The organism is Martinezella lusitana, assembly GCF_900094565.1.
In the GTDB taxonomy this organism is placed as follows: Bacteria; Pseudomonadota; Alphaproteobacteria; order Rhizobiales; family Rhizobiaceae; genus Rhizobium; species Rhizobium lusitanum.
Genome location: NZ_FMAF01000014.1, coordinates 1 through 113,982, shown reverse-complemented (window position 1 = coordinate 113,982; position 113,982 = coordinate 1). Strand labels below are relative to the sequence as shown.

The window sequence follows — 113,982 nt, the reverse complement described above, 5'->3', positions numbered from 1 at the left end:
CCGTTCCGGATCGATGGCGACCTGCAATGCGCGTGTCGACAGCGGAAAGCCGCCTGGCGCCTTGCCGACACCGAGATCGATGCGGCCGGGCGCGAGCGAGGCCAGGAGATTGAATGCCTCGGCGACCTTGTAGGAACTATAGTGTTGCAGCATGACGCCGCCGGAGCCGATGCGGATCTTCGAGGTTCTGGCGAGAAGATAGGCGATCAGCACTTCCGGTGCCGAACTTGCAAGGCTCGCCATGTTGTGATGCTCGGCGACCCAGAAGCGGTGATAGCCGAGTTCTTCGGCTCTGACGGCCAATCGCGTCGTGGCGCCGAGCGCATCGGTGGCGCTGAGCCCCTGCTCGATCGGGCTCTTGTCGAGAAGGCTGAGGAGATAGGACATGCCGTTTCGTTTCATCCATGTTTGCGCCGAATGACGATCATTGGCGCCATAATCTATAAAAAACATAGATTTTGCTGAATTTAAGAAACAGCTTTCTTTTTCTTCATGCGGATGCGGAAAAAATAAGCAGCCGATTAAAGGGGCGGCAAGCGGATTTGCAGAGGTCGACTGGGGCAACATCCATGGGAAGCGAGGCTCCCATCAACCCGCGCTTTTGCTTTCGGAAAGATGCCAACGCTGCAGCGCCGGTCATTTCAGACAAACAATTCCCCTTATAGTCTATAAAAATAGTTTGTTATTTCTATCGATATTCCACCCTTCTTCGCTAGGCTCGGATCATTGAACTCAGGGAGCGCCGGAAAGTATGGTCCGGCCAAAGGGATAAACATGAACCTCAAGAATCTGTTCGCCGCGGCCGTCGTCGGCCTCGCCAGCATTTCAACGGCAACGGCTGCAGCCGCAGCCGACAAGAAAGTCGTCGTCGGCTATCAGACTGATGCTCTGCCTTCTTCCGTCGCCATCGCCAACGGCGATTTCGCCAAGGCAGCCGGATATCAGATCGATTTCCGCAGGTTCAATTCCGGCGCGGAAATCTTTGCGGCTATCGCCTCGGGTGATGTTCAGATCGGCTACGTGGGCTCCAGCCCGTTTGCGGCGGCCGCATCGCGAGGCCTCGAGGTCAAGGCCTTCTACCTGTCGTCGATCTCGGGCGTCGACGAAGCGCTTGTGGTGCGTAACGGCTCGGCCATCAATACGCTCGCCGATCTCAAGGGCAAGAAGCTAGCGGCGGCACCAGTTTCCACCGACCATTACCAGCTGCTCGCCCTTATCAAGTCTCTCGGCCTGACGGAAAAGGACGTGCAGGTCTTCGCCATTCCGCAGCCGGAAATCGTCGCAAGCTACAATCGCGGCGATATCGATGGCGGCTTTGTCTGGGACCCGGCGCTGACCGAGCTGAAGAAGAACGGCAAGGTGCTGGTGACCTCCAAGGATGTGGCAGACAAGGGCGCACCCACCTTTTCCGCCTGGGTGGCAACGTCGAAATTTGCCGCAAGCGATCCGCAATTTCTGAAAGCCTTCGCTTCCGTGATCAACAAGTACTACGCTTCCTTCGCAGCCGACAAAGCGGCATGGGGGCCGGACAGCGACAACACCAAGGCCCTTGCCAGGCTTCTTGGCGGAACGGCGGAACAACAGGCTGCGGCGCTGAAGAACCTCACCTTGCTGACACCAGACGTTCAGGCATCGGCAGCCTGGCTCGGTGGCGGCGACCAGTCGGGAGCCGCAAAGATCCTGAAGGACACCGCCACCTTCCTGAAGGGCCAGGGCAAGGTCTCCGAAGTTCTGCCGAACTACAGCGCCTTCGTCACGCCCGACGCGCTTGTCAGCGCCAGCAACTGATCCTCCCCAACGCCGGTGCGGCGGGCGTGCCGGCGTCGAACGTCCGAGAGAAGACATGCTTCAAGTCGATCATGCCAGCGTATTTTTTGCAGCGCGCGACGGCCGAACCGTTCACGCGCTCGATCGCGTATCCTTCAATATTCCGGAGCGCGGTATCGTCGTTGCGCTGGGTGCATCGGGATGCGGCAAGTCCACCTTGCTGAATGCGATCGCGGGTTTCCTGCCGCTTTCAGAAGGAACAATCACGCTCGACGGCAGATCCGTTTCCCGCCCCGGAGCCGATCGCGGCGTCGTCTTCCAGAAGGATTCGCTGCTCCCCTGGAAATCCGTGGTCGATAACGTGGCTCTTGGTTTGCAGTTTGCGGGGTTGGGACGACGAGAACGCCGAGATCGCGCCTTCGAGTTGCTGCGGCTCGTTAGATTGACCGACTTCGCCAATGCCTTTCCCTACGAACTTTCGGGCGGCATGCGGCAGCGTGTCGGCATTGCCCGTGCGCTCGCCCCCGATCCCGACATATTGCTGATGGACGAGCCCTTCGGCGCGCTCGACAGCTTGACGCGCGAGCAGATGCAGGAGCTGCTGGTCTCGGTTTGGGCTAGAACTGACAAACGTATTTTCTTCATAACCCATTCGATCGAGGAGGCCTTGTTCCTCGGTACCGAGCTGCTGGTCATGTCTCCGCGACCGGGCCGCGTCGTTGCCCGCTTCGAGCTTGATTTCGTGCATCGCTTTGCCGCCAGCGGCGACACGAAGTCGATCCTCGCATCGCCCGAATTTACCAATCTGCGCGAAGAAATTCGCGCTATCCTTCACAATGCGGATGATTTCAGGAGCGCGGCATGAGCGATATCATCGAGGCGCGCCCAATCACGGCTTCTCAGCGGGAGGCGGAACCGAAGCTCGTGCGAATGCCGAGCTTCGGTTCCGCCGACAAGCCGACCATTGCCATCAGCATCGGTGCCGCCATCGCCTGTCTTGGTCTGTGGTGGCTTGTCTCCAGGCTCGGTCTGGTTTCCCATCTCTTCCTGCCGCGGCCCGACGAGGTATGGACGCAGATCGGCGTCGTCTATCGTGACGGCTACGCCGGCGCGTCACTATCCGAGCATATTTTCGCAAGCCTGTTTCGCATCGTCGTCGCCGCGGCAATCGCAATTGTGGTCGGCATCCCCGTCGGTCTGCTGATGGGTCTCAATCGTTGGGCAAAAGGCATCCTTGACACGCCGATCGAGTTCTATTGGCCGTTGCCGCCTTTGTCCTACCTGCCGCTCATGATCATTTGGCTCGGCATAGGCGAGACCTCGAAAATCACGCTTCTGGTTCTCGCCATGTTCGCGCCGATCTGCCTCTCGGCCCAGGCCGGCGTCCGGTCGCTTCCGCTCGAGCGCGTCAACGCGGCCCGTTCGCTCGGCGCCAGCCGGTTGCAGCTCTTCATCTCCATCGTCCTGCCCTCAGCCCTGCCGGAAATCCTGACGGGTGTCAGGATCGCCTTCGGCATCGGCTGGGGCACGCTTGTCGCTGCCGAGCTCATCGCCTCGACCCGCGGCATCGGTTTCATGATCATGTCGGCATCGCAGTTCCTCGCCACCGACGTCGTCTTCGTCGGCATCGGCATCATCGCGATCTGCGCCTTCGCCTTTACGGCTGGCATCCGCATTCTGGAGGCCGTTCTCGTTCCGTGGAAAGGCAAGCTCTAACCGAATGATCTCGGCACGATCAAAGGACTGATCCATGGCAGCCCTCACCGGGGATCTCCCATCCAATCCATACAGACCTGCAGGCCCAGACATGAGCAGCAATAGCGAGTTTCTTTGGTATATTCCCAATGACGTCAAACCCGGCCACCGTGGCGATTCAGCAGTCGAAAACCACAACAGCCTGCAAACGCTGACAGCCCACGCAAAGGCACTGGAAGACCACGGCTGGAAAGGCGCGCTGATCGGCACCGGCTGGAGCCGGCCCGATACGTTTACCGTCGCGACCGCACTTGCCGCAGCCACAACCACCTTTGAACCTCTTATCGCAATCCGTCCTGGTTATTGGCGGCCAGCGCACTTTGCCTCCGCCGCTGCCACGCTCGACCACCTGAGCGGTGGCCGCGTCCGCGTCAACATCGTGTCGGGCAAGGACAATCTTTCCGCCTATGGTGACAGCGAGGGCGACCAGGTGCATCGCTACGCCCGCACCAAGGAATTCATGCGGCTGGTTCGCAGACTCTGGACCGAAGAGAACGTCACCTATGAGGGCGAACATTTTGGTGTCACCGAATCCACAGTAGCACCGCGTATCCAAAGTCGCGGTGATCGTCGACATCCCAAGCTCTATTTCGGTGGCGCCTCGGAGGCAGCCGAGCGGGTTTCCGCCACCGAGGCCGACGTCCAGCTCTTCTGGGGCGAGCCGCTGGACGATGTTCGCGAGCGGATCGAGCGGCTGAAAATATTAAGCAGGCAGTTGGACCGCGACCTCGCTCCGCTGGAATTCGGATTGCGGATCACCACGCTGGTGCGCGACACCACCGAACAGGCTTGGGCCGACGCCGAGACGAAAGTCGCCGAAATGGCAAAGATCAAGGGGGCCGGCTGGAACGATCATCGGCAGTCGATCGCCGTCGGCCAGCGGCGGCTGCTCGATCTGCATGCGCGCGGCGATGTCCTCGATGACAATCTCTATACGGCGCCTGGCAAATTCGGCGGCGGTGGTGCCGGCACCACCTGGCTGGTCGGTTCGGCCGCCGACGTCGCCCGTTCGCTGCTCAAATATCGGGACCTCGGCATCACCCATTTCGTCCTCTCCGACACACCGTATTTGTCGGAGATTGCTCGGCAAGGCGATCAACTCCTACCGCTGCTGCGTGACTGACGCGACGAGACGACATCAATTTTTGGATAGTGCGTTCTGACGGCTGAACTGTCGTCCGACGGACATGGATTTGACCATTTCGGAGAGTGAATTGCTCAGGGAGGTTGTTCAGCGCGGAACATCTCCCCCGAGCAATGTTCCGATTCCTGTACCGGATAGTCGTTGATCGCATGCCGGTCGGGGTTTCATAACGAATGTGATTTATTTATAGTCGAGGCTAAACATTATCACGTTGCTCTTAATCTTCTGGAGGTGAGCCGCCTTGACGAAACTGCCCGCAACCCCGGAAAGCCGACTTGCATCGACAGAAATCGAGTCGCATGCCGAGGCCTTCCAGAAAAGCCGTGAAGACCGACGTACGGAATTGATGGAGGACTACGTCGAACTGATCGCCGATCTGATAGAGCATGCGGGCGAAGCGCGCCAGACCGATATCGCACAGCGTCTTGGGGTCACGCAGCCGACGGTCGCCAAGATGCTCAAGCGTCTGGCAGAGGAAAATCTGATCACCCAACGCCCTTATCGCGGCGTCTTTCTGACAGAAGAGGGACAACGTCTCGCGGCGGCCACCCGTCGCCGCCATGAGGTCGTCGAGGCCGTGCTATGCCGTCTCGGCGTCGATCCCGATACCGCAAGAAACGATGCTGAAGGCATTGAACATCATGTCAGCGAGAAGACGCTCGAGGCATTCGAACGCTTTCTCAAGACTCAACAGGCCGTAGTGCGGCCGCCGATCGCCTGAGTTTGGCAAGCCATGGGGTTGAATTCCCTTCCCTGCCCGTTCCGGCGGGAATGAGCTGAGATGGGTGTGAAAATAGCTTGCCCGCGATCTGCAGGCTTGACCAATCATCCAGTGTCAACGCAAGCTTTACAAATGGTCGCTAAGCAGAACTTGGTGAATTGCCGGTCTTCGTGCTTGATATACTGATTTTATTGCCGGCGCAGGGAATTACAAATGAACGCCCAGAATTTCAGCGCCACCGTATTCGATCTTGCTCCCGTCGCCATGTGGTTGGAAGACTTCAGCGGCGTCAAGGAACAGTTCGAACTCTGGCGCACGGAGGGCGTGACTGACCTGCGCGCCCATCTGCTCGCCGATATCAGGCGCGTCGAGGCATGCTCGCAAAAGATACGGGTCCTTGCGGTCAACGCCAAGACACTGGAATTGTTCGAGGCGCAGTCTTTCGAGGCACTGGTCGGCGGGCTTTCGAACGTCTTCCGGGACGAAATGCTCGAAAGCCATGTGAACGAACTGCTCGCGCTTTGGGAGGGCAAGAGCGAATTCTCCGGCACGGCCGTCAACTACACGCTGGCAGGCCGCAGACTCGACATCCAGCTTCGCGGCATCATTCTGCCGGGACACGAAACGTCATGGAACAGATTGCTGCTGACGACCGAGGACGTGACCGCACGCGAAGAAGCACGGCGACAGGAAGAACGGCAGCGCCGTTACGCGGAAGGGATGTTCGAACATTCGCCGGTATCCTTGTGGGTCGAGGATTTCAGCCGCATCAAGATCCTGCTCGACGAAATCCGCGGCCGCGGCATCGTCGATTTCCAGGTATTTCTCGACGTTCACCCGGAATTCGTCCGGCAATGCATGAGCGAGATCAGCGTGCTTGATGTCAATCAGGCGACGCTCGATCTTTTCTGCGCACCGGATCGCCAAACCCTGCACCAGCGGATCGGTGAAGTGTTCCGTGACGACATGGAAAAACACTTTCGCGGTCAATTGGTGGAATTGTGGAACGGGCACCTGTTCCATCAGCGTGAAGTCCTGAATTATGCCCTTGATGGCTCGGAACGCCACGTTCTCCTCCAGTTTTCCGTCTTTCCGGGCTATGAACGCGACTGGTCGCTGGTTCAGGTCGCCCTGACCGACATCACCGCCCGCAAGAAGGCGGAAGCCTATCTCGAATATCTCGGCAAGCACGATGTTCTGACCAAGCTCTATAACCGCGCCTTCTACACGGAGGAGCTTAATAGGCTGGAACGCAAATCGCTTCGGCCGGTGTCGGCCGTCATCATCGACCTGAACGGACTGAAGGAGGCCAACGACGAGAGCGGGCACGATGCCGGCGACTCCCTGCTGCGTCGCATGGGAGAAGTGCTGAGCAGCGTCGTCTCCCTGCCGAACCATGCCGCTCGGATCGGCGGCGACGAATTTGCCGTTCTCATGCCTGGCGCGGACGAAGTCGCGGCTGCCTCGATGGTCGAGACGATCAATGAGCTGTTGAAAATCAACAATCAGTTCTATTCCAGCGCGCCGTTGAGCGTTGCCGTTGGCGTCGCAACGAGTCAGAGCGGAGAGACCATGGAAGCGATGATCAAGCGCGCGGATCTCGGCATGTATGAGGATAAGAAGACCCACCACGCCGCCGCAGCCGTTCGCAGTGCTCATCGCGCAAAGCATGGCGTCTAGCGTAACGGCGTCGATTTCCCCTCCGCAGTGCTGGCCGAGGGCGCCCATCCCGGAGCCGTCGATCGCTCAGGAACAAAAGCCGCCACGCGTCATTTGGCTTTTTGGAAAAGATGGAGCTCTCAAATGGAAGATCAAACGGCCAACGTTGTCGTCGCCGCTCGAACTGCCCTTAACCAGGCCTCGGCACTTGCCGTTCAGTATGGCTTTTCGATCCTGGGCGCGATCGTTCTCTTGATTGGGGGCTGGATTCTCGCCGGAGCCATCAGCCGCTCGGCCTATCGCGTTATCTCGCGTGTCCGTGGCATCGATGAAACGCTGGCGAGCTTCTTCCAGAACCTCCTGCACTACAGCCTGCTTATACTGGTGTTCATCACCGTCCTTGGTCAGTTCGGCGTTCAGACCGCTTCCATTATCGCCACTCTCGGTGCCGCCGGTCTGGCGATCGGCCTGGCGCTTCAGGGCACGCTTCAAAACATTGCCGCGGGTATCATGCTGTTGGTGCTGCGTCCGTTTCGGGTCGGCGAATATATCGAGACGGTTAACGTCAAGGGATTCATCAGGGACATCGGGCTCTTCGCAACGGAGATGAAGACGGCCGACGGTCTCTATCTCATGGCGCCGAACTCCACGCTCTGGAACACACCCATCATCAATCATAGCCGTGAGCCTAATCGCCGTCAGGAATTGTCGCTCGCTTTTGGCAATGAGGTCGACACGGATCTCGCTCGCAAAACCATTTTCGATGTTCTGAAGGCGGATCAACGCATCCAGACCAAGCCTGCGCCAGTGGTCTATTTCGACGATTTCGCCGCCGATCAAACGGTGATGAAAATCGAATATTGGACCATCACCGCCGTCTGGACGCAAACGCGCCATGACATCATCGCGCATCTCAAATCACGGCTTGCGGCGGCGGATATCCCGATCAAATAGCGAAAGCCCGGCGCAGGCGGCCTGCCAATCAGATCCGCGGTTTTTCGGGTCGGTTGTTTTACGACTGAGCCTGCCGCCGGCAGGGAGTTGAACCAACGGCAGGCTCTAATAGGGCAAATGCGCCCCGTGCAGGATCAAGCGATCTTGCTGTCCCTAAACTGCAGCACGAGATATTTGTTCCCGTCGCACTCAAAATCCGCAGGTGTCGCCAATTCCACGGCGCACGTCCTTGCCTACCACTTGATGCGGTAGTCGAAACGCACATCGCCAGTTGGCGCCATCGTCAGCGGATTCGTGAAGGAAGCGGAGAAATTGAGGTTCGATGCCAGCGGCTGCTGGAACACAACCGTGCTCGAGAAGACGCTGTCGCCATCCATCAGATTGCCGCTCGCCGAGATGGACGTCCCCGTCCAGGGAACGGCAATCGCCACCGCCTGCGTCGCGGTGATCGACGTCGGCCCATTCCTTGCGCCCACATAGTTCACGTTCAGAGACCTCGATGTGCGCATGTCCAGATTGTCTGACACAATCCAATTTCGCGAGCGGCCGAGATAGAGCATGCCACTGCCATTGAGCGCATCCACCCGCAAGGCGACTTCACGCCGCGAGACGGTGGCGAAGCGGCTGCGATCGTCGACCGCTCTTCCCCAGAGGGTTGCAAGCTCGCTGCTGCGCAAGATCGTTCCGCCTGCCGTGCCGCCCAAGCCAAGATCGACACCTGCACTCATTTCCCACGCCATCGGCAGTCGAAAGCCCAGCGTCGTCTTGTAGGTCTGAGGTGCAACCTTTACCGGCGACCAGATCATAAGATCACTGGCATTGGCGGCCTGCGACAGCGCCATCACGCTTGCAAGAACGCCAAGAAAGGCGCGCTGTGCAAAAAAACTCATTCATAAACCCATTTATCTCTGCCCCGGCGCAACGACGCTGAGGGCGCACTAAGACAACAGCCGAACGCGCAGCAGATGCCGCATTCCAGCCTCGGATTGATTTTCTCGGTTAAGCGCCCGGAATCAAAGCGCAGCGGAGCCCATAGCTTAGGCGTCCGGTCGAAGGAACGTCGCCACTGCAAACCAGCAGCACCTTCGCTTAAACGATCCCATCCACCACCACGCTTGTAAACCCCTTGGGCTCATGTTTTTCGCTGCGGTGCACATTTGCCGCACATCATGACAATGCCTGGGATCGCCGATGCTCTCCAGGGCGACTGCGATCGAAAGCTGGCTCCGCCGCTCTATTCCGCCCGAAGCCCGGCCCTCTTCAGCAACGGAAGCACCCGATCGCAAAAATAGGGGAGCTCCTGGGTGTAGTTGACGAACGACAAGGCGATGCCTGCATAGCCTTGCTCGGCAATCGCGATCATCTCGTCCGCGATCCGCTCCGGCTTGCCGATGAGAGGATAGCTGCCGGCCCCGCCGGCGAAGCGCTGTCGATAGCGCTCATAGGCCTCGCGATCATGAGATTGCGAAAACTCCTTCTTGCCGGCCATGTGCTGGTCGACGGCGGCATGATCGGCCATGGTGACGGCATAGCGGGTGTAATAGTCCTCTGCCTCAGCCTGTGTCTCACGGCAGACGACATGGCATACCGTATAGACGCCGACCTGCCTGCCGTTCCTTTCCGCGCGCTCGCCGATATCGGCCACATGCCTTCCGGCCTCGGCGATCTCGGTAAAGGTGGTGAAGAGATAGTCGCAATGGCTGGCAGCGAAATCCCGGCCGGGACCGCCGAATGCGGCATTCATCGTCACGGGGCGCGGCGTCTGCAGGCTCGCCGGCCGGCTGACGGCCTCCTTCAAACTGTAGTAGGTTCCGGCATAATCGAGCGGCTCGTCGGAGGCATAGAGCTTTTCGACGATCTCAAGCCATTCCGCCGCCTGATCGTAGCCCTTCTCGACCAGCGGCACGCCGAACATGCCGAACTCCTTCGGGTTCCAACCGCAGACGATATTGAGCCCTGCCCGCCCCTGGCTGATGTGATCGACCGTCGCAAGCGACTTTGCCGCATAAAGCGGGTGGACGAGCGGTACATGCACCGTCATGAACAGGCCGATCCGCTCGGTTGCGGCCGAAAGTGCCGCGGCCCAGGTGAAGGTTTCGAACGACCATTCCCGCACCCGGTTCTTGCCGCCGAAGCCACGCCAGCGGGCGATCGGCAGGAAGAATTCGAGGCCGGCCCGGTCGGCGATCTGTGCGGCGGTCAGATTGTCCTGCCAGCCAGCCGTCCAACGCTCCGGTACGTCGGTAATCGCCAGGCCGCCATCGGCGTTCGCCGAAAACACGCCAAGCTTCAGCCGGTTCGGTCCCTTCAGCGGATGCGTCTTCATGCTGGCCTCTCCTCCGACCTCATCTTGCAGCGCCCCGGCAGCCGGCAACGATGCGACAAGCAAAGGTGTGACGCGCGCCGAAAAGAATTTCAAGCCTAAAATTTATTGAGCGATGACGACCTGAGACTACACCCTATTGCCGGCCGCTTGGGACCGTGGTGTTACCTGACTTACCAGCCAATTCTGGAAAAGCATCGCGATCTCGTTGGTCTGCTTCTTCTCCGGCATGACGATATAATAGCTGTTCTCGGTCGGCATCGGCAGATCGAACAAAGGTAAAAGCACGCCCGTCTTCAATTCCTCTTCGATCAGATAGGTGGGCAGGAGCGCGACACCGAGCCCGGAAATGGCTGCGGCGATGATCATCGAAAACTGATCGAACCGGGCGCCGGGATAGGCATGCTCCGTCGGCAATCTCTGCAGATCGAACCACTGCGCCCAGAGCTTGGGGCGCGTCGTCAGATGCAGCAGCGGCGCATGCGACAGATCCTCCAGACCGCCGAGATTCAATCGTTCGGCAAGCTGCCGGCCAGCGACTGGCAGAACGGTCTCGTTGCAAAGAAATGTCGCAACAGCGCCAGCCCAGGCCGGCAGACCGTAATGAATAGCGAGGTCGAAACTATCCTCGTCGAAGCTGAAGGGCTTGGAGCGCGATTCCACCGTGATCGCGACATCGCGATGCTCCTCGAGAAAATGGCCGAGGCGTGGCACCAGCCATCGCGTGCCGAAGGTCGGCAAGGTCGCAACCTTCAGCGACAATTTCATCTGGCCTGCCGCGACGGCGCCGATCATCAGACGCTCCGAGCGAAGGAGCAGGTCCTTGACCTCAGGCAGCAGACGAAGCCCGGCTTCCGAAAGCACGACACGCTGCCTCACGCGTTCGAAGAGCTTTAACCCGGTCTGCTGCTCGAGATCGCTGATCTGCCGGCTGACGGCGCTTTGGGTTAGATTCAGTTCTTCGGCGGCACGCGAAAAATTCTGATGCCGCGCCGCACATTCGAACGCCTGCAGATTGACGATATCGGGGACGAGGCGTCGGCGCACGATCATTCCATTTCAGCATCAAGTTAGAATTTTCTCTCACAAGACTGGCCGCCAGACAAGAGTTATCCTGCGAGATAGGAATGATATAGCCTTTCAGGAAGACATCGCCCATGAAGTCTGATCACGTCTCGACCAGCGATATACGCAGCGCCTTTTCGGCCGCCATGTCCGCCATGTATCGCGACGAAGTTCCCGCCTATGGCACGCTCATGGAGCTGGTGGGCCGCGTCAACGACGAAACGCTGGCTGCCCAGCCCAAATTGAAGGAACGCCTGCAGGCGACCGACTATCTCGACCGCATCTCCGAGGAACGACACGGCGCAATTAGGCTCGGGACGGCAGCGGAACTCGCAATGATGGCGCGCGTATTCGCCGTCATGGGCATGTATCCCGTCGGCTACTATGATCTTTCCACAGCAGGCGTGCCCGTGCATTCAACGGCATTCCGGCCCATTGGCGATGCCGAACTGAAGCGCAACCCTTTCCGCGTCTTCACCTCGCTGCTGCGGCTCGATCTCATCGCCGACGAAGACCTGCGTGAGGCATCGGCACAGATTCTCTCGAAGCGCCGAATCTTCACCGAAGACGCCATCGCTCTCACCGAAAAGGCCGAACGCGCCGGCGGCTTGACCATGGCCGATGCCAGCCGTTTCGTGGACGAAGTGCTGGAGACCTTCCGCTGGCACGACGAAGCCAATGTCGATGCCGCCATGTACCATCGCCTCCATGACGCCCATCGCCTGATCGCCGACGTTGTGTCGTTCAAGGGCCCGCATATCAACCATCTGACGCCGCGCACGCTGGATATAGACCAAGTGCAGGCGCTGATGTCCGATTACGGCATCGCGCCGAAGGCGATCGTCGAAGGCCCGCCGACGCGCGCCTGCCCGATCCTGCTGCGCCAGACCTCGTTCAAGGCGCTCGAAGAGCCGGTATCCTTCCGCAATGCCGACGGCGTATGGGAAAGCGGCTCGCACACCGCCCGCTTCGGCGAGATCGAGCAGCGTGGCATCGCGCTGACACCCAAGGGTCGCGCGCTCTATGATCGCCTGCTTGATCAGTCACGCAAGATCGTGCGGCCCGCAGCCGACGGATCGAACGCACGCGACTACGAGGCCGCGCTCGCGCAGAGCTTTGCCGAATTCCCTGACGATTGGGCAGCGATCCGTGGCGAAGAACTTGGCTACTTCGCCTATTCGCTGACGGCCAAGGGGAAGACCGCAGCCGCAAGGGGCGATCTCTCCCTCGAAACCCTGATCGAAGAAGGGTACATCCAGTTCGACCCGATCGTCTACGAGGACTTCCTGCCCGTCAGTGCCGCCGGCATCTTCCAATCCAACCTCGGCGACAGCGCGCAGCAGGAATTCGTTGCCAGCCCGAACCAGAAGCGGTTCGAAACCGACCTCGGAATGAAGGTCTTGAACGAATTCGACCATTATGCCGGCATCGAGCAGGCATCGATCGACGCCTGCCTGCGGGCACTATCCCAACGAGACGCGGCCGAGTGAGATCGCGCAACCTTTACGGTCGCGCCGCAGGCCCGGATCAGAGACAAGTGGAGTTATGAGATGAACATCGCAGCAAAGAACCTTTCCGTCGCGGCCGAGACCGCCGCCATCCTCGAAAAGCTCGGCGTCGACAAGGCGCTCTATACGCAGGGCAACATGCCCTCCTACTCGCCGGTGACTGGCGAAAAGATTGCCGACGTTAAGACCGTTTCGGCAGACGAGGCCGCCCAGCGGATCGAGAAGGCGCACGCCGCGTTCCGTGAATGGCGACTGGTGCCGGCACCCAAGCGCGGCGAACTCGTCCGCCTGCTCGGCGAAGAACTGCGTGCCGCCAAGGACGACCTCGGCCGTCTGGTCTCGATCGAGGCCGGCAAGATCCGTTCCGAGGGTCTCGGCGAAGTGCAGGAAATGATCGACATCTGCGACTTCGCCGTCGGTCTTTCCCGCCAGCTTTACGGCCTGACGATCGCCACCGAGCGCCCGGGCCATCGCATGATGGAAACCTGGCATCCGCTCGGCGTTGTCGGCATCATCTCGGCTTTCAATTTCCCGGTTGCGGTCTGGTCGTGGAATGCGGCTCTGGCGCTGATCTGCGGCGACGCCGTCATCTGGAAGCCCTCGGAAAAGACACCTCTGACGGCGCTGGCCTCGCAGGCAATCCTCGACCGCGCCCTCGCCCGTTTCGGCGATGCGCCGGAAGGCCTGTCCCAGCTTCTGATCGGCGACCGCGCGATCGGCGAAGTTCTGGTCGATCATCCGAAGGTGCCGCTGGTCTCAGCGACCGGCTCGACCCGCATGGGCCGCGATGTCGGGCCGCGGCTTGCCAAGCGCTTCGCCCGCGCCATCCTCGAACTCGGCGGCAACAATGCCGGCATCGTCTGCCCGTCGGCCGATCTCGACATGGCGCTGCGCGCCATCGCCTTTGGCGCCATGGGCACCGCCGGCCAGCGCTGCACGACGCTGCGCCGACTTTTCGTGCATACGAGCGTCTACGACCAACTCGTACCGCGCCTGAAAAAGGCCTATCAGAGCGTTTCGGTCGGCGATCCCCTGCATTCCTCGGCCTTGGTCGGGCCTCTTGTCGACAAGACAGCATTCGACGCCATGCAGAAGGCGATTGCAGAAGCAAAGTCGCATGGCGGCACTATCACCGGCGGCGAGCGCGTCGATGTCGGCCATGCCGATGGCTATTATGCCAAGCCGGCACTGGTCGAGATGCCGAAGCAGGCCGGCCCGGTCTTCGAGGAAACCTTCGCTCCCATTCTCTACGTCATGCCCTATGACGATTTCGATGCTGTTATAGACGAACACAATGCCGTCTCGGCCGGCCTGTCGTCGTCGATCTTCACCCGCGACATGCAGGAATCCGAGCGCTTCCTTGCGGCTGATGGATCCGATTGCGGCATCGCCAACGTCAATATCGGCACGTCTGGTGCCGAAATCGGCGGCGCGTTCGGCGGCGAGAAGGAGACCGGCGGCGGCCGCGAATCCGGATCGGATGCCTGGAGAGCCTACATGCGCCGGGCGACCAATACCGTCAATTATTCCAAGGCCCTGCCGCTGGCGCAGGGCGTTTCCTTCGACATCGAGTAAGACTCATGACGGTCGCCACCAACACCGAGGAGGCGGGTTTTCGGCCCGCTTCGCGCATCGCCTCCATCGGCGTTTCGACGATCCTGCAGATCGGCGCGCGCGCCAATGCGATGAAGCGGGACGGTCTGCCTGTCATCATCCTCGGAGCGGGGGAACCTGATTTCGATACGCCTGATAATGTCAAAGAGGCTGCGAAAGCCGCCATCGATCGCGGCGAAACGAAATACACCGCCCTTGACGGCACGCCGGAGCTGAAGAAGGCGATCGCCGGCAAATTCCTGCGTGAGAACGGCATCGACTACGCCCTCGATGAAATCACCGTGGCGACAGGTGCAAAGCAGATCCTGTTCAATGCCTTCATGGCATCAATCGATCCGGGCGACGAGGTCATCATCCCGACGCCCTACTGGACTTCCTATTCCGATATCGTCGAGATCTGCGGCGGCGTGCCGGTGCTGATCCCATGCGATGCCGAGGCCGGGTTCCGTCTCCAGGCGGATCAACTCGAGAAGGCAATTACCCCGAAGACGCGCTGGCTCCTGCTCAACTCGCCGTCCAATCCGTCGGGTGCGGCCTATTCGGAAGCCGATTACCATCCGCTCATCGAGGTGCTGCTGCACCATTCGCATGTGTGGCTGATGGTCGACGATATGTATGAGCATATCGTCTATGACGGCTTCCGCTTCACGACGCCGGTCGCGATAGAACCGCGCCTCAAGCGTCGGACCTTGACCGTCAACGGCGTTTCCAAGGCCTATGCCATGACCGGCTGGCGCATCGGCTATGCCGGCGGCCCGAAGGCACTGATCAAGGCCATGGCCGTCATCCAGAGCCAGGCGACGTCCTGTCCCTCCTCCGTCAGCCAGGCAGCGGCCGTTGCGGCGCTGAACGGCCCGCAGGATTTTCTGAAAGGTCGCACGGCAAGCTTCCAACGCCGGCGCGATCTGGTGGTCAACCGGCTCAATGGCATCGAAGGCCTGGATTGCCGGCTGCCGGAAGGCGCCTTCTACACGTTCTCGAGCTGCGGCGGCGTGCTGGGGAAAACAACGCCGTCCGGAAAGACGATCGCAACGGATGCGGAGTTCTGCGCCTATCTGCTCGAAGAGGCCCATGTCGCAGTCGTGCCCGGCTCGGCATTCGGACTGTCGCCCTATTTCCGAATTTCCTATGCGACCTCGGAAGCCGATCTTGTAGAGGCTCTCGATCGCATCGAGCGGGCTTGCGCGGCGTTGCGACCGTAGCTTCGTCGCCAAAACGAATGTGGCGCCCGTTGCGGCGCCACTTGTTTAGCAAGCAATGACTTCGGCTTACACCGCTTCTCTCACCCTGAGCTTCTCCAGGCCGTAGACCTGCCCGAAGCGATTGGCGAGAAAGTCGCCGAGATCGATTTCCTCCTGACGAACAAAGCCCTTGGTGGGAAGCTTGCCATGGGAAAGCAGGTCAAGCACGGTCGTAATGCCGGCAGCCGTGGTGATCTGGATGGCGCTCATCTTTTTGCCGGCAACGACACCAGCATAGACCTTATTGGCGTAGGTTTCCTGCATGTACCGCCCGTCGCGCCAGCCGCAGACGGTGACGAAGACGACGACCACATCCTGCATCGTCGCGGGCAGCGCGTTTTCGAACAGATCCTTCAACACATCGCGGCGATTCCTGAGGTTCAGGTCATTCAAGAGCGCCTTGATGATGGCCTGGTGGCCGGGGTAGCGGATCGTGCGGTAGTTCATCGTGCGCACGCGACCGGCCAGCGTCTTGGCGAGCGTTCCGAGGCCGCCGGAGGTGTTGAAAGCCTCATAGGTGATGCCGTCGAGGGAGAATTCCTCTCTCTCTTCCAAGGCCGGCACCGTCACGAGCTTGCCTTCGACGATTGCTTCGCACGGCTCGATATACTCGTTGATCAGGCCGTCCGTGCTCCAGGTCAAATTGTAGTTCAGGGCGTTGGATGGATATTGCGGCAGCGCGCCGACCCGCATGCGCACGCTGTCGAGGCTATCGAAACGCTTGGCGAGATCATTTGCGACGATCGAGATGAAGCCTGGCGCCAGGCCGCATTGCGGGATGAAGGCGGTGCGTGCGCCCTGGGCCAGCTCCTCTACCTTCCTCGTCGTGGCGACATCCTCGGTAAGATCAAGATAGTGAACGCCGGCTTCCAGCGCAGCTTCGGCGACAAAGCCGGTCAAGTGGAAGGGCGCGGCTGACAGCACGGCGAACTTCCCGGTCAGAACGGCCACCAGCCCTTCACTGTCGGCGATATCGACGGCTGCGGTGGAAATTGCAGGATGGTGGTCGATCTTGGCAAGCTGCTCCTGGCTGCGGTCGGCGACAATAACCTTGTAATCGCCGGTCTCGGCCAGCATCAGAGCGATCGCTCCGCCGATCTTGCCTGCGCCGATCACCACTATCTCTTTCATATATTTCCCCTGTGTTTCACTATAGGATTTTTATAAGTGTAGGCAGGAGCTGGACGATTCATAGCGACAGAAAACGCGTTTCGTTGTATAAATCTAAGCAATATGACTATCCATTTGAACAGAATGCAGGATGAGCCATGCAGGTAACAGGGAAGGATCGCGAGCTGCTGTCGTTGCTCGGCCAGAATGCCCGCGTGCCGGTGGCGACACTGGCCAAGAAGCTGTCGCTGTCGCGAACGACAGTTCAGGCTCGGCTCGAGCGGCTTGAGAGGGAAGGCGTAATCGCGGGTTATGGCGTGCGACTGTCGGAGGCCTATCTTTCAGGTCTCATCCGCGCCCACATTCTGATCACCATTGCGCCGAAGGCGCTCTCGGCAGTGACGGCATCGCTGGACGCGATCCATGAGGTGACGACGCTTCACTCCGTCAGCGGTACCTTCGATCTGATCGCCATCGTCGCGGCTCCGTCGATTTCCGAGCTTGACCATCTGATCGATGAGATCGGCAAGATCGACGGCGTCGAGCGGACGCTATCGTCCATCATCCTTTCGACGCGGATTGCGCGCTGAAAGCAAACCCGTGCCTGTGGGATCACACTAGCGAAGCTGGCTCCATATCCGGGCTGGCGGATAGCACCGCCTCCTTCAAGGCGCGCGAATAGGGATGCTGCGGATTGTCGAGAACGGCACGCGCCCCGCCCTCCTCGACGATCTCCCCCTTCTTCATGATGATGATCCGGTCGCTGATGTAATAGGCCGTCGCAAGGTCATGGGTGATATAGATGATCGACAGACCGAGTTCTTTCTTCAGCTGGCTGAAGAGGTTGACGATTGCCATTCTAAGGGACGCATCGACCATGGAAACGGGCTCGTCGGCCACCAGCAGTCTGGGCTGCGGTATGAGCGCGCGCGCGATCGCGGTTCGCTGCAGCTGACCGCCCGACAATTCATGCGGAAACCGGCCCTTCACTTCGGCAAGCGTCAGGCCGATATGGACAAGCGCCCTGTCGGCCATGCGTTCGATATCGGCCTGGCTTGGCCTGATACCATCAGGTGAAAAATTTCGCGCGGTTTCAAAGAGATATCGATCAACCTTCTTAAGCGGATTGAACGCTTCGAACGGATTCTGAAGGACTGGTTGAACTTCGCGCATGAAGGCGCGCCGTTCAACCTTTCCATGAACGGCAACGGGCCGGCCGCGAAAATTCAGGATGCCCGACGTTGGCGCCGTTTGGCCGAGGATCATCGCCGCGATGGTCGATTTCCCGGAGCCGGATTCACCGACGATGGAGAGAATTTCCGGCTCCTCGCCAAGCCTCAAGCTGACGTCGCGGACAGCCGTGACATGCCGGCGGCTCAGCATTCCGCCCTGACGGTAAAGCTTGGTGACATGCGAGAGGGAAAGCAGGTCGCTCAAATCTATGCTCCTGTCACGGCGAAACAGGCGACGCGACGATCCGGCTCGACGTTCACCATCGGCGGCGCTTCGCGGCTGCAGATATCCATGCGCTTGGGACACCGCGGATGAAAACGGCACCCTTCCGGCGGCATGGCGAGATTGGGCGGTCTGCCCTCGAGCGAGGGACGGGTGGAGAGATCGCCGATGCGCGGCAGGCTCGCCACCAGATGCTGCGTATAGGGATGCAGCGGCAGATGAAAGAGCTTGCGCGTCGGCGCCTCCTCGACCAGCCGGCCGGCATAGACGATGCCGATGCGGTCGGAGACGGCAGCATGCACCCCCATGTCATGGGTAACGAACAGGAAGGAGGACCCCATCTCGCGCTGTATCTCCCGGATCATCTGCAGGACATCGCGCTGCACGATGACGTCGAGCGCGGTCGTCGGCTCGTCGGCGATGATGAATTCCGGCGTCAGGATGGTGGCGAGCGCAATCGTCATGCGCTGGCGCATGCCGCCGGACAATTCATGCGGATAGGCATTCAGGAGATCGGCATCGAGTTTCAGGCGCTGCAGATGAGCGCCGACCCGATCAAAGAAGGCACCGCGATCGACTTTCATGTGGCGAAAGGCAAAATCCGTGAACGAATGGCGGATACGCCGGACGGGATTGAGCACGTTCATCGAGCCCTGCATGATATAGGACAGATGCCGCCACCGAAGCGCCGCCCGCTGCTCCGGCGCCATGGCGTAGATATCCTGCGTGCCGCTATTGAAGTGAAATTTCACCGAACCGGAAACCACCCGAAGCGGTGGACGGATGGCGCCGGCAATCGTCTTGATCAATGTCGTCTTGCCGCTGCTGGATTCGCCGGCGACGCCATAAATCTCGCCGCGACCGATCCTCAGGCTGACATCATCGACAGCGCGCACTTCACGATCGACACCATAGAGGAAGGCCCGGTAATATGCCTTGAGGTTGTTGACCTCGACCACAGGCTCCATTCCTAGCCCCCCATCCGGTTCAAGCGACTGCGCGGATCATTGTATTCGTTCATCGACATCGACAGCAGGAAGAGCGCCATGAAAAGCACGATGATGGCGGCGACGGGTGCTGCGACCCACCACCAGGTTCCGGCGATCAGCGCCGAATGGGCGTTGGCCCAATAGATCATCATGCCCATGGTCGGTGTCTCGATATCGGTGAAGCCGAGCACCGAGAGCGTGATCTCCATGCCGATCGACCAGATCATGTTGTTCATGGTCGTGGCGAAGACGATCGGCAGCACATAGGGCAGATGCTCCTGGACAAGGATCTTGGACATGCTCATGCCGGAATAGACGCTCTGCGTGGTAAAGGGGCGCGTCTTCAGGCTGATCGCCACCGAGCGGATCAGGCGCGCGTCATAGGACCAGCCGAGCGAAGCCATGACGATGATGAGCACCGTCCACGTCATTCCGTCCTTCAGCACGAAATAGAACAGGATCAGCACCGGGAACTGCGGAATGACCATGATGCTGTCATTGATCGCCATCAGCACCCGATCGACGATGCCGCCGGCATAGCCCGCCACCAGTCCCACCACCAGCGAGATGATGCGCGACAGGAACGCAACGCCAATACCGAAATAGAGCGTATTGCGGAGCGCCGTCGTGAGCTGCCAGAAGACGTCCTGGCCGCGCGAGGTCGTGCCCAGCCAATATTGCCCGTCGGGCGGCATGTCGGGCGGCAACACATAGATATCTGAAGGACCGTAGGGCGAGAAGTAGGACAGGATCACCAGCCCGACAATGATGGCAAGCAGCAGGAGGCCGGAAAGGAATTCGGTATTCTGGCGGGCAAGGTCGCGAACGATCGTCAGCATGGCCCTACTCCACCTTAATGCGTGGGTCGATCAGCGGACCCAATATGTCGATGATGAAGACTGCGGCAGCGACGCCGACGATCGACAGCGCACTAAGCCCCAGGACGAGACTGTAGTCCCCGGCATGCACGGCCGAGATCAGCAGATTGCCGATGCCCGGATAGCCGAAGACGATTTCGGTGATGACGGTGCCGTTGAAGACCGCTCCGAGCGACATGGCAAGGCCGGTAAACTGCGGCACCATGGCATTGCGGGCGATGTAGGAGCGCAGGATTTTGCGCTTCGGCACGCCGCCGAGTTCGGCGAAGACGACATAGTCCTCGGTGATGATATTGGAGACGAGCGCCCGCATGCCAATGAGCCAGCTGCCAGTCCCGACGAGGATCAGCGACAGCGCCGGCAGGATCGAGTGGCGCAGAATGTCGAGCACCAGCGAAAAGGACAGCCGCAGATCGGTGTTCATCTCATAGCCGCCATTGATCGGCAGGATCGGCCAGAGATAGCCGAAGAGGATGATAAGCACGAAGGCGAGGATATAATAAGGTATCGGCTGCATGGCGATGAAGACGAGACTGACGGCCTTCAGCACCATGCTCTTGCGGTAGTAGCCCGCAAGCGCACCGATCATGTTGCCGAGGATAAAGGTGATGATCACCGAGACGGTCATCAGGCCGATTGTCCAGGGCAGTGCTCTTGCGATGATGGTGGAAACGGGCGTTGGAAATGCCGATAGCGACGGCCCGAGATCACCCGTGGCAAGGCGGCCCCAGAAGTGAAGATATTGCTGCCAGACGGAGCCTTCGAGCCCATAGAGTTCGCGAAGCGACTGGCGCATCAAGTCAACGGCACGGGGATCGGACTGCCCCATCTGCTGTATAGCGCCGATGCTTTCCTCGACGGGATCGATCGGCGTCATATGGGTGATGAAGAAGGTCGCGGAAATGCCAAGGAAGACAACGAGCAGGAACTGACCAAATCGCTTCAATACGAAAACTGGATAGGACGTCATGCCGGCCGTCTTCCTTGCTGCTTGCGCTTCATCTTTTACTGAAAAGATTCGCCGGACGTGCCTAGTGTCCGGCGAAAGGTGCCTGACGCGGCGGCTGCCGCATCAGGGTTGGGAGATCTACGGCTGAGCCGGCTTCAGCTTGACCATCATCAACCGGGAGTTAGCCCAGTTGGGAACGGGGTCGGTGTAGGGGTCCGATATGGTCGGATAGCCCTTCCAGTAGGTCGTATCCATCGAGGTGAAGACGTTATAGGACATCAACGGGATGGTCGGCATTTCCCGGGCAACGAGCTTCAGATAGTCCTTGCCGAGTTCGACGCCCTTCGGATCATCGGCACTGACGCGGCGAACGTTCTCGATGATCTTGTCGAGTTCCGGATTGGACCAGCGCTGCCAATTGCGCGGCGCCTGGTTTTCACCCTTCTTGGCAACGAATTCCGAATGCCAGCTGTCGAGGAAGAAGGACAGATCGGGATCGCCGCCCCAGGTCTCCACGCTCCAGGCGATAGCCACCTGAAAATCGCCTGGCTGGAGCGCGACCTGCCAGAGATTGACGGTCGGAACTGCCTTGGCGTCGATGCCGAAAGCCGCCCATTGCTGGGCGATCAACGTGCCAGCTCGGGTGAAGACAGAGCGCGTATCACCTTCGACCGTCAAGCGGATCTTGAAGGGTTGTCCATCCGGCGTCATCCACTTGCCGCCGACCTTCTTGAAGCCGGCCTTTTCCAGCAGTTCGGCGGCAGCCTGCGGATCGGGCTTCCACCAGCCATAGCCGAAGGCGGCGCTGATGGCGGCCGGATCGGTCGGGATCTGATCCTTATATTTCGGCTGCTTGCGCAGCATATCGGCGATCTGCTGGCCGATCGTCGGATCATAGGGCTTGATCTTGCGCTTGCCAGTATCGATCTCGAAACTCTTCAACCAATCCTGCAGCGGCGCCTGATAGTCCGTCATGGCAATCGCCGTTGGCGGGACGCCGAGGGCGGAGAGCGTCGCGGTGCCACGATAGCTCGCCATATCCACAGCCTTGATATCGATGAGCAAGGCAAGCGCCCAGCGTACATCGGCATTCTGGAACAACGGATCCTGATTGTTGAAGATCACGGCCGGCAAGGTCGGATCGGGATGCGCGAAGGGAAAACCGGGGAACCAGCTGTCGACCGTCTTCGATTTTTCCTTCAGCGTGAACATGCCCTCCGGCGTGTTGTCGTGAATGATATCGAGATTATGCTCGAGCTGAGCGATGGTGCGCTTATCCGGCGGGCCGGGATCAACATAGGTGACGTATTTCGGAGCGGGTTCGCCGAAGCGGGCAAGCGAGGTGCGCTGCCAGTCGTCGCGCTTTTCCCAGGTATACCATTTGCCCTGCGGATCATAGGTTTTCAGCTTGTAGGCGCCAAGCGAGACCGGATTGGCGAAATCATAGCGAACCGGATCGGCAACCTTTTCGAAGACATGCTTCGGCATGATCCAGGCGCCGTTCCAGCGCACTGTGAAAATGGCGTGGAAGCGCGAGTTCGGCTTCTTCAGCTTGAAGACGACGGTATAGGGATCCGGCGCCTCAACGCTTGCGACCTGCACCGAGAAAGCCGCGCTCCAGTTCATGCCCGGATGGTCCATCTGCGTCTTGACGGTGTAGACGACATCGTCGGCTGTGAACTCGACGCCGTCGCTCCAGTACAGGCCCTTGCGCAGCTTCACCGTCATCTGGGTGAAGTCGTCATTATATTGCGGCTTGTCGGCGGCGAGCGAATTGTCCCACGCCGAGCCGCCCAACCCCTTCTCGGGGTCGATGTACCAGAGCGTGTCCATGGTCAACTGCTGCAGGCCGGTCGAAACGCCGCCGCCGCCATTGACCCAGACGTTGAACCAACCGGGATTCTTGACCGTTCCCTCCGGATTTTCGACGATCAGCGTCTCCTTGCGAGGCAAGGCGGTATAATCCTGAGCCTTGGCTGCCGCGATGAGGCCGAACGTGGCCAGTGCGACGCCGAAAGCAAGCTTCTTCCACTGTTGCATGATCTCCTCCCGTTGTTATCGATTGCGCGTTGCGCCCGGACACTGCCGGGCGGACCGCGACTTTCTTCTCCTTACGCTGCCTAGGCCGACCGGGACCGCCTCCTCGCGATCTTGCGGCCGCCAGCTGTCATACCGACAGCCGGATCACCGTGTAGGACAGCGGCTTCAATGTGGCGCGAAGCCGGCCGTCCTCGACTTTCGCATCGCTGGTGCTGGTCGGAACGACCGCATTCGGCCGCGATGCCGTGTTGACCGCCGCCAAGTCCTCATGAACCATCTCATGTTGCTCGACGACGCGGGCGCCGGCAAAGCCCTCCAGCCGGGTGTCGAGGTCGAGTGCACTGTCCGGATGCCGGTTGACGGCGAACAGCGTGACCATATTGGCCGCCACGTCGTGAACCGCGGAGACATCGAGATAGGGCACGTCGTCGGCCTCGTCGCTGTCGTAGGTCGGACCGTCGGCGACCAGGCGCAGCGCATAACCGCGACCGTATTTCGAGGCGAAATAAAGGGGATAATAAATGGTCTGCCGCCATGCCGGGCCGCCATCCTCCGTCATGATCGGCGCGATGACGTTGACGAGTTGGGCGATACAGGCGATGCGCACGCGGTCGGAGCGGCGAATGAAGGTGTTGAGGATGCCGCCGACCTGCAGCACATCCTCGAAATTATAGACATCCTCAAGCAGGTGCGGCGCATCCGGCCATTCGTCGCGCGCCAGGATATCCTTGTCCTGCTGGTTGGAATGGTACCAGACGTTCCATTCGTCGAAGGAGATGCCAATCGTCTTCTTCGAGCGCTTCTTTGCCTTGATATAGTCGATGACGCCGCCGATGGTGACGATGTAGCGGTCAAGCTTTTCAGCCTTGGCGAGATAGTTGAGCGTGTTCTTCTCGCGGTTGGCGAAATACATGTGAAGCGAGATATGGTCGGCGCTGTCGTAGCACTGTTCCAGGACCTGGGCTTCCCAATCGGGATAGGTCTTCATGTCGGAATTCGACGAGCCGCAGACGACCAGTTCCAGCGATTTGTCGAAACCGCGCATGGCTTTTGCCGTTTCATCGGCCAGACGGCCATATTCATAGGCAGACTTATGGCCGACCTGCCATGGGCCGTCCATCTCGTTACCGAGGCACCACAGTTTGACTCCATGGGGATCAGCCCAACCGTGCTTGCGCCGCAGATCCGACCAATAGGTCCCGCCGGGATGATTGCAGTATTCGAGGAAGTTGCGAGCATCATCCAGCCCGCGTGACCCCAGATTGACGGCGAGCATCGGCTTCGTATTGGCCTTCTTGCACCAATCGACGAATTCGTTGACGCCGATCTGGTTGCTCTCGCGCGTCCGCCAGGCAAGATCGAGGCGCACCGGCCGCTCCGAACGAGGTCCGACACCGTCTTCCCAATTATAGGCGGAGACGAAATTGCCGCCGGGATAGCGGCAGTAGGGTGAATTCAGCTCGCGGACCAGTTCGATGACATCTCGGCGAAAGCCGTGCTCATCGGCGGTCGGATGGCCGGGCTCATAGATGCCTCCGTAGATCGCCCTGCCCAGATGCTCCAGAAACGAGCTGTAAAGTCGATCGTCGATGTCGGCAATTCGGAAATCGCGATGGATGACCACGTCCGCCTTCACGGCTATCCTCCCTTATGTATCATATATCTCGTTCTTATACCTTGATCTTGATACAGTTTTATAGGGTCGTCAACGCCATTGAGGGAGCATTCCGCGTAAATAATCGTGTATTCGCAGTCTACGAATGCAGAAATATGATGATAAAACAATTATCTATAAAAAATATGACAAATTCGAGATTCGGCCCGATTGCGCGCTATATATCAGAAAATATGATTTCTTTTCACGTCAGGTCGATGCGCATCAGAATATCTCGGCCATAATTGCCGAAACCACGACCGAAAATGTTGACGCCACCCGTGTGGCGCGCGTCCTCGGCAATGCCGATCCTCAGACGGATTGAAGAATGCTGGCTGATGGCGAGGTCGTCGACGGTCACGTCGGACGCGACGACGCCGTCGATGAAGGTGCCCTTCTTCGAAATTCGCCAGGTCTTGAGCTTGCCGTATTGCGAGCCTTCGAGCTTCCACCAGCCCGGCGTGAAGGCCCCGCGCTTGTCGCCATAATCCCCCGGCGACGTCCAGGTGCCAACGGCAACGCCGTTGACCCAGATCGTGATGTCGGATGGCCAGTCGGGATTGGTGCCCGGCACTTCGGACGACAGCTCCATCGAGAATTCGATGGCATTGACGGCCTTGTTCAAGATCTTGGCATTGTTGGGGAATTTATATTCCACGTGGCCGCGACCGAACCAGAGAAGGCCGGCCTGCATACGCTGCGGATCGAGGAAATAGTCGGGAACGTCGAGAAGCCCGATCACCCCTTCGGTCGAGCACAGGCCGCAGGGCGCATGCGTCTCGCAGCTCGTATAGAGGCCAATCGGCATGGCAACCTCGATCACATCCTCATCATGCTTGAAGGCCGTATCCTCGAAGCTCACAAGGATTTCGTCGTAAAGCGCCGTGCAGATCTTCTGGTAACCCTTGCGCGCCTTGGCCGCCTTGGTTTCGACAAGACCGGCCTCCTCCAGGATCATGATGCCGGTGGCGACGGTCGACTGCGGCAGATCCAGCTCGCGGGCGATCTCGTTGACGTTCATGGCGCCCTTGGCGCAGAGCAGCTTCAACATGTCGACGCGCGCCGGCGCCGAAAGCGCCCGCAAAACCGCGGCATTCTCACCCGCATAAATTGTCAGAAAGCCGCGCTTCATCGAATCCTGAATGCCCCATCAATAAGCTTCATTTATATCAGGATTTTTGATTTCACAAGAGATATCGACGTAAGATCATCGCAGGCGCCTCCCCGCTCGGCATGAGGACACCATTGACAGCCGATATACCGGGACACGCTGGACGAGATTTGCCTTGCGATTTCGAATTACTGCTTGCGTCTTGCCACGTCGTTGACACCATCCAGATCCGGCGCCTGCCCATAGCTCATATTCTTCATCTGCTGGATCACGCGCGCCATTTCCTCGTCATCAAGAATGGGCGGCTCGCCGAGCGTCAGCGCCTGAACATAGAGGCGCGACAGGGTCTCGACCTCTATCGCCAAGGCGAGTGCAGCCGCGGGCGTCTTGCCAAGCGATATCTGGCCATGCTGGCCGAGCAGGCAGGCAAGCCTGTCCTGCAGGGCCTCGATCGCCGCATCCGAGAGCGCCTGGGTGCCGAAAGTGGCGTAGCGTGCGCAGCGGATCGTCGTGCCGCCGGCAACGCCCGTCATGTAGTGAAAGCTCGGAATGGTCTTGTGATGCACCGCAAGCGTGGTCGCATAGACCGAATGGCAATGCAGCACGCAATCGATGTCCTGGCGGGAAGCTAGAATGTCGCGATGAAAGCGCCATTCGGATGATGGCCGGCGCTCACCCTCGTAGCTGCCGTCGAAATACATCTGGACCAGATCATTGGGCCGCATCATGTCGTAAGGCAGGGAAGTCGGCGTGACCAGAAACCCCTTGGGATTGCGCACCGACACGTTGCCGGCCGTTCCCTGATTGATGCCGGAGGCGTTCATCCGGCGGCAGACCGCCACCATGTCCTCGCGCAGGCTATTGTCGTCATATGTCGTCACGATGCTTGCTCCATTGTCTTGACCAGGGCACGCCAGCGCCTCTGGTATGATGAAAGGTCGGGAAGGCCTGATATATCCGGCGCCTCGGCCGCCAGCGTCACGGGCGATGCCCGTGTTTCGTGCGCGGCGAGCATGGCGGCACCCGTCGCCGTTCCCGTCGTGCTGAGGCTGACCAGCACGCGCCGATCCGGCAACAGCGCCGCGACGACGGCGCCATAAAGGGGATCGACGACGAAATTGCCGTCCAGAACCACCGTTTTCGCCGGCGGCAGATCATCCACGCAGGCCGCAGTCAGAAGCGCCGAATAGAGAACAGCAAGCGTGAAGCGGATATTCTCGTCGCGGGCAAGCGGCCCCTCAAGACGGCCGCAGCCTGCCGTGCCGGGAAAGAGCCCGTCATCCGAACCGAATGTCGGCACTGCAAAAGTCCCGGATGCGACGATCTGCTGAAGGGCCAGCAGCGAGGCCGGGCCGGAGGCAGTCGCGGCGACGGCGGCGAACTCGCGCCCGCCCATAGTCAGCATGCCGGGCATCGGATTGCCGAACACATCGGCATTGCATGAGTGCCCCGGACGCTCGACATTGAAATCGACGCCGGTACGATCGGTCAGCGCCACGATCCAGGTTCCCGTCGAGATGACCGTGACGTCGGAGAGATCCGCCGCCTGGTAGCGATAGAAATTGGCCGAGGAGTCGTGCACACCGCACAGAATGCGGGTCGTCGGCTTAAGATCGGTACGCTTGGCAATGTCCGGCCTTATGGGGCCGAGCGTCTCCCAGGCGCGTCGCATCGGCGGCATGAGCCGCTGCCAGCCGCGATTTGCTACGAGAGCAGACGGCCGCCCGTCGGCCGATGCCCAGAGGTGCGATTGCGCGGCCAGGCTCGTCACCTCGCTTGCGAGAACGCCGGACAGGCGGAAGGCCCAATATTGCGGCGTGGCAAGATAGGCGGAGGCTCCAGCAAAAGTCTCGGGCCGGTGCATCTCCTGCCACAGCATCTGCCGCGCGAGATGTGCCGCACCGAGCATGACGGCGCTCGCCCTTTCGCGATGGGAGCCGACAATCTTCCTGTAGTATGCATCAACGTCGGCAGGCGTGGGCTGCTCATAGTCGATCATCGGCAACGCAGCGCCTTGCCTGTCGACCAGCACGCCGCCGGAGCCGTGGGCGCAGGTGACGATCGCGCCGATATCATGCCGGCGGCCGAGCGCGGCCAGGCTGTCGATCAGCCAGTCGTCCAGCCCGTCGAGATCGTGATGGCGATAGGGCGGACCGTCCTTTACGACATTCGGCGTCGACAGAGTTTCCAAGACGCGGCCGTCGTCGCTCGCCGCCGACAGCTTCACATTCGTCTTGCCGATATCGAAGACCGCGACGATGCTCATTTCGAACCATCAAAACGTGAGGGCAGCAATCCCATGAGATAGGGACGCGCCGTCTGAGCCATGGCGACGAAGATGAGGGTGCCGCCCCATATCGCCACGGTGAGATAGTTGCTGAGGCCGAACTGGTTGAAGCCTGAGGAAATGACCTGCAGGATGGCAAGCGCCAGCATCAGGCCGCCGGCCGTGCCGAAGCCGCCGAAAGGATCGACGCCGCCGAGGACGGCCGCAAGAATCGTCACCAGCAGATAGGATTGGGCATAATCCGCGCTGGCCGAATTGAAAGTTGCCAGCATGACCAGCGCAGCAAAGAAGCAGATCAGGCTCGACATCACATAAACGCCGACCAGCACGCGACGCGTGTCGATCGCCGAATAGCGCGCGGCCTCGATGTTGGAGCCGATCATGGCGCAGGCGACGCCGAAAGCGGTGCGCCGCAATATGATGCTGACGATCACCGCCACCACGATCAATAGCAGGAAGATCAGCGGTACGCCGACGATCGTCATCGTGCCGATGCGGGCAAATCCGTCCGGTATACCCGAAAGGGCCATGCCGCGGGTCAGATAGATGCTGATGCCGTCGATCAGCGATTTCGTGCCGAGCGTGATGAGGATCGGATGGACGCCGGTATAGGCGATGAGCGTGCCGGTGACGAGGCCGATGAGAAGGCAAAGCGCCAGGCCGGCGACAAGTGCCAGAACGATGACGGCTGCGGCCGAGCCGGCGCTGCTATCGGGCGTGATCAGGCTCTGCATGATGAAGGCCGTCAGAAGCGCGCACTGGTTCGTCGTGGCGATGATCGCCAGATTGAGGCCGCCTGTTATCAGGGGCGCCATCATGGCCAGCGACAGCAGCCCCAGCAGCGGCAGTTGATACATGAACGATTGCAGAGTGCCGACCGAGGCAAAGTTCGGAATGAACAGGGAAAAGCCGGCAACCAGCAGGACAAGCAGAACGACAAGCCCTGTATGTGCGCCGGGAATGCCCGCCTTCATGCGAGTCATCAGGTCGGAAAGTCCGTTGTTGAGGTTATAGAGAAGCGGCGGCTCAGCCATTGGATGGTGCTCCCGCGATGATGCGATGGCGGCGGCCCGGCCGTGAACTGATCACCGTGATCGAGGTCGAAACCAGAATAGTGACGCCGATGACGATCTGGAAGAAATAGGAGGAGACGCCGAGCAGGTTGAGCCCGTTCTGCAGCACGGCCAGGAGCACGATACCGAGCAGCACGCCAGGCACGGTGCCGATGCCGCCCGTCAGGCTGGCGCCGCCGAGAACAGCGGCGGAGAGCACGGCAAGCTCGGTATTGTACATGGCATTGGGCACGCTTTCGCCGACCCGGTGGGCCTGCAGGAGCCCGGCGATCGCCGCCATCAGCCCGAGATAGCCGTAGGCGACGAATTGCAGGCGGCCGATATTCATGCCGACCCGCCGCGCGGCCTCGGCATTTCCACCCATGGCATAGAGCTGACGCCCAACCGAAGAGCGGGTCATCCATGCCCATGTAAACAGGGTGACGACCGCCATCGCGACGATCGGAAGCGTCACCCGGACGATATCGCCCGATGCCGTCTCCATCCGCCAGAACACGATGCGATTCGTCCACCAGTCCGGCAGCGTATAGATCGACTTGCCGCCCGAGAAATACATGAGCAGCGAAAAGCTGACGCTCATCATGGCGATCGTGGCGATGATGGACGTGATGCGCACATAGTGGACGAGCAGCGCATTCAGGCAGCCGAGCGCGACACCGATCGCCAGACCGCAGAGGATGACGACAGGCGCGGAAAATCCGAGCTGCGTTGCGAGCAGCGCCGCGCAGTATTGCGCCACGGATGCCGTGGCCGCAAAGGAGATGTCGATGCCGCCGGAAACCAGGACGACGAAAAGCCCCATCGCCATGATCGCCTGCACCGAATAGGTCTCAAGCAGATCGATGATGTTCGCAAGCGTCAGGAAATCACGCGCCGTCAGCGAAAAGACGATCACCACCACGGCAATGACCGCCAGCAGCCACGCTTCCGGGCGGCGCCGCAACTGCACGAGAAAGGACGATCCGGCGGCCATTTGGCTATCCTCATGCATAGATGCGCTCCTTCATGTTGGCCTCGGTGATCTCGCCCGGCACCGCCTCGCCGACGATGCGGCCGGCGCGCATGTGCAGGATACGGTCACAGGTCGCGAAAAGTTCGGACACCTCGTCGGAGATGAGGATGACAGCAACGCCCTGGCGGGCCAGATCGGCGACCACATCGTAGATACCCTGCTTGTTCTTGATATCGACGCCGACGGTGGGGGAATCGAGGATCAGGACCTTCGGCCGCGTGGCGAGCCACTTCGCCAGAACGACCCGCTGCTGATTGCCTCCCGAAAGCGTCTGCACGGCCCGATCGGCTGACGGGACCTTGATGGCGAGGCGCCGCACCCAATCGTCGGCGAGTTGCCTGCGTGCGTTGCCGGGGATGAGCCCAAGCCGGTTTGCCATGCCCCGCATGACCGCGAGCATGATGTTGTCGCCGATCGATTGCTGCAGGATGACGCCAAGGCTCAAACGATCCTCGGAGACGTAGGCGATGCCGGCGCGCACGGCGTCACGGTTGGAGCGAAGCGCAAGCTGCCGGCCTTCCAGGCGAATGCTGCCGTGCTCGGCGCGATGCATGCCGAACAGCGTCAAGGCAAGCTCGGTGCGGCCCGACCCCAGCAATCCGGAGATACCCAGCACCTCGCCGCGACGAAGGGTGAAATCGATATCGGCGAATTCGCCGCGACGTGACAGACCGCTGACCTCAAGGACAGGCTCGGCCTTGCCCATATCGCGGGCGACAATCCAGTGATCGATATCGAGCCCGGTCATCAGATGCGCGATCCTCTTCTCGTTCACCTGATCGGCGGGCCAGGTGCCGACCTTGCGGCCGTCGCGCATCACGGTCACCCGCTCGGCGATCTCGACCACCTCGTCAAGCCGGTGGGAAACGAAGACGACGGCAATGCCATCGGCCTTGAGCCGCCCGACGATCCCGAGCAGACGATCGACCTCCGTCCGCGTCAGCGAGGCCGTCGGCTCGTCCATGAAGATCAGCCGCGCCTCGGCGACGAGGCCGCGCGCAATGGCGACGATCTGGCGCTCGGCAACCGAAAGGTCTGATACCACGAGATCGAGGTCGAGGGTAAAGCCGAGCCTTGCGAGGACTGCACTCGCACTCTCGCGCATCCGCTTCCAGCTGACCGGCTTCAAGAGCCGATCGAGATGGTTTTCGACGGCGATGTTTTCTGCAACGGAAAGATTGGGAAACAGGGACAGATCCTGAAAGATCACCTGGATTCCCAGAGCCTTGGCACGAGCCGGATCAAGCGGAAGAACCGGCTTGCCTTCGATTTCGATGGTGCCGGCCGAGGGCGGATGCACTCCCGCAACGGTCTTGATGAGCGTCGACTTGCCGCAACCGTTCTCGCCGACAAGGCAATGGATCTCGCCTGGGCGAACGTCCCAGTCGATTTCCTCCAATGCACGCACGCCGCCGAACCGTTTGGACAGCCCGGTTAAACGAAGAAACGGAACATCATCGCTCATCGATCCACTCCGATTGTTTGGGTTGGCCGGCGGCGGCACTCAGGCCAACCGCCGGCCCTCGGGAGGAACGCCTAGAGACCGAGCGCGACCAGCCGGTCGATATTCTGCTTATCGAGGGATTCAAGCTTCTGCGCCTGAATGAGCCTCTTGTCCGGATAGACGCGCACCTTGCCGACGCCGGTCAGCTCCATATTGTCGGTCGGTTCCTTGCCGGCCGCCAGGATGGAAGCGAGCTGAACGAAGATCTCGCCAGCCGTCATCGGATTCCAGATGAAGCCGCCGCGGATCGTGCCGGACTTGACGTATTTGACGCCCTGCCCCGGCGAGAAGCCACCGACCAGCGCGATCGACTTGGCTTTTTCACGATCGTCGAGGACGCGGGCAGCGCCGATCGGCCCCTGCGAACCGAATGTCAGGATGCCCTTGAGATCCGGATTGGCGCGAAGCTGATCCTGAGTGGTCTTGATGCTTTCATCCAGGCTTTCGGCAACGCCGAAGCGATCGCCGAGCATCTGCATTTTCGGATATTTCTGCTTCTGATAGGCAATCGCCGCATCGGCCCAGGCGTTGTGGAGCGGAACAGTCAGCGAGCCGACATAGACGATATACTTGCCTTCCCCGCCCATCTCCTTGGCAATCAGGTCCATATGCGCCTGACCATAGCCTTCGATGGTCGTGAGCTCAAAGTCCCAATCCGCTTCCTTCTGGCTCGGGCCTTCGTGGGCCAGCACCTTGATACCAGCTGCCCGCGCGCGGCCGAGAACGGGGTCGAGCGCTGCGGAATCGTTCGGCACGATACCGATGACCGCAACCTTGCGGGCAATCAGGTCTTCGATGGCGCGGACCTGCTGAGCAGCATCCGCCTGTGTCGGCCCGACCATCCAGGCGTTCGTCTTGAATTCTGGCGCGGCCTTCTTGATGCCGACTTCCATGGCATTGAACCACGGGATGCCGCCGATCTTAACCACGACGCCGAGTTGCGGTTCAGCCGCCTGGGCTACGCCGATCGTGCCGCCAAGGGTGCCGACAACGACGGCGCCGCCTATTCCGGTGAGTATGGTTCGCCTTGTAACTTCCATTTTCTTCCTCCCAGTTTCAGTTTGCCCGCCTCCTCAAGCGGGTTCCGCGGTGTCGAACCACGGATCTCGACGGCGCAGCGCAAGCGCCGCGTGACCGGCTTGCCGGCAGAGCCGGTCATGCGCCGCAACAGCAGCGCCCAGGCCTGCTCGGCCATTTCCTCGACAGGCTGACGCACGGTCGTGATCCCGGGCGTCACCAGCCGCATCCATTCCATCTCGTCGAAGCTCGCAAAGGCGATATCGCCTGGCACGGAAAGGCCGATCTCAGCCATGGTGCAGTAGGTCAAAAGCGTCGTGCCCTGATCGAGCGAAAACAGCGCGCCGGGCAGCGGGCGATGGCGCAGACGCTCCTCCAGAAGCTGTGCGCCATGGGCGTCATCGATGCCGATTTCCAGCATCTCGACCCGCATGTGCTTGGCCGACGCACGCACGCCTTCCCAACGCTCGCGTATGTTACTGATCGAAAGACTGGTGCCGACGACGAGGCAATCCTCATAGCCCTGTTGATCGAGATGCGCAGCGATGGCACCGGCCGACGGCCCGTTGTCGACGGCAATCAGATCGAAGCCGGCGGCATCGGGTATGCGGTCGGCAAGGACAACGGGTGCAAAGAAGCCATCCGGCAGGCGCTCGGCAAAGGCGCCATCGCAGGGAATGACGATCAGGCCGGCGGGGCGCCAGGCGCGAATCTTGCGCAGCCGGTCAGCCTCCTCCTCCGCATTGTTGCGCGCTGATACGACGACCAGATCGTAGTCTGCGAGGCGCGCCAGATGCTCCAGCGTGGAAACGAAGGAGGCGAACATCGGATTGGTAAGATCCGGCACAACGACGCCGGCGAGCTGCGCCTTGCGCGAGCGGAGCCGCGACGCGCCGAGATCGACGACGTAACCAAGCTCGCGCACCGCATCATTCACGCGCCGGGCAAAATCGGGAGAAACCGTTGGCTTGCCGTTGAGGACGTTCGAGACCGTCGCGACCGAAACGCCGGCCCTGTCGGCCACCATCTTGATGGAAGGGCTTTGCTGTCTCGACATCTTGCCCTCCCCCACTACGCCCTCGCCAATGATAATATGAAAACTCTGGTGAAACGATTTATTGTAAGCTATACCTGAGCAAGTGCGGTGTCAACATGAACGCTTTCAAGTATAAAACGATTCATGTCTTCCGCACTGCAGCAATTCATTTTGCATCCACGAAACCGGGAGGAAGATCATGAACAAGCTGGGAGTTCACGCGCTGGTATGGGAAGCCGGCTGGAGCAAGGAGGAATGCGCCCGCGCAATCGCCAGTAGTGCCGAGGTGGGCTACGATTTCATCGAGGCACCGGCGCTGGATCCGAGCCTGATCGATCCGGAGTTTACCCGTCGCCAGTTGGAAAAGAACGGCATCGGCATCAACTTCTCGCTCGGCCTCGATTTCGACAGCGACATTTCAAGCGGCGACAAGGGGAAGGGACGGCGCGGCAAGGAAAAGCTCGAGCAGGCCATCGCCGTCTGCCGCGATTGCGGTGGCGAATATATCGGCGGCATCCTGCATTCGGCCTTCGGCAAATATTCCGAGCCGACCACGGCGGCAGGCGTCGCACAATCGGTCGAGATCCTGCGTCAGGTGGCCGAGACAGCGGCGCGAAGCCACATCACGCTCGTCCTCGAAGTGGTCAACCGCTACGAATCCAACGTGCTGAACACCGCCGCGCAGGCCGTCGAGATGTGCAAGCGCATCGGCATGCCAAACGTGAAGGTGCATCTGGACGTGTACCACATGAATATCGAGGAATCGGATATTCAGGCCGCCATTCTCGAGACGGGCGACCATCTCGGATATTTCCACACGGGCGATTCCCATCGTGGCTACATGGGCTCGGGCACGATCGACCTTGCCGGCGTTTTCCGCGCCCTTGTCCGCTCCGGCTACACAGGCCCGATCACCTTCGAATCCTTCTCCTCGCGCGTCGTCGGCCAGCCGCTCGAAGGCATCCTCGGCATCTGGCGCAACCTTTGGGACGATGGCCGCGACCTTGCCGAGCATGCCCTGATGTATACCAAGGCCCAGCTCAAGGCCGCTCAGGAGGCACAGCGCCAAAGCCTGCAGCGCAGCCTCCTGCCTTGATGGCGGGCGTCAACTTACGCTGAACGAGACCCTGCTCGACAGCGGGGTCTCCACTTCGGGTCGCATGCCGCGGCCCACTCCCAATTACAGGTCTCTGTTCGCTTCTGTGCGGACTGAGTAGCTCGCGGCAGTGCCGCGTTTGTCGCCGGGCGACAGGCCGACGCCACGCCTCGATCCGGGTTGCGTTTTAGCCCAAAAATGGGCCGAGCTTGGCGTGCAATATATATAGCTCACGGCCGCTGAAACGCTTAAAAAGACGCGCATCAGCTTTCACCGAAGGATCAATTCGATGACGAAATTTCGCTTCGCCCTTGCGGCGTTGGCAGCGCTTCTTTGCCTTGCCGGTGCTGCAAGCGCCGACGACCTGACGTTCACGCTCAAGAACGGCACCAAATCCGTGCTCACCAATTTCTATACGTCCCCGGTCGGCGTCAATAATTGGGAAGACGATGTCTTCGGCAAGCAGGTACTGAACCCCGGTGAGAGCATGGATATCACCATCGGCGACGGTCGGACTGTCTGCAAGTACGACATGAAGTTCGAGTTCGAGGAAGGTTCCAGCCTCGATACGACGACGGACACCCAGAACCTGTGCGAACTCGGCAGCTATACCATCCACGAATGAGGCAGGCGGGATGCGCCGGCAACCACCGTCTTCGATTGGGGCAAGTCGATCATGCCTCGAAATTACGCAATGAGACGATGGCTTTACCCGTTCTCCGGCGCCTGCCGGAATCATTATCAGCAGACCGATTGGAGACTGCGATGCGGCAAGTGCTTATATTGATTTTTGCGATGACTTTTGCTGCCGTTGCCCATGCCGATCCTCTGGCGGATTTGGCCACTGCACAAAAGGCCGTCATCGAAGCCTGGACCAAGGTGCCGTTCTCACAACAGAACGTCATCTTCGTGGCCGAGCCTTCAACGGGTTACGGGGTTTACAAGAAACGTGACTCAAACGTTTTCAAACCCGGCGAGCCCATCTTCAGCTATGCCGAACCGATCGGCTATGGCTGGAAGCAGCTTCCGGACAGTCTCTATGAACTCCACCTCGTTGCCGACCTCGACATTATCGACGCCAGCGGCGAGGTCGTGTGGAGCAAGAAGGGCTTCTTGGATAGCGACCTTCAAAGCCACAAGCAGAATTTGGAGTTCAAGCTCGACATGACCTTGAACGTCGACGGTGCACCGGCCGGCAAATACAAGCTTCACTATACGCTGTATGACATGACCTCGGGAAAGACGAGTTCCTTCGATCAGGATTTCGAGATCGCTTCGGCCGGCTGATTGCGGTCAATCATCCCCTTTTCCGGCTGTCTCCGCACTGCCGAAAACCATGCCAACCTCACGTATCCGCTGAGATTGATCGGCGACCTAAACTCAAAGACAGAATGGAAGCCCCCTATGAAAAAGATGCTGCTCATCGCCGCTGCGCTCGCAGTCTTTCCAATGCTCGCCAATGCCAAGACGCTCGCCTTTCCGAGCGAAGCGCCCGTTGCCAGCGTCACCATCCCCGACAGCTGGAAGCCGAAGGAAACCGAATCCGGCATCGACGCCAATTCGCCTGATGCCGCCATCTACTTTGCCCTCGATGTTGCCACTGGCGACAATGTCGAGAAGGTCATCGGCGATGCCGTCGATTTCCTCGACAAGAACGGCGTCAAGATCGACGCCGGCACCCGCAAGGATGACGACAGCAACGAAATCAATGGCATGAAGCTGTCGATCCTGAACTGGCAGGGCACCGATGCAGACGGAGCCGTCAACATCAATCTCGGCGTCCTTTCGCCGGCGCCCAACAAGATCCTCGTGCTCACCTATTGGGGCTCCAAGGAAGACCAGGCCAAGCACGAAAAGGAAGTGCTCGGTATCATCGGCTCGATCCAGCCAGCGAAATAACGATCTTCAGCTGGAGACCGCAGGCGCGGCGGCAGCATCGGCCTCCCGTGGGCTCGCCGGAAACGGCGGGCCTATTTATTTGGATACCGAGGGCGCGGCTCGCGCAGCCAGGATACCTTCACTCCGCTTGTATCGGCAGCCGAAATCATGTCATGAAGCAAAGCTGAGCGAACCAAACGTTGCGGAGCGGGACCATGAAGAAGATCGGATTCCTTTCATTCGGCCACTGGACACCCTCGCCCCAATCGAAAACGCGTTCGGCATCCGATACGCTCCTGCAATCCATCGATCTCGCCGTCGCTGCCGAGCAGCTGGGCGCGGACGGCGCCTATTTTCGCGTGCATCATTTTGCCCGCCAGCTCGCTTCGCCGTTTCCGCTGCTGGCGGCCGTCGGGGCCAAGACCAGCCGCATCGAGATCGGCACCGCCGTCATCGACATGCGCTACGAGAACCCGCTCTACATGGCCGAGGATGCAAGCGCAGCTGATCTGATCGCCGGAGGCCGGCTGCAGCTCGGCATCAGCCGCGGCTCGCCTGAACAGGTGATCGATGGATGGCGCCACTTCGGTTACGAGCCGGCCGAGGGCGAGAGCGACGCCGACATGGGCCGGCGGCATGCGGACGTGCTGCTCGACATCCTGCGCGGCGAGGGATTTGCGCAACCCAACCCCCGACCGATGTTTCCCAACCCGCCCGGCCTCCTGCGTCTCGAACCGCATTCGGAGGGCTTGCGCGAACGGATCTGGTGGGGGGCGAGCTCGAACGCGACCGCTGTCTGGGCAGCAAAGCGCGGCATGAACCTGCAAAGCTCAACGCTCAAAAACGATGAGAGCGGGTTGCCATTCCATGTCCAGCAGGCCGATCAGATCCGGGTCTTCCGCGAAGCCTGGAAGGAGGCCGGCCACAAGCGCGAGCCGCGGGTCTCGGTGAGCCGCAGCATCTTCGCACTGGTCAACGATCTCGACCGCGCCTATTTCGGCAGCAGCGGCAAGGACGCGGACCAGATCGGCTTCATCGACGACAAGACACGGGCAATCTTCGGACGCAGCTATGCCGCTGAACCGGATCAACTGATCGAAGAACTCAGGAAGGACGAGGCTATAGCAGAGGCCGACACTCTGCTTCTGACCGTCCCCAACCAGCTCGGTGTCGAATACAACGCGCATGTGATCGAGGCGATCCTCACCCACGTCGCGCCCGCTCTCGGCTGGCGTTGATGGCGCCGGCCATTGATATTGCTTGAGTGGATAGCCCAAGCGTCAGGGCCGCCACCGCATCATATCGTCGGGACGAACACCTTCTCCGGAAAGGCTTTCTCCAGCACGTCCAGAAACGCGCGGACCTTGGCGCCGATCAGACGGCGCGAGCTTTGGAGTGCCCAGATTTCCACCGCCGGACCTCTGAGGGTTCCCCAATAAGCGAGCCGGCCCGCCGCAATATCGTCAGCGACAAGAAGCTTCGGCAACAAAGCCACGCCGGCACCCGCCAAAACGGCATCACGAACCATCAAAAGCGATGAAAGACGAAGGACAGGCTCTGGTTTCAGCACCACGTCTGGCTCTGCTCCGGAGCCAAGTCGCCAGACGGCCGTCTGTGAGGATGCACTGAGCAAGACGGCCTTCACGGCAAGCTCTTCGCCGTCTGCCGTTGGCGAGGGGCGCCGCATGCCCGGTGGCGCCACGATCAGGCGTTCGTCATTGAGGAAGCGGCGACCGACGAGCCGTTCGTCCGGTGCCGGATCGATGCGGATGATCAGGTCGTAGCCGTCTTCGACCGGGTCGGCCTTGCGATCCTCGGCGACGATCTCGAGCTGGACCTCGGGATAGGCCAGGGCAAAACGCGCGCCGATGCGACCGAGCGCGACATGGGCGAAGACCACGGGCGCGCTGACACGCAGGCGTCCTCTCGGGGTCGAGGCCCCGAGGACAACCGCCTCGCCGGCCTCGGCGATTTCAGATAGCAGCCCATCGGTGCGCTCGTGGAGCGCCCGTCCCTCATCAGTTAAGCGCAGGCTCTGCGATCCGCGTTCGATCAGCCTGACACCGAGGCTCTGCTCGAGCTCGGCAACCCGACGCGACAGCGTCGCCTTCGGCCTTCCGGTGACGCGGCTGGCGCGACCGAACCCGCCATGGGCAGCGACCAGATTGAAGTCGGACAAAGCCTGCAGATCCATACTCGTGTTCCATAATTGAGACGACCTGTCTTAATATAGCCATCTCCAAATAGAAATTGGAACGGCTATCTTTCTTCTCGAGACATCGGGTCTCTCGCAACATCTTGAGGAGTTTTTAAAATGGCTATTCTTGTTACCGGCAGCACAGGGACCATCGGGTCCCAGGTCCTGGCCCACTTGCAGGGTCACAATGTCGATGTCCGCGCCCTGACGCGCTCGCCTGAAGCTGCACAGCTTCCCTCGGGCGTAACGCCGGTCCGCGGCGATCTGGCCGACCCGGATTCATTGCGCGCCGCGCTGAAAGACGTCAGCACATTGTTCCTGCTCGCCCCGAACGTTGCCGACGAACTGACCCAGGCGATGCTCGCGCTTACCGTCGCCCGCGAGGCCGGCGTCAAAGGCATCGTTTATCTCTCGGTGTTCAAGGGCGAGGCCTATGCCGACGTTCCGCATTTCGCCGGCAAACACACGGTCGAGCGGATGATCGACGCTCTCGATCTCTCGGCCACGGTTCTCCGCCCAGCCTATTTTATCCAGAACGACCTTCGTCAGAGGGATCTGTTGCTGAATGCCGGTGCCTACGGCGTACCTGTGGGGTCGAAGGGCATCTCGATGGTCGATATTCGCGATATCGGCGAGGCGGCTGCGCTCGAACTAATCCGCCGGGAGCAAGCTTCCGCACCGCTCGGCCGCGAGACCTATACGCTGGTCGGTCCGGACAGTTTGACGGGCGAGGACATTTCCGCCATCTGGAGCGAAGCGCTCGGCCGCGTCATCCGCTATGGCGGCGATGATCTTGTTACGATGGAACAGCGTATGAAGACCATGCTGCCCGCCTGGCATGCGCTCGACCTGCGCCTGATGTTCAGCCGCTACCAGACGGATGGCGCGGTCGCCACGGCGGACGACATTCGTCGTCTCACCGGGCTGCTCGGTCGCGCACCACGCTCCTACAGCACCTTTGCCAGAGATGCCGCCGCCCAATGGGCAAAGAACTGACCGCCGTAGACTTCATCGGCCGAAGCGAAATCTCGTGGCCCAACATGGGGCCGCGAACAGGAGCAACGTCCTTCATCCCGATCCGAAACGGCGGGCAACTCCAATCCTATGACGGCAGATCCTCGATCTCGGCTGTCAGCCATTGGCGAAACGCCTTCATCGATGCGGTTTCCGCGCGCGATTTCAATCGTGTGAGCCAATAGCTTCCGGTGACAGCGGTGATCCGGAACGGCTGCACGATCCTGCCCGCCTCGATCTCATGCGAGAACATGACGACGGGGACGAGTGCCACGCCGACACCACGCGCGGCGGCCTCCACCAGTGTCAACGAAGAATCGAACATCCAACCGCGAAGATTGGGCGGCGTGAGGCCTGCCGCCCTGAACCAGAGAGCCCACTCGTCGATCCGGTAGGAGCGCAGCAGCTCGACATCGGCAAGGTCGGCCGGCGTGCGCAAACGCGCGCCGATCGAGGGCGTGCAAACCGCCGACAGCGGCGCATCCATCAGATGGATCGCCTCGGTTCCATGCCATGCCCCATCGCCGAAACGCAGGAAGAAATCGAGCCCATCGAGCACCATGTCAGCACGATTGTTGTTCGTCTTCAGACGCAGATCGACATGCGGATGCTGAGCCTTGAACGAGCTCAGCCGAGGCAAAAGCCAGCCGATCGCAAAGGTGCCGACCACGCCGACTGTCAAGATCTCGTCGAAGTTGCCTTCCTCCAGCTGGCTCAAGGTGGCGCTCATGCGGCGAAATGCATCGGTCAGCACGGGCAGCAAGGCATGGCCCTCGTCGGTCAATGCAAGTCCGCGCGGAAGCCGTTTGAACAGCGTTACCCCGAGCACATCCTCCAGCGCCTTGACCTGATGGCTGACGGCCGTCTGCGTCACCCGAAGCTCAAGGCCGGCCCGCGTGAAGCTGCAATGCCGCGCCGAGGCTTCGAAAACGCGGAGCGCGTTCAGCGGAAGTTGTGAAATGTCCATTATGTCCTAAGCCCAAGTTTTTCTCATGCCTAAGCCCAGAATTGATCGTTTGTCTAGGGCACAAGGGGGCGCCATAGTCTGCGTCGCGAGGTGATTGCAGGGGCCAAATGACCCCCAGGCGGCATCGACTGCAACCCCGACCGTGCCCATCAACCCCGGATCCATGACCTCAGGCCGCAATCGTCTGCGCGGCCTGTCCACCAATATGAGGACATTATCTTGCACATGCATCCCATCTCGCTACCGAAACTCGGCATGATCGCCAGCTGCCTTTTCTATGCGGTCAACGCCCATGCGGCAGACGGCAACGATCAGGATCGGCTGGAGCGAGCCGTCAATGATGCAATCCGGCCGGTCATGACGGAAAACGATGTCCCGGGAATGGCCGTCGCGATCACGATCAAGGGCAAGCATTACTTCTTCAACTATGGCGTCGCCTCGAAGGAGACTGGTCAGAAGGTCACAAACGACACGATCTTCGAGCTCGGCTCGATCAGCAAGACCTTCACCGCGGTTCTCGGATCTTACGCTCAGGTCAGCGGAAAACTGTCACTTTCCGATAAGGCGTCGAAGTATCTGCCCGCGCTTACCGGCGGCAGCTTCGACAAGATCAGTCTTCTGGATCTCGGCACATACACGGCAGGCGGCCTGCCCCTGCAGTTTCCGGATGATGTGACTGATCAGGATAAGATGATCGCCTACTATCGCAACTGGCACCCATCCTATGCACCGGCCACCCATCGGCTCTATTCCAATCCCAGCATCGGCTTGTTCGGTTATCTCGCCGCCGAAGCCATGGGCAAGCCATTCGATGCGCTGATGCAGGAAAAGATCTTCGCGGGCCTCGGCCTCAATCATACCTATGTCCGCGTCCCGCCGGGCGAGATGGGCAATTATGCCTACGGCTATTCGAAGCAGGACAAGCCGATCCGCGTGACGCCAGGCGTCCTGGACACGCAAGCCTATGGCGTAAAGACCACTTCGGCTGACATGGTCGGCGTTCTCGAGGCCAATATGGACGGCTCTCGGCTTGACGAAACCCTTCAGCGCGCGATCGCCGCGACCCATGTCGGCTATTACACGGTAGGAAACACGACACAGGCGCTGGGCTGGGAAATCTACGCCTATCCGACGACGCTCACCCGGCTACTGTCAGGCAATTCATCGGACATGGCGCTGAAGCCACATAAGATAACCCGGCTCGTGCCACCACAACAGCCGCGCAAGGATATCTTGCTCAACAAGACCGGCTCGACCAACGGTTTTGGCGCCTATGCGGCCTTCATTCCGGCCAGACAAATCGGGATCGTCCTGCTGGCGAACAAGAACTATCCGATCCCGGAACGCGTCAAGGCCGCATACAAGATCCTGACAGCAATCGAAAGCCTGCCCGGCTCGAACGGCGCGCAATAGGAGGCGGCACCTTCGGAACGTGTTTGATCCACAAAGGGGCCGGCTCTCGGAGAAACGTCGAGGGCCGGCCGCTTTCGTTCTATGTGTCGATTGCTATCGATTGCCGAAAGACCGGTGCGGGGCAGCATCTGCTTGGGAGGCTTCCACCCCGTTGAAGAATTCCTGCAGGAGCCGGGTAATCCGCTCGGGGGATGTGCCCTTGGCATATTCTTCCTGCATACGGCGTCTCACTAATATTTCCAAGACTGACATTTGCTTCACCTCATCAATCCGGCGCGAGGCAAATGTCGCTCTCAATGGCATGGGAGGCAAGTTACAGTTTCTTCATGGTTTTGATCGACCGAAACCGAAATAAACCGAGGGCGCCATGATCTGCCCTTGATCCCGTGCGAGAGCCGGGATGTCCGATCAGGATCAGCTCATCACTAGAGTTGCCAATTGCCAACGCATCGTAGAATTGAAAGCGGCTAAACGGTCGGTTGTTTGCGTTTCGTTAACTTCCGTGCTTTAGCGCGCACACCCCGGCCTCTGGACGAGGTCGTATGCAAGGAATGAACAATGCCCGTAAAGAAAAGCTCTGCTTCTGATGTTTTCCAACGCAAGATCTCGGATTTTTGCGACCTGAGGCTCGCACCTTTGCTGCAGCCCCGCAGCTTTGAAAACCTCAAGGGCTTCATGATCGGGCTTGTCGTCTTCCAGTCGCGTCCTCCGCTGCGGGCCGGAAGAGTGGACTGGCAGGAAATCGCAACGCTTTGCGGCATGGATGCGGAAATGAGCCCGGAGTTCAAACGCGCGGCTCAACCCGGTTTTGACGCGATTCTTCGGTGGCTGAGAGCGGGCCAAGGCAATAAGGCGGCCATCCCTCATGCCGCTCAAAAAGGGCAATTGCAGAGCGCCGGCAAAGCGGGCATCGTGGCGCGGACGGAGCGTCGAGCAATAGCGCCGCAAAGACCATAAGGCAGCCCTCATTGCGGCCCACCTGGCGTCCGTATCACTCTTTTCCTCGCTCGACAGATCGCAAAAAGCCGTACAGTATAATACCAGTATCGGACAGGACGAAATTTCGCTCCTAGTCGTGCGATCGAAGGGAAGGTTTGCCTTGGCGACTGATATCATCGACCTGGTCAGGAGGGAGTTCGCAGCCGGCGCGCCGGGGATGCCGCTGTACAAGCAGCTCAAGACGGCGATCGAAACCGCCATTCGCAACCACGCCTTCAAGTCCGGCTCGGCTCTGCCAGGCGAACGGTCACTCGCCGAGGCCCTGTCGCTGTCGCGCGTGACAGTCCGCAAGGCACTCGCCATGCTGGAAGAGGAGGGCATGGTGAGCCGGCGGCAAGGCGCACGCAGCGAAATCGGCTCCCGGGTCGAAAAATCGCTTTCCACGCTGACCAGCTTCTCAGAAGATCTGCGGGCGCGCGGAATGGAGCCTGGATGCATCTGGCTTTCCAAGCAGTTAACCCGGCCTTCCCCGGCTGAAATGATGGCGCTCGGCATCTCCGCAAACGCGCAAGTCCTGCGCATGCGCAGGGTACGGACCGCCGATGGCGCACCGATTGCGGTGGAGCACGCGGCCGTGCCCGTACGCTTTCTTCCCTCACCTTCGTCCGTTGGCGATTCCCTCTACGAAGCTCTTGCCCAGCGCGGCTTTCTGCCCCTGCGCGCCGTCCAGAGAATGCGGGCGCGGGCCGCTTCTCCTGAAGATGCACAGCATCTGCGCTGCGAGCCGGGCGCACCGATCCTGACGACGGAACGCCGCTGCTTTCTCGCCGATGGAGAGATCGTCGAATATTGCGAGACGCGCTACAAGGGTGAGGTCTACGACTTCGTCTTCGAGCTCCAGAGATAATACCAGTTTAAAACCGGTTGCTTTCTGGTGACCTTGCTCTATCGTGACCCTTCGAAAGGGGTGCCGAATGCGCAAGGAAGATCTCAATCTAAGTCTTATCGTCTCCTGCCAGCCCGTGCCCGATGGCGCGATGGACGAGGCTGTTTTCGTGGCCGGCTTTGCGCGCGCGGCACTCGCAGCCGGCGCGCGAGCCCTGCGCATCGAATCATCAGCCTATGTCGCCGCAGTCAGATCAGCCGTCGACGCGCCGATCATCGGCATCGTCAAGCGCGATCTCGATGACAGTCCGGTGCGCATCACACCCTTCATCGCCGATGTCGAGGCGCTCGCCGATGCGGGTGCCGATATTATCGCCTTCGACGCCACGGATCGGCCTCGCCCAGCAACTATCGAGGCGCTTCTGGCGGCCATCAAGGCCAGGGGCCTGCTCTCCATGGCCGATTGCTCCTGCCTGGACGATGCGAAACGGGCGCTGGCCGCCGGCGCCGATTTCGTCGGCTCGACCATGTCGGGCTATGTCGGCGGCCCCGAACCGGCGGAGCCGGATATCGCGCTGATCGCCGCCATGCGGCAACTGACACCCTATGTCATTGCCGAAGGCCGCATCCGCACCCCGCAGCAGGCGGCCGACGCCGTGCGCGCCGGCGCCTGTGCTGTTGTCGTCGGATCGGCGATCACGCGCACCGAGCACGTGACATCATGGTTCCACGACGCCGTTTCGACCGCCTTCTCGCAGCGCGACGCGGCGACGCTTGCGATCGATATCGGCGGCACGAAGACACTTACGGCCCTGGTACGCGGCGTGCAGGTGCTGGCCGAGGCAACCATTGCCACCAGTCGGGAAGCGGGTCCCGACGATTGGCTGGCTGCCATCGCCGAACAGGCCAAGCATTGGAGCGGCCGATACGAGCGTGTCGGTATTGCCGTAACCGGCCTTATCGACGAAGGGCGCTGGTCGGCACTCAATCCCGCAACGCTCGCGATCCCCGATGGCTACCCGCTCGTCGCGCAGGCAAGCAAATTGTTCGGCAAACCCGCCTTTGCCGTCAACGATGCCCAGGCCGCAGCCTGGGGCGAGCACAGGTTCGGCGCCGGCGGCAACGAGGATACGGTGTTCCTGACCATATCCACCGGCATCGGCGGCGGTGTCGTCATCAACGGAAGCCCCCTGCTCGGTCTTGCTGGCCATTTCGGCCTGCTACGCAGCCCGACGCTCGGCGAAGCTCCACTCGAGGATGTCGCTTCCGGCCGCTGGATGGCAACCGAGGCCGCTCGTAGCGGACATCAGGCCGAGGCGCCCGAGATCTTCGAGCACGCTCGCAACGGCGCGGCCTGGGCGCAGACGATCGTCGCGCAATCGGCGCTGCGCGTCGCGCTCCTGTGCCGCGACATTCAGATGATGTTTGCCCCGAAACGCATCGTCATCGGCGGCGGCATTGGTCTGTCATCCGGCTATCTCGACGCCATCAGCGCGCATCTCGTGGCGCTCCCGCCGCACCTCGCGCCGCATCTGGTCGCCGCAAGCCTCGGCCCACGCGCCGGCATCATCGGCGCGGCGGATCTTGCCAGCCGCAACGGGTAGACGGACCCAATTCGATTCAAGAAACAACGATAAAGGAAAGGGAACAATGATGAAATTCAAGCACATATCGTCCGCAGTGCTCGCCCTTGTGCTATCAGCGGCAGCGCTTCCGGGCTTGGCGAACGCCAAGGTGGTCGTACTCGGCTGGCCTGGTGGTTCGGAGGAAACGGCACTGCGCGCCACCACCGACCTTTACAACAAGACGGCGGCGGATGCCGACAAGATCGAACTTCTGTTCTTCAATCGCGACGGCTTCTTCGACAAGCTGCAGGCCGATATGGCCGCCGGCTCGAATGCCTTCGATGTCAATCTCGTGGCGACCTATTCGATCGGCCGTTATGCACCCTACATGGAGCCGATCGAACTCAATGCCGACGCGCCGAAGGTTTTCGGCGACGCCGTGCTGAAGACGATGCAGTTCGACGGCAAGCAATATGGTGTGCCGACTGACCTCTCACTGCACTTCATGTACTACCGCAAGGATCTCATCGACGCGCTTATCGCCGACCCTGATGCCAAGGCCAAATATGCCGAGATTTCAAAGAAGTATCTCGGCAAGGAGCTTGCGCCCAAGCAGCCGGATGACTGGACGTGGGATGACTGGGCGGCGACCGCACTCTATTTCAGCAAGCAGGTGAACCGCCAAAGCCCGGTGCGCTACGGCACCGTGCTGCAGATGAAGAACCTCCTCTTCAACATGATGGTGTTCCAATCCCTGCCGCGCTCCTATGGCGGCGACTGGACGGACGCGAGCGGCAACGTCACTGTCGATTCCGATGCCTACAAGACCGGCCTCACGCTCTACAAGACACTCTATGACGCCGGCGCTTCGCCGAAGGATTCACTGAGCTACGAATATGCCGAGACCAATGCCGCCTATAGTTCCGGGCAGGCAGCGACCGCGCTGCAATGGAATGCGGCCGCGGCCGAACTCACCGATGTGAAGAAGTCGCCTGTGGTGGCCGATGTCACCGGCATGGTCGCGCCGCCGGCCGGGCCGAATGGACGCGCCGACCATATCCACGGTCTCGGCCTCGGCCTGAACAAGAACGCCAGGAATAAGGAAGGCGCCATCAAGTTCCTCAAATGGCTGTCCTCGGAGGACGCGGCCCTTGCCTATGCCCGTGCCGGTGGCTCCCCCGCCCTGACGCCTGATGTCGTCACCAAGGTGGCCAAGGAACGTCCTGATCTGGTCAAGCTCGGCGAATTTGCCAGCAAATACGGCTACGTGATGACAGGCGCCACCTCCGCAAAGGCGCTTTCTGTGTACGAACTGCAGGCCAAGGAATTCACCGGCTACTGGTCCGGCCAGCAGAGCCTTGAGGATGCGCTTGCCCACACCAAGGCAGGCATGCAGGATCTGTTGAAAAAATAGGGACAGGGCCGGATGCCGGCTCTACGGCATCCGGCCGCTGTGGCTGACAATATGGCTCTCGTAAAACGCGCCGAAGGCAGGCTCTACCTGGCACCGCTTGTCGGGTTTCTTCTGCTGTTCCTCGGCTTTCCGGCACTTCTCAATCTTCTCTATTCCGTCTCCACGGTCTCATTCGAAACGCTGCGCAGCCCTCAGATCAGTGGCTTCGGCAACTATGCCGCGGCCCTGACGGACGCGGCATTTTGGCAATCGGTATGGTTCTCGCTGCGCTTTGGCATCATCACGGCGGTTTCGGAGTGCCTGCTCGGCCTTTTCCTAGCGATTTTCCTAAAGCCGCTCCTGTCGGCACGGCCGGTACTGATGGCACCCTTGATGCTGCCGCTGATGGTCGCGCCCGCCATGGTCGGCCTGATGTACCGCCTCGTGCTGCATGAATTCGCCGGACCGGTGCCCTATTACCTGTTCGAATGGTTCGGCGACAGCCCGGCCTTCCTCGATTATGCGAATGCCTTTCGCACGCTCATCGTGATCGAAGTGCTGCAATGGACGCCATTCGCCTTCCTGCTTTTTTACGTCGCCTATATCGCCATTCCCGAAGACGTCCACGAGGCGGCCGCCCTCGACGGCGCCACGGGCCTGCAGCGGCTGTGGCGCATCGACCTGCCGCTGATGCTTCCAACGCTGACGGTCGCCTTCTTCATACGCTTCATCGACGGCTTCCGCGTTTTCGACAACGTCTATGCATTGACCGGCAGCGGCGCCGGCGGATCGACGACGTCGCTTTCGATCTACATCTACCAGGCCTTCTTCAAGGAAGGCGCCATCGGCAAGGCGGTAGCGGCCTCCGTCGTGCTGTTCATCAGCTCGCTGCTGGTCCTCTACGGCTTGAACTGGCTGAGCGCCCGAAGGAAAAGATAGGATGCTTAAGTCGCTGCGCTGGATCGTCTATGGCCTCGTGGTTTTTGCCATGAACTTCCCCGTCCTCGTCACCCTTATCACCTCGTTCAAGACGACGCGCGAGATCGCCGGCAATCCCGGCCTATGGATCGAGCAACCGACCCTCGACAATTATCTGAAGGTGCTGACGGAAACCGAGCGCTTCAACATCTTCCTCTATCTCGCCAACAGCACCGCAGCTGCCCTCATCGGCACGACCCTTGCGATCCTGCTCGCCTTCCCTGCGGCCTATGTGATCGCGCGCAGCGAGACCGGCCAAAAGCTCTTGCTTCCGCTCGTCATCAACCTTCGCGCCGTTCCCCTGATCGTCTTCGCGATCCCGCTTTATATGATGTATCAATGGTTCGGCCTGCTCGACACGCAGATCGGCCTCGGCCTCATCTTCACGATCGTCAACATTCCACTGGCTCTGGTGATGCTGGTCAACGCGATATCAGACGTGCCGGTGGAGCTCGACGAGGCCGCGACCGTCGATGGAGCAAGCGTCTTCGACATCATGATCCGTATCATTCGCCCGGTGATCCGCCCGACGCTTGTAACCACCTTCATCTTCGGCTTCATCACCGCCTGGAACGAGTTTCTCTTCGGGCTGATGCTGACGACCAGCCGCGCCGTGCCTATGACCGTCGGCGCCTCCTTCTTCTTTGCCGCCAGCGGCGGCGGCGTGCAGTGGGGCATGGCATCGGCGGTCATGATCCTCGGAGCATTGCCGCCGGCGCTGCTCGGTATCGTGATGTATCGGCAGCTGTCCGGCTCGATGACGGCAGGTGCGGTCAAGGGCTAGGCGCGGCTAGAGCCCGCTTGCCAGCGAGACGAGGATATCGGCGCCCCGCGCGACCTCCTCCATGTCGACATGCTCATCGGCGGCGTGAGCCTGTTCGATCCGGCCGGGACCGAAGATCACGGTCGGCGTTCCCGCGCGCGTAAGCTTGGAGGCATCCGAGCCGAACGGCACGCCGATAGCCTCATGAGGCAGACCCGCCTTAGCGAGAACCGCCGACAGCTCCCGGACGATGCGCGCATCTCGCGAGACTTCCATCGACACGGAATCGACGAACGGAGCCTGCATAAGAATGTCGGCGCCGGCGGCATGACCCCGCGCAAAGGCGTTCACCACGTCAGCGATTTCCTGCCAGGCTTCATCACCGGTCTGATCAGGCAGGGTGCGGAAGTCGAAGGTCAAGGAAGCATGACCCGGCACGGTGTTTGCTCCTTCGCCCGCCTGCATCAGCGTGCAGGTCAGGCTGCGACGGCCAAGCAGCGGATGCGTTCGATCGGTCGCGCGCATGTAGCCACGGAGATGGTGCAGGAGATCGGCAGCAACGGCCAAGGCGTCGACGCTGTCCTCAGGCTTTGACGCGTGCCCTGCCCGCCCCCGCACATCGATGACCCAGCGAATGACACCTTTGCAGGCGCGGACGATGGCAAGGCTGGTCGGCTCGCCGGCAACGCCGAGATCATAGGGCTGGTGAGCACGCACATGGTGCTGAACGCCCCGAAAGGTCGTCTCTTCATCGATCGCGGCAACGAAGGTGAGATCGCAGCCGCAGCCGCGCCTTTTCAGCGCCCGCATAGCCAGCATGAACATGGCGAGGCATCCCTTGTCGTCGACGGAACCTCGGCCATAGAGCCTCGTGCCCTCGATGCGCGGCTGGAAGGGCGACGCCATGCCCTCCACCTGAACCGTATCGGTATGCCCTTCCCAGATCATCGCCGGCGCTCCTGGCCGGCCACGCAGATGGGCGACGACATTGGGGCGTCCAGGCAGGACCTCCTCCATCGCGACCTCGATCCCCTCGCGGCTCAACCAGTCGGCGATGAACGTGGCCAGCTTTGCCTCGCCGAACCAGCCCGCCGGCAAGCTCGGCTGAAGGAAGTCGGGATTGATGCTGGGGATCGACACCATGGCGCTCAACAGGCTCGCAACCTCTTGCGGTTCGATGCGATCATGTCCTGCAGCGGCACTCATCCGGTCGATCCTCTCTATGGCCTATCGCGTGATATCACCGACGCGACATGCCTCGACATGCATCAACCGCCAGCACCCATCTCCTTGGGCGAGCGCAGACGCGGCGAGAGCCGCGCGGAGATGCGGTCGCAGGCGGCTTGCAGGACGCTGAGCGTGGCGGCGTGGCGGCTTTCCCGCGTATGACGATTGATATAGGCGATGATAATCGACGCGATGGCATTGCCATCGGCATCGATGACGGGACAGCAAATGTCCGTAATGCCGACGAAGTCACGGCTGTTATGCAGCTCGTAGCCTCTTCGGCGTATGGCCGTCAGCTGCTTGTCCAGCGCCTTGCGGTCGATCGGTGCGGCTGAGCGCGCCTGGCATTCATCGATGATCCGTTTCGCCGTGGCGGGTGATTGGAAGGCAAGGATCACCTGGCCGGAGGTTGAATCCGTTGCGAGCCGACCGTAACCCAGCCTCAGCGTGAACGACATGTCCTCGCCGCCGGGCACGGCGGCGGTGACGACGGTCAGCCCGTGGCTGATGACGACGAGATGGGGCGACTGCTGGCTTTCCAGCGCGATCGTGGACAGCTCCGGCATCGCCGCCGTCATCAGGTCCTGGGTGCTCGGCGTATGCAGCCCGAGCTTGAAAAGCCGGTCCGTCAGCGAAAAGGCATCCGTCTCGGCATCGCGCTCTATGTATCCGCGTTCCTGCAGGGCAACGAGCATGCGAAAGATCTCATTCTTCGAACGGCCCAAGCCGTCGGCGATCGCCTTCATCGTCAGGGACGTGTCGGCCTCGGCAAGCAGTTCCAGGACTTCCAACCCCTTCGTCAGGGCTGGAGCCGAGTAGGAAAGCTTGCCGCCCTCATTGGAACCATTGCTCATGAATCGAATCCTCCATGGGTCACCAACCATAGGAACTGCAGTAGCGCTTGTCATTCGTTTCATATTCAAACTTGACACCATATATAAAACCGCCATGATACCTCCAGCAAGATAGATGAGCGGACGCCATGACAAATTTCAGTGTGGTAAAATCGGGCGCTTCGGAGCGAAAGCCGCTGACACCGCGTCGCAACAGCATCTTCACCTCAGTCGATCTCGATCGCTCCGGCAAGCAGATCGGCTATTTCTGCGTGCCGCAATCGCCGCATGACGATGCCTGGGGTGTCGTTCAGGTGCCGATCGCCGTCGTCAAGAACGGTACCGGGCCGACGGTGCTGATCGAAGCGGGCAACCATGGCGATGAATATGAAGGGCCGATCGCGCTCGGCGAATTGCTGCGCGAAATCGATCCCGCCGACGTGGCCGGACGCATCATCGCGATCCCGGCCATCAACGTGCGTGCCGTCGAGGCCGGCCAGCGGACATCGCCCATCGACGGGCTCAATTTCAACCGCAGTTTTCCCGGCGATTTCAACGGCACGCTGACAAGCCAGATTGCCGCCTATGTCAACGATTGTCTGTTTCCCATCGCGGACTATTTCCTTGATCTCCACTCCGGCGGATCGTCGCTGATGATCCTCCCAAGCGCCATCATCGAGCCGTCTCCGACGACGGAGGGGCATCGGCGCAACATAAGGGCCACCCTCGCCTTCGGCGCACCGACCGTCGTCATGATCGACAATCTCGGCGACACCCGTACGTCGACTGCGGCAGCCAACCAGCAGGGCCTGATCGTCATCGGCAGCGAGATGGCCGGCGGCGGCCTCGTCAGCCAGGAAGCGCTCACCATCTGCCGACGTGGCATCCGCAATATCCTCAAGCATGCGGGCGTGCTGAAAGGCGCGCCGGATGTACCGGCCGGCGCCAATGCGCGGGTACTGAAGGTGCCGGGCACGGAGGGCTACGTACTTTCCGAGGACGACGGCGTGTTCGAGCCGATCAGCGAGCTCGGCACCGCCGTCAAGAAGGGCGAGATCGCGGGCCGGATCCATTTCCTGCGCTCGCCGGCCCGGGAACCCGTCATCCTCCATCATCCGATCGATGGTATCGTTTTCGCCAAGCGCCAGCCCGGCCGGGTCCGCCCCGGCAATTGCTGTTTCGTGCTTGCCAACGAATATCCGGAGGCGTTGAGCAATGAGCTATGAGGATATCAAGGCCGCCGCCCTTCGCATCGCCCCCTTCGTACGCCGCACGCCGACGATCAAGCTCGAGCATTGCGCCGGCTTCGATCTGCGCAACGATTTCCACCTGAAGCTCGAATGCCTGCAGGTGAGCGGCTCCTTCAAGATTCGCGGCGCGGCAAATCGCGTAAGGTCGCTGCCGCCTGAGCGAATTCAGCGGGGCCTCGTGGCGGCCTCCGGCGGCAATCATGGTCTCGCCACCGCCTACATGGCGCATCAGTCCGGCGTTCCGGCAACGATCTTTCTGCCGAGCAATGCCAGTCCCATCAAGGAAGAGAAGCTTCGTCGCTGGGGCGCGGAGGTTCGCCGTGCCGGCAACGTATGGGACGAGGCACAGGAGGCCGCACTTGCCTTTGCCGAACGGCAAGGCGCATTCTGCATGCATCCCTTTGCGGACGAGGCCATCGTTTCAGGCCAGGGAACGGTGGCTTTGGAGATGGTGGAACAATTGCCCGAGGCCGATCTCTACATCGTCGCAATCGGCGGTGGCGGCCTGATCGCCGGTATGTCCCAGGTCATCAAGACGGTCAATCCGAAGGCGCGGATCATCGGCGTCGAGCCTGTCGGCTCGCCAACGCTGCGCGCCTGCTTCGATGCCGGCCGGGTCGTGCGTCTTGCCGAGGTCACCACCAGGGTCGCAACGATGGCCTGCGGCCGCACAGACGAGGGCATCTACGAGATCGCACGGCGCAATGTCGATGATATCGTTCTGGTCGACGACGATGCCATGCAACGTGCCGCTGCACTGCTATGGTTCGAGTTCGGTATCGCTGCGGATTTGAGCGGCGCTGCCTCATTGGCCGCCGTCATGTCGGGAGCCCTCGTGCCGCCACCCGGAGCCCGCATCGCCGGCCTCGTCTGCGGCTCGGGAGTCGATGGCTTTAACGCGTAAAGGTTGAATAATTCTAGCACATTTAGAAAGTGCTGTATAAGAATGAGCGCAAAGCGCCATAGTCGCCGACAGGACGCGTCACTGGGGACGAATGCCTGATCGGCGGAATGTGAAGAAGAGGCGAGACAATCGCCCGCCATGATCACGAAAAGCCTTCAAGGCAGAGGAGAACAGAAACATGCGCGCACTTCTGAAAGCATCCGTCGCCCTGCTCGCGCTTGCGCTTGCAACACCATCGATCGCCAAGGACAAGGTTCTTGGCCTGGCAGCGATCGACCTGCAAAACTCGTTCTTCGTCCGCATGAAGGAAGCCGGCGATGTCGCCAGCAAGGACTATGGCGTAAAGGCCACCTGGCAGAGCGCCGAGGGCAGCCTGGAAAAGCAGGTAGGCATTATCGAGAATTTCGTCAACCAGGGCGTCAGCGCCATTCTGATCGACCCGATCGACAAGAATGCTGTCGTTCCTGCCATCAAGAAGGCGCTGGCTGCCGGCATCCCGGTCATCACCATGGGCAACAAGGTCGAGGCCGGCGGCAACTATTCGACGCTCTATCCCGACTATGACAATATGTCGATGGTCGCCCGTGCCGTCGGCACGTCGCTCGGCGGCGAGGGCGAAGTCGCCTTGCTTGTCGGCTCTCGCGGCAACTTCGTTTCAGATACGCGCGAGAAGGGCTTCGTCGAAACGATGAAGAAGGAGTTTCCGAAGATCAAGATCGTCGGCATCGAGCCGACCGGATGGGATGCCGCCAAGGCAACCAACGCCGCGCAGACATGGCTGACGACCTATCCGGATCTTAAAGCCATCGCATGCATTTCCGACAGCCTTTGCCTTGCCGCCGATTCCGTTGCCAGCTCGATGAACATCAACCTGATCTATGGCGGCTATGACGGCGATGCCGAGATGAAGGATCTGATCGACAACGGCAAGATGGTCATGGATGTGCTCACCGGCGCCTATCGCGTCGGCTATTGGAACATTGCGGTCGCCGCACGTCTTGCCAACGGCGAGAAAATGCCGAACGATCTCTTTATGCCGACTTATTTCGTGACCTCGGACGCGACAGCGGAAAAACTGAAGAAGGCCGGCCTCAATTTCGAGCATATCAACACCGACAAGGAAGCGGTGGAAGCCAAGAACTATACGGAGCAGCTTGGACCGAAGGTTCCGACCTCGGCAATGACCGTCGGGAAATAAGTCCGACGCAGGGCTGCCGGTACGCATCCGTACCGGCGGTCCCCACTCCATGAACATCCTGAATCCTCGCCCCTCCGGGCGATGCGCATCGTGTTCGAGAGGCGGCCGACCATGCTTCAAAACCGGATTTCATCCCTGCTCCGCCGCAACGAGCCGGTGCTGGTGATCGTTCTTGCCATTGCCGTCGTCGTCTTCGGCTGGATCGACCCGCGGTTCCTGACGGCGGGCAACTTCGTGAGCATCGCCCAGCAGAGCGCCGTCATCGCACTCATCGCCTTCGCCATGACGGCCGTTATCATTGCCCGCGGCATCGATATCTCCGTCGGCAGCACGCTGGCGTTTTCCGGTGTGGCCGCCGGTCTCGTCTATGCAGCGACCGGCTCGGCTGCGGCGACACTCCTGACCGCGATCCTGGCCGGCTCCGTCATAGGCCTGCTGAACGGCGTGTTGATCGGCTTTGCCGGCATCTCTCCCTTCATTGCAACGCTCGCGACCATGGCCTTCGCACGCGGGCTTTCGCTCAGCCTTTCGGGCGCATCGAGCATCGCGATCGACAATCCCATCGTTCTCTATGCCGGGCGCGAAAGCCTCGGTCCCATTCCAGCTGCCATCATCGTCGCAGCCGTTTGCCTGCTTGCCTGGTGGTTCGTCCTTGCCCGCACCGTCTATGGCCGCTGGATCTATGCCGTCGGCGGCAATGCCGATGCGGCGCGGGCCTCCATGGTGCCGGTCGGCCTTGTGCGCATCTCGGTTTATCTCATCGCCGGAGCCACCGCCGGGCTCGGCGCCATCCTGACGATCGGCCGTCTCGGCTCGGCCCAGCCGCTGGCCGGCACCGGCCTCGAATTCACCGCCATCACGGCAGCGATCGTCGGCGGCACCAAGCTTTCAGGCGGGCAAGGCTCCATCTGGGGCACCGCGATCGGGGCATTGCTTCTCGGCGTGATCAATACCGGGCTTTCCTTTCTCCAGGTGCCGCAGATCGTCATCTACTACATCACCGGCGCCCTTATTCTCGTTGCGGTGCTGGCCAGCCAGCCGGAGAGCATCACTGCATTCGTCAAAAGCGGCCGGCGCAAAAGCCAGGCGACAAAGGCCGCTCCGCCTCAGAATGGCGCGGCGAAAGCGCCGGCGGGTCGGCGCATAGAGCTGCGCGCCCTCGGCAAGTCATTCCCCGGCGTCAAGGCATTGGACGGCGTTTCATTCGCTATATCGTCGGGCGAGGTCGTAGCGCTCGCCGGCGAGAACGGTGCTGGCAAATCGACGCTGGTAAAGTGCATTTCCGGCGTCTACCGGCCCGATGAAGGCGATATCGCCATCGACGGTCGTCTGGTCGATTTTCATGCACCGAGCGATGCCGAGGGCATCAGCGTTATCCATCAGCATTTCAGCCTTTCGCCCGATCTGACGGTCGCCGAGAACCTCTTCGTCGGCCGCGAGCCGCATACGCGCCTCGGCCTGCTGGACCGTGGCCGCATGCGGCGCGAAGCCGCCGCGATCATGCGGGAGCTGTCGCTCGATATCGACATCGATGCCGAACTGCGGACCCTCTCCGTTGGCCGCCAGCAGATGGTGGAGATCGCCCGCGCCGTCCTGTCCGACGCCTGGCTCTTCATCATGGACGAGCCGACGAGCGCGCTTTCCAATCGCGAGCGGGATCATCTCTATGAGCTTATCGCCAAGCTCAGGCAACGCGGAGCGGGAATTCTCTACATCTCGCACAAGATGGAGGAAATCTTCAGCCAGTGCGACCGCGTGGTCGTGTTGCGCGACGGCAAGTTCATCGGCGAACGGCAGACGCGGCTGACCAACGAAGCGGAGATCGTCTCGATGATGGTCGGCCGCGATCTCGGCGACATCTTCCCCTATCTAAAGGCCGATATTCGCGAAAAAGCGGTGGAGGTGCTGGATGCCTCGAACGGCAAGCTGCTGAAATCCGCCTCGCTCTGCGTCCATCGCGGCGAGATCGTTGCGATTGCCGGACTGATGGGCAGCGGCCGTTCGGAAGTGCTGCGGTTGATCGCCGGTCTAGAAACGCTGCACGGCGGGTCCATCGAGATCTTTGGCAAGGGGCAATCCGGCGGCGACATCAAGGCGGCGAACCGCGCCGGCATCGTCTATATCCCGGAGGACCGGCACCTCGAAGGCTTTGTTGGCACCATGTCCATCCGCGACAACCTTTCGCTCGCCTGGATACGCGGCAATAGCCGCTTCGGCCTGCTGTCGCCGCGCCGGATCAGCCGCTTGGCGGGCGAATTGATTGCCTCCCTCGGTGTGCGGCCGGCACAGCCGGACAAGCGGACAATCGAGCTTTCCGGCGGCAACCAGCAGAAGGTCGTCATCGGCAAATGGCTGGCGACGAAGCCGCAGATCATCCTGCTCGACGAGCCGACGCGCGGCGTTGACGTCGGCGCCAAGTCCGAGCTGCACCACCTTATCGCCGAGCTGAAACGGCAGGGCGCCGCCATCCTGATGGTATCGAGTGAATTGCCCGAAGTGCTCGGCGTCGCCGACCGCATCATTGTCATGCGCGAGGGGCGTTCGGTCGGCGAACTCGGGCGCGGCGCCAGCGAAGAGGACGTGATGGCGCTCGCCTTCAGCGAAACTATTCAGCCCCCGAATATCAATCCGAATGACGCCCAGAGCGCACCGCAACACGTTGCGTGAGGAGGTTTTATGAGCAGACTGCGCATAGCGATCGTCGGCGCTGGCTTCATGGGACGTCTGCATGCTCGCGTGGTGGCCGATAGCGACCTTGCCGAGGTTTCCGCCATCATCGATCCGAATGTCGAACTCGGCCGACAGGCAGCGGATGAATTCGGTGTTCCTCATTTCGCAGATGTGGCGTCCGCGCTCAGCGCCGGCGCGGCGGATGCCTATATCGTCGCCGCACCCGACCGGCTGCATGAGGCCGTCACCTGCGAACTCCTCGAGGCAAGCAAACCAGTCCTTCTCGAAAAGCCGATGGCCCATACGCTCGACGCGGCCAAGACCATTGCAAGAACGGCGAAGAGAAGCGGCGCGCGCCTGCTCGTCGCCCATATTCTTCGCTTCGATCCCCGCTATTGCGAGGCAGCAGTTGCCGTGCGTGAAGGCCGCATCGGCCAGCCGATCCATGCCAGCAGCGGCCGTTTCACCAAGCGCGACGTCGGCCAGCGGATGAACGGCAAGTCGAGCGTCTGTTTCTATCTGGGCATTCATGACATCGACATGCTGCAATGGATCAGCGGCGCCGACGTCACCTCGGTTTACTCGCGCGCAGTCTCCAAGCTCATGCCCTCGCTCGGCATCGCTTCGGAGGACGCGATTTTCTCGACGGTCGAAATGTCGAACGGCATGAGCGGCCAGCTCTATTTCGGCTGGACGCTGCCGGATACCGCTCCGACCGGCATATGGGCGCGCACCGAAGTCGTCGGCACCGATGGCCTGATCGATCTCGATGTCCGCGACCATGGTCTGCGGCTGCTATCGCGCGGCTCCTGGTCTTTGCCTGATAGCCAGCACTGGCCGACGACGAACGGACATATCGTCGGCGATCTCTACGAGGAAGTCAGGCATTTCATTTCGGCGGTCCGATTCGAAAAACCCTTCGTCATGCCGGTCGAGGATGCCTTGAGGGCTGTTGCCGTCAATGACGCCATCCTGCGCAGCGTCGACACCGGCAAGCGCGAAGCGGTGGAAGACTGGCACATTTGAGGCGGGACAGATGATGACAACGACAAACAATCTGCGGCTGAGGCGTATCCTCGATCTTTCACCGGTCATCCTGCTCGCAGTGCTGCTGGCGGTCTTCTCGGCCGCTGATCCGCGCGTGATCTCGACGCAGAGCCTGATCAATATCGTGTCGCAGGCAACACCGGTTGCGGTGCTCGCCCTTGGCGCGCTGATTGTGCTCTTGACCGCCGGCATCGATCTGTCGGCCGGCGTAGGCGTTGCCTTCTGCGCCGTGCTGATCGCGACCTTGATCGATTCCGGGCTCGGCCTGCCTGCTGCCCTGGTGATCGCGCTGGTCGTCATGCTCCTCGTCGGATTGGTGAATGGCCTCGTCATCGCGCTGCTGAGAATCCCGCCCTTCGTGACGACGCTTGCCACCATGGTGGCGCTGCAGGGCGCGACGCTCGGCGTCGCCTCCAAGGGCGTGCTGGTATTGCGTGAGCCGGCCTTGAAGTTCATCGGCATCGAACGCACCCTCGGCATACCGAACGTCATCTTCGCAACGCTCGCCATCATCCTCGTCGCCGCCGTGCTGATGCGCCGCAGCGCCTTCGGGCTAAGAACCTACGCCCTCGGCTCCGATGCCGCGGCGGCAGAACTGGCCGGCATCCCGGTCACGCGACACTTTATCCTCGTCTACTGCGCATCCGGCCTTTTCGTGTTTCTGACGGCTTTCATCATGATCAGCCGGGTTCCCGTCGTCACGCCGAATATCGGCGGAACATCACTGCTGCTGGATGCGATCGCAGCGGCCGTTCTTGGCGGCACCAGCATCTTCGGCGGCCGCGGCACGGTCTGGGGCGCCGTGGTCGGCGCGCTGATCGTCAGCCTTTTGACGACGGCCCTGCGCATCTTCGGTACTGACCCATCGAGCCTGGAGCTCTACAAGGGCGCCATCATCATCGCCGCGCTTCTTGCCGACGCCGCCATGACACACGCGAAGGCTCGCCTCGTGGAGGCTTCACGATGACCTCCTCTCGTGACGATGCCACCATCAAGCACACAACCGGCTTTGCCTTCATGACCTCGCCGGACGCGAAGGCGCTGAGCAAAAGCGGACGGAAACGACAGGTCGCAATATTGCCTGTCGGCGCCGTCGAACAGCACGGCCCGCATCTGCCACTCGGCGTCGATATCTGGCTTGCCCATGCCGTCGCGCTCGCTACGGCTGAAGGCGAAGAGGGTATGCGCGTCTGCGAGCCTTTGGCCTATGGCTCCTCCCATCATCATCGCGCTTTCGCGGGAACGATGAGTCTCAGCCCCGACACATTCATCGCCGTTCTGGTCGATCTCTGCACCTGCCTTTCCGAGGACGGCTTTCTCCCCGTCATCCTCAACGGCCATGGCGGCAACCGCGCTGCCATGCAGGTGGCGATCACCAAGCTCGGGCAGCGCGGCATCACGTCAGCCGGCTTCTCTTATTTCGACCTTATCGCCGACATAGCGGCCGAGGTCCTGCCCGATGCGGCCGGCGGCACCGGCCATGCCTGTGCGCTCGAAACCTCCCTGATGATGCATGTCGTGCCGGCAAGCGTCCGCGAACCGTTGATTCCGGAGGGCACGACACCGCCCTCCTGGCCGGATCCGCATCTGTTTGCCGGCTCTGCCGTTACCGTGTGGAGGCCGTTCGAAACCATCCGGGACAATGGCGTCATCGGCACACCATCGGAAGCATCCCGGCAAGCCGGAGAAACGCTGTTTGCCGCCGCCGTCGAGCGTAGCCGCGCCACGATCCTCAGAATCCAAAAGGACTACGGTCAAAGGAGGCCTTCATGACATTCCATTTCAAATCCTCGATCGACGGTCCGCACCTGCGCGGCATGCCGATCGTCAGCGAGACGGAATCGGGCGCGCGCGTCGGCAAGAACCGGATCGGTTCGGAATGGGTTGCCGGCAGCACCGGCACCTTTCTTGCGGTCGACAGTCCGGCAACGGGCGAGAGACTGGGATATCTGGCGCTGTCGACCCGCGCCGATGTCGGGCGCGCGGTGGCAGCCGCAGAGGCCGCGCGCGAAACCATGCGCAAGATGGGCGTCTTTGCGCGCGCGGCCCTTTGCATGAAGATCGCCGACGAAATCGATCGCCGCGCCGAGGAACTCGCCCGGCTTCTGTGCCTTGAACAGGGCAAGCCTTTCCACGCCGAGGCCAAAGGCGAGATTGCCGCAGCAGCCCTCGGCTTCCGCAATGCTGCCGAGCAGATCAAATGGCTGGAAACGGCTGCCTTCCCGGTCGCAGACGCCAACAAGCGCGCCTTCAGCTTCCTGCAGCCGAAGGGCGTCTTCGCCATCATCACGCCATGGAACTTCCCCGCCGCCCTGCCCTGCCTCTATTATCTCGGCCCGGCCGTCGCGACCGGCAATAGCGTCGTCTGGGTTCCGGCGCCGACGACGTCGCTGATCGCTGTAGCGCTGATGGAATGCATGATCGAGGCCGATGTGCCTGATGGTGTCATAAACCTCGTTCTCGGCGATGGCGCGGAAGTTGGCGATGAGGCCGTCATCCACCCGGGCATACATGCCATCGGCTTCACCGGTAGCTCGGCCACAGGCGCGACAATCGCTCGCCGTGGCGCCGGCAAGCCGCTGCTGCTCGAGATGGGCGGCAATGGTCCGACCATCGTGCTTGCCGACGCCGATATCGACATGGCGGCGGCCGAGATCGGCGCGGGGTGCTTTGCCAATGCAGGGCAGATTTGCACCGCGACCGAGCGGGTTCTCGTGCATAGATCCGTGCATGATCGCTTCGTGGATGGGCTGATGAACGCGGCCGGCAAGGTGCGCATGGGCGATCCCTTCGACCCGTCGACAACGATGGGGCCGCTCAACAATGCGGCATCGCTCGACAAGATGCTGAGCCATATGGCCGATGCGCATGCTCATCAGGCACGCGTCGTGACCGGCGGTGGCATAGCCGTGGGATTGCCGACCAACCTCTATTTCGAGCCGACAGTCGTGACCGGACTGACACGCGAGAGCCTTTTGAACACCGAGGAATCCTTCGGCCCGGTCGCCCCGGTGCTGACGTTCGATACGGATGAGGAGGCTTTGGAGCTCGCGGCCTCCAGCCCATACGGCCTGTCGGCGGCAGTATTCACCAACACGATCAAGAGGGCCTTCTTCTTTACCGAAAGCCTTCGCGTCGGCATCGTCAACGTTAATGAGAAAAGCTGCTATTGGGAGCCGCATATTCCCGCCGGCGGCGCAGCCGGAACGCGGAGCGGGCTTGGCCGCACAGGCGGCCGGCACACACTCATGGAAATGTGCGATCTGAAGACGATGACGATCGATATTTCGCGATAAGCAGGAATGCTGCCGGCCCGGCAACACGCCGGGCCGCAATAAAAAAATGGCCTTCGCACACAGAGCAAACGAAGGCCAGTTGGGGAAAACAGTCAAAAATCAGTCGCGCGGCAGCACGCGCAGGATAGCCTCGATCTCCACGGTGATGCCGTTCGGCAGGGATCCCATGCCGACGGCGGAACGAGCGTGACGGCCCGCCTCACCCAGCACTTCGATGAGCAGATCCGATGCTCCATTGATCACCTTCGGATGATCGGCAAACTCGGGAACCGCATTGACCATACCGAGCAGCTTGATCACCTCGACACGGTTGAGATCGCCGACGGCATCGTGGATGACGCCGAGCAATTGCAGGCCGACGAGGCGCGCATGCTGATAGGCTTCCTCCAAGCTCACATCCTTGCCGACCTTGCCGACGCACCAGGACCCGTCAGGGCGTTGCGGCCCCTGCCCGGCGAGATAGAGCATCTCACCGCACAACTTGGCCGGAATATAATTGCCCGCCGCTTTCGGCGTCTTCGGCAGCGTGAGCCCCAGGGCACTCAGCCGTTCGTAAGCATCCATCGCCATGCGTCCGCCCTCCGCTTTCAATGGACAGCCCCTCGCAGGCTGTCAGCCATCTTCTCGCCTATCATGATGGTGGTGAGATTGGTGTTGGCCTGGCAGTCGAGCGGCATGATCGACGCATCGATGACGCGCAGACCTTCGAAGCCGTTGACGCGGCATTCCGGATCGACGACGCCGGCGCCGGCACGCCCCATGCTGCAGCCACCGATACCATGCTGTGCATCGGAAGATTGCGTCAGCAGGAAATCCTCCACCGCTACATCGCTGGCAGTGTCGAGCCAGGAGAGCGGCAGATCGGAATCACCCAGCAATATGCCTTCGGTGATGGCCTGGATCGGCGCCTGCGCTGCCATCCTGCCGAGATGGCGGTAACCGGCGCGCATGCGCGCCAGATCGAGCGGATGGGACAGCATGTTCTCCTCGACGACGGGCTGATCGAGCGGATTGACCGAGCGGAGGCTGACCGAGCCGCGGCTCTTGGCCTCCATGAGGATCAGATTGATCATTGCCTCGCCGAATTGGGCGCTGTCGGATTCGACGCCGATACCACCGTGGTTCATCGACACGAAGAGAATATCGTCGCGTTGCGCGCCTGGAAGACCCGAGCTCATGCGCACGCAGCAATTGGTATGGCGCGCGTTGACATCGGTCGCCTTAAACTCGCTCTTCAGCTTCAGTTCGATGCGGCAGTAGGGATGATCGAAGAAATTCTCGCCGACCGGCAAGTCAGCGACAACCTCGACGCCGCGTTTTCTAAGCAATGTCGCCGGGCCGATGCCGGAGCGCTGCAGAATGACGGGCGAGTGAATGGAACCGGCCGAGAGAATGACGAGCGGCGCAAGGAATGTCTTCGCCTGACCATTGACGATGGCGCTCACCCCCGTCGCCCTGCGGCCATCAAGAATGACCTTGTCGACGGTCGTCGAGCCGACGATCGTCAGGTTGGCACGGCCGCGCGCCGGCTCCAGATAGGCATCATTGACCGAAACGCGTTTGCCATTGCGGCTATTGATCGGATAGCAGCACACGCCTTCGGCTTCAGGGTCATTCAGGTCATCGTTCCAGCTATGGCCGAGAGCCAGCGCACTGTCGCGCATCGCCCTATCGACATTGCCCCATGTATCGACAGGCGCGCGATAAATCGGTGTCGGCCCGCCGCGACCATGGTAGTCCGCATCGATAGGATCGTCCTCGAGCCGGTTGAAGAATGGAAGCACATCGGTACCGGACCATCCGTTACAGCCGATATCGGCCCAACGGTCGAAGGCATGGAGCAGGCCGCGAATGGCAATCTGACCGTTGACGGCGGTCGAGCCGCCCATGCCCTTGCCGCGCCAATAGACGCGATGCGGCTGCCTTTTCGTCCGGCGCGCCATCAAATCCGGATACATGTAGGCTTCCTGGAAGCGGCGCGGCAAAAGGAGGTTGAACGGGTTCGGACTTTCCATTTCGGCTGGCTGTCCGCTGCTGCGATAGTCGGGGCCGGCCTCCAGCAACAACACCTTCTTGCTTAGGTCTTCCGTCAACCGGCCGGCAAGCACTGCGCCCGCGGCTCCGGCACCGACAATGATGACATCATAAGGCATGCGGTCATTCCCCGTTCTATTTGTGTGATATTTCGCCTGCGCGACGTACTCCCCATTGCAGCCGGCCATAAGGACACCGGCGCATCAAGATCATCACATTTCGGTTTATATGTAAATGAAATTTTGTATATGAAACCATGTACTTTCTCGTCGATTCTCGCCGAAAATCACACGTGCGCGGCAGCGACATCAACCGACCATTTTAGGGTCCATCAGCTCACGACGCTGGATTGCCTCTGCAATGCCGATGCTATCAAGGATTGGCAAAGCCTGCATCTGTCATGTCGGCAATATCGTCGAAACCAACAGGCGGCGCGGATTTGCTCAGCGCCCGCCTTCCGCGTACGTCAGGACACACCGCTTTCATCTGCAGCAAGCGAAGGCTGTTGCGCGGCTGCACGCCGCCGCCGCGGCATATCACCGAAGAGCCCGCCTGGACGCACCAACAGGATGACGCAGAGCATCACGCCGATCGCCACGATCTGCAGGGACGCTGCGCGAGCCTGCTGTTCCGGCGAGACGAGCGCGCTCGTCAGCGCGCCAGACCCTGCCCAGATCGCCCAGACAAGAATGCTGCCGACAACGGCGCCTTTGTTGCTGCCCGAGCCGCCGACGATCAGCATCACCCAGACCTGGAAGGTCAGGATCGGAACGTAATTGTCCGGCGCGATGAAGCCGACGAAATGCGCCTGTAGGGCCCCCGCAAGCCCCATGATGGCTCCGCCAACGGCAAAGGCCTGCACGCGATAAAAGCGCGCGCTCTTGCCGAGAGAAACGGCGGCACGTTCATCTTCGCGGAGCGCCTTCAGCACGCGTCCCCAAGGGCTGTGCGACAGATGCTCGAGAGCCAGGTAGACGACCAGCATCACGATCGCCACGACGCCAAGATTGGCAAAATTGAAGAGCAATGGCGTTTCGGCAAGGCTTGCGAAGGGACGCGGGATGAAGCCGATGCCGAAGGGGCCGCCCGTCAGGCTTTGTGCGTTCAACGCCACGAGCTGGACGACGACAGCAACGCCGAAGGTGGTGATCGCAAGATAGTCCGACTTCAGCCGCAGCGTGGCGACCCCGATGATAGCAGCAGCCAGACCGGCAACGATCATCCCGCCGAGCCAACCGACAGCGATCGGCAGATCGAACCCGCCGAAGCGACCGGCGGCGTCCGGAGTGGTCAGAAGCGCCGACGTATAGGCTCCGATGGCGACAAAGCCGGCAAGGCCGACGTTGAAGAGACCGGTCAGACCCCATTGCAGGTTCAGTCCGAGGGTAATGAAGGAAAAGATCAGCGCCGTCGTCAGGAAGAAGGCGCCATAGCCAAGAATGTCCATCATCGCTCCTTCACTCCGAAAAGGCCAATCGGCCGGATGAACAGCACCGCCATCAGGATGATGAAGGAGACGGCGGCGCGCCATTCGGCGCCGATAAGCTGCACCGCACCGGCCTCGGCAAGGCCGATGATCAGGCCGCCGAGAACAGCGCCCGGCACGCTGCCGATGCCGCCGAGAATGGCGGCTGCGAACATCGGCAGCAGCATGTCGAAACCCATCAGCGGACGGATCTGCACGAGAATGCCGATCATGACGCCGGCAACGCAGGCAAGACCGCCGCCAATCAGCCAGGTGACGCGAACGACCTTGGCGACATCGATGCCGACGACGCGGGCAAGCGCCGGGTTCTGGCTGAGCGCCTGCATGGAGCGGCCGGTCTGCGTCTTCGTGATCAGCAGATGCACGCCGAGAACCAGCAAAGCCGTGACGATCAGAAGCACGATCTGGTCGGGCGTGATGCGAATGCCTAAACCGACAGGCATGGCGATCTGGATGGCACGGCTGAAATAGGTCGGCCGCGAGGTGAAGAGGAATTCGAGCAAGCTGCGCAAGGCCATGGAGGCGCCGAAGCTTGCCATGACGACAATGATCGACTGCCCCTTGGAGCGAAGCCTGGAAAACAGGACCTTATCCAGCGCCAGAGCGAGAAGTCCGGTAAAGCCCATGGCAATTATTACCGCAACGATCAGCGGCCAGCCGAAGGAAAGTGGTCCGATCGGCGCGACCTTGCCGAAGATAGCGCCAATGGCGCTGACAACGGCAAGGGTCGCATAGGTGCCCCAGGCCATAAAATCGCCGTGGGCGAAATTGGAAAAGCGCAGGATCGAGTAGGTCAGTGTCACGCCGATGGCACCAAGGCCGATCATCGAGCCTGTCAGCAGACCATCGACGATGAATTGCAGGTTCATGCCGCACCTCCTGCTTTAGAGACGGTTGGGCGTTGGCCGAGATAGAGCTCGGCGACGACGGGGTCGTTCCACAGCTCGGACGCCACCCCTTCATGCCTGTCCTTGCCTTCGACGAGGACATAGGCGCGGTTGCCGATCGAAAGGGCGGCCTTCGCATTCTGTTCGACGAGGAGAATGGTGACGCCCGACTTGCGGATATCAGTCAGCATCTCGAAGACCATCGAAACGAATTTGGGCGAGAGACCTGCCGATGGCTCGTCGAGTACGAGCAGCTTTGGGCGCACGATGAGGGCACGCGCGACGGCCAGCATCTGCCGCTGACCGCCCGAGAGATTGCCGGCTGCGATGCGGCGATGACGGGCCAAATCCGGGAAGGTTGCGTACATTTCCTCGATACGAACAGGCACCTCTTTCGCCTTCAAGATGCCGCCAGCGACCCTCAGATTGTCATCCACCGACATCAGTGGGAAGACATTTTCCGTCTGCGGCACGAAAGCGAGACCGAGCCGCACCATATTGTGAGCAGGCGCGCTCGTTATATCATTGCCAGAGAGTTCCACTTTGCCGCTTTCGATCGGCACCAGGCCGGCAATCGCCTTGATGAAGCTCGACTTGCCGGCGCCATTGGGGCCGAGGACGACGACGATCTCCTTTTCAGCGACCGTGATGGAGGCGCCGCGTACGATCGGTACGCCCGGCTCGTAGCCGGCGACGAGATCGCGAACGATGAGGACAGGCTCGCTCATGCCGCGCCTCCGAGATAGGCTTCGATGACGCGCGGATCGCGGGCGACCTCGTCCGGCGTGCCCTCGCAAAGAAGCTGGCCGCTCGCCATGACGAGCACGCGGTGGCAAAGGCGCGTGACCATATCGATATTGTGCTCGATCAGAAGAAAAGTGACGCCGCGTTGGTTGATGTCGCGGATGCGGTCGATGATGGTCTCCAGGAGGGTCGCATTGACGCCGGCGGCCGGTTCGTCAAGCAGGATGAGCGCGGGATCGGCCATCATGATGCGGGCAAGCTCCAGAAGCTTGCGCTGACCACCCGAAAGCACCCTGGCCGGCTCATGCGTCAACCGCGTCAGGTGGACGAGGTCGAGCAGTTCCATGGCCTTCGCCTGAGCCGCCTTTTCCTCCGCTGCAACTTTCCAGGGACGCAGGAAATTCGACAGCAGGCGCTCGCCGGCCTGACCCTGCGCCGCCAGCATGACATTGTCGAGCAGGCTCAAATTGGGGAAAGGGCGCGGAATTTGGAACGTCCTGCCGAGGCCACGGCCTATGCGGCGATGCGCGGGCTCGCCTGCGACCGGCGCACCGTTCAAAATGATCTCGCCGCTGCTCGGGGCAACGCTGCCGGCCAGCAGATCGAACATCGTCGTCTTGCCGGCGCCGTTCGGACCAATCAAGCCGAGAATCTCGCCTTGCCGCACATGGAATGAAACGTCGTTGACTGCGGTGACGCCGCCGAAACGTCGCACCACATTCTTGGCCGTCAGAACAGGCCGGGCTTCCTCCCCATGCCGTTCAGTTGTCGTACTCATGAGATCCCTCTGGCCGGAAGCCGGTCGTTGCCGCTCCCTGATTATTTGATTTGTGATCACACTTGCATTGATCACGCTAATCAGCTTTAATCCACTCCGCAAGCCAAAAAAGGGACTTCGAATGCAAAAGGCCACCGCCGAAAAGAGCGATCCGATTGCCGCACAGCTTGCGCCCGTTGGCCGCGAGACCGTCCAGGACCGCGTCTATTCCGAGTTGCGCCGCGCGCTGATCGGCGGGTTGTTCGAGCCCAGCCAGGTACTGACGATCCGGGGGCTCGCCGATGCGCTGATGACCAGCACCATGCCGGTACGTGAAGCTCTCGGCCGGTTGATCACCGAAAAGGCGCTGGAAGCCCTTCCCAACCGTTCGGTGCGTGTACCGCCGATCACGCTCGAGCGCATGGATGACCTGTTGCGCGCCCGCATCCTGATCGAGGGCGAGGCCATTGCGTTGGCCGCAACCCGCATGACCCCGCACCTGATCTCCACCATCGAGAGCATGCTCAGCGAATGGGATGAGATGCGCGCGCTGAAGCACAAGAAGGACGTCGACCGCGAGGTGACGCTCAATCAGGCCTTCCACTTCGAAATCTACCGCGCCTGCGGCTCGGCCGTCTTGATCCCGATGATCGAGAGCCTGTGGCTGCAGTCGGGCCCGTGCATCCGCGTCGCCATCTATGCCTTTTCGGAGGCGGGCGAGGTCGATACCGCTCATTATCACCGCACGATCGTTAAGGCGATGGCTGCACAGAACGCCAGGGAAGCACGCGAAGCGCTGGTCGCCGATATCAGCCGCCCCTTCGTGTTCCTGCGCAACAAGCTGGAAGCCGATTCCAAGAAGGGCATACCCGCATGAGCCAACGCGCCATCAAGATTTCCGAACCGCGCTCCAGCCTGAGCGTTTTCGCACCGATGCTCGACGCCAAAGCGCCCGACAACGCAGCCTTTATCTGGGATTATCTCAGTGAAGCGCGCATCGTTGCCGGCATTCACGCCATGTGGACCGGCCCGGAGATCTCCTGCCCGATCCCGCCCGCACACCTGACGGGCGCCTCCTATGCCGCAGCCCTGCCAGCCGAGAATGCGACGCTGACGCCGCAGCCCGGCGACATCGTGCTGAGCTATGTGCCGCCGCGCATGTGGGGCGGCAATCCCGACGCAATCTTCGACATCGGCCTATTCTACGGACAGGGCGCTCGTCTGCTTTTCCCGATCGGCTGGCTTGCCGGCAGCGTCGTCGCACAGGTCAGGCCCGAGGAGCGCGAGCAGTTCGCCGCGGCCTGCGGCATCATCCGCCGCAACGGCGCCTGCGACGTCACCTTCGAGCGCGCGGAGATCTGAGATGGCAGCCGAAGCCGACGACAGTTTCGAGCTCTTCGACCTCAGGATCGAGGCGGTCGTTCCCGAAGGCAAGCCGATCTATTGCGGCGCCAAACCTGGCGATTATTTCGAGTTGAAGGGCGAGATGCTGTCGCTGCCGCCGGGTCAGGGCTTCTCGATCTACTCGATCTCCGCCGTGTTGCCGCTGCTCGCGGCCAAGCAGCGGCCGACCCACAAGAATGACTGGATGACCTCGGACGCGGAAATCGCCTGCCCCGACCCGAATTGCGCGAGCCGGCTGCGGATCGTCAGAACAGGTAAGCGGCGATTCAGCCATGCCGACACGACGGCCGAGCCGTTGCCTGAAGGAGAATGATCGTAAATGAGTGCCAAGACGTTCGAACTGAGCCCCGGATATTCTATCTCGCGCGTCATCCGCGGCGGCTGGCAGCTGGCCGGAGGACATGGCGCCGTCGATCGCTCCCAAGCCGTCACCGACCTGATCGCCGCCTTCGACGTCGGGATCCGCACCTATGATTGCGCCGACATCTATACCGGGGTCGAGGAGCTGATCGGCGAGGCCCGCGAGCGGCTTCGCAATGAACGTGGCGCAGAAGCGGCAAGAGCCATGAACGTCCATACCAAGCTCGTGCCGGATCTGGAGAAGCTTGCCACGATCAGCCGCGACTATATCCGCGGTATCGTCGACAAATCCTTGCGCAAGCTCAAGACCGAGCAGCTCGATCTCGTGCAGTTCCACTGGTGGGATTATGCACTGCCCGGCTATCTCGACGCGCTCGGCTGGCTCGATGAGGCACGTCGTGAAGGTAAGGTGCGGAATGTCGGCACGACGAATTTCGACACCCCGCATATCGCCGAAATCCTTGAGGCCGGCATCCCCCTGGTCAGCCAGCAGCTGCAATATTCGGTTCTCGACCAGCGACCTCTCAACGGCCTGTCGCAGCTGGCGGCCGAAAAGAACGTGAAATTCCTTTGCTACGGCTCGGTGGCGGGCGGCTTCCTCAGCGACAAATGGCTGGGCCAATCCGAACCCGACATGCCGCTCGAGAACCGGTCACTGGTCAAATACAAGCTGATCATCGACGATTTCGGCGGCTGGGATCTGTTCCAGTCGCTGCTCCGCACGCTGAAGACGATCGGCGGCCGTTATGACGTCGATATCGCCACGATTGCCAGCGCCTGGGTGCTGGAGCAGCCGCAAGTGGCCGCAGTCATCGTCGGCGCCCGCAATCAGGCACACGCGCTTGCCAACGCGAAAATCATGGACATCGCGCTTGACGACGAAGACCGCAGGCAGATCGCTGCGATTATTAGCCAAAGCCGAGGACCTGAAGGCGACGTCTACATGCTGGAGCGGGATCGCAACGGCAGGCACGGTTCGATCATGCACTACAACCTGAATGCGGGGAAGATATGAGCCAGGAATCGCCGCTCTTTCAGAAGGCCCGTGCAGAGGTCCTTGCCTTCCATCGCTTCTTCGAGGAGTGGTATGATGCAGCGACCGCCGATAGCGTCGACTTTGCCCGTTGCGATCGCACTTTTGGCCAGTCCTTCCATATGATCCCGCCGACCGGGCGCCTGTTCAACCGCGCGGAGACCATCGAACTGATCCGCGCAAATCGCGCGACCTATCGCGGCGACTTTACCATCGAAATCACCGATATCAGCGCCGGCTTCGAGACGGCGGATACGATCGTTCTGACCTATGTGGAAGCGCAGTGGCGCGCCGGCAAGCATAGCCGGCGCCAGGCAAGCGCTCTCTTCACCGCAAGTTCATCGGCACCCAACGGCGTCGAATGGCAGCATCTGCATGAAACCTGGCTGCAGATGCCGGACAACTGACAGGTTCGCAAAAACCGCAATGAAAATCGTTGACCGAACAAGGGGAACAAAGATGAAAAAGACGATATTTCAAATCACGACGGCCCTGGCTCTTCTGGCTGCGGCCAGTGCTGCCAATGCTGCCGACTGCAAGGTAACCGTCGGCCTGGTGATGGAACTCACCGGCCCGGCCGGCGAATACGGCCAGGCTGGCGCAAAATCCGTCGAGATGGCCTTCCGCGACATCAATGCCGCCGGCGGCGTGCATGGCTGCGATCTGGTGACGGATACGCGCGACAGCCAGAGCCAGGGCAATGTCGCCGTCGACGCGGCGACGCAGCTCGTGCAGGTCAAGAAGGTGCCAGCCATCATCGGCGGCATTATATCTTCCGTGACCATCCCGATCCTGACCTCGGTGACCGCGCCTGCCAAGATCGTACAGGTATCGCCCGCCGCCTCCTCGCCGACGCTGACGGCACTCGGCCGCGACGGCAAGACCAACGGCATCTTCTTCCGCACCATCACCTCGGATTCACTGCAGGGCATCGCCGCCGCCAAATATGCCATCGACAAGGGCTTCAAGAAGCTGGCGATCATCCACGTTAACAGCGACTTCGGCGTCAACATGGTCGCGGAATTCTCCAAGGCCTATAAGGCGCTCGGCGGTACGATCGTCTCCACCACGCCCTACAATGAGAAGCAGTCGAGCTACGCGTCGGAAGTCACCGCCGGCATGGCCGGCAGCCCTGATGGACTCTATCTGGTCAGCACGCCTGTTGATGGCGCAACGATCGCCCGCACCTGGATCTCCCAGGGTGGCCCGCAGAAATTCCTGCTCAATGACGGCATGAACAGCCCGGACTTCATCGATTCCGTCGGCGCCGACTATCTGAAGGATGCCTATGGCACGTCCTCGGGCACGACACCGACGCCGTCGACCGACTATTTCAACAAGAACTACAAGGATTTCTCGGGCATCGAACCCTCCAATCCGGCCGCCGACCGCGCCTATGATGCCGGCGCCATCGTCGGACTTGCCCTCGCGATCACCGGCGACGACACGTCCAAGCTCAAGGATGCCATGTTCAAGGTCGTCGATCCGAAGGGAACGCCGATCTACGCCGGCAAGGAGGAATTCACCAAGGGCCTCGGCCTCATCAAGGATGGCAAGCCGATCCGCTACGAAGGCGTCATCGGACCGGTCTCCTTCGATCAGTATGGTGATATCACCGGTCCCTTCCGCCTTTGGAAGATCGTTGACGGCAAGGTGACGACCGACAGCCAAATGACGATGGAGGACGTCTCGGCGCTCAAGGACAAGATCAAGTAAGCCGGCGAAAGGTCATCGGCAAAACTGCGAGGTGCTCCAACCGGGCGCCTCGCCTGGAGAAAACCCTTGAGCAATCCCCTACAGCGGCTGACATGTCGGGACAGCTACCAACGCGTGCTCGACGTCGTCGATTCCCATACCTGCGGCCAGCCGACACGCGTGATCCTTGCCGGACATGGGCTGGAAGCAGGCATGTCGCCGCTGGTGGCGCGCGACATGCTCCGCGATGAGCGGGATTGGGTCAGGACCGTCTCGGTCATGGAACCGCGCGGGCATCGCTCGATGTTCTCGGTCGCGCTGATCCATCCGGATCGGCCCGGGGGCGAATTCGGCGTTGTCTTCATGGATGCCGCCGCCTATCCGGACATGTGCGGGCATGCGACGATAGGGACAGCAACGACATTGCTTGAGCTCGGCCTCGTGCAGGCTCCGACACCAGACTTTACCGGCATGTTTGAATTCGGCCTGCAAACGCCGGGCGGGCGGGTTCCCCTACGCGCCCGGTTGGAAACAGGCCGATGCAAATCGGTCGCCTTTGTCTTCGAGGGGGCTTATTTTCTGAAGGCGGTCGATCTCAACCTTCCCGACATCGGCGCGGTCGCGGTCGATCTCGCCTATGCCGGACAATGGTACGCTTTCCTGCCGGTCTCGGCCGCGCGGACGACCATCGATGTCGCAAAGATCAAGGCGCTCATCGCGGCGGCATCCGTCGTCAGAGCCGCCCTTGCCGAGCGACTTCCCGACCCGGATGGACGGGCAGAACCGATTATCGGCAATATCGTCTGGACAGATGCGCCGAACCATCCGCAGGCCCAGCATCGCAACGTGCCGATTTCGGCGGCCGGCTCCTTCGACCGCTCGCCGTGCGGCACGGCCACCTGCGCCCGCATGGCGACGCTGGTCGCCAAGGGCGAACTCGGCTTTGGCGAGCGCTTCGTCAAGGAAGGCCTCGTCGGAACGATCTATCACGGTGTCGCAAGGCCCGACTCCGCAAAAGCGGAGCAGCCGACCATAGTGGCAGAGGTGGAGGGTACCGCCTGGATCACCGCAGCAAGCACCCTTCTTGTCGATCCGAGCGATCCGCTCGGCAACGGCTATCTAGCGTAGACTTTGGAAGAACGCTCGCCGATGTCCAGCCATATTGCTCGCCCCATCAACCCAACGCTGTGGACGCTGACGACAGGCCCGGCTCCTGACCTCGCTCACGATGTGCCTTCACGTTGCGACGTACTCGTGATCGGCGGCGGCTTCACGGGCCTGACGGCAGCACTCCATCTTGTCCGCGCCGGCCGCTCCGTCACCGTTCTCGAAGCGGGACAGCTCGGCGCCGGCGCAAGCGGCATGAATGCCGGCTTCGTCGTTCCCAACTTTGCGAAGGCCGACCCGGCCGCTGTCCGTCAGAAACTGCCTCGCGACGAGGCCGATGCTCTTCTATCGCTCGTCGGAGCGGGAGCCGACCAGGTTTATGCGACCATCGCCGAAGAAGAGATCGCCTGTGATGCCGCGCAAACCGGTTGGCTGCAGCCAGCCTATGGCGAAGACATGGCGGATGTCCTGCGACAGCGCGCTCGCGATTGGACGGAACTCGGTCGCCCCGTCGAATTCCTCCAGGCACGCGATATCCATGCCGAAACGGGAATGGACATCTATTCCGGCGGATTGATCGACCACTCCGGCGGCACCATTCATCCGCTGAACTATATTTACGGTCTTGCGCGCGCCGTGACGAGGCGTGGCGGCATCGTCCGCGAGAATAGCAAGGTCGACAGTATCGTCCGAAATGGCCGGGCTTGGCAGGTCGCTTTAGCGGATCGGGAAATCGAGGCAGACAGCGTTCTGCTCGCCACCAACGCCTTCACCGGCGGTGTCGCGGCGCGCATAGGACGCACCGGCGTGCCACTCAGGGTCTATCAGGTGGCGACCAAGCCGCTCGACACCGAGACCGTTGCCCGTATCGCGCCGCATCGGCGCCCGGTCGGCGACACGCGTTCCAACCTTTTCACCTACCGGCTGGATCGTGACAACAGGCTGATCAGTGGCGGCATGGCCATCAATCCGATAGGCGCCTTCGATCGGGTCGGTCGCGCCGTTGTCGACCGTCTTGTGTCCGAACTCCGCCTGCCGCGCCATCCGGGCGTCGAAGTCGTCTGGACCGGCATTGCCATCATGACGCCGGACTTCCTGCCGCGTCTTTATCGTTTCGGTGACGGCTTCTTCGGCGGCATCGGCTGCAACGGTCGGGGGATCGCCATGACGGCTCAGCTGGGTCATGTACTTGCCAGACTGGCACTTGGCGAAGCAGCGGAGTCCCTGCCGATCCCGCTTCAGCCCGCCCGCTCGCTACCTTTTCACAGTTTCACGCCGCTCGTCGCCTCACTTGCCCTGGCGCATGCCCGTTTTGACGACTGGCGGAGGGGCCGCCTGTGACCGGCAGGCGCACTTAACGCGCATGTGCGACATTGCTCCGAACGCAGTTATTATCTATCTATTCTATAGATAAAGAAAACACGAACCGGACCCCTTCACAAAAACGAAATGCCTTTCCTCGAAGCCCGGCTTTGAATGCTGCATCGTGGCGCCGATGAAACCGGAGTCGGCCTATGAACGCGCAATTGCACCATCTCAACTCGACGCATCCGCAGGCAACGTTGCTTGAGACTGAGCAGCAGGCGCTGGCCGTCGCTCGCGATCTTGCCGCGCGTTTTGCCTCCACGGCATCCGATCGCGACAGCGAAAGGCAGCTTCCCTTTGCCGAGATGGATGCGCTGTCGCAATCCGGACTGCTGGCGATCACGGTTCCGGAAGAGTATGGCGGACTGGATGTCTCGAATACCGTGCTGGCGGAGATCACCGCTATCCTCGCGCAGGCCGACGGCTCGATCGGCCAGATTCCGCAGAACCATTTCTATATCCTGGAAGCATTGCGCGTCGACGGCTCGGAGGAGCAGAAGCGTTACTTTTTCGGCCGCGTGCTGGCCGGCGACCGCTTCGGCAACGCCTTGTCGGAACGCGGCACGAAGACGGTCGGACATTATAACACCCGCATCACCCGCGACGGCCCGGGCTACCGCATCAATGGGCGCAAATTCTATTCGACAGGCGTTCTCTTTGCCGATTGGGTCACGGTCTTCGCGCTCGACGAGAACGACAAGCTGGTGATGGCCTTCGTTCCGAAGGGCACCGAGGGCGTTGACGTCATCGACGACTGGGACGGCTTCGGACAGCGTACGACCGGCAGCGGCACCACTGTACTCAACAATGTCTACGTCAATGCCGACTGTGCCGTTTTCCATCACAAAGGCTTCGAGCGGCCGACGACGATCGGCTCGGTTGGCCAGATCATCCATGCCGGCATCGATCTCGGCATTGCCAGGGCCGCATTCGCCGAAACGCTGGATTTCGTGAGAACCAAGTCGCGCCCCTGGATGGACAGTGGCGTCGAGCGCGCATCAGACGATCCGCTGACGATTGCCAGGATCGGACAGATCGCCATTCGATTGGAGGCCGCAACCGCAACTCTCGAGCGCGCCGGCAGAAAGGTCGACGCGGCGCAGGTCGAAACCACGGAAAAGAAGGTCGTGGAGGCAACGCTGGCGGTCGCGGCAGCCAAAGTGCTGACGACGGAAATCGCCATCGAAGCGACGAACACGCTGTTCGAGCTTGCCGGGACCGCATCGGTCAAACTGGACCTCAATCTCGACCGCCACTGGCGCAACGCCCGCACCCATACGCTGCACGACCCGGTCCGCTGGAAATACCACGTCGTCGGCAACTATCACCTGAACGACGTCATCCCGCCGAAGAACGGCGCGCTCTGACGAAGACACAAAGAAAAGCCCCGTAGCCAAGTCGGGCAACGGGCTTTTCGTTGTTCGGTTCATTCATGATCGGCTGTAAAGGCCACGCTTATTTCCGTGGCAGTGTTCGACCTTGGGCATCACCTTTCGCTTTGCGGCGGCGCACGAGCAAAGCTTGTCGGTTATAATCCGCTTAGGCCAACAGCCTTGTTTGCACAGGAGCCGATTCTGCAACCACTTCGCGGCTTTTGTGCCCCGGCGAATTTGCACAATCTCGCCGAGGACATAGCCCGCGGAAAACGGTGACGTTTACAGCTGATCGGACGAATGCGCATGCGCCGCGTCCCATCATCCAAACCGGCATTGCTGATATCGCCCGTGCAGCTCCTTAGTAAATCGCGCCCTCCTGCAAATGACCCCTTCCTGCCTTGCCAGACAAAGATTCTGGAAATATCAATGTTTCGACAGCGGAATGGAAATCTCCGCCGAATTCTGGCGGTCCGTGGTTCTTCCGCGTCTATCGCAAGGGATTCAAGATAGGCTATCGTGAGCCATGTCTTCGGACATGACTGGCTCATCAGCAGAAATTCGAAATCACGTATGAAATATCGTCCTGTCGTTCTCTCTATTTCTCTCGTTATTGCAGTCATCATCATGAGCTCATTTGCCAGCCGCTCTGCCTTGGGGCTGGTCGTTGAAGCCTGCGAGATCAACTCTACCCTGACGGGATCGCCATATCCGTGCCTCAAAGTAGTTCAGGCGCAGGATCCATTGTCCGCCTACGTCGTTCTTCGCGAACCGGCTGACAAAGAGCGAACCATTCTTGCGCCGCTAGCCGATGTGCCCGGTATCGAAGACCCGCGCCTTCTGGCCGCGGGAGCGCCGAACTATTTTGACGCAGCGTGGAAAGAGCGAACAGCCGCAATAAGCCTGCGCGCAGGGAAGGTTTCGCCGCAGGATTTTGCGCTAGCGATAAACCCCGCCAGTTGGCGTACACAAGATCGTCTTCATGTACACATGGGATGCGAGACACCTCGCTTTCGCGCGTTGCTGAAGACCCATGCGGCAGAGATCGGAAGTGTCCGGTTTACAAACTTGAGAACCAATGCCGGTTGGTGGGCAACATTCCATGCGGCCGATGACCTCTCAAATTTGAACCCGTTGACGGCTGTCGCAGACGGTGTTGATGGAGCCCGCTCAAATATGGAAAACGTGGTCGTTGGCGTTTTTGGCTCCACGTTGCCGGACGGGCAGCATGGCTTCTATATTCTGGCGAGAATAATCGGAGCAAACAAATCCCACGGCGGGTCCGCGGAGGATATGATTGATCCTAAATGCCAACTCTAGGGCGGTCATATGGAGATCGCATGTTCCTAGCCGGCATGCCGCAGACTTCGCGCATGGATAAGGGCAACCTCGTATGCGCACACGGTGTGAACCGGTTCTGCACAACGACCCCGTTGAGATCCCCTGCAACAATTTGAAATCGACAGGAAAATCGGAACATAAACGGGGTCATGGGCGACGCCGGCATGATCGCTATTCTCTCCAAAAAATCGGAAAGAAAGCCATCATGTCCAGTCAAAACTCCTCACCCAAGATTACTCTTGTGACCGGCGGTAGCCGCGGTCTCGGCCGGAAAGCGGTCGCCGTACGCTTGATACCGCTGACGTCGGTTCTTTCGACGCCTTCGCCGCCTCTCTGCGCAGCGAATTGGGTCGGCTCGGACACGAAACATACCTGAGGTGAATGCTTTCATCGCGTCGCAGAAAGCTCTCGGGCGCGCCAGAGTACCCGACGATATCGGGCCTGTTATCGCGGCGTTGCTGTCCCCGTCCCAGCGCTATATCCGCAACGGCAACCGAGAGCGTTTTCGCAAGCCTTTCGTTGAAAAGGCTTATGCCCTTCCTCCCAATCGTTGGGCACTAAACTGCCACAGCATTGGTGCACGGATCCATTGCTGACCACAATTCAGTCTTTGACGGCGCCGATCATTTCGCCTTCGTCTTGCAGCCAACAGATTTCGGGCGGGCACAGGCCAACATACGATTGAGGACCTCCTTGCCATTGCATCCGGCAGACGGTCTCCACATCAGTGCCCTCCGGCTGGGCGTTGTATGATCGGGAACTACCGGCACGAGATGTTGAGACAGAATCCCGATGTCTGAAATCGACTTGCTCAAGGCTGCCCGCAACTCATCAACCCTGCCTAGGCAGGATAAAATTCTACTATTTCTATAGAAAAAGAATGACCTGTCTTTCTGCGACTGCGAGGTCGCGTTAGCATCCACACACGATCCGATGAGCCAAACATGGGGATAATCATATGCCGACCGAATTCATCAGCATCACGTTTCCAAACGCGTCGACCGAGATAAGTCCTCTCGAGAACCCCGCACTCGATCCGCAATATCTCGCGCGCTATGCCCGTTCGCTCGACGATTACGGCTTCAACTACACCCTCATCCCCTATGATACCGCGTCTTTCGATCCCTTCACCATTGGTGCAACTGTCGCGGCGCACACGAAGAACATCAAGATCATCATCGCTCTTCGTCCGAATACTATCTATCCGACGGTTGCGGCAAAATCGCTCGCGACGCTCGATCAACTCAGCGGCGGCCGCGTGGTTGTCCATTTCATTGCCGGCGGGAGCGATGAGGAACAGGCCAAGGAAGGCGATTTCCTCGACAAACATCAGCGCTATGAACGGCAGGAGGAGTATATCCGCATCCTGCGTCGCGCCTGGGGGGCGAGCGAACCTTTCGACTTCGATGGGCGGTATTATCAATTCAAGCAGTTTCATAGCCGAGTGCGTCCGGTCAACGGCACCATCCCGGTGTCAGTCGGCGGGTCCTCGGACGAGGCCTACCGCATCGGCGGCGAGCTTGCGGATATCTTCGGACTGTGGGGCGAACCGCTGGCGGAGACCAAGCAGCAAATCGATCGCGTCTACGCCGAAGCGGCACGGGTCGGACGTAAGGATCGCCCGAGGATCTGGGTCACCTTCCGTCCAATTATTGCGGAAACGGATGAGCTTGCCTGGGCCAAGGCTCATCGCACACTCGACTTGCTGAAGGAAAATCGTGCCAAAGGTCTTGGCAAGGTTCCGCCGACCGCCCCTTCGCCGCAGAATGTCGGCTCGCAGCGCCTTCTGGAAATTGCGTCCCGTGGCGATGTGCACGATCGGGCTCTTTGGTACCCGACGGTGACGGCGACGAATGCGCGCGGTGCGTCCACTGCCTTGGTCGGCTCGCCAAGAACGATCGCGGACTCGATCCTCGACTATGTCGATCTCGGCGCCGATCTGATTTCGATCCGCGGTTATGACAATCTGAACGATGCCATCGACTACGGCCGCTATGTCTTGCCACTCGTCAGGGCGGGTCTGGCGGAGCGAGAGGCGCCGCAGCAAGCGGTCGCCTGATCCGTCGTCACAGGCACCAACAAACACCACTCGGATTATGCCAGCAAAGATCAGCCATCGCGCGGTGAGCGCCGCGCGACGGCATTCCTCGCTGCTTCAAAGAGGCTAATGCAAAGTGTCTTATAGCACCATCGATCTGGCGGAAGTAACCAGCAAGCTTGCCGCCGCAGCACCCGCGGCGGACGCCTCGAGCGCCTTTCCCTGGCCCGGCATTGAAGCTGTTCATGCTGCCGGTCTTCTCGAAAGCACGGTGGCGACACGCTTCGGGGGCAAGGGCGCGAGCATTGCCGACGTTGGACGGATCCTTGCGGCGCTTGGCCGGGGTGATCCTTCCGTCGCCTTGATTAGTGCGATGACCATATTCACTCATCTCGGGCAGGCGGCAGCCAGCCGGTGGCCGGAGCCGCTTTACCGACGTTTGTTGGAAGACGCCCGGGATCGTCCGATCCTGTTGAACGCGGCGCGGGTAGAGCCTGACCTTGGCTCCCCCGCTCGCGGCGGACTTCCCGACACATTGGCACGCCGCACCGCCAGTGGGTGGGCGATCTCCGGTCGCAAACGTTTCGTCACGGGTGCTCTCGGCCTGACCCATTTCCTCGTCTGGGCTCGCACCGATGAAACACCGCAACGGGTCGGCACTTTCGTCGTTCCATCGAAACTTTCCGGCATCGAGGTGATCGAGAACTGGAAGAGCCTGGGAATGCGGGCCAGCGGCTCGCACGACGTAGAGTTCAAGGATGTCGAGGTGCCGCTTGAAGATGTCGTCGATCTGGTCGACGTCTCCGTTGGCGCGCAGGACAATCGTGCCCATGCCGCCGCTTCCGTCGCGCTGACCGCCATATATCTCGGAGCGGCAGAAGCTGCCCAGGAGGCGTTCATCCGCTTCGGTCACGAACGGATACCCGCCAATCTCGGCTTTCCGATTGCAAGAACGGACAGGTTCGTTTCCGCGGCCGGCGAGATCGACCTGCTCGTGGGCGGAGCAAGACAAATCCTGTTCAACGCGCTCGACCATTCACTGGATGAACCGGAAGCTCTCATCAGGGCGCGCCTTCTTGCGGCGCGCAACATACGCGACGCGGTTCAACTTGCCGTTCGCACGCTTGGCAATCCCGGCCTCAACGGTGATCTGGGAATCGAGCGGCATTTCCGCGACGTCCAATCGGTTCTCGTGCACGCGCCCCAGGAAGACACCGCGGTTTCGATCCTCGGGCGCTCATCATGCGTCCTGTGGAACCGAAAAAACGAGGAGAAACAGCCCGTCTTCACCGAGGAAAAAACTCCCGATTCAATCTCCGGCTCCCCGCAAATCGAAAACACACGAGAACTCCTGAACGCCATTCCCGGAAGACGAGCATGACGCGCTACATCATTATCGGAGCAGGCGCTGTCGGTGCCAGCCTTGCCGCGCAGTTCGAGCTTTCGGGCCTCGACTATGCCCTTGTCGGCCGTGGTGCCCAGATAAGACATATCATCGATCATGGCCTTGCCTACCAGCGCCCCCCCGGGACGCGGCAAATCCGGCTAAAAGCCTTCGATATTGCCCAGCCACCATCACTGCGGCAAGACGATATCCTGCTGCTGACGGTGAAATCGCAGGACGTTGCGGAAGCTCTTGCCTTCTGGGCCTGGCGGGCAATCGAATATTCGCAGGAGCTGACAGCATCCGATCTGCCAATCGTCACGTTTCAAAATGGCCTGGCAGCGGAAGCAGCCGCTCTCAGACTTTTTCCGAATGTCTACGGCGCCAGCATCCTGACCCCTGCCCGGTTCACCGAGACCGGTCGGGTCGTAGTCGGCGGCGACCCCCAGGTGGCCGTCGTCACCATTGGCCGTTATCCGCATGGAACGGATGAGACGGCTGCCAAACTCGTCGCGGATCTCGACCGGTCCGACTACATTGCCGAGACGACCAGTGATATTCAGCGATGGAAAGCGGCGAAGCTTCTTCACAATGTACGCAATGTGCTGGAGCTCTTCGACGGCGCCGAAGATGAGCGAGCAGCATTCAGTGCGGCCCTTGTCCAGGAGACCGAGACGGTTCTCAAGGCGGCGGGCCATACTTTCGCGTCACACTCGGAGCGTACAGTCAGCGCAGCGCACTGGAAGATCGCCGAAAACTCCGGCATTCGGGCCGGCCAGCAGTCGACCTGGCAGAGTTTCACGCGCGGCGCGTCGAGCGAAGTCGACTACCTAAACGGAGAGATCGTCCTTCTCGGACGCCTGCATGGGATAGTTACGCCCTATAACCGTGCCGCCCAGGAGATTGCCGGATCGGCGGCACGACAAGGTGGCTTCACGGCGCTCCTTCCTTTCGCTAATCTGCGCCGGCTTGCCGAGAACCACCTTTCTTTCTCCACCCTTACCCATTCGAGACCGAAAGCACATCAGACGGGTGGATCCCGGGGTTTTGCGTGAGAAGGCATCCGGACCAACACGATGAAAATAGCCGAGCATATCCTGACCACCGCTGGCGCCCTCTTCTACAGGGAAGGCATCCGCGCCGTGGGCATAGACCGTATCGTCGACGAGGCCAACGTCGCCAAAGCAACGCTCTACAGACACTTTCCCTCCAAGGATCATCTTGTCGCAGCCTATCTCGAGGAGCGTCACGAGCGCGTACTCCTTCAGCTGAGAGAGGTGACTTCCACCGCCACGCTATTGCCGCGGGACCAAATTGCCCTGATTTTCGAGCGCCTGTTCGAAAAGGCCGATAGTCCCGAGTTCCGCGGCTGCGCATTTGCCTTGGCGGTCGCCGAGCACGGCGATTCCGAGCGCGTCGTATCTGTCGCCCGCGAGCATAAGAATGCCGTGCGCAACATCTTCCGCGCCATCATGGCGGCTGCCAAGCGTTCGACGGAACAGAGTGCTGCCCACATGTCGTTGCTTTACGAAGGGGCGCTGGCGACAGTCGCCGTCGGCCGTGATCCCCAAGCCGTTCTGGTGGCGCGTGACTGCGCGCTGTCCGTCTTCGATATGGCTACCGGCCAATCTATTTCCTCTGGAGAGAAACCTTATGACCAAAACCATTGACTATTTTTTCGGGATCGGATCGCCGTGGTCGTACATAGGTCTCGATCCGTTTATCGACCTTGCGGCGCGGTTCGGCGCCAAGGTTCACCCCTACCTTATTCCGCTGATCGTCGAAAACGGAGCCATCTACTCGCGTGAACGGCCGGACGCGCGGCGCGCATATTGGGTGAAGGATCTCCAGCGCTGGGCCGCAATTCGCGGCAAAACACTCGACTTCACCAATCGATCCGCGCTCACTGACCCAACCCCTGCCGGCTTTCTTGTTTTGGCAGCCCAGCTCGAAGGGATGGATTGGGTCGCACTCACCCGGGCGCTGCAACAAGCATTCTGGAGCAACGGTGCGGATATCGGCAACGCCGATGTGCGAAAGGCAATTGCCAATGGTGCGGGGTTTGACGGTGCGGCGCTCGAAGCTCGCGCGGCATTTCCCGACATCTCCGAGTTCTGGAGCAACAATCGCGAAGTTGCAAAGGAGGCGGGCGTCTTCGGCCTTCCGACCTTCCGCTATGAAGGCGAGCTCTATTGGGGGCAGGATAGCCTCCCCTTTCTGGAGCGCCATCTGTCGGGTGAAAAACTGGTGGCCTGACCGAAATCCTCCGGCCGTCTCCAAATCAAAAAGTCAGGGCGGGATGTCGCGCAAAACCACGCACACTTTCGGTATCCTGCCCTAGCGCCAGATCTCGGTTGGGCCGGTTCGCTTGGAAAACTGCGACGAACTCGATGAGGTCGACACCATCAACAGGATCATGGTGCGGTATGTCCTGCCTGAGTGACATCGGTGGCCTGTTGAAACGCCTTGATAGCATGGAGCTTGCAGATGAATTCGTTTCGAACCCATAGCTCCCATTGGGGCGCCTTTTCGGGCCGCTACGAGGACGGGAAGCTCGAAATCCGCGCCCATCCGGCCGACCCGCATCCCTCCCCCTTGCTGGGCAATCTGCCGGCGGTCGCCCATAGCCCCGCGCGCATACGCCGTCCGGCCGTAAGACGCGGCTGGCTTGATGGCAAGAAAGGTAATGCTGAGGATCGCGGCGCGGATGATTATGTGGAAGTCAGCTGGCCACAAGCGCTTGACCTCGTTGCGAAGGAGCTTCGGCGCGTTTACGGAGACTTTGGAGCCCAGGCCATATTCGGCGGTTCCTACGGCTGGTCGAGCGCGGGACGCTTCCATCATGCACAGAGCCAGATCCATCGCTTCTTGAATGTGCTCGGCGGGTATGTGCGATCCGTCAATACTTACAGCTCCGGTGCTGCAATGGTCATCATTCCGCATGTCTTGGGGCCGTACGACCATTTCGACCGCAAGAGCGTCACCTGGGATGCCATCGAGCGGAGCAGCGAGCTGATCGTCGCCTTCGGCGGAATGGCGCTCAAGAACACGGATGTGCATGGCGGCGGCATCAGCGCGCATATCGTACGCCAGACACTCAACGGTGCGCGGGCGCGCGGTGCGCGTTTTGTCCTCGTCAGCCCGTTGAGGGACGATTTTCCCGCTGAGCTGAATGCGCAGTGGCTGCCGATCATACCAGGCACAGATGTCGCACTGATGCTCGGTATCGCGCATGCGCTCGTCAGTGAGGGATTGCACGACCGCGAATTTCTTGATCGCTACACGGTCGGTTACGAGCGTTTCGAGGATTATCTACTCGGCCGGGCCGATGGTGTCGAAAAGAGCCCGGAATGGGCCGCGGGCATCTGCGGCATCGGCGTCGACGATATCAAGAACCTCGCACGTGCCATGGCACACGCAAGGACGCTGATCACCGTCAGCCATTCCCTCCAGCGCGCCGACTATGGCGAGCAGCCTGTGTGGATGGGCATCGTGCTGGCCGCAATGCTCGGGCAGATCGGACTGGAGGGCGGCGGCTACGCCTATTCCCTCGGTGCGTTGGGCAATATCGGCAAGGCCCAGCTTGCCGTTCCACTGCCGACCCTTGGCCAGTTCAAAAATCCGGTGCCGGATTTCATTCCCGTCGCCCGTATCGCCGACATGCTCCTCAATCCCGGCGACGAATTCAATTACAACGGCCATGCGATGCGCTATCCCGATATCCGCCTCGTCTATTGGGCGGGCGGCAACCCCTTTCATCACCATCAGGATCTCAACAGGCTGCGCGCGGCGTTCAAGAGACCAGAGACCATCATCGTGCATGAGACGGCCTGGACGTCCTCCGCGCGTCACGCGGATATCGTGCTGCCTGCGACCACCACGCTTGAGCGTGACGATATCGGCGCGGCGGACCGTGATCCTCTGATGATCGCGATGAAGAAGCTGATCGAGCCGGTTGGGGAAGCGCGAGACGATTATGAGATCTTCTCCGAGATAGCGCGCCGTCTCGGAAAATTCGAAGAGTTCACCGAAAACCGCACCAGCCGGGATTGGCTCGCCTTCCTGTTCGAGACCACGCGCTCGGCGCTAGCAGCCGGTGGACACGAGGCTCCCGATTTCGAGGTGTTCTGGAAACGCGGAGAAATTCGCCTGCCGCTCAAGCCCGACGATGGCGGCCCGGCCCGCGCCTTTCGCAATGATCCGTCCGGATCCCCGCTGCAGACGCCATCCGGAAAGATCGAGATCTTTTCGCAGACGATCGAGGGCTTCGGCTACGACGACTGCCGAGGCCATCCGCGATGGTATCCTCCCAGGGCGGAGACCAAGGCGGACGAGAGCTATCCTCTGCATCTGGTCTGCAACCAGCCACATTCACGGCTACATAGCCAGTTGGACTATGGAGATTTCAGCCGTTCCACCAAAATCAAGGGTCGGGAGCCGGTTCGCATCAACCCCGCCGACGCGGCCGCGCGCGGTATCGCGGATGGCGGGATCGTAAGGTTGTTCAACGCTCGCGGCAGTTGCCTCGCCGCAGCGGTGATAAGCGAGGACGTGCGTAAGGGGGTCATGCAGTTGGCGACAGGCGCATGGTTCGAGCCGGACGACCCGACCGCCGACAACGCAATGTGCATTCACGGCAATCCGAACATCCTTACCCACGATGTTGGGACCTCGCAGTTGGCTCAGGGCTCGACCGGACAGCTTACAAGGGTGGAGGTCGAACGCTTCGTTGGCGAGGCGCCGCCGGTGCGGATATTCGACGGGCCCAAGGTACAAAACCGATCCCAATAGGATCCGTACCGAGACCCTGAACGCCAAGGAGGGTTTTGAACCCGCAGCACCCTCGCGGACACGCCCTGAAAAAAGCTGACCCTTGCGCATGCGAAAATCGGACAAAATAATCTATAAAATTAGTAGAAAAAGAACAACTGGTCTTTCTCCTTTAGGTCTGCCTGCATAGGCTCTGTTTCACGAATTCTCAGAACCCGACCATCAGGATCTCTCCATGACCGAACGCCTTTTTTCGTTGTCCCTCTCTCGGCGTCGTCTGCTGATCACCACTTCCGCCGTGGCAACCGGCGCTCTGGTGACGATGGCAGGCCTCACTCCGGCTCTAAGTGCCGGCGAGCCGACCAATGGCGGGGACATCACCTTCCTCATCGACTCATTGGGCGATACCTGGATCCCGAACAACAGTGCGATCTCCAGTTTTCAAGGCCACATCTGGGGACACGTGACCGACAAGCTTCTCTACGTCGACGCCGACGGCAATGTCAGCCCCTGGATCGCCGAGCGGTGGGAGCAGAACGACAGCGCTACCGAGTTCACCCTCCATCTCAAGACCGGCGTGACGTTCTCCGACGGTACTTCGCTCGATGCGTCGGCCGTCGTCGCCAACCTCGACATCTGGTATGCCGGCCGCAAGAACGAGGGCATCAACCCGATTGGTCTCTTCCCCAAAACCTACGACCATGCCGAGGCGGTTGACGCGACCACGGTGAAGGTCTTCTTCAAAAAGCCGGCGCTCGGCTTCATTCCGACCCTCGGCTATCACGGCTCCATCCTGATCTCCCCCAAGACCATCGCGCAGCCGGCCGCGCAGCAGGCTGACCTCAGCAAAACCTCCGGCAGCGGCTCTTACGTGGTCGATTCCTGGAAGGAAGGCGATTTCGTCAAGCTGGTCAAACGCAAGGATTACAACTGGGGTCCCGCGGCGGTCGGTCATACCGGTCCAGCCTATCTCGACACAATCACCTATAAGCTGGTGTCCGAGCCCTCGCTGCGAGTCGCCGCTGTCCAGTCCGGCCAGGCGGACGTCGCCTACAACGCCTCGCCACAGGAGTTGGAGTCTCTCAAGGCAGAGGGCTTCACCATCGCGACGCCACGTTATCTTGGCTTCGTGAACGGCTGGGCGATCAACACCAAGCTTGCGCCATACGATGACGTGAAGGTACGGCAGGCCCTCCAGGCCGGCATCAATCGCCAGGAAATCATCGACACCGTCTACACGCCGGACTGGAAGCTTGCGACGTCCTTCATCCAGAGCAACGTGCCGGGAGCGACCGACCAAAGCAACCTGCTGGCCTATAACCCCGATAGAGCCGAAAAGCTCCTCGACGAGGCGGGCTGGATAAAGGGTGCCGGCGGCATCCGCACCAAGAATGGCGAGCCGCTGTTGCTGACGCTGTATTCCAACCCCTACCTCGCAACATCGAAATCGGTCGACGAACTCATCGCCCAGCAACTCAGCAAGATTGGCTGGAAAGTCTCAATCCGTGCCTACGATGTCGTCACATTCGGCCAGAAGGTCAAATACGGCGGTCCGGCTGTGCCTGCCTACGAGGTGACGCGCAGCTTCATCGACGCAGGCACCGTCGCCAGTATCCTGACAAACGCCAACAACGGCGAGAACTGGTTTGCGCTCGACGAGAGCGACAAGACGCTCAACGAGCTGCGCGACAAGATCGCCAGCGCTGGTTCTACCGAAACCCGAAAACCGCTCCTGGACGAGTTGCAGAAATACATCCTCGATCAGGGCTACTTCATCCCGCGCACACAGATCGTCCAGCGGATCTACGTTCAGTCTCCCAAGCTCAAGGGCGCGGTCTACAACGGCGTCGCCTACGCCAGCTACTACACGGCCACGAAAAGCGCGTAACCCGCAGTTCGACCGAGCAACGCAAGAAGGTGACCGGCAATGAGCAAAGCCTATCTAAACTACGGTGCAAAGCGCCTCGTGCAGGCGATCGTCGTAATCCTGTTGGCTTATGTCTTCACCTTCGTCGTTGTCAGCATCCTGCCCGGCGACCCCATCACCAATGTCTTGAACAATCCTCAGAATGGGTTCACGCAAGAGGAGATTAAGGAGATCATCGCCGCTCAGGGTCTGGATAGGCCGATCCCGGTGCAGTTATGGACATCCTTTTCCGGCTTCGTGACCGGCGATCTGGGCCTGTCGATGCGGACCAATCGGCCTGTGACGACCCTGATCGCCGAGGTCCTCCCGTCGACGTTGGTCCTTGCTTCCGCAGGCCTCATCGTCGCGCTTCTGCTGGCGGCGGTGATCGCCTATGGCACACAGTTTGTTCCGAAACGGTTGGGCCAGGGCCTGCTGCGAGGCTTCCCGTCATTGTTCCTGTCAGTGCCAAACTTCGTGATCGGCCTGGTGCTGATCCACCTCTTCGGTTTCCAGCTTGGCGTCTTTCGCGTAATTGAGCCCGACAGCGTCTGGGCGACCCTTTTTGCGGCGATCGCCCTCGGTATCCCCATCTCCGCGCAGATCGCCGAAGTACTGATCGCGAACCTCGACCATGAGTCCGGGCAGGAATACGCCGCTGTCGCGCGAGGCCGTGGCCTCGGGCAAATGCGCCTGTTCGCCAAGCACCTGCTTAAGCCGTCCTCGCTCCCGGTCGTCACCGTCATCGCGCTGACTATCGGCGAACTGCTCGGGGGCTCGCTGATCACCGAGACGGTCTTTGGACGCACCGGTCTTGGCAGCTTGGTGCAGCGTTCGGTGAGCACTCAAGACCTGCCCGTCCTTCAGGCGGTCGTCTCGCTGGCAGCGGTGGTCTTCGTGATCGTCAACCTGATCGCCGACCTCGCCTACCCGCTACTCGACCCGCGCGTAAAGCTCCTCGGCGCTCCCGAGCGTCGTCCAACCACGGCTGATGAAGGCGCCGTCAGCGTTTCCAAGGCGGTGACATCATGACCCTCGCCTCTGCCTACTCGACCTCGCGTGTCACGGCGATCAGCCGGCTGACAACCCTCCGTATGCCGCCGGTCGTCGCGCTCTCTTTCGCAATCGTCGCGATCGCGATTGCCTGGTCGGTCGCCCCAAGCCTGTTCACGAGCTACGACCCTATCAACGGCATTCCTGCTCAAAAACTGCTCGGCCCCACCGCGGCGCACTGGTTCGGCACCGATCACCTCGGTCGCGACCTCTTCACCCGTGTCGTCTATGGCACAGCCTCCTCGGTGGCGAGCGCGCTGATCGCCGTAGTCATCGGCGTTGCCGCTGGCGGCCTCATCGGCCTGCTGGCCGGCTTCTTCGGCGGCTGGGTGGACACCGTGTTCGCCCGCCTGGTCGACGTATTGCTTGCAATTCCAAAATTCCTGCTGGCCGTCATCGTCGTCACGGCCATCGGCTTCGACACCACGAACGCCGCTATCGCAACGGGCGTTTCGGCGGTGGCCCTCTTTGCCCGGGTGATGCGCTCCGAGGTCATCAAGACCCGGCAGGCGACGTTCGTCGAGTCTTCCTTTCTGCTGGGCGGGTCGCGCTGGCACATCCTATGGCGCCACGTGCTGCCAAACGCATCGCGCTCGGTGCTGCCGCTGGCAGTGCTGCAGTTCGGCGACTCGATCCTGATAATCGCCAGTCTCGCTTTTCTCGGTTACGGCGACCCGCCGCCCGCCTCCGATTGGGGCCTGCTGATCTCGATCGGCAAGGACTATCTCAAATGGCCGTGGCTCGTTTACGCGCCCGCTTTTGTCACAATCGCGACCGTCCTCTCTGTAAACAGGATCAGCCGATGGCTCCGCAAGACAGACTGACTGAGCTTTTCACTCGCACTGACACCACCGGGTCGGCGCTGCAGCGATCGGCCTCACTGCTCCGGATCGACGGGTTGTCGGTTTCCTACGGACCGCACCAAGTCGTCAGCGACGTCGGATTTGAACTCGGCCGCGGCAAGAGCCTCGCTCTCATCGGCGAGTCGGGCTCGGGCAAATCGACGATTGCCCGAGCCGTGCTGCGACTGCTTCCCACCGGTGGGCGCGCTACCGGCCGCGTCGAGTTCGACGGCCAAGAGGTGCTGGGGCTCTCGGAGCGGCGTTTCCGGCCGTTGCGGGGACGTGCTATCGGGTTCGTCCCGCAAGACCCCGGCAACTCGCTCAACCCGGTGCGGACGATCGGCGCCCAGGCGATGGAGGCTGCCGCGCTCATCGACGAGCCCAATAAAACACTCCGCAAGGCGCTGATCTTGGAGACATTCGCTCAAGTTGGGCTCGACAATCCCCAGCGAGTTTATGACTCCCACCCGCATCAACTGTCCGGCGGCATGCTGCAGCGTGTGCTGATTGGCCTTGCAGTTCTTCCACGGCCGTTGCTGCTGGTCGCAGACGAGCCGACCTCCGCGCTCGACGTCACGATCCAGAAGCGCATCCTCGACTTGCTTTCCAAGTTGCAGCACGAGTTGGAAATCAGCCTGCTCCTCATCACCCACGATCTGGCGATCGCCTCCGAACGGGCGGACTCGCTGGTGGTGCTCAAGGACGGCGTCATCCAGGAAGCCGGCAACACCGCGGCCGTCTTCTCCTCGCCTGCTTCGGCATACGCGAAGAAGCTGCACGCCGACGTTCCGGCCCTCAACCCCGATCGCTATCGTGCACTGCGCGACCCCGCCTTCCGCTTCATCGGGGCCAAGGCTGACAAGGCGCCGAAGATCGAGGTCAGCGGCGTCACGAAGACCTTCACGGTCGACGGCAAGGTATTAACGGCCGTCGATGACGTGTCGTTTGCCGTCCAGGCTGGCACCACACACGCGCTTGTCGGCGAATCAGGTTCGGGCAAGACGACGGCAATCCGGCTGTTGCTTGGGCTCGAGCAACCCGACATCGGAAACATCACCGTCGCCGGCGAACAGCTCAACGGTCGCTCGCACGAGTCGCTGCGCGCGGTATGGCGCCACCTTCAGCTCGTCTACCAGAACCCGTTCACCTCACTGGACCCGACCTGGAAAGTCGAGCAACTGGTGCGCGAACCGCTGGACCGATTCGAGATTGGAACCCGCGAGGAGCGGGCCGCGCAGGTCCGCGAAGCGTTGGCCAATGTCGGGCTCGGCGAGCACCTGCTTGCACGCAAGCCGGAAGCCTTGTCAGGTGGCCAACGCCAGCGCGTGGCCATCGCCCGGTCGCTTGTCCTCAAGCCGGATGTGATCGTGCTCGATGAGCCGACCTCGGCGCTCGACGTCAGCGTCCAGGCCGACATCGTCGAGGTGCTGCTTTCGCTGCAAGCCAAGCTTGGCCTGACCTATGTGTTCGTCTCCCACGATTTGGCCCTGGTGCGCCAACTCGCCCACACCGTCTCGGTGATGCAGCGCGGGCGTATCGTCGAACACGGGACCGTCACCGACATCTTCGAAAACCCCCAGCAGCCCTACACCCGGTCGCTGCTGGAGTCGATTCCGTCCGGCGCCGCTCGCATCGCCCGCGTGCCACACCCGCAACCCCGGCGGATCTTCAACGAGGAAAAAATCGCATGAACGTGATTGCGCCCGCCAGAACGCTGTCCACATCGTTCCGACCGAAGACGCGACTCGGTTTCAACACTCGGGTGTCCTTCAACGATGACGCCGGGCCGGCACAGGGGCTGCGCGACGGGATCGAGCTGTTCAAGGCCGCGGAGCGGTTGGGTTATCAGTCGGGCTGGGCCTACCAGCGACACTTCGACCACTACCTGTCTTCACCGCTTCCGTTCTTCGCCGCGGCCGGCCAGCACACCAAGCATATCACACTCGGCTCGGCTGTTATCCCGATGCGCTACCAGGACCCTATCCTGCTCGCCGAGGCCGCTGGCACGACCGACCTGTTGATCGGTGGGCGCTTGGAGCTGGCCATCTCGACCGGCGCCAATGCGGCCTTCGACGCCGTCTTCGGTACAGTCGACACCGATGCCCGGACGGAGGCCAAGCGCCGCCAGTCGCGCTTCCTCGCCGCGATCACGGGCGAGGTCCTCCACACCGTCGCCGGGGCGGGCCAGGATGTCCCAGAGGGCGCCGAGCTGCGCGTGACGCCGCACAGCCCGACCCTGCGGTCTCGGATTCGGCAGGGCTCCGCCAGCCTGGGCTCCGCGGTGCAGGCTGCCGAGCTCGGGATCGGGCTCATCTCCGGAACCGTACAACACGACCACGCCGAGGGCGAGACCTTCGGAGAGTACCAGGCCCGCAGCATCGAGGCTTTCCGTTCCACCTGGCGCGAGACGTGGGGCACTGAGCCGCCGTCGGTCGCCGTCGCCGCCTCGATCCTGGTCGGCACCACTGCCGAGCTCCGGGAGAAGTACGCCGCCTACGACCTTGAGCGCCGCACCCAGGGAATCGCGGCGTCCCGTCCCAAGGGCGCGCTTGCGCCAGCCAATCAGCCGCCTGGGGCTCAGATTTCCCCGGTCTTCCATGGCTCCCCCGACGAGGTGCTTGAGGCGGTCCTCAACGACCCCGGCCTCGCCGCCGCAGACGAGATTGTGCTCTTCCTTCCGCCCGCCTTCGGTCTCGCCGAGAACGTACGGCTGCTGACCGACCTCGTGAAGACGGTGGCCCCGAGCCTGGGCTGGACGCCTGCCGCGTGACCACGCATAACCCTATGCCTTGACGGGTTCGCTATCTCGCCTTCAACGCGTTGCCCGCAACTCTTTGTGGCGGCTGGCGGGGCATCCCGGCATCGGCCCGATCACGGCAAGCGCTATCGTTGCGGCGGCACCCGATGCATCACTGTTTTCCTCGGGCCGTTCCCTTGCAGCGTGTCCTGGCCTGACACCGCGCTCGCATAGCAGTGGCGGCAAGGAGACGCTTGTGGGCATCAGCGGAGCGACAGCTTTACTCGGCGCCTACTCATTGTCGGGGCCACGGCGGTGATCCGTCGAGCAAGACAGGATAATGCCCATTTAATGTGAGATTCTCTTCATCGCGAATCTCAAATTGCCTGCCAAACGAAATCCAAACGGTCGCATTCTTACGTCCAAGTGCCACGCGACGTCAGGTTTCCAATCAATGGATCGCAACAGGCGAACCTGTCAAAAGCCTGTCATAGGACGATGAAAGCGGTCTGCTGAAGAGGTGTGATCGCGCATTTCGCCGCAATTGCTCCCCTAGATGTCAGGGCTCTTGAGAGCTGCAGTTTGGTCGTTGCCGTCAATCATCCGGTTCCGGCCAAAAGTACCCCATTTGGAAATCAACAAAAATCGAGCGTCATGACAAAATCGCAAAAATCATTCTCCAAGCTGAATCGTTACATCTGTGCCGGACTTGTTCTCGCCGTACTGGCGGTGCCGGCCGTTGCCGCTTCACTTAAGAGTATCATGGGCAGCATGGGCGATAACACGACTTCGGCCAAGGCGGTCCTTGCCAACTTCGACGGCAAAGCCGCCGAGCAGGTCCTGCGGCGCTACGCGGCGGATGCCGAGGCCGCCGACGCCATGTTTACCAACCCGGGCAGCGCCAAGGAGAAGGATCTCCATGCCCGCTTCAGCAAGATGGCCATGATTGCCAACACCGCGAGCCAGCAGGCGCAAGATAAAGCCTCGTTCCGCAAGGCATTCGCGGCGGTGGCAACCGAGTGCAAGTCCTGCCACGCGACTTACAAATAGCCGCTGCAAATTTCTCCGAACAGGACACTCCGTATGAGCGAACAAAGATCAGCCTATAAGCCTTACTCCCAGCCACCCGCCGAACATAGCGGCAAGACTTCATCCGCCAAGGGTGATGTCGTTCGTGCGTGGGACCTTCCCACGCGTCTGTTAAAATGGTCGCTCGTCGCTTTAATCCTGGTGGCCTGGGTCTCGAGCGGTTTCAACGATCCGGATATGACCGTTCACAAAGCGGCCGGTTACGGCGTTCTCGTGCTGGTGGTCTATCGCGCCCTTTGGGGTGTTTTCGGGAGTTCAACGGCTCGTTTTTCCGGTTTCGTGCGTTCTCCGGCCGCCGTATGGACTTACCTGAAGGCACTACGGCTAAACCGTGCGGGGCGCTATCTCGGCCACAATCCCGCGGGTGGTCTGATGGTTATCGGTCTCATCGTCGTTTGCGGTGTGCAAGTTCTGCTTGGGATGTTCTCCAGCGACGGAGTGACCGCTTCAGGGCCATTTGCTGGACTGGTGGGTGATACGGTTTCCAGTTGGGCTGCTTCGATCCATGCTGCGTGGTTCTATTTCGCCATCCTTGCCTTGGCCGGGCTGCATATCGTCGCGAACTTCTACTACCAGTTCGTCAAGCGTGAAAACCTCATCGGCGCCATGATCACCGGCCGCAAAAGGCGCGAAGCCTATGTCGATCATAAGGAAGCGACGGGTGGATCTCTGCCTGTAGCGGCTGTCTGTCTTCTGACAGCCTTTGGCCTGGTTTATGGCACAGTGACGCTGTTTGGCGGCAGTTTCTTCGCCTCAATCTAGGATTTTGGCTGGTCAAACAGGAGGGTCGTGGCGGTGCGACGGCCAGGATCCACCTCAATCTCCATCCGCCCGCCATGCAGCGCCATGATCCGGCGCACAATCTCAAGGCCGATACCCATATGGTCGGCCTTGAGATCGCCAAACGGGGGCTCGGCTGGTGCGTCAAAAATACCAGCATCATCCTTGACCGTCAGACGCGGGCCAGGACCTGCAACGACTTCGATGGTGGTGCCATCAGGGGTATGTTTGGTGGCGTTTTCGATAAGGTTGCGCAGCGCGTCGGCAAGCAGCGGCGCATGGCCTTCGATTGAGCCCGCGCCTAAATTGCTATAGGCGATGGTATGATCGCGGTCGTAGACCAGGGGGGCGATATCGGCGACCACCCAATCGGCTAGCTTTGCCAGGTCGACCTGCTGGAACACCGCACGGTCAGCGCTTTCGAGCCGCCCTAGCGCCGTGATCTGACCGACAAAATCCGCCAGTGCATCCAGATCGGCTTCGATTTTTCGGGCTCGCGGATGTTCGATATTGCCAAGCTCCAGCTTCATCATCGCCAGCGGCGTGCGGATTTCATGCGCAACAGCCGTGGTGAACAGACGCTGCGACTTCACGAGCGCACCAATGCGCGCAAGGCTCCGGTTCACGGCAGCAGCAAGATCGGCAATTTCGCGGGGCATGCTGGTCTGGTTGATCAGATGGCTGGGGTCGAGTGGATCGAGATGGCCGGCCTCTTGCGCCGCTTTTGCAACGGGGCGCAGAGCCTGGCGGATTGACAATAAGGTGCCGCCGAGAACGAAAAACAGCATGATCGCCATCGGGGTGGCGAGATGATCCGCAAACTCACGCCCGATCACCGCCCACATGATGCCATCGCTGTCGTGCAGGATCGCGATCTCGACAAAAATCTTGTCTCCATGGATTTCATAGGTCTTGCCGCCGGCGACGGCGAGCGGTTTGCCGTCGCTCAGCATACGAGACCAGAGGTCCGGCGGATTGACCTCCTGCGGCAGAAGGTGATTGTCGCAGCGCGCATCGCAGTTTGTATAGAGAATCTGACCGGAGGGTGTGCGGATACGGGTGATATAGAAGCCACCCCGGATGCCGTAGCGGTGGAGGTCGTGCGGCAGCTTGTAGGGCGCCTCGTCATGGCGGCGTTCGAAACCCTTCGACAGCTCTGCGGTTTCACGTTCGATCATCAACGTCGCCAACTGCTTGTTGTCGAAATAATAATCGGCAAAGACGAGTGCGGCCTGGATCGCCATGGCGAGCGCCGCAAAAAGCGCGATGCGCAGCGTGATGATGCGGATCAGCGTTGGCGGCCGGACAGACCGATCAACCATCTTGCCGCTTTTCCCGCAGCAAATAGCCGATGCCGCGTATCGTTTCGATGCTGATGGGCAAATCGAACGGGGCGAGGCGGCGGCGCAAGCGCGAAATCGCCAGTTCCACAGCATTGGTCGAGATGTCGTCGCCAAATTCGGAGAGCTTACTTTCGATTATTTGCTTAGGAGTGACCCGACCGGCGTTTCGAAGCAGCAGTTCCAAAACGGACCGTTCGCGCGGTGCGACTGCGAGCGGTTCGCCACCTGCCGCCACGACACCATTTGTGGGATCGAAAGATAGGCCGCCGAGGACAATGGATTCAATGTAGTGCGGCGCTCTGCGGCGCAGAAGGGCGCGGCAGAGCGCGAGCAATTCGATGTGATTGAACGGTTTGACGAGATAGTCATCGGCGCCGCCATCGAGGGCCGCCACGCGATCCTCGATCGAACTGCGCGCGGTGACGACGAGGATGGGCGGGATAAAGCCGTCACGGCGTAGTTCCCGTATGAGATCCAAACCGTCGCCATCGGGTAAGCCCAAGTCCACCAAGAGCAGGTCATAGCTGACAGTTTGTGTTGCCAGGAGTGCGGCGCCAACCGTCGCCGCACTATCCAGGCGCCAACCGGCCCGATGGACACTTTCGGCCAGCAAATCGCGTAGACGCGCACTATCCTCGACTAGTAACAAGCGCATACGCACCTCGATCTGCAATCATAGTGGTCACGCACCGCAACAACACATTGTCAGCACTACTTCCCGCTGGACTAGCGTTCAATCGAGACTGGTGAACCATACGATTTGAACGGGATTTTGCAAGAACACCTAATGCGGATCGGACCCTGCGCGGCGGAAGCTGTTCGCTACCCCGCTTCCCTTTCGCGCACATGAATGCATCCCGATCTACGCTTGGCACGCCGCGCGATATCGCAATATGGACGCTTGACTGGCCGCCTTCCGGCAGGTCTCCGCGACCGACGCACCTTCATCCACTTGGCTCAGGATGAGGGCCTTTTGAGTGTCCGAAATCTGTGATGCCTCCGTCGTCTTCCGTTCCCTCCAATCCCTCGCGTTCGCGCTATTCCGCTTTTCTTGCATAAATCTAATGTCCAACAACCTGATTATCCATCTCCCGCTCGGTAAATATATGCAGCATCGCAACGACGAGGAATTCAAAGATGAAGGGATTTCCGGGTATTGGCTCCGGCCCAGGCATGGGTTTCGCAACCGCCGAGGGGTTTGCCAAAGAGGGCTTCCAGAGCCGGCTCGCTGCTCTCTCTTTCACTGCTGTCGGCATCGAAATGACAGCCGCCGTTGATGCCGCGGTTGTGTTCAACGTGGAGATAGACATGGATTATCGCAAAGTCGGCCCGAGCGGCACGATCGTCACCGCCTATTGTCTCGGTACGATGAAGGCGCTGAATCGGTCGGTGGATGAGGCATGACGGGACCGGGTGCGAATGCGCGGGTCTACCTCGCCTGCGGCGTGACGGCTGCTGGGCTTCGCTTGCGATGACTCGTCTTTTTTCCGCTTCGGCCACCCTGCAACAGAGTGTCCAGCGCGGCTCAAGATAGCTCGTGCCGAATTTGTCAGAACTGGCGGCTCATGTTTCTAATATTGGTCGCGTTGCCGAGCGCGCTGTTCCAGGGCAGCTTCAAACGCTTGAAATAACTTCTTCATCACCTGCCCTTTGTAGGGAAACAGCTCCGCCGAATCCATGCAATGGACGTACATCCCAACATCGGCCTCGAACACCAGCAGGCGGCCGTCGGGCAATTCGGCGCAGTCGATGGCAAAATAGTCCAGTCCGAAACACCGACCGAGTTCGGCGAAGGCGTTTGCGTGGCGGATAGCGAAGTCCTCGTCGAACCTCGTCATCCAGGCGGCTTCCTCAGCGCGCCTGTCCTCGAAATGCGACATGCCGGCGTTCTGGTAATGCACCATCCAATGCTCGGAGACAGCCATATGGCTGGCATAGGCATTGCCGTCGATAAAGGCTATGCGCTGCTTGCGGAACTTGCCGTCCTCGCTGCTGTAATCGATGAATGAAGCAATATAAAATAACGGGTCGGGATGCGCTTCCAAGAAGCCGAGCAACTGCCGGGGGTCAACGATCTTTTCCATGCCGTGGCCGGCATGGGTGTCGAGCGGGCGGACGATGAACGGGTAGCTGGCGATACCGGCGGCAGCCTCCGGGCCCAACACACCGTCGGCGATGTCCTGAAGCACGTTTCTGGGAATTCGCGCAATGGCTGGTGTCACGACGGCAACTGCTTCCCGGAGCGACTCGGCGACGCCGTCGCGAGACAAGCCCATGACAACGCGCGGCGCATTGTTCATTATTGGGCCGCGCCAGTCCCGCAGCAATCTTTCGAGATTGAGTAGCACAGGCAGATTGTCGGTCGATTCGGCAACGGCAACAAAGGCGATGTCATGGTTCGGGATGACATCGAGGTTGGGCGTATTGGCATCGACATAGTGGAGTAGGACGTTGACGTTTGATTCTTCCAGCAGGAGCTCGATCGGCGCGTTAGCCGTGAAGTCGCCTTTTGCGACGAAGACGAGGACGTTGAGGCCGGTGCCACGACCGAATGTCAGCCGGTAGGTCTTCGAAAGCCGAAGCGCAGCCCTTTGGGCGATCGCGGCCTCGCTTTTTTGGCCTACCGAATTCATAATGATCGACAGGTCAAACAAAGCTGCTGCATCGGAATGATCGGCCGTTACCCGGGCAAGGAGGTCGTTCCACAGGGGCACGATGTCACGACCCTCGTAGATCGAGCGGATAATTTTTGCCTTGCCAATGATGTCGACCATGCCTGGCGTTCTTGAGTCAAGCGTCGGCTCGTTCGGCAAGATTTCCATCATTCGCTTTAGCTCGCGGGAAATATTCTCCCGTCTATCCTATTGGCAAATCTCATAAACGCGCTGGTTCCTTTTGAGCATAACCAACTGACAGTCATGGCTATCACCCTTCACTGACGGGACACTGAACTCGGACCAGCTCTTCACGTTTCTGAAACCTGGTCTGCCGCTGAAAAGCGATCCTTTTTTAGGTATGGCTTATGGGCCTCAGGAGCGCATTGAAATGGCAGCGACATAAAGCGGAAGAGATCGTCACGAAGCTCCGTCAGCTCCATGCACTATGATCTGGGCTATATCGATTTGAGCCAGAGGACCTTGCAAACCATCGACAACTCGACCCAGGTCGATACTCGCCGTTCGGTTCACCAGACGACGGGATGCGATTGGCCTGTGTTGACGTTGACAAGTCCTGACGGCACCTCATCGCTCGGCGCGACGAATACCCAGCGCCAGGGCAGGCAAGTCAGGGTGGCGAATATCAGCGTTTCCGGAAAGCCCGGTTTCCAGATCTTGGTAGCGGAAGGCTCGTACATCCACTCGATCTTTTCCGCGGCTGAGTATAGCTGCTGCATTTCTCGATCAAGTTCCTCGGCCGAGCGCGCCGTCATCAGGCCGCCGATCTCGTAGCAAACCTCTGCTACGATCTCACCCCGATGCACCAGCACCCATCCGCCGGCTATTTCCTGCAGGTGATTTACGGCCATCGCCATCGCACGGTCGGAGGAGCCCACCGTCCAGACATTGTGTGAATCATGGGCGACGGAGCAAGCAAGCGCAGTGTCCGGATCCGCCGGACCGCAGCCCAGCCAGAACATCGATGCCAGCTTTCCGTTGCCGCTATAGCGGTCGATGATTGCGAATTTCGTAATCTTCCGCGCCGTGTCCCGCTGGACCTCACCGTTTTCAACCTTCAGTTCCGTGGTCAGAAAGTCCTGATTCCAGTGAAAGGGGCGCAGGAGGGCGGCTTGTACGCTGTGGCGGTCGCTGGGAGCCCGAACGGCAAAATCCGCCGCAGTCAGGAGGCGTCCGATGTTCAGCGTTTCGCTCGCCCATTCCGGCCAGGAAATGTCGGGTTGCGGTCCGAGATATTGCTTGCCTTCGGAAACGAGCAAGCCGTCTGCGTAAACGGCTGAGATGGAAACGGACCCCACATCGTCGAGCAGCACGAGATCCGCATAGCGGCCGGGTGTAATGCTGCCCACCCATGCGTCGATGCGCATATGTCTGGCCGGATTGAGCGTGACGCATTGAATGGCGGTTTCGGGCGGGACGCCGTGCTCGATCGCGGACCGAAGATTGTAGTCGCTCGCGCCTATTCTCAGCGTTTCCGAGGCGCTGCGGTCATCCGTGGTAAAGGCGATATTGCACCAATCGGGAAGGCCGCGCTCAAGGAGGCCCGGCAAGACCTCGGGGAAATTATAGGGGCGGATCTCAATGAAGATGCCACGGTTTATTTTCTCCCAGCCGTCCTCGAAACTCCAGATCTCGTGGTCGGAAGAGATGCCGGACGCGGCGAAGGCACTGGTTTCATGCGCCTCGACAAGACCTGCACCATGCCCCTCGACAACGCCGCGCTGTTCGACCGTTGCGCGGATCATTCCCCATATCCGCTCATAGGCGGGGTTTTGCGGATCCCAGACCGCCGGCCAATCCATGACCTCGTCGAGACTGACCACGGACAGGTCTTCCGTCAGGAAACCGCGCTGCTCCTCATAGCCGTAATGGCCGCCGGTGCTCTCCCATCCGCTCGGAGGCACTGCGGAGCCGGGCTGGATGAAGACCTTGTGTGGTACGCCATGGCTGCGGGCCGTCTTCCAGAATGCCGTATTGTTGGGGCCGTCGACATTTGCGAATTCGTGGCTCGCCTCGCATGTCCAGGTGTTGCCTCTCGGCAGGACAAGGGCTGCCTCATATTCGGGCGTCAGGTGCGTGCTTTCGATGTGCTTGTGCACTTCGCCGAAGCCGGGAACGGCCGACAGGTCCGGATAGTGTACTCGGCCGGCAACCTCTCCCTTGTATTGGCCGGCAGGGCCGACCCAGGCGATGCGCCGTCCCTTGACGACGATCTCCTGGTCAAGAGCCCACATGCGCGTATGAACATTCAGCAGGCGGCCCACGCGGATCGCCAGATCCGCCGGTCTTTTGCCCAAGGCCACCAGGACGAGATCCTGGCGGATGGCGATATCGTCCTTTGCGCTGAGGATGAGGTCGTTTGGAAGGCTCATCGTGCGCGCTCCTTAAAAAGCCCGATGGGCGATAATGATGTAGATGATGAAGATGACATCGAGGGTTACGAGCATCGCGGTGAGTTTCTGCCACTGACGCGTCGCCAGAACGATCAGCGAGTAGACGAAGCAACCGATCGCCAATCCCATCATCAGATCGGTGGTTACGACCGTGATCAGGAGGATCAGGATAGGCGGAATGGCATTCTCCGGCCGCGACGTGTCCAGGTCGCGAATGCCTTCCATCATCAGAACGCCGACCATCACCAGGGCCGGAGCCGTCGCCTGGGCCGGAATGATGCCGATGAGCGGCCAGAAGAAAAGCGAGACGCCGAAGAGAACTGCGACGACGATGCCGGTCAGGCCCGTACGGCCGCCTGCTTCGACGCCCGCCGCCGATTCCACGTAAGCCACGACGGTCGATGTGCCTAAAGCAGCACCGATAATCGAGGCAAAGCCGTCAGCGGTGTAGGCCTGCCGGGCGCTCGGAATGTTGCCGTCCTCATCCATGATCTTGCCGCGGCGCGTCACACCGATCAGCGTGGCTGTCGCGGAGAAGAAATCGGATATGAAGAAGTAGAGCGTGATCGGCAGAACGAGCCAGAAGTGCGTGAAAAACTCATGGAAATCGAAGGCGAAGAAGAGCTCTTTCGGGATGATCGGAAAATCGACGATGCGATCAGGAAAGGTGGTCAGTGGCGCTCCATGCGCTGTGATGAACAGGCCGATGACACTCAGAGCGGCGATAGAGATCAGGAAGGCGGCCGGTATCCGCAATGCGAGCAGCATCGGCGTCGCCAGCACGCCGACGAGCGACAGCATGACGGCCGGTTCGGCGATATTGCCGAAGGAAAGACGGTCGTGGGCCAGAGACACCAAGCCGGCGTTCTTGAGGCCGAGATAGGCGATGAAAAGACCGAGGCCGCATTGTATGCCCAGCCGGATCGGCTCGGGAAAACCGCGGACGATCCGCTCGCGCCATCGGGTGAGCGACAGGATCGTAAACAGGATCCCGCCGATCAGGACCATGGTGAAGGCGGTCTGGTAGGATACTCCCATCTGCAGCACGACAACTTGTGCGAAGATCACATTGGATCCCATACCCGGGGCGAGCGCGATCGGCAGATTGGCCCAAAGCGCCATGATCAAGGTTCCCACCATCGAAGCGAGGGCCGTGGCGATGATGAGCGAATGCATATTCATGCCCGCGGCCGACAGGATCGCCGGATTGACCACGATGATGTAGCTCATCGCGCCGAAGGTCGTGAGACCGGCTACGACCTCGCGCGATATCGACGAATTCCGCTCTTCGATGCGGAAATATCGATTGAGGGCCGATAGTTTTGAGCCCTCCTGATCCGAAAAAACATTGCCTGTCATTGCCTATCGTTCCCCTGCTTTTGACGTCGCGTTGGCAGCTTTTTGCTGTCTATCGAGCGCGATGAAACTGGATATCGTCATGAAAAGGCGGGCGCCATGACTGCGGCTTCGTGAAGTTGATTGGAACTCAGGAAGATATGCGCATTCCGACACCCGAGAGGCTTCGGTCGCTGCATAGGGATTACTTTTGGGCTTGGCACGAATGCCTAACTGCAGTGAGACAGGCGGGTCAGCGTTCACATAGAATGCGATGAGTTAGGCACGAATATTGCTTGTTATCGACATGGAACGCCGTCGTAAACTGGCAAAGGCCGAGGTTCTCACACCAACCCGCAGCCGACCGAGTGCAATTGGGTTCTACGCATCGGATGCGGGCTGTTCTGGAGGAAGGATCGAGTTATGGAGATTTTAAGTCGAGACTATAATTTTCACTTTCATAAGGCGACAAGCGACAACAATCCTGCCGGCACCTATTTCGGCGAACCACGTGTCGAGGTGTCGCTCGTTATGAAGGGGTCGGTGCGGTTCATCGTCGACGGCCGTGTGCGTGTTGTGCATGCGCCCTGCGCCACATTGCAGGCGTATCACGTCGATCTCCACGCGCTGTCGAACACCGACCAAAAGGTTCAGACAATGTGGTGCCACTTCTCCCCGGATGCGCTGTCGGAGGACGACTGGTCGGTACTGGAAAATTTGCCGGCCGCCCAGCCGATTCCTCCCTTGATGCCATCGCTCTTCGCCGGCGCTCTCTCCTTGCCGCAGGAATCCTATTCCCCGCCCGAGCATGATGTCACCAACCACATGCGCAATTCGCTCGGCCGGACGATCCTTGCGGAATATATTCGAGGCACCCAGCTTGCGGGGCGAACGAGGCCATTGCCGAAGGCGGTTATCGTGGCAAAAAAGGCGCTCGACAGTGAATATTCACGATCGTGGACGGTTGCAAAGCTCGCGAGCCTCGCCGGGACAAACGCAAACTACCTCATTCATCTTTTCAAGACGTATCTCGGCGTGCCGCCGATGCATTATTTGTGGGAGAGAAGGCTGGATGCGGGTATCCACATGCTGCAGTCCACCAGCCTGACAATCGACGAGATATCCCATCGCTGCGGATTCCGGAGCCCGGCGCATTTTTCACGACGGGTCAAGGACAGGAACGGCGCTCCACCAAGCCGTTTCCGATAGTGGCGGCATTCTCTTGCATTCGGCTTTCTGCAAGCAACAGCTTGCGACAAGGCATGGGCGGCTCAGCTATCCGGCGCCGCGAGGAGATACAGGGAGAAGGATGTCGCTCAGCGGATCACCCTATTGCCGCGGCGTCGCCGCCGGCTTCACGCGCGGCTCCCTTGGCATATGCAAATTCACCCCGGCGCCCGGCGGATCGCATGCTCCGGGCGTGACATCGTTGTCGACGGCGGGGCATGCCGATGGCCGCTGCTTCCCGTCAGGACGTCGTCTCGACCGGAATACCGATGCCGACAAGCGCCTCGCCGGCGTTCACAGCCAGGGTGGTGAGTTGGTAAAGGACTTCGCCTGGCTTTTCGGCCACGATTGTCGCCAGCACGGTCCCGAACACGTCGCGAATTTCGCCGAGTCTGTCGCCGATGGCGATTGGATCGGACAGGCGTTTCGCGCTGTACCAAAGGCCGGACACGGGTGCGAGCGGCACGCTCATCGTCATGAGCCGCGGGGCAATGACTGGGTTGGTGGCGCCTTCGGTCATGTGCATGTGATGCATAATGCGCCCGATTCCATCCATCATGGCGGTAACGCTGGCCTCGTCCCAAAGACCGTTGCAGCCGATCTCGACAAGCACGCTCGGTATACCAAGCGCGCCGGCCGCGCTGATCGTGTTGCTCTTCGATTGCGATCCAACCGAAATCGGCAGGCCGAAGGCAGCGGCCAGCGCTTCGGACGGCGCGTGGCCGCCGGGATAGATCGTGAAAGGCGTCAGGCTCTCGCTCATGTCACCGCCGTGCAGGTCGAGATAGGCGTCCGCCTTCGGGAATACCTCGGTCACGAGCCAGTGTGCAAGCCGCTGGCCCGCGCTGCCGTCCGGCTGTCCGGGAAACATGCGGTTCAGGTTGTTGCCGTCTTCCGGCATCACGTAGATGCTGCGCGCCCGGAACCCCGTGACATTGAGAATCGGGAGAACAAGAAGGGTCCCGCAGAGCTTCTGCGGGTCCGTATGCATCAGACGGACAGCAGCCTCGATTGAACAATATTCCGAAGCGTGCACGCCTGCAGTGACGATGAGGCACGGTCCCGGCTTAGCCCCTTCAACAAGGCCGAAGGGAATCTCGATCTCGGGTATCGGACGCAGGAATCCCTGCTCGATGCGTGGGCGCCCGGTCTTAAGTTCAGGTAGGTTTTGCATGCTGGTCTCCTAGCTGGCGGATATGCAGAAATCGATGAGGTGACGGCAGCCTGACGGCGATAGCGGCGGCCCGGGCAAAATTCTCCGCGGCGGCACGGCTTGAAGGAATTTTGTCATCCTGGAAGGGCTCTCATTTGTTATAGTTTTATATAACGATTATGTATCAATTGCTGATCTGTCAACGCACGCGACCAAAGAAAGATAGCGCACACACGCTGCGTTTCTGGACGCTTCGTCATTGACGAGCCTAATATTGTTCTATTACTATGTAACAATGAAAACGCAGAATCCAATCCGCCTCGTGCTCGACCGCGCCCTGCCGGTGCCCCTCGGCGTCCAATTGCGGGGCTTGATTCAATGGGGAATTTCGTCTGGCGACCTGAAACCGGGCGACCGCCTTCCGTCCGTCCGCGATCTGGCGGACGAGACCGGCGTGGCGCCAATGACGATCGTCCAGGTCTACCGCGAGATAAAAGAGGCCGGGCTCATCGAGGGGCGGGTGGGCTCTGGCACGTTCGTCGCTCGCCCCGCGGACCCAATCGACCAGCGCCTCCAGGACTTTCACAGGCGTGTGGACGCAGTCCTGGATCAGGGCCTGGCTCTGGGCCTGAGCAACAGCGACATCGCAGGACTGATCGCGACGCGCTTGACCGCGAGGAGCAGCGGCGGGCGAACCTGGCAGCTGGTGATGGTCGGCAACTTCGCCCATACCACCGCAGCCTATGCTCGAGTGGCCACCTCGATACTCGGATCGGGCGTGATGATCGAGCCTGTCACCTTCGACGCACTCACCAAGGACGAAGGCGCGCTTCACCGGGCCGCCGCTGCCGACTTTGTCGTGGCCTCGCTCGTGCTCCAGCGGGAGGTGTCTGCTCTGCTTCCGGGGCAGCGCGTCGTCGCGATCGGCCTGATCCCATCAGAGGATACGCGCCGCGCGCTCGCGTCGATCGATCCCCGCGCCCGGGTTATCGCCGTGTCGCTCTTCCCGGACTTTCTGCCGATTTTGAGCTCCGGCGTCCGCCGGTTCGCACCTCATGTCGCAGTGCTCAATGCGGCGATGGTCGACAGCGATGAGTTGGGGGCGGCGCTCACTGACAACGACGTCGTTGTCTATTCTTCCGGTGCCGAAGCCGTCTTGGAGTTGCTTCCACCAGGCATGCCCGCCATCGAATATCGCCACACCCCCGACCCCGGCGACATCGAGCGGCTTCTTCGACCCCTGCTCGAAGGCGCTGGCCCCATCGCTCGTCCCCGTACTTCCGGAAAGGAACCCGAAAGCCATGCCGACTGACGTCGAAGCAGTTTCCGACAGCCCAGGCTTCCCCAGCGAAGTGGATGTCGTCGTGATCGGAGCAGGTATCGTTGGCGTATCCACTGCCTATGAGCTTGCCCGCAAGGGAGTGTCCGTGGCGCTGATCGACAAGGGTATCGTCGGCGGCGAGCAATCGAGCCGCAATTGGGGATGGGTCCGGCAGCAGAACCGCGACCCGTATGAGTTGGCGCTGGCCATGTACAGCTTACAGCGATGGGAGCAGCTCGGTCCGGAGCTCGGCCGCGACCTCGGTTTCCGCCGTGCCGGCATCCTATACTGCACCCGCCATCAGGCCGACCTGGATCGCTGGGAGAAATGGGGTGCAGCGGCGCGGGAACAGGGATTCCACAGCCAAATCCTCACCGCGTCCGAAATGAAGAAGCGCTCGCCCCTCAGCAGTTCGTCCTGGCTCGGAGGCGTGTGGTCGCCAACCGATGGCAAGGCCGAGCCAAGCTTGGCCGCTCCAGCCATGGCCGAAGGCGCCAAGCAGATCGGCGTCTCGCTGCATCAGAATTGCGCCGCTCGCGGCCTGGAGATTACCAACGGGCGAGTGGCAGGGGTTTGGACCGAACACGGCCTGATCAAGGCGAGCGCGGTTGTTTGCGCCGGTGGTGCCTGGACCTCCCGCTTCTGCCGCCATCACGGGATCGATCTTCCGGCCGCAAACATTGGCGGCACGGCCTTGCAGACGACGGCTGCTCCCGATGTCCTCGGTGCGGGCTGCGCCCACGTTTCGGATCTGGCGCTGCGGCGACGCATCGATGGAACCTATACGCTTGCCATTCCCGGCCGCGGGACGGTCAGCATCGCCCCACAAGGCATGCGCTACGCTACCAAATTCTATCAGATGTATCGCAGCAAGATCGCAAAGAAACTCAAATATAGGCTCAATGGCAGTTTCTGGAATGGCCCCGAGGCTTGGGGCGGCTGGGACAATGATCAGGTATCGCCGTTCGAGAAAATACGGATCCTGGACCCGGCGCCGGATGCCCAACTGGTCAAGCAAGCCTTGATAACTGCCGTGAAGGAGTTTCCGGCTCTTGGAGGCATCGGTGTAGCCCGCTCCTGGGGCGGAATGATCGATACGTCGCCGGATCTGATCCCGGTCATATCGAAGGTCGACAAGGTGGCCGGCCTCGTCATCGCTTCCAGTTTCAGTGGCCACGGCTTCGGCATCGGACCAGGCGCCGGACGCCTCGCAAGCGAATTGGCTCTTGACGAAGACCCTTTCGTCGATCCGGCACCCTACAGATTGAGCCGTTTCAGTGACGGCTCGGCTATCCGACCAGCTGAGATGATGTGAACCGTTCACCGATCACGCGACGATAAGTTGCTGTCGATCGGACACCGGATCCAGGGTGAATTTGATGGGAACGCCGCCGAAGTCATTATCGAACATACAGACGCTGGGCAGGCCCAAGACAAAACAACCGGTGGTGCCGCTTAAGGGCAAAAGTCTGGTCTTCGCCCAACCAACACCGATTGCGAGATCGAATTTCGTGGTTGGACCAACGCCGGCAATCTGCGCCGCTCGTCGTATAAGGGTCTACGTGCGGTTCAGGATCCGGCTTCAGTCCATGTAAAGCCGGACGCTCACGCCCCGCCAGGCCAACCTGCCCTGACGGCAAGCACGCTCCCCGGCCCGTGCACGGCGGCAAAGAACAGACCGGCTACAAAGGTAAAGTGGTCGACGAAGAAGCCGAACTCCGCCTGGTTGCCGCCCCAGTGCGACGGGCCATGGAATGAGAATCCGAGGAAGATCACATAAACGGCAGCAACGATCGCCGCCGGGGTGAAGAAGGCGCCAGTCAAGAAGGCAATGACCAGCAGCACTTCGAGGATCGCTGCACACCAGGCCAACAACTGCGAGAACGGGAAGCCGGCGGCGGCGATATAGCTGGCAGTGGCGCCCATATCCATGAATTTGAATGAGACGGCCATCAGAAAGACGGCAGCGAAGATTAGGCGGGCGATGAGAATGGCGGCGGTCTGCCAAGCCGATTGAGCGTTTTCCACGATATCCCTCCGGGTTGAAGCGTTTAATGCTCCAAGGACGGCCAACAGAAGGGGGTTCCGACAGAGGCCGGGAAAAATTTTTGCCGGGAGCGATCGCCTGCACCGGGGGAGCCCATCTTCACGTCATCTGCCGCTATGGAAAAGACCGCGCCGAAAACAGAGGCCTGCGTGATTTCATTCTCAGATGCAGAGGCGCTGCCATCTCCTTCCAGTTGGAAGGTTACCGTCCGTTTAGAAGAGGTTGGGGTCTGGTCAATGGCCGCATCAGCCGCATGATGCCGAAGAACGCTGCAACGGCGACAGTGCCGAGTACGGCGGCGACAGACAGAGACCAGGATACGCCGATGTTTTCCATCATGAACGCCAGAATAAACGGTGCGGTCGATGAGATCATCAGACGAATGGCTAAGACTTGTCCCTGCCGCTTTCCGTAGCCCTCACTTCCAAATAGTGCCAGTGGCAAAGTCCCCTGCACGATGCTGTTCAGCCCCGACCCAAGACCGAAGACGACGGCAAACGCCAGTGCGCCCAGCACCGACGGCGCAGTGACTATCAAAACGACAAGAGCTGCCGGCAACAACACAGCGGAGATAAGCGCGAGCGTCAGTTGCGATAGACCACCCCCGAAGACCATGTTGGTGAAGCGGCTCAGCACCTGCGACGGGCCAAAAAGCATGCCGACCATCACGGCCATGGCTCCAAGCCCAAGTCCGGACAGCACGGGAACCATATGGACCAGCAGCGCTGCATTGACGAAGCTCTCCAAGGCAAACCCCATGACCATCAGGATGAAGGCCGGCGTCCGGATCGACGGCGGAAGGCTTGGTTCGACATGCCTTGGCGCTTCGTTCTTCTCCCGTTTGCGGATTTCGCTGACGCTGTGCGACAACCACGCATGAATGGGAAGGCAGACCAGAAGATTGATCGCCGCGAAGATCAGATAGACGTTTTGCCAGGAGAGATGCGTATGCAACGCCGTCGTGATCGGCCAGAAGATCGTCGAAGCAAAGCCGGCGATCAGCGTCAGATAGGTAATGCTGCGCTGGGCAACCTTCGGCCTGATCTGAACGAGCAATGCGAAAGCCGCCCCATATTGCACCAGGTTGGATGCAGTCTCGATCGCGATCAGCGCGGCAACGAAGGCGACCTTGCCGGGAGCAAACGCGCAGGCGGTAAGCGCCGCAGCCGCGATCGCCGAGCCGGCCGTCATGATCCTGCCGGCGCCAAAGCGATCGATCCACTTGCCCATCGTTGGCGCGGCGAGACCGCCGATCAGGAGAGCCGCTGATAGCGCGCCAAAAATCCATTCCGACGACCAGTTCAAATCCCGCGCCATATCCGGCGCGAGGATGCTGAAGCTGTAATAGAGCGTTCCGTAGCCGATGATCTGCGTGAGACCGAGGGCGAGGATTGCGGCGATGGGTGGCCGTTCGTTGCTGGTGGTCATATGGATTTCAGGCTCACACGCTGTTCGAGCTTTTCTGCTTCTTCCTTCCGCTCGCTGTAACGATCGGTGAGGTAATCTGATGCGTCACGCGTCAGCCAGGTGAATTTGACCAGTTCCTCGCAGACGTCGACGACCCTGTCGTAAAAGGAGGATGGTTTCATCCGGCCGTCGGCGTCGAACTCCTGGAAGGCCTTGGCGACCGACGATTGGTTCGGGATGGTGATCATCCGCATCCAGCGCCCGAGAATCCGCAACTGATTGACGGCGTTAAACGATTGTGAGCCACCCGACACCTGCATCACTGCCAGCGTCTTGCCCTGCGTTGGCCGCACGGAGCCGACCGAGAGCGGTATCCAGTCGATCTGTGCCTTCATGATGCCAGTCATCGCACCGTGGCGTTCCGGGCTGACCCAGACCTGACCCTCGGACCATGCTGACAACTCGCGCAGTTCCTGCACCTTCGGATGGCTGACCGGCGCGCCGTCGGGTAGCGGCAGACCTTCCGGATTGAATATCCGCACCTCGCAGCCGAAGTGCTCGAGCAACCGGCCGGCCTCATGCGCGAGGAAACGGCTGTAGGAGATGGCGCGCAGCGAGCCGTAGAGGATCAGGATGCGGGGCTTGTGCGTGGAGAACGGCGGCCGCAATGTCTCCAAGTCAATGTGGCGCAGATGTGCCGGCGAAGCGGCTGGCAGATCAGACAATGCGCTTGCCCTCGGCATCGAGCACCTTCTCGCCGTCTTCCTTGGTGAAGGCGCCCTTGTGCGTTTCCGGCAGGATCTCGAGCACGACCTCCGATGGCCTGGACAGGCGCGTGCCGAGCGGTGTGATCACGAACGGCCGGTTGATCAGGATCGGGTCCTTCAACATTGCATCGAGCAGCTGATCGTCGGTCAAGGCAGGATTGTCGAGACCGAGCTCGGCGTAGGGCGTATCCTTCTGACGAATAGCTTCACGCACGCTGAGGCGTGCGTCGGCGATCATCTTGGCGAGCTCTTCACGCGATGGCGGCGTCTTGAGATATTCAATGACGGTCGGGTCGATGCCAGCATTACGGATCATCGCCAGCGTATTGCGCGAGGTGCCGCAGGCCGGATTGTGATAGATGGTGACGTTCATAGCTTTGCCTCTGACGATACGGTTGATGACGCACGTGGCTGCAGCAGCCAAGTGAACAGGATAAGGGCTGCGACCGCGCCGGCGATCTCCGCCACCCAGAAGCCCGGAAGATCGACCGGGCGAATGCCGGAGAAGGTATTGGTCAGCGAGCGGGCCAAGGCCACTGCCGGATTGGCGAAAGAGGTCGAGGCGGTGAACCAGTAGGCGGCGGTGATGTAAAGTCCGACCAACCACGGCACCGCCTTCTGTTCGAACTTGATGCCGGCAAGGATGGTCGCCACCAGCCCGAAGGTTGCAACGCCTTCCGAGAACCATTGCGCGCCACCGGTGCGAACCCTGCTCGACAGCTCGATCAGCGGCAGGTCGAACATCAGATGCGCAGCCAGCGTGCCGACCACCCCTCCAGCAATCTGTGCCAGGACATACCCGCCAAAATCGCGCTTCGGCAGTACGCGCGACATTGCGAAGACCAGCGATACCGCCGGATTGAAGTGGGCGCCGGAGATCGGTCCGAGCACGGTGATCAGCACGACGAGGATGGCGCCCGTCGCCAAAGTGTTGCCGAGTAGCGCGAGCCCGACGTCCTGCGTCAGCGACGTTGCCATGATGCCCGATCCGACCACGGTCGCGACCAGCATCGCGGTGCCAAGGGTCTCGGCGACCAGCCGGCGCGTCAGATCGAACCCGGCCATCAGTTTGCCTCGGTCTGCTTTTGGCTGGCGCCTTCCGTCGCGCCGATCTGACGCAGGTGCGTTTCCAATGCGAGCTTGTCGATCGTAGCGAGCGGCAGGTTCACGAACAGCGATATACGGTTTTTCAGGTATCTTGCGGCCTGAGCAAAGGCACGAGCCTTCTCGACTTCGTTGCCTTCGACGGCGGCGGGATCCTCGATTCCCCAGTGGGCAGTCATCGGATGGCCGATCCAGACCGGGCAGGCCTCGCCGGCGGCGCTGTCGCAGACCGTGAAGATGAAGTCCATTTCCGGTGCGCCCGGCTTGGCGAACTCGTCCCAGCCCTTCGAGCGGAAGCCCGTAGACGAATAGCCCAGTGCTTCGAGTTCCTTCAATGCGTGCGGATTGACCTCGCCTTTCGGCTGGCTGCCGGCCGAATAGGCCTTGAAACGGCCCTTCCCTTCGGTGTTGAGGATCGACTCCGCCAGGATCGAGCGGGCGGAATTGCCGGTGCAGAGAAAGAGAACATTGTAAACGCGGTCGGTGGTCATCGCAGTGTCTCCTCCATTTTAGGCGTGCAGCAGGCCGCGACCTCCGCGGCGGGTGCACAAATTTCCGGGTGACCGGAGCAGCAATCTTCCATCAGGAAGCGGACCAGGCCGCCCAGGGATTCATAGTGGGCGGTGTAGATGATCGAGCGGGATTGTCGTTGCGCGGCAATCAGCCCGGAATGCTCGAGCTCCTTGAGATGGAAGGAGATGTTCGACGGGGAGACCTCGACCTTCTCGGCCAAGGCGCCGGCAGCCATGCCCTCCGGACCGGCAACAACGAGCAGGCGCACGATCTGCAGGCGGGTTTCCTGAGAAAGGGCGGCGAAGGCGCCGAGGGCTTGACGCTGGTCCATATTTCAATCATCCTTGAATCATTCAAACGAGGAATACCGCAAATGAATGCGATCGACAACTCGAAAATTCAGCGCACCGATATCAGCCTTGGTTTGCTTCTCGAAACGCTGGCGACAGCGAAGGATCTGCCACTGGTGTTCCACTACGACGGTCGGCCTGTGAAGGGTGGCTATCATGTGACCGAGGTCAAAGCCGGCCAGTTCGCCGCGCTCGACTGCGGCGCCAACCCGGAAGCCTGGACGGAGATTTTCGTGCAGCTTTGGGATATTGACGAGGATGATCGCACCCATATGCCGGCCGGCAAGTTCGCGGCGATCATTCGCAAAGTGTCCGAACATGTGAAACTCGACGGCTCGGCCAAGCTGACCTTTGAGGTGAGCGATGGCGTGCAGCCGATGCAGCTTTACCAGGCAGCCTACCCTAACCTTCGCGCCGGTCAGGTCCATATCGAGCTTGCGGCACGGCCGGCAAGCTGCAAGCCCCGCGATCGCTGGCTTGCTGAGGAAACTGGAAAAGGCGTTAGCTGCTGCGGTCCTTCATCGCAAAAGAGCGCCTGCTGCGGATAAAAGTGAGAAAGACCGTATCGACGGAGCCCAGCTTATGCTCTTGCCCGCAGGGTATCGGTCGTCCCATCGCTTTAATTGGAAGGTCGACAGACTAGCACGAATGCCGAGAGCCCAACGAAATTGCGCTCGATTTAGATCCGAGTTTATACAGACGCCTGTACTTGTTTAAAGGCTGCTCATTTTGACGTAGGGGAATCTATGTTGAAACGAGCAAAGGTTGGAGGACCGGACCTCATGCGTCAGCCCCGCATTGCCATCATTCTCGATGAGAACACGAGCACAGGCGGCACCCGCTACGAAGCGGCGAAGGGATATTTTCAGGCTGTTCGGGATGCGGGAGGCCTACCTTTCGGCATCCCCTATCTGCCTGAAGTCGTGGATGTTGTTTTGAACGAGTTTGATGGCCTGGTGTCTGTGGGCGGCCGGTTCGCTTATCCCGACGATTGGTATATCCCCGGCGAAGTCTCCAAAGCTCCACCATCGGAACGCCTCGATGTCGAACGAGCCATGGTTGAGGGCTACCTTGAGAGGAACAAGCCCGTCCTCGGCATTTGCGCGGGGATGCAGATGCTTGCCTGCCTGAGCGGATGTCGCCTCACACCCGACCTACGCGCATCCGTTCCTGCTGCGTCCGAGCACGACAAGCGAGGGCAACTGCATTTCGTCGATATCCTTCCAGGCTCGCGGCTGGCGGACATTATCGGCACGCTGCGCATTGAGGTGAACACTTTTCACCGCGAAGCGGTCGTGCAGCTTTCGCCCGCCGTGATTGCGAGTGCCTGCGCAGAAGACGGTATCGTGGAGGCCATCGAAATCGTATCCAACGCGTTTGCGATTGGCCTTCAATGGCACCAGGAGCTATTTGCCGGAACGGACCATCCGGGAAACCGCGTTTTTCGTGGCTTCGTAGACGCGGCCTCATAAACTGTGGCCGCATCAACGGTTGAGACTGACGCTTTTTGCAACCGCTCGCTGGGCTTCCGCCACATAGCCGATAAAAAGTTCACGGCGCCTTGTAGGCGCCGTGAATATTTTCGTGTCGTTCGAGACTAATCGCACCGCAATCGCTGTGCGATTGGATTAGGCGGCGTGATAAGCCGCAATGACGGCTGCTACCTGATCAGTGTTCATAGCCTGCAGCTGTGTTGTCGTGATCGCTTGCAACTGACCGCTCGACAAGCTTCCGATATCCGTCGTCGACAGACCGGCAAGGGCTGTGGTGGTGATAGCCGCGATATCATCGGTTGAGAAGACCGCAATATCGGCCGTCGACAGCGCACCTATCTGACTTGAAGTCAAGGCTGCGGTCTGTGTCGAGCTCAAAGCCTCGACCTGTGTCGAGCTCAGTGCGCCGACCTGGGCGGTGGACAGACCCGTCACAGACTTTGTGCTGAGAGCACCAATCTGCGTGGTCGAAAGACCGGCGACGTTGTCCGTGGTCAGTGCACCGACCTGGGTCGCGCTGAAAGCTCCAACCTGCGAGGTGCTGAGCGCACCGACCTGGGTCGACGTCAGAGCATGGATCTGCGTGGTCTTGAGCGTCGCGACCTGAGCCGTCGTCAAGGCAGCAGCCTGATCAGACGATAGTGTCGCAACGTTGGTCTCCGACAGTCCTCCGAGAGCGGCGGTGTTGATGGCGGCGATATCCGCCGTCGACAGACCAGCAAGCTCAGCGCTGCTCAAGGCACCGACCTGAGCAGAGTTCAGGGCACCGACCTGAGCCGTGCTGAGTGCCGCGACATTGGCCGAGCCGAGTGCGCCGACCTGAGCGGTGGTGAGACCGGTGATCGACTTGGAGCTGAGGGCCGCGGCCTGCGTGGTCGACAGGCCGGCGACATTGTCGGTAGTCAGAGCACCGACCTGGGTCGAACTGAAAGCTCCAACCTGCGAGGTGCTGAGCGCACCGACCTGGGTCGACGTCAGAGCATGGATCTGCGTGGTCTTGAGCGTCGCGACCTGAGCCGTCGTCAAGGCAGCAGCCTGATCAGACGACAGGGCTGCAACATTGGCCTCCGACAGTCCTCCGAGAGCGGCGGTGTTGATGGCGGCGACATCCGCCGTCGACAGACCAGCAAGCTCAGCGCTGCTCAAGGCACCGATCTGAGTGGAGTTCAGGGCACCGACCTGAGCCGTGGAGAGTGCCGCGACATTGGCCGAGCCAAGTACACCGACCTGAGCGGTGGTAAGACCGGTGATCGACTTGGCGCTAAGCGCTGCGGCCTGCGTGGTCGACAG

At 60.7% G+C, this 113,982-nt stretch carries 102 protein-coding genes and 4 pseudogenes (1 of these 106 only partly in view); 63 read left to right on the top strand and 43 right to left on the bottom strand.

Going from position 1 to position 113,982, the window contains the following annotated elements; all coding sequences use genetic code 11:
• Window positions 1–387 carry the beginning of an LLM class flavin-dependent oxidoreductase gene (locus GA0061101_RS24210; protein ID WP_037197753.1) on the bottom strand. It extends 606 nt beyond the left edge of the window, so only the first 387 of its 993 coding nucleotides appear in the window; the start codon lies at window positions 385–387; its stop codon lies beyond the left edge, outside the window.
• Window positions 388–774: 387 nt separating this feature from the next.
• On the opposite strand from GA0061101_RS24210, the gene tauA reads away from it, so the two are divergent.
• The 7 genes from tauA (at window position 775) to GA0061101_RS24175 (ending at window position 8,000) form a co-directional block, all read left to right on the top strand.
• The gene (tauA, locus tag GA0061101_RS24205) at window positions 775–1,788 is read left to right on the top strand and encodes a taurine ABC transporter substrate-binding protein (protein ID WP_037197702.1); all 1,014 of its coding nucleotides are present in this window, start codon (window positions 775–777) and stop codon (window positions 1,786–1,788) included.
• 55 nt (window positions 1,789–1,843) lie between these two features.
• Window positions 1,844–2,632: a taurine ABC transporter ATP-binding protein gene (locus tag GA0061101_RS24200; RefSeq protein ID WP_037197701.1), complete on the top strand. Its 789-nt coding sequence runs from the start codon at window positions 1,844–1,846 to the stop codon at window positions 2,630–2,632.
• Window positions 2,629–3,483 (top strand): ABC transporter permease subunit, encoded by an 855-nt coding sequence (locus GA0061101_RS24195; RefSeq protein WP_037197700.1) that lies wholly within the window; start codon window positions 2,629–2,631, stop codon window positions 3,481–3,483. Before GA0061101_RS24200 ends, GA0061101_RS24195 begins: the two co-directional genes overlap by 4 nt.
• Before the next feature lie 91 nt (window positions 3,484–3,574).
• On the top strand, window positions 3,575–4,645 hold the full coding sequence (locus GA0061101_RS24190; protein ID WP_037197699.1) for an LLM class flavin-dependent oxidoreductase: 1,071 nt from the start codon (window positions 3,575–3,577) through the stop codon (window positions 4,643–4,645).
• 262 nt (window positions 4,646–4,907) lie between these two features.
• Window positions 4,908–5,387, top strand: coding sequence for a manganese-binding transcriptional regulator MntR (gene mntR / locus GA0061101_RS24185; RefSeq protein ID WP_037197698.1), 480 nt, complete (start codon window positions 4,908–4,910; stop codon window positions 5,385–5,387).
• A 213-nt stretch (window positions 5,388–5,600) separates the two neighbouring features.
• Window positions 5,601–7,067 carry a sensor domain-containing diguanylate cyclase gene (locus GA0061101_RS24180; protein ID WP_051963619.1) on the top strand — a complete coding sequence of 489 codons (1,467 nt, stop codon included), beginning with the start codon at window positions 5,601–5,603 and terminating at the stop codon, window positions 7,065–7,067.
• 123 nt (window positions 7,068–7,190) lie between these two features.
• Window positions 7,191–8,000, top strand: coding sequence for a mechanosensitive ion channel family protein (locus GA0061101_RS24175; RefSeq protein WP_037197697.1), 810 nt, complete (start codon window positions 7,191–7,193; stop codon window positions 7,998–8,000).
• Between the two features lie 233 nt (window positions 8,001–8,233).
• Here GA0061101_RS24175 and GA0061101_RS24170 read toward each other — a convergent pair whose 3' ends face one another.
• The 3 genes from GA0061101_RS24170 to GA0061101_RS24160 form a co-directional block, all read right to left on the bottom strand.
• Window positions 8,234–8,890 carry a hypothetical protein gene (locus tag GA0061101_RS24170; RefSeq protein WP_037197696.1) on the bottom strand — a complete coding sequence of 219 codons (657 nt, stop codon included), beginning with the start codon at window positions 8,888–8,890 and terminating at the stop codon, window positions 8,234–8,236.
• A gap of 344 nt (window positions 8,891–9,234) precedes the next feature.
• Window positions 9,235–10,326 carry an LLM class flavin-dependent oxidoreductase gene (locus GA0061101_RS24165; protein WP_037197695.1) on the bottom strand — a complete coding sequence of 364 codons (1,092 nt, stop codon included), beginning with the start codon at window positions 10,324–10,326 and terminating at the stop codon, window positions 9,235–9,237.
• A gap of 126 nt (window positions 10,327–10,452) precedes the next feature.
• On the bottom strand, window positions 10,453–11,376 hold the full coding sequence (locus GA0061101_RS24160; protein WP_037197693.1) for a LysR family transcriptional regulator: 924 nt from the start codon (window positions 11,374–11,376) through the stop codon (window positions 10,453–10,455).
• Between the two features lie 104 nt (window positions 11,377–11,480).
• Between GA0061101_RS24160 and hglS the strand changes: the two genes are divergently transcribed.
• The 3 genes from hglS to GA0061101_RS24145 are packed head-to-tail and all read left to right on the top strand — an operon-like array spanning window position 11,481 to window position 15,712.
• A complete protein-coding gene (hglS, locus tag GA0061101_RS24155) occupies window positions 11,481–12,878 on the top strand; it encodes a 2-oxoadipate dioxygenase/decarboxylase HglS (RefSeq protein WP_037197692.1) in 1,398 nt (465 codons plus the stop codon).
• A 60-nt stretch (window positions 12,879–12,938) separates the two neighbouring features.
• On the top strand, window positions 12,939–14,471 hold the full coding sequence (amaB, locus tag GA0061101_RS24150) for an L-piperidine-6-carboxylate dehydrogenase (protein ID WP_037197691.1): 1,533 nt from the start codon (window positions 12,939–12,941) through the stop codon (window positions 14,469–14,471).
• A gap of 5 nt (window positions 14,472–14,476) precedes the next feature.
• Complete coding sequence (locus tag GA0061101_RS24145) at window positions 14,477–15,712, top strand: pyridoxal phosphate-dependent aminotransferase (protein WP_037197690.1); 1,236 nt, start codon at window positions 14,477–14,479, stop codon at window positions 15,710–15,712.
• Between the two features lie 66 nt (window positions 15,713–15,778).
• On the opposite strand, the gene GA0061101_RS24140 is transcribed toward GA0061101_RS24145, so the two are convergent.
• Entirely contained in the window at window positions 15,779–16,882 is a 1,104-nt protein-coding gene (locus GA0061101_RS24140; protein ID WP_037197689.1) for a saccharopine dehydrogenase family protein, read from the bottom strand.
• A 137-nt stretch (window positions 16,883–17,019) separates the two neighbouring features.
• On the opposite strand from GA0061101_RS24140, the gene GA0061101_RS24135 reads away from it, so the two are divergent.
• Window positions 17,020–17,451, top strand: a complete 432-nt coding sequence (locus tag GA0061101_RS24135; protein WP_037197688.1) for an Lrp/AsnC family transcriptional regulator — start codon at window positions 17,020–17,022, stop codon at window positions 17,449–17,451.
• A gap of 22 nt (window positions 17,452–17,473) precedes the next feature.
• Here GA0061101_RS24135 and GA0061101_RS24130 read toward each other — a convergent pair whose 3' ends face one another.
• The 14 genes from GA0061101_RS24130 to GA0061101_RS24065 all read right to left on the bottom strand — a co-directional run bounded on the left by GA0061101_RS24130 (window position 17,474) and on the right by GA0061101_RS24065 (window position 33,887).
• Window positions 17,474–18,298 (bottom strand): ABC transporter ATP-binding protein, encoded by an 825-nt coding sequence (locus tag GA0061101_RS24130; RefSeq protein WP_037197686.1) that lies wholly within the window; start codon window positions 18,296–18,298, stop codon window positions 17,474–17,476.
• Window positions 18,299–18,300: 2 nt separating this feature from the next.
• Window positions 18,301–19,284, bottom strand: coding sequence for an ABC transporter ATP-binding protein (locus GA0061101_RS24125; protein WP_037197683.1), 984 nt, complete (start codon window positions 19,282–19,284; stop codon window positions 18,301–18,303).
• A gap of 2 nt (window positions 19,285–19,286) precedes the next feature.
• Window positions 19,287–20,144 carry an ABC transporter permease gene (locus GA0061101_RS24120; RefSeq protein WP_037197682.1) on the bottom strand — a complete coding sequence of 286 codons (858 nt, stop codon included), beginning with the start codon at window positions 20,142–20,144 and terminating at the stop codon, window positions 19,287–19,289.
• 4 nt (window positions 20,145–20,148) lie between these two features.
• A complete protein-coding gene (locus tag GA0061101_RS24115; RefSeq protein ID WP_037197680.1) occupies window positions 20,149–21,153 on the bottom strand; it encodes an ABC transporter permease in 1,005 nt (334 codons plus the stop codon).
• A 117-nt stretch (window positions 21,154–21,270) separates the two neighbouring features.
• Window positions 21,271–23,172: an ABC transporter substrate-binding protein gene (locus tag GA0061101_RS24110; RefSeq protein WP_037197679.1), complete on the bottom strand. Its 1,902-nt coding sequence runs from the start codon at window positions 23,170–23,172 to the stop codon at window positions 21,271–21,273.
• Window positions 23,173–23,299: 127 nt separating this feature from the next.
• On the bottom strand, window positions 23,300–24,808 hold the full coding sequence (gene arfA, locus GA0061101_RS24105) for an arabinosylfuranosidase ArfA (RefSeq protein ID WP_037197677.1): 1,509 nt from the start codon (window positions 24,806–24,808) through the stop codon (window positions 23,300–23,302).
• Window positions 24,809–25,031: 223 nt separating this feature from the next.
• Window positions 25,032–25,958 carry an ArsR/SmtB family transcription factor gene (locus GA0061101_RS24100; RefSeq protein WP_037197676.1) on the bottom strand — a complete coding sequence of 309 codons (927 nt, stop codon included), beginning with the start codon at window positions 25,956–25,958 and terminating at the stop codon, window positions 25,032–25,034.
• A gap of 167 nt (window positions 25,959–26,125) precedes the next feature.
• On the bottom strand, window positions 26,126–26,782 hold the full coding sequence (locus GA0061101_RS24095) for a class II aldolase/adducin family protein (RefSeq protein WP_051963631.1): 657 nt from the start codon (window positions 26,780–26,782) through the stop codon (window positions 26,126–26,128).
• A 32-nt stretch (window positions 26,783–26,814) separates the two neighbouring features.
• Window positions 26,815–28,203 (bottom strand): FGGY-family carbohydrate kinase, encoded by a 1,389-nt coding sequence (locus tag GA0061101_RS24090; protein WP_092575227.1) that lies wholly within the window; start codon window positions 28,201–28,203, stop codon window positions 26,815–26,817.
• A complete protein-coding gene (locus tag GA0061101_RS24085) occupies window positions 28,200–29,258 on the bottom strand; it encodes an ABC transporter permease (RefSeq protein ID WP_092575223.1) in 1,059 nt (352 codons plus the stop codon). The genes GA0061101_RS24090 and GA0061101_RS24085 overlap by 4 nt, the downstream gene beginning before the upstream one ends.
• Window positions 29,251–30,270, bottom strand: a complete 1,020-nt coding sequence (locus tag GA0061101_RS24080; protein WP_092575220.1) for an ABC transporter permease — start codon at window positions 30,268–30,270, stop codon at window positions 29,251–29,253. Before GA0061101_RS24080 ends, GA0061101_RS24085 begins: the two co-directional genes overlap by 8 nt.
• Before the next feature lie 10 nt (window positions 30,271–30,280).
• The gene (locus GA0061101_RS24075; RefSeq protein ID WP_092575219.1) at window positions 30,281–31,774 is read right to left on the bottom strand and encodes a sugar ABC transporter ATP-binding protein; all 1,494 of its coding nucleotides are present in this window, start codon (window positions 31,772–31,774) and stop codon (window positions 30,281–30,283) included.
• A 71-nt stretch (window positions 31,775–31,845) separates the two neighbouring features.
• On the bottom strand, window positions 31,846–32,853 hold the full coding sequence (locus GA0061101_RS24070; RefSeq protein ID WP_037197668.1) for a substrate-binding domain-containing protein: 1,008 nt from the start codon (window positions 32,851–32,853) through the stop codon (window positions 31,846–31,848).
• Entirely contained in the window at window positions 32,817–33,887 is a 1,071-nt protein-coding gene (locus GA0061101_RS24065; protein WP_051963616.1) for a LacI family DNA-binding transcriptional regulator, read from the bottom strand. Before GA0061101_RS24065 ends, GA0061101_RS24070 begins: the two co-directional genes overlap by 37 nt.
• Window positions 33,888–34,065: 178 nt before the next feature.
• Between GA0061101_RS24065 and GA0061101_RS24060 the strand changes: the two genes are divergently transcribed.
• From GA0061101_RS24060 to GA0061101_RS24040, 5 genes are all read left to right on the top strand, one after another.
• Window positions 34,066–34,962: a sugar phosphate isomerase/epimerase family protein gene (locus tag GA0061101_RS24060; protein WP_037197666.1), complete on the top strand. Its 897-nt coding sequence runs from the start codon at window positions 34,066–34,068 to the stop codon at window positions 34,960–34,962.
• A 289-nt stretch (window positions 34,963–35,251) separates the two neighbouring features.
• Window positions 35,252–35,587: a hypothetical protein gene (locus GA0061101_RS24055; RefSeq protein WP_037197664.1), complete on the top strand. Its 336-nt coding sequence runs from the start codon at window positions 35,252–35,254 to the stop codon at window positions 35,585–35,587.
• A 140-nt stretch (window positions 35,588–35,727) separates the two neighbouring features.
• Window positions 35,728–36,249 (top strand): hypothetical protein, encoded by a 522-nt coding sequence (locus GA0061101_RS24050; protein WP_037197663.1) that lies wholly within the window; start codon window positions 35,728–35,730, stop codon window positions 36,247–36,249.
• A 117-nt stretch (window positions 36,250–36,366) separates the two neighbouring features.
• Complete coding sequence (locus GA0061101_RS24045; protein WP_037197662.1) at window positions 36,367–36,861, top strand: hypothetical protein; 495 nt, start codon at window positions 36,367–36,369, stop codon at window positions 36,859–36,861.
• Window positions 36,862–37,055: 194 nt separating this feature from the next.
• Window positions 37,056–38,078, top strand: coding sequence for an LLM class flavin-dependent oxidoreductase (locus GA0061101_RS24040; protein ID WP_037197661.1), 1,023 nt, complete (start codon window positions 37,056–37,058; stop codon window positions 38,076–38,078).
• 59 nt (window positions 38,079–38,137) lie between these two features.
• Here the strand turns inward: GA0061101_RS24040 and GA0061101_RS24035 are convergent, their stop codons facing one another.
• Entirely contained in the window at window positions 38,138–39,034 is an 897-nt protein-coding gene (locus GA0061101_RS24035; RefSeq protein WP_037197660.1) for a LysR family transcriptional regulator, read from the bottom strand.
• 120 nt (window positions 39,035–39,154) lie between these two features.
• Between GA0061101_RS24035 and GA0061101_RS24030 the strand changes: the two genes are divergently transcribed.
• A complete protein-coding gene (locus GA0061101_RS24030; protein WP_037197658.1) occupies window positions 39,155–40,033 on the top strand; it encodes an NmrA/HSCARG family protein in 879 nt (292 codons plus the stop codon).
• Between the two features lie 106 nt (window positions 40,034–40,139).
• Here GA0061101_RS24030 and GA0061101_RS24025 read toward each other — a convergent pair whose 3' ends face one another.
• Entirely contained in the window at window positions 40,140–41,018 is an 879-nt protein-coding gene (locus GA0061101_RS24025; RefSeq protein WP_037197657.1) for a LysR family transcriptional regulator, read from the bottom strand.
• Between the two features lie 255 nt (window positions 41,019–41,273).
• Here GA0061101_RS24025 and ampC point away from each other — a divergent pair, with 255 nt between their 5' ends.
• The 7 genes from ampC to GA0061101_RS23985 all read left to right on the top strand — a co-directional run bounded on the left by ampC (window position 41,274) and on the right by GA0061101_RS23985 (window position 48,975).
• Window positions 41,274–42,431 (top strand): class C beta-lactamase, encoded by a 1,158-nt coding sequence (ampC, locus tag GA0061101_RS24020; RefSeq protein ID WP_425350019.1) that lies wholly within the window; start codon window positions 41,274–41,276, stop codon window positions 42,429–42,431.
• 558 nt (window positions 42,432–42,989) lie between these two features.
• Window positions 42,990–43,388 (top strand): hypothetical protein, encoded by a 399-nt coding sequence (locus GA0061101_RS24010; protein ID WP_037197652.1) that lies wholly within the window; start codon window positions 42,990–42,992, stop codon window positions 43,386–43,388.
• Window positions 43,389–43,587: 199 nt separating this feature from the next.
• A complete protein-coding gene (locus GA0061101_RS24005) occupies window positions 43,588–44,277 on the top strand; it encodes a GntR family transcriptional regulator (protein ID WP_037197748.1) in 690 nt (229 codons plus the stop codon).
• A gap of 67 nt (window positions 44,278–44,344) precedes the next feature.
• Window positions 44,345–45,859 (top strand): putative N-acetylmannosamine-6-phosphate 2-epimerase, encoded by a 1,515-nt coding sequence (locus GA0061101_RS24000; RefSeq protein ID WP_037197651.1) that lies wholly within the window; start codon window positions 44,345–44,347, stop codon window positions 45,857–45,859.
• A gap of 49 nt (window positions 45,860–45,908) precedes the next feature.
• Window positions 45,909–47,234, top strand: coding sequence for an extracellular solute-binding protein (locus GA0061101_RS23995; protein WP_037197747.1), 1,326 nt, complete (start codon window positions 45,909–45,911; stop codon window positions 47,232–47,234).
• Window positions 47,235–47,285: 51 nt separating this feature from the next.
• Complete coding sequence (locus tag GA0061101_RS23990; protein ID WP_037197746.1) at window positions 47,286–48,152, top strand: carbohydrate ABC transporter permease; 867 nt, start codon at window positions 47,286–47,288, stop codon at window positions 48,150–48,152.
• 1 nt (window position 48,153) lies between these two features.
• Window positions 48,154–48,975, top strand: a complete 822-nt coding sequence (locus GA0061101_RS23985; protein WP_037197650.1) for a carbohydrate ABC transporter permease — start codon at window positions 48,154–48,156, stop codon at window positions 48,973–48,975.
• A 6-nt stretch (window positions 48,976–48,981) separates the two neighbouring features.
• Here the strand turns inward: GA0061101_RS23985 and GA0061101_RS23980 are convergent, their stop codons facing one another.
• Together GA0061101_RS23980 and GA0061101_RS23975 are read right to left on the bottom strand one after the other, a co-directional pair.
• Window positions 48,982–50,160, bottom strand: coding sequence for a M20 family metallopeptidase (locus GA0061101_RS23980; RefSeq protein ID WP_037197648.1), 1,179 nt, complete (start codon window positions 50,158–50,160; stop codon window positions 48,982–48,984).
• A 62-nt stretch (window positions 50,161–50,222) separates the two neighbouring features.
• A complete protein-coding gene (locus GA0061101_RS23975; protein WP_051963613.1) occupies window positions 50,223–51,035 on the bottom strand; it encodes an IclR family transcriptional regulator in 813 nt (270 codons plus the stop codon).
• Between the two features lie 128 nt (window positions 51,036–51,163).
• Between GA0061101_RS23975 and GA0061101_RS23970 the strand changes: the two genes are divergently transcribed.
• From GA0061101_RS23970 to GA0061101_RS23935, 8 genes are all read left to right on the top strand, one after another.
• On the top strand, window positions 51,164–52,240 hold the full coding sequence (locus GA0061101_RS23970) for a succinylglutamate desuccinylase/aspartoacylase family protein (RefSeq protein WP_092575214.1): 1,077 nt from the start codon (window positions 51,164–51,166) through the stop codon (window positions 52,238–52,240).
• Entirely contained in the window at window positions 52,230–53,168 is a 939-nt protein-coding gene (locus GA0061101_RS23965) for a threonine ammonia-lyase (protein ID WP_037197647.1), read from the top strand. Before GA0061101_RS23970 ends, GA0061101_RS23965 begins: the two co-directional genes overlap by 11 nt.
• A gap of 178 nt (window positions 53,169–53,346) precedes the next feature.
• A complete protein-coding gene (locus tag GA0061101_RS23960) occupies window positions 53,347–54,366 on the top strand; it encodes a sugar ABC transporter substrate-binding protein (protein WP_037197646.1) in 1,020 nt (339 codons plus the stop codon).
• A 111-nt stretch (window positions 54,367–54,477) separates the two neighbouring features.
• Window positions 54,478–57,033 (top strand): ATP-binding cassette domain-containing protein, encoded by a 2,556-nt coding sequence (locus GA0061101_RS23955; RefSeq protein WP_051963627.1) that lies wholly within the window; start codon window positions 54,478–54,480, stop codon window positions 57,031–57,033.
• 9 nt (window positions 57,034–57,042) lie between these two features.
• On the top strand, window positions 57,043–58,062 hold the full coding sequence (locus tag GA0061101_RS23950; RefSeq protein WP_037197645.1) for a Gfo/Idh/MocA family protein: 1,020 nt from the start codon (window positions 57,043–57,045) through the stop codon (window positions 58,060–58,062).
• Between the two features lie 10 nt (window positions 58,063–58,072).
• Complete coding sequence (locus GA0061101_RS23945; protein WP_197072767.1) at window positions 58,073–59,050, top strand: ABC transporter permease; 978 nt, start codon at window positions 58,073–58,075, stop codon at window positions 59,048–59,050.
• Window positions 59,047–59,856 carry a creatininase family protein gene (locus GA0061101_RS23940; protein WP_051963608.1) on the top strand — a complete coding sequence of 270 codons (810 nt, stop codon included), beginning with the start codon at window positions 59,047–59,049 and terminating at the stop codon, window positions 59,854–59,856. The genes GA0061101_RS23945 and GA0061101_RS23940 overlap by 4 nt, the downstream gene beginning before the upstream one ends.
• Window positions 59,853–61,379: an aldehyde dehydrogenase family protein gene (locus tag GA0061101_RS23935; RefSeq protein WP_037197643.1), complete on the top strand. Its 1,527-nt coding sequence runs from the start codon at window positions 59,853–59,855 to the stop codon at window positions 61,377–61,379. Before GA0061101_RS23940 ends, GA0061101_RS23935 begins: the two co-directional genes overlap by 4 nt.
• A gap of 99 nt (window positions 61,380–61,478) precedes the next feature.
• Here GA0061101_RS23935 and GA0061101_RS23930 read toward each other — a convergent pair whose 3' ends face one another.
• From GA0061101_RS23930 to GA0061101_RS23905, 6 genes are all read right to left on the bottom strand, one after another.
• Complete coding sequence (locus GA0061101_RS23930; RefSeq protein WP_051963622.1) at window positions 61,479–61,943, bottom strand: RidA family protein; 465 nt, start codon at window positions 61,941–61,943, stop codon at window positions 61,479–61,481.
• Between the two features lie 23 nt (window positions 61,944–61,966).
• Window positions 61,967–63,532 carry a GMC family oxidoreductase gene (locus GA0061101_RS23925; protein ID WP_037197641.1) on the bottom strand — a complete coding sequence of 522 codons (1,566 nt, stop codon included), beginning with the start codon at window positions 63,530–63,532 and terminating at the stop codon, window positions 61,967–61,969.
• A gap of 347 nt (window positions 63,533–63,879) precedes the next feature.
• On the bottom strand, window positions 63,880–64,863 hold the full coding sequence (locus GA0061101_RS23920) for a branched-chain amino acid ABC transporter permease (protein WP_037197639.1): 984 nt from the start codon (window positions 64,861–64,863) through the stop codon (window positions 63,880–63,882).
• On the bottom strand, window positions 64,860–65,768 hold the full coding sequence (locus tag GA0061101_RS23915; protein WP_037197637.1) for a branched-chain amino acid ABC transporter permease: 909 nt from the start codon (window positions 65,766–65,768) through the stop codon (window positions 64,860–64,862). The genes GA0061101_RS23920 and GA0061101_RS23915 overlap by 4 nt, the downstream gene beginning before the upstream one ends.
• Window positions 65,765–66,514 (bottom strand): ABC transporter ATP-binding protein, encoded by a 750-nt coding sequence (locus tag GA0061101_RS23910; protein ID WP_092575212.1) that lies wholly within the window; start codon window positions 66,512–66,514, stop codon window positions 65,765–65,767. The genes GA0061101_RS23915 and GA0061101_RS23910 overlap by 4 nt, the downstream gene beginning before the upstream one ends.
• Entirely contained in the window at window positions 66,511–67,308 is a 798-nt protein-coding gene (locus GA0061101_RS23905) for an ABC transporter ATP-binding protein (RefSeq protein ID WP_037197634.1), read from the bottom strand. The genes GA0061101_RS23910 and GA0061101_RS23905 overlap by 4 nt, the downstream gene beginning before the upstream one ends.
• A gap of 121 nt (window positions 67,309–67,429) precedes the next feature.
• On the opposite strand from GA0061101_RS23905, the gene GA0061101_RS23900 reads away from it, so the two are divergent.
• From GA0061101_RS23900 to GA0061101_RS23780, 24 genes and pseudogenes are all read left to right on the top strand, one after another.
• A complete protein-coding gene (locus tag GA0061101_RS23900) occupies window positions 67,430–68,164 on the top strand; it encodes a GntR family transcriptional regulator (RefSeq protein WP_092575211.1) in 735 nt (244 codons plus the stop codon).
• Entirely contained in the window at window positions 68,161–68,649 is a 489-nt protein-coding gene (locus GA0061101_RS23895; protein ID WP_037197633.1) for a DUF3830 family protein, read from the top strand. Before GA0061101_RS23900 ends, GA0061101_RS23895 begins: the two co-directional genes overlap by 4 nt.
• A gap of 1 nt (window position 68,650) precedes the next feature.
• On the top strand, window positions 68,651–69,004 hold the full coding sequence (locus tag GA0061101_RS23890) for a TIGR04076 family protein (protein WP_037197632.1): 354 nt from the start codon (window positions 68,651–68,653) through the stop codon (window positions 69,002–69,004).
• A 6-nt stretch (window positions 69,005–69,010) separates the two neighbouring features.
• Window positions 69,011–70,066, top strand: a complete 1,056-nt coding sequence (locus GA0061101_RS23885; protein ID WP_037197631.1) for an aldo/keto reductase — start codon at window positions 69,011–69,013, stop codon at window positions 70,064–70,066.
• A complete protein-coding gene (locus GA0061101_RS23880) occupies window positions 70,063–70,491 on the top strand; it encodes a hypothetical protein (RefSeq protein WP_037197630.1) in 429 nt (142 codons plus the stop codon). Before GA0061101_RS23885 ends, GA0061101_RS23880 begins: the two co-directional genes overlap by 4 nt.
• Window positions 70,492–70,543: 52 nt before the next feature.
• On the top strand, window positions 70,544–71,800 hold the full coding sequence (locus GA0061101_RS23875) for an ABC transporter substrate-binding protein (RefSeq protein ID WP_037197628.1): 1,257 nt from the start codon (window positions 70,544–70,546) through the stop codon (window positions 71,798–71,800).
• Window positions 71,801–71,866: 66 nt separating this feature from the next.
• Window positions 71,867–72,907, top strand: coding sequence for a proline racemase family protein (locus tag GA0061101_RS23870; protein ID WP_037197626.1), 1,041 nt, complete (start codon window positions 71,867–71,869; stop codon window positions 72,905–72,907).
• Between the two features lie 21 nt (window positions 72,908–72,928).
• Complete coding sequence (locus tag GA0061101_RS23865) at window positions 72,929–74,227, top strand: NAD(P)/FAD-dependent oxidoreductase (RefSeq protein ID WP_037197625.1); 1,299 nt, start codon at window positions 72,929–72,931, stop codon at window positions 74,225–74,227.
• A 173-nt stretch (window positions 74,228–74,400) separates the two neighbouring features.
• Entirely contained in the window at window positions 74,401–75,618 is a 1,218-nt protein-coding gene (locus GA0061101_RS23860) for an SfnB family sulfur acquisition oxidoreductase (protein WP_037197624.1), read from the top strand.
• A 525-nt stretch (window positions 75,619–76,143) separates the two neighbouring features.
• Window positions 76,144–76,944: a CDP-diacylglycerol diphosphatase gene (locus GA0061101_RS23850; RefSeq protein ID WP_245297560.1), complete on the top strand. Its 801-nt coding sequence runs from the start codon at window positions 76,144–76,146 to the stop codon at window positions 76,942–76,944.
• 979 nt (window positions 76,945–77,923) lie between these two features.
• On the top strand, window positions 77,924–79,024 hold the full coding sequence (locus GA0061101_RS23845) for an LLM class flavin-dependent oxidoreductase (protein WP_037197622.1): 1,101 nt from the start codon (window positions 77,924–77,926) through the stop codon (window positions 79,022–79,024).
• A 115-nt stretch (window positions 79,025–79,139) separates the two neighbouring features.
• Window positions 79,140–80,384, top strand: coding sequence for an acyl-CoA dehydrogenase family protein (locus GA0061101_RS23840; protein WP_037197621.1), 1,245 nt, complete (start codon window positions 79,140–79,142; stop codon window positions 80,382–80,384).
• A complete protein-coding gene (locus GA0061101_RS23835; RefSeq protein WP_037197620.1) occupies window positions 80,381–81,442 on the top strand; it encodes a ketopantoate reductase family protein in 1,062 nt (353 codons plus the stop codon). Before GA0061101_RS23840 ends, GA0061101_RS23835 begins: the two co-directional genes overlap by 4 nt.
• A 21-nt stretch (window positions 81,443–81,463) precedes the next feature.
• On the top strand, window positions 81,464–82,057 hold the full coding sequence (locus GA0061101_RS23830; protein WP_037197618.1) for a TetR/AcrR family transcriptional regulator: 594 nt from the start codon (window positions 81,464–81,466) through the stop codon (window positions 82,055–82,057).
• A complete protein-coding gene (locus GA0061101_RS23825) occupies window positions 82,041–82,643 on the top strand; it encodes a 2-hydroxychromene-2-carboxylate isomerase (protein ID WP_037197617.1) in 603 nt (200 codons plus the stop codon). Before GA0061101_RS23830 ends, GA0061101_RS23825 begins: the two co-directional genes overlap by 17 nt.
• A 231-nt stretch (window positions 82,644–82,874) precedes the next feature.
• Window positions 82,875–85,178 (top strand): molybdopterin-dependent oxidoreductase, encoded by a 2,304-nt coding sequence (locus GA0061101_RS23820; protein WP_037197616.1) that lies wholly within the window; start codon window positions 82,875–82,877, stop codon window positions 85,176–85,178.
• A 214-nt stretch (window positions 85,179–85,392) separates the two neighbouring features.
• Window positions 85,393–87,045, top strand: coding sequence for an ABC transporter substrate-binding protein (locus GA0061101_RS23815; RefSeq protein ID WP_092575209.1), 1,653 nt, complete (start codon window positions 85,393–85,395; stop codon window positions 87,043–87,045).
• 39 nt (window positions 87,046–87,084) lie between these two features.
• Window positions 87,085–88,095 (top strand): ABC transporter permease, encoded by a 1,011-nt coding sequence (locus GA0061101_RS23810; RefSeq protein WP_037197612.1) that lies wholly within the window; start codon window positions 87,085–87,087, stop codon window positions 88,093–88,095.
• Window positions 88,092–88,940: an ABC transporter permease gene (locus GA0061101_RS23805; RefSeq protein WP_037197611.1), complete on the top strand. Its 849-nt coding sequence runs from the start codon at window positions 88,092–88,094 to the stop codon at window positions 88,938–88,940. Before GA0061101_RS23810 ends, GA0061101_RS23805 begins: the two co-directional genes overlap by 4 nt.
• On the top strand, window positions 88,919–90,649 hold the full coding sequence (locus GA0061101_RS23800) for a dipeptide ABC transporter ATP-binding protein (RefSeq protein ID WP_037197610.1): 1,731 nt from the start codon (window positions 88,919–88,921) through the stop codon (window positions 90,647–90,649). Before GA0061101_RS23805 ends, GA0061101_RS23800 begins: the two co-directional genes overlap by 22 nt.
• A complete protein-coding gene (locus GA0061101_RS23795) occupies window positions 90,646–91,728 on the top strand; it encodes an LLM class flavin-dependent oxidoreductase (RefSeq protein ID WP_037197609.1) in 1,083 nt (360 codons plus the stop codon). Before GA0061101_RS23800 ends, GA0061101_RS23795 begins: the two co-directional genes overlap by 4 nt.
• Window positions 91,729–91,798: 70 nt before the next feature.
• Window positions 91,799–92,037: pseudogene (locus GA0061101_RS23790) on the top strand (transposase); the annotation flags it as partial.
• A 240-nt stretch (window positions 92,038–92,277) separates the two neighbouring features.
• On the top strand, window positions 92,278–92,745 hold the full coding sequence (locus GA0061101_RS23785) for a cytochrome c (protein WP_092575208.1): 468 nt from the start codon (window positions 92,278–92,280) through the stop codon (window positions 92,743–92,745).
• Between the two features lie 33 nt (window positions 92,746–92,778).
• Window positions 92,779–93,546 carry a cytochrome b/b6 domain-containing protein gene (locus GA0061101_RS23780; protein WP_092575206.1) on the top strand — a complete coding sequence of 256 codons (768 nt, stop codon included), beginning with the start codon at window positions 92,779–92,781 and terminating at the stop codon, window positions 93,544–93,546.
• Here the strand turns inward: GA0061101_RS23780 and GA0061101_RS23775 are convergent.
• Window positions 93,543–94,886 carry a sensor histidine kinase gene (locus GA0061101_RS23775; protein ID WP_167669591.1) on the bottom strand — a complete coding sequence of 448 codons (1,344 nt, stop codon included), beginning with the start codon at window positions 94,884–94,886 and terminating at the stop codon, window positions 93,543–93,545. The two genes, GA0061101_RS23780 and GA0061101_RS23775, sit on opposite strands and share 4 nt — an antisense overlap.
• Window positions 94,879–95,562, bottom strand: a complete 684-nt coding sequence (locus tag GA0061101_RS23770) for a response regulator (RefSeq protein WP_092575203.1) — start codon at window positions 95,560–95,562, stop codon at window positions 94,879–94,881. The genes GA0061101_RS23775 and GA0061101_RS23770 overlap by 8 nt, the downstream gene beginning before the upstream one ends.
• Before the next feature lie 605 nt (window positions 95,563–96,167).
• On the opposite strand from GA0061101_RS23770, the pseudogene GA0061101_RS41135 reads away from it, so the two are divergent.
• Window positions 96,168–96,308, top strand: a pseudogene (locus GA0061101_RS41135) (aldo/keto reductase); the annotation flags it as partial.
• Window positions 96,309–96,478: 170 nt separating this feature from the next.
• Here the strand turns inward: GA0061101_RS41135 and GA0061101_RS23755 are convergent.
• From GA0061101_RS23755 to GA0061101_RS23745, 3 genes are all read right to left on the bottom strand, one after another.
• Window positions 96,479–97,681 carry an ATP-grasp domain-containing protein gene (locus tag GA0061101_RS23755; RefSeq protein WP_037197736.1) on the bottom strand — a complete coding sequence of 401 codons (1,203 nt, stop codon included), beginning with the start codon at window positions 97,679–97,681 and terminating at the stop codon, window positions 96,479–96,481.
• 410 nt (window positions 97,682–98,091) lie between these two features.
• Window positions 98,092–99,954 (bottom strand): adenine deaminase, encoded by a 1,863-nt coding sequence (locus tag GA0061101_RS23750; RefSeq protein WP_037197602.1) that lies wholly within the window; start codon window positions 99,952–99,954, stop codon window positions 98,092–98,094.
• Window positions 99,955–99,966: 12 nt separating this feature from the next.
• The gene (locus GA0061101_RS23745; protein WP_051963597.1) at window positions 99,967–101,334 is read right to left on the bottom strand and encodes an NCS2 family permease; all 1,368 of its coding nucleotides are present in this window, start codon (window positions 101,332–101,334) and stop codon (window positions 99,967–99,969) included.
• A 399-nt stretch (window positions 101,335–101,733) separates the two neighbouring features.
• On the opposite strand from GA0061101_RS23745, the gene GA0061101_RS23740 reads away from it, so the two are divergent.
• The gene (locus GA0061101_RS23740) at window positions 101,734–102,519 is read left to right on the top strand and encodes an AraC family transcriptional regulator (protein ID WP_092575202.1); all 786 of its coding nucleotides are present in this window, start codon (window positions 101,734–101,736) and stop codon (window positions 102,517–102,519) included.
• 259 nt (window positions 102,520–102,778) lie between these two features.
• Here the strand turns inward: GA0061101_RS23740 and GA0061101_RS23735 are convergent, their stop codons facing one another.
• Window positions 102,779–103,711, bottom strand: a complete 933-nt coding sequence (locus GA0061101_RS23735) for a M14 family metallopeptidase (RefSeq protein WP_037197600.1) — start codon at window positions 103,709–103,711, stop codon at window positions 102,779–102,781.
• Between the two features lie 253 nt (window positions 103,712–103,964).
• Here GA0061101_RS23735 and GA0061101_RS23730 point away from each other — a divergent pair, with 253 nt between their 5' ends.
• From GA0061101_RS23730 to GA0061101_RS40270, 3 genes and pseudogenes are all read left to right on the top strand, one after another.
• On the top strand, window positions 103,965–105,002 hold the full coding sequence (locus tag GA0061101_RS23730; RefSeq protein WP_162734472.1) for a GntR family transcriptional regulator: 1,038 nt from the start codon (window positions 103,965–103,967) through the stop codon (window positions 105,000–105,002).
• Window positions 104,992–106,326, top strand: a complete 1,335-nt coding sequence (locus GA0061101_RS23725; protein ID WP_092575200.1) for an NAD(P)/FAD-dependent oxidoreductase — start codon at window positions 104,992–104,994, stop codon at window positions 106,324–106,326. The genes GA0061101_RS23730 and GA0061101_RS23725 overlap by 11 nt, the downstream gene beginning before the upstream one ends.
• Window positions 106,327–106,423: 97 nt before the next feature.
• A pseudogene (locus GA0061101_RS40270) lies at window positions 106,424–106,599 on the top strand (non-homologous end-joining DNA ligase); the annotation flags it as partial.
• 17 nt (window positions 106,600–106,616) lie between these two features.
• Here the strand turns inward: GA0061101_RS40270 and GA0061101_RS23720 are convergent.
• The 7 genes from GA0061101_RS23720 to GA0061101_RS23690 all read right to left on the bottom strand — a co-directional run bounded on the left by GA0061101_RS23720 (window position 106,617) and on the right by GA0061101_RS23690 (window position 111,180).
• Window positions 106,617–107,039 (bottom strand): DoxX family protein, encoded by a 423-nt coding sequence (locus tag GA0061101_RS23720; RefSeq protein WP_197072765.1) that lies wholly within the window; start codon window positions 107,037–107,039, stop codon window positions 106,617–106,619.
• Window positions 107,040–107,259: 220 nt separating this feature from the next.
• Window positions 107,260–108,486 (bottom strand): arsenite efflux MFS transporter ArsK, encoded by a 1,227-nt coding sequence (arsK, locus tag GA0061101_RS23715; protein WP_037197598.1) that lies wholly within the window; start codon window positions 108,484–108,486, stop codon window positions 107,260–107,262.
• Window positions 108,483–109,208, bottom strand: coding sequence for an arsenical resistance protein ArsH (arsH, locus tag GA0061101_RS23710; RefSeq protein ID WP_037197597.1), 726 nt, complete (start codon window positions 109,206–109,208; stop codon window positions 108,483–108,485). Before arsH ends, arsK begins: the two co-directional genes overlap by 4 nt.
• Complete coding sequence (gene arsC, locus GA0061101_RS23705; protein ID WP_037197596.1) at window positions 109,183–109,605, bottom strand: arsenate reductase (glutaredoxin); 423 nt, start codon at window positions 109,603–109,605, stop codon at window positions 109,183–109,185. Before arsC ends, arsH begins: the two co-directional genes overlap by 26 nt.
• Complete coding sequence (locus GA0061101_RS23700; RefSeq protein ID WP_037197594.1) at window positions 109,602–110,297, bottom strand: MIP/aquaporin family protein; 696 nt, start codon at window positions 110,295–110,297, stop codon at window positions 109,602–109,604. The genes arsC and GA0061101_RS23700 overlap by 4 nt, the downstream gene beginning before the upstream one ends.
• Window positions 110,297–110,827 (bottom strand): arsenate reductase ArsC, encoded by a 531-nt coding sequence (locus GA0061101_RS23695; protein ID WP_037197592.1) that lies wholly within the window; start codon window positions 110,825–110,827, stop codon window positions 110,297–110,299. Before GA0061101_RS23695 ends, GA0061101_RS23700 begins: the two co-directional genes overlap by 1 nt.
• Window positions 110,824–111,180, bottom strand: coding sequence for an ArsR/SmtB family transcription factor (locus tag GA0061101_RS23690; RefSeq protein ID WP_037197590.1), 357 nt, complete (start codon window positions 111,178–111,180; stop codon window positions 110,824–110,826). Before GA0061101_RS23690 ends, GA0061101_RS23695 begins: the two co-directional genes overlap by 4 nt.
• A gap of 42 nt (window positions 111,181–111,222) precedes the next feature.
• Between GA0061101_RS23690 and GA0061101_RS23685 the strand changes: the two genes are divergently transcribed.
• Window positions 111,223–111,747 carry a DUF6428 family protein gene (locus tag GA0061101_RS23685; protein ID WP_037197589.1) on the top strand — a complete coding sequence of 175 codons (525 nt, stop codon included), beginning with the start codon at window positions 111,223–111,225 and terminating at the stop codon, window positions 111,745–111,747.
• A 234-nt stretch (window positions 111,748–111,981) separates the two neighbouring features.
• Entirely contained in the window at window positions 111,982–112,671 is a 690-nt protein-coding gene (locus GA0061101_RS23680; RefSeq protein WP_037197587.1) for a gamma-glutamyl-gamma-aminobutyrate hydrolase family protein, read from the top strand.
• A gap of 156 nt (window positions 112,672–112,827) precedes the next feature.
• Here GA0061101_RS23680 and GA0061101_RS39525 read toward each other — a convergent pair.
• Window positions 112,828–113,982 (bottom strand): annotated as a pseudogene (locus GA0061101_RS39525) (beta strand repeat-containing protein); the annotation flags it as partial.

What these genes read in the sequence shown, in the direction of transcription:
- GA0061101_RS23935 (WP_037197643.1), top strand. Translation starts at nt 59,853, where the DNA reads ATGACATTCCATTTCAAATCCTCGATCGACGGTCCGCACCTGCGCGGC.
- GA0061101_RS24075 (WP_092575219.1), bottom strand. Translation starts at nt 31,774, where the DNA reads ATGAGCGATGATGTTCCGTTTCTTCGTTTAACCGGGCTGTCCAAACGG.
- GA0061101_RS24035 (WP_037197660.1), bottom strand. Translation starts at nt 39,034, where the DNA reads ATGGATCTGCAGGCTTTGTCCGACTTCAATCTGGTCGCTGCCCATGGC.
- GA0061101_RS24045 (WP_037197662.1), top strand. Translation starts at nt 36,367, where the DNA reads ATGAAAAAGATGCTGCTCATCGCCGCTGCGCTCGCAGTCTTTCCAATG.
- GA0061101_RS24070 (WP_037197668.1), bottom strand. Translation starts at nt 32,853, where the DNA reads ATGGAAGTTACAAGGCGAACCATACTCACCGGAATAGGCGGCGCCGTC.
- GA0061101_RS23960 (WP_037197646.1), top strand. Translation starts at nt 53,347, where the DNA reads ATGCGCGCACTTCTGAAAGCATCCGTCGCCCTGCTCGCGCTTGCGCTT.
- GA0061101_RS23975 (WP_051963613.1), bottom strand. Translation starts at nt 51,035, where the DNA reads ATGAGCAATGGTTCCAATGAGGGCGGCAAGCTTTCCTACTCGGCTCCA.
- GA0061101_RS24115 (WP_037197680.1), bottom strand. Translation starts at nt 21,153, where the DNA reads ATGACGTCCTATCCAGTTTTCGTATTGAAGCGATTTGGTCAGTTCCTG.
- GA0061101_RS23875 (WP_037197628.1), top strand. Translation starts at nt 70,544, where the DNA reads ATGAAAAAGACGATATTTCAAATCACGACGGCCCTGGCTCTTCTGGCT.
- GA0061101_RS23990 (WP_037197746.1), top strand. Translation starts at nt 47,286, where the DNA reads ATGGCTCTCGTAAAACGCGCCGAAGGCAGGCTCTACCTGGCACCGCTT.
- GA0061101_RS24140 (WP_037197689.1), bottom strand. Translation starts at nt 16,882, where the DNA reads ATGAAAGAGATAGTGGTGATCGGCGCAGGCAAGATCGGCGGAGCGATC.
- GA0061101_RS24080 (WP_092575220.1), bottom strand. Translation starts at nt 30,270, where the DNA reads ATGGCCGCCGGATCGTCCTTTCTCGTGCAGTTGCGGCGCCGCCCGGAA.
- GA0061101_RS23805 (WP_037197611.1), top strand. Translation starts at nt 88,092, where the DNA reads ATGACCCTCGCCTCTGCCTACTCGACCTCGCGTGTCACGGCGATCAGC.
- GA0061101_RS23995 (WP_037197747.1), top strand. Translation starts at nt 45,909, where the DNA reads ATGAAATTCAAGCACATATCGTCCGCAGTGCTCGCCCTTGTGCTATCA.
- GA0061101_RS23925 (WP_037197641.1), bottom strand. Translation starts at nt 63,532, where the DNA reads ATGCCTTATGATGTCATCATTGTCGGTGCCGGAGCCGCGGGCGCAGTG.
- GA0061101_RS24175 (WP_037197697.1), top strand. Translation starts at nt 7,191, where the DNA reads ATGGAAGATCAAACGGCCAACGTTGTCGTCGCCGCTCGAACTGCCCTT.
- GA0061101_RS23690 (WP_037197590.1), bottom strand. Translation starts at nt 111,180, where the DNA reads ATGGACCAGCGTCAAGCCCTCGGCGCCTTCGCCGCCCTTTCTCAGGAA.
- GA0061101_RS23745 (WP_051963597.1), bottom strand. Translation starts at nt 101,334, where the DNA reads ATGACAGGCAATGTTTTTTCGGATCAGGAGGGCTCAAAACTATCGGCC.
- GA0061101_RS24065 (WP_051963616.1), bottom strand. Translation starts at nt 33,887, where the DNA reads ATGTCGAGACAGCAAAGCCCTTCCATCAAGATGGTGGCCGACAGGGCC.
- GA0061101_RS23830 (WP_037197618.1), top strand. Translation starts at nt 81,464, where the DNA reads ATGAAAATAGCCGAGCATATCCTGACCACCGCTGGCGCCCTCTTCTAC.
- GA0061101_RS23835 (WP_037197620.1), top strand. Translation starts at nt 80,381, where the DNA reads ATGACGCGCTACATCATTATCGGAGCAGGCGCTGTCGGTGCCAGCCTT.
- GA0061101_RS23815 (WP_092575209.1), top strand. Translation starts at nt 85,393, where the DNA reads ATGACCGAACGCCTTTTTTCGTTGTCCCTCTCTCGGCGTCGTCTGCTG.
- GA0061101_RS23780 (WP_092575206.1), top strand. Translation starts at nt 92,779, where the DNA reads ATGAGCGAACAAAGATCAGCCTATAAGCCTTACTCCCAGCCACCCGCC.
- GA0061101_RS23800 (WP_037197610.1), top strand. Translation starts at nt 88,919, where the DNA reads ATGGCTCCGCAAGACAGACTGACTGAGCTTTTCACTCGCACTGACACC.
- GA0061101_RS24025 (WP_037197657.1), bottom strand. Translation starts at nt 41,018, where the DNA reads ATGGACATTTCACAACTTCCGCTGAACGCGCTCCGCGTTTTCGAAGCC.
- GA0061101_RS23795 (WP_037197609.1), top strand. Translation starts at nt 90,646, where the DNA reads ATGAACGTGATTGCGCCCGCCAGAACGCTGTCCACATCGTTCCGACCG.
- ampC (WP_425350019.1), top strand. Translation starts at nt 41,274, where the DNA reads ATGATCGCCAGCTGCCTTTTCTATGCGGTCAACGCCCATGCGGCAGAC.
- GA0061101_RS23680 (WP_037197587.1), top strand. Translation starts at nt 111,982, where the DNA reads ATGCGTCAGCCCCGCATTGCCATCATTCTCGATGAGAACACGAGCACA.
- GA0061101_RS24090 (WP_092575227.1), bottom strand. Translation starts at nt 28,203, where the DNA reads ATGAGCATCGTCGCGGTCTTCGATATCGGCAAGACGAATGTGAAGCTG.
- arsC (WP_037197596.1), bottom strand. Translation starts at nt 109,605, where the DNA reads ATGAACGTCACCATCTATCACAATCCGGCCTGCGGCACCTCGCGCAAT.
- GA0061101_RS24125 (WP_037197683.1), bottom strand. Translation starts at nt 19,284, where the DNA reads ATGGAGCCTGTGGTCGAGGTCAACAACCTCAAGGCATATTACCGGGCC.
- GA0061101_RS24050 (WP_037197663.1), top strand. Translation starts at nt 35,728, where the DNA reads ATGCGGCAAGTGCTTATATTGATTTTTGCGATGACTTTTGCTGCCGTT.
- GA0061101_RS23695 (WP_037197592.1), bottom strand. Translation starts at nt 110,827, where the DNA reads ATGACCACCGACCGCGTTTACAATGTTCTCTTTCTCTGCACCGGCAAT.
- GA0061101_RS23820 (WP_037197616.1), top strand. Translation starts at nt 82,875, where the DNA reads ATGAATTCGTTTCGAACCCATAGCTCCCATTGGGGCGCCTTTTCGGGC.
- GA0061101_RS23895 (WP_037197633.1), top strand. Translation starts at nt 68,161, where the DNA reads ATGAGCCAACGCGCCATCAAGATTTCCGAACCGCGCTCCAGCCTGAGC.
- GA0061101_RS24000 (WP_037197651.1), top strand. Translation starts at nt 44,345, where the DNA reads ATGCGCAAGGAAGATCTCAATCTAAGTCTTATCGTCTCCTGCCAGCCC.
- GA0061101_RS23905 (WP_037197634.1), bottom strand. Translation starts at nt 67,308, where the DNA reads ATGAGTACGACAACTGAACGGCATGGGGAGGAAGCCCGGCCTGTTCTG.
- GA0061101_RS24170 (WP_037197696.1), bottom strand. Translation starts at nt 8,890, where the DNA reads ATGAGTTTTTTTGCACAGCGCGCCTTTCTTGGCGTTCTTGCAAGCGTG.
- GA0061101_RS24145 (WP_037197690.1), top strand. Translation starts at nt 14,477, where the DNA reads ATGACGGTCGCCACCAACACCGAGGAGGCGGGTTTTCGGCCCGCTTCG.
- GA0061101_RS23700 (WP_037197594.1), bottom strand. Translation starts at nt 110,297, where the DNA reads ATGGCCGGGTTCGATCTGACGCGCCGGCTGGTCGCCGAGACCCTTGGC.
- GA0061101_RS23980 (WP_037197648.1), bottom strand. Translation starts at nt 50,160, where the DNA reads ATGAGTGCCGCTGCAGGACATGATCGCATCGAACCGCAAGAGGTTGCG.
- arsK (WP_037197598.1), bottom strand. Translation starts at nt 108,486, where the DNA reads ATGACCACCAGCAACGAACGGCCACCCATCGCCGCAATCCTCGCCCTC.
- GA0061101_RS24010 (WP_037197652.1), top strand. Translation starts at nt 42,990, where the DNA reads ATGCCCGTAAAGAAAAGCTCTGCTTCTGATGTTTTCCAACGCAAGATC.
- GA0061101_RS24100 (WP_037197676.1), bottom strand. Translation starts at nt 25,958, where the DNA reads ATGAAGCGCGGCTTTCTGACAATTTATGCGGGTGAGAATGCCGCGGTT.
- GA0061101_RS23930 (WP_051963622.1), bottom strand. Translation starts at nt 61,943, where the DNA reads ATGGATGCTTACGAACGGCTGAGTGCCCTGGGGCTCACGCTGCCGAAG.
- GA0061101_RS23770 (WP_092575203.1), bottom strand. Translation starts at nt 95,562, where the DNA reads ATGCGCTTGTTACTAGTCGAGGATAGTGCGCGTCTACGCGATTTGCTG.
- GA0061101_RS24030 (WP_037197658.1), top strand. Translation starts at nt 39,155, where the DNA reads ATGGCTATTCTTGTTACCGGCAGCACAGGGACCATCGGGTCCCAGGTC.
- GA0061101_RS23845 (WP_037197622.1), top strand. Translation starts at nt 77,924, where the DNA reads ATGCCGACCGAATTCATCAGCATCACGTTTCCAAACGCGTCGACCGAG.
- GA0061101_RS23910 (WP_092575212.1), bottom strand. Translation starts at nt 66,514, where the DNA reads ATGAGCGAGCCTGTCCTCATCGTTCGCGATCTCGTCGCCGGCTACGAG.
- GA0061101_RS24085 (WP_092575223.1), bottom strand. Translation starts at nt 29,258, where the DNA reads ATGGCTGAGCCGCCGCTTCTCTATAACCTCAACAACGGACTTTCCGAC.
- GA0061101_RS23685 (WP_037197589.1), top strand. Translation starts at nt 111,223, where the DNA reads ATGAATGCGATCGACAACTCGAAAATTCAGCGCACCGATATCAGCCTT.
- GA0061101_RS23945 (WP_197072767.1), top strand. Translation starts at nt 58,073, where the DNA reads ATGATGACAACGACAAACAATCTGCGGCTGAGGCGTATCCTCGATCTT.
- GA0061101_RS23985 (WP_037197650.1), top strand. Translation starts at nt 48,154, where the DNA reads ATGCTTAAGTCGCTGCGCTGGATCGTCTATGGCCTCGTGGTTTTTGCC.
- GA0061101_RS24060 (WP_037197666.1), top strand. Translation starts at nt 34,066, where the DNA reads ATGAACAAGCTGGGAGTTCACGCGCTGGTATGGGAAGCCGGCTGGAGC.
- GA0061101_RS24195 (WP_037197700.1), top strand. Translation starts at nt 2,629, where the DNA reads ATGAGCGATATCATCGAGGCGCGCCCAATCACGGCTTCTCAGCGGGAG.
- GA0061101_RS24135 (WP_037197688.1), top strand. Translation starts at nt 17,020, where the DNA reads ATGCAGGTAACAGGGAAGGATCGCGAGCTGCTGTCGTTGCTCGGCCAG.
- GA0061101_RS23825 (WP_037197617.1), top strand. Translation starts at nt 82,041, where the DNA reads ATGACCAAAACCATTGACTATTTTTTCGGGATCGGATCGCCGTGGTCG.
- GA0061101_RS23860 (WP_037197624.1), top strand. Translation starts at nt 74,401, where the DNA reads ATGAACGCGCAATTGCACCATCTCAACTCGACGCATCCGCAGGCAACG.
- arsH (WP_037197597.1), bottom strand. Translation starts at nt 109,208, where the DNA reads ATGCCGAGGGCAAGCGCATTGTCTGATCTGCCAGCCGCTTCGCCGGCA.
- GA0061101_RS23735 (WP_037197600.1), bottom strand. Translation starts at nt 103,711, where the DNA reads ATGCAAAACCTACCTGAACTTAAGACCGGGCGCCCACGCATCGAGCAG.
- amaB (WP_037197691.1), top strand. Translation starts at nt 12,939, where the DNA reads ATGAACATCGCAGCAAAGAACCTTTCCGTCGCGGCCGAGACCGCCGCC.
- GA0061101_RS24055 (WP_037197664.1), top strand. Translation starts at nt 35,252, where the DNA reads ATGACGAAATTTCGCTTCGCCCTTGCGGCGTTGGCAGCGCTTCTTTGC.
- GA0061101_RS23965 (WP_037197647.1), top strand. Translation starts at nt 52,230, where the DNA reads ATGAGCTATGAGGATATCAAGGCCGCCGCCCTTCGCATCGCCCCCTTC.
- GA0061101_RS23920 (WP_037197639.1), bottom strand. Translation starts at nt 64,863, where the DNA reads ATGATGGACATTCTTGGCTATGGCGCCTTCTTCCTGACGACGGCGCTG.
- GA0061101_RS23865 (WP_037197625.1), top strand. Translation starts at nt 72,929, where the DNA reads ATGTCCAGCCATATTGCTCGCCCCATCAACCCAACGCTGTGGACGCTG.
- GA0061101_RS23755 (WP_037197736.1), bottom strand. Translation starts at nt 97,681, where the DNA reads ATGGTCGACATCATTGGCAAGGCAAAAATTATCCGCTCGATCTACGAG.
- hglS (WP_037197692.1), top strand. Translation starts at nt 11,481, where the DNA reads ATGAAGTCTGATCACGTCTCGACCAGCGATATACGCAGCGCCTTTTCG.
- GA0061101_RS23950 (WP_037197645.1), top strand. Translation starts at nt 57,043, where the DNA reads ATGAGCAGACTGCGCATAGCGATCGTCGGCGCTGGCTTCATGGGACGT.
- GA0061101_RS23940 (WP_051963608.1), top strand. Translation starts at nt 59,047, where the DNA reads ATGACCTCCTCTCGTGACGATGCCACCATCAAGCACACAACCGGCTTT.
- GA0061101_RS24005 (WP_037197748.1), top strand. Translation starts at nt 43,588, where the DNA reads ATGCCGCTGTACAAGCAGCTCAAGACGGCGATCGAAACCGCCATTCGC.
- GA0061101_RS23885 (WP_037197631.1), top strand. Translation starts at nt 69,011, where the DNA reads ATGAGTGCCAAGACGTTCGAACTGAGCCCCGGATATTCTATCTCGCGC.
- GA0061101_RS24095 (WP_051963631.1), bottom strand. Translation starts at nt 26,782, where the DNA reads ATGGTGGCGGTCTGCCGCCGGATGAACGCCTCCGGCATCAATCAGGGA.
- GA0061101_RS23915 (WP_037197637.1), bottom strand. Translation starts at nt 65,768, where the DNA reads ATGAACCTGCAATTCATCGTCGATGGTCTGCTGACAGGCTCGATGATC.
- GA0061101_RS24110 (WP_037197679.1), bottom strand. Translation starts at nt 23,172, where the DNA reads ATGCAACAGTGGAAGAAGCTTGCTTTCGGCGTCGCACTGGCCACGTTC.
- GA0061101_RS23750 (WP_037197602.1), bottom strand. Translation starts at nt 99,954, where the DNA reads ATGAGCCTTCCAAACGACCTCATCCTCAGCGCAAAGGACGATATCGCC.
- GA0061101_RS24165 (WP_037197695.1), bottom strand. Translation starts at nt 10,326, where the DNA reads ATGAAGACGCATCCGCTGAAGGGACCGAACCGGCTGAAGCTTGGCGTG.
- GA0061101_RS23970 (WP_092575214.1), top strand. Translation starts at nt 51,164, where the DNA reads ATGACAAATTTCAGTGTGGTAAAATCGGGCGCTTCGGAGCGAAAGCCG.
- GA0061101_RS24160 (WP_037197693.1), bottom strand. Translation starts at nt 11,376, where the DNA reads ATGATCGTGCGCCGACGCCTCGTCCCCGATATCGTCAATCTGCAGGCG.
- GA0061101_RS23740 (WP_092575202.1), top strand. Translation starts at nt 101,734, where the DNA reads ATGGAGATTTTAAGTCGAGACTATAATTTTCACTTTCATAAGGCGACA.
- GA0061101_RS23955 (WP_051963627.1), top strand. Translation starts at nt 54,478, where the DNA reads ATGCTTCAAAACCGGATTTCATCCCTGCTCCGCCGCAACGAGCCGGTG.
- GA0061101_RS24180 (WP_051963619.1), top strand. Translation starts at nt 5,601, where the DNA reads ATGAACGCCCAGAATTTCAGCGCCACCGTATTCGATCTTGCTCCCGTC.
- GA0061101_RS23775 (WP_167669591.1), bottom strand. Translation starts at nt 94,886, where the DNA reads ATGGTTGATCGGTCTGTCCGGCCGCCAACGCTGATCCGCATCATCACG.
- GA0061101_RS23900 (WP_092575211.1), top strand. Translation starts at nt 67,430, where the DNA reads ATGCAAAAGGCCACCGCCGAAAAGAGCGATCCGATTGCCGCACAGCTT.
- GA0061101_RS24120 (WP_037197682.1), bottom strand. Translation starts at nt 20,144, where the DNA reads ATGCTGACGATCGTTCGCGACCTTGCCCGCCAGAATACCGAATTCCTT.
- GA0061101_RS23880 (WP_037197630.1), top strand. Translation starts at nt 70,063, where the DNA reads ATGAGCCAGGAATCGCCGCTCTTTCAGAAGGCCCGTGCAGAGGTCCTT.
- GA0061101_RS24200 (WP_037197701.1), top strand. Translation starts at nt 1,844, where the DNA reads ATGCTTCAAGTCGATCATGCCAGCGTATTTTTTGCAGCGCGCGACGGC.
- GA0061101_RS24040 (WP_037197661.1), top strand. Translation starts at nt 37,056, where the DNA reads ATGAAGAAGATCGGATTCCTTTCATTCGGCCACTGGACACCCTCGCCC.
- GA0061101_RS23725 (WP_092575200.1), top strand. Translation starts at nt 104,992, where the DNA reads ATGCCGACTGACGTCGAAGCAGTTTCCGACAGCCCAGGCTTCCCCAGC.
- GA0061101_RS24190 (WP_037197699.1), top strand. Translation starts at nt 3,575, where the DNA reads ATGAGCAGCAATAGCGAGTTTCTTTGGTATATTCCCAATGACGTCAAA.
- tauA (WP_037197702.1), top strand. Translation starts at nt 775, where the DNA reads ATGAACCTCAAGAATCTGTTCGCCGCGGCCGTCGTCGGCCTCGCCAGC.
- GA0061101_RS23890 (WP_037197632.1), top strand. Translation starts at nt 68,651, where the DNA reads ATGGCAGCCGAAGCCGACGACAGTTTCGAGCTCTTCGACCTCAGGATC.
- GA0061101_RS23810 (WP_037197612.1), top strand. Translation starts at nt 87,085, where the DNA reads ATGAGCAAAGCCTATCTAAACTACGGTGCAAAGCGCCTCGTGCAGGCG.